An 84146-nucleotide genomic window follows, 5' to 3' on the forward strand; every position below is an offset into this window, starting at 1 on the left:
AAAATCTCTTCGGCCTCTTTAGCACGAGGCAATTTTTTAGCTTCATCAGACAGGTTTGTTTGCATGTGGCTCTCTCTTTTAATAATCGCTATACATGCGGCCGAGATTGAATAGTTGAGTTGGATCCAGTTGCGCTTTCAGTCGTTGGTGGTAGCGCATTAATAGCGTTGGCAACGGGTGGAAAGGTGTCGTCGTAATACCCGGTGTAAAAGCCGTGGCGTGTCCACCAAGCTGAGCGACGGCTGTTCGAATGGCTTCGGGTGACTGTGATGTTTTTAGCCAGCGCTGAGCACCGCCCCAGTCAAGAATTTGCTCACCCGGAAGGGTGAGTGCCTGACTTTGAGAGGGAACTGAACATCGCCAAAGCAAACCAGAATCCTTAAAGAAAGGAAGTTGATGCTCTTTTAGGTTTAGCCAAAAGTTTGGATCAATGGCACTGCCATTTAATTGATTTGAAAAGGTTTTGACGGAGCTGTCGCCACCCTCAAGCCTTAAATAAAGGGTGTCATTAAAAAAGCAGGCAGCGGTTAAGGGGAGCGAGGCTTGCCCCCATTTTTCTAAGCAAGCGAGCGCATCCTTTTGAGATATTTGAAGTGATAGGTGCTGCTGATGTTTCGGTTTAGGTAAGACTTTCATCGATACTTCGGTGATAAGGCCGAGGCATCCGTAGCTTCCTACCATGAGTCGTGAGACATCATAGCCCGCAACATTTTTCATCACCTCTCCACCAAATCGTAATAACTTACCCTGTCCGGTGATGACTTTGGTACCCAAGACAAAATCACGAACGGATCCAGACCAAGGTCTGCGTGGTCCAGAAAGACCCGCTGCAACCATGCCGCCGACGGTGGCTGCTTCCCCAAAATGAGGTGGCTCAAACGCCAGCATTTGCCCTTTTTCGTCTAAGATGCTCTCTAACTCGGCTAAAGGCGTACCCGCGCGAACGGTAACGACCAGCTCAGTAGGATCATAACTCACAATCCCAGAGTGTGCTTTGGTGCAGATGGTTGATGCATCCACAGGGCGGCCTAGGAAGGACTTGGTGTTGCCACCTTGTATGCTGAGGGATTTTTTTTCAGAGAGAGCTTGATGGATTTGTTCCAATAATAAGGCTTCAGATGTCGCTGAAGGGCGCTCACCTGGGCGATAGGGAGAGTCATGTGCATGAGACGGTGCTAGGGTCATTAGAAACGCTCCAGTTCAGGAAAGGGGAGTTCGCCATGGTGAATATGCATTTTTCCGAACTCAGCGCAACGATGTAGGGTTGGAATGTTTTTTCCTGGGTTTAGCAAAGTTTTTGGGTCAAAGGCTGCTTTCACCGCGTGAAATACTTCAATTTCATCGTTATTAAATTGTGAGCACATTTGATTGATTTTTTCACGGCCAACACCATGCTCGCCCGTTATAGAGCCTCCAACTTTAACGCATAGTTCTAAAATCTTACCGCCCAGTGCCTCGGCCTTTTCTAATTCTCCGGGTTGGTTTGCATCAAATAGAATCAACGGATGCATATTGCCATCCCCTGCATGGAAGACATTAGCAACGGCTAGACCGTACTCTTCGGATAAGGCTTGGATGCCCGTCAGGACGTTGGGGAGTTCTCGGCGAGGGATGGTGCCATCCATACAATAGTAGTCAGGAGAAATACGACCAACGGCTGGAAAGGCATTTTTACGTCCCGCCCAAAAACGTTGGCGTTCAGCCTCATCCTTTGCCATTTGAATAGCGGTTGCGCCGGAGTTTTCGAGCACAGAGCGAACGATTTGACAATCTTCGTCAACGTCAGACTCAACGCCATCGAGTTCGCAGAGTAAAATGGCTTGTGCGTCGATTGGATATCCTGCGTGGATAAAGTCTTCAGCCGCTTTAATGGCAAGGTTGTCCATCATTTCAAGACCGCCTGGAATGATGCCTGCCGCAATAATATTGCCAACGGCCTGGCCTGCTTTGCCAATGTCATCAAAGCTGGCCATTAATACCTTTGCAACCTTGGGTTTGGGTAAAAGCTTCACCGTGACCTCAACCACAATACCGAGCATCCCCTCAGAGCCCGTAAATAAAGCGAGGAGGTCAAAGCCCGCAGTGTCAAGAGCATCGCTGCCCAGCGTTAAAAACTCACCTTCAACGGTAATAATATTGATTTTTAGAAGATTATGTACGGTTAATCCGTATTTGAGACAATGAACCCCTCCTGCGTTTTCGGCAACATTACCACCAATTGAACAGGCAATTTGTGACGAGGGATCCGGTGCATAGTAAAGACCATACGGAGCACTCGCTTCTGAAATGGCAAGATTTCGAACACCGGGTTGCACACGGGCAAAGCGACCTTCTGGATTGATTTCAAGAATTTTGTTTAGTTTTGCCAGAACCAGCAATACGCCTTGCTCAATAGGCAGTGCGCCCCCAGAAAGCCCAGTGCCTGCACCTCTTGCCACAACAGGAGCGCCAAAGTCATGACAAATCTTCATGATCTTCTGAACTTGGTCAACGGTTTCTGGTAAGACCACAAGCAAGGGTTTTGTGCGATAGGCTGACAGACCATCGCATTCATAGGGTGCTAAGTCTTCGTCTTTGTAAAGAAGATGAAGACTGGGCAAGTGTGCGATCAGCTCTTGTACCAGAGCTGATCGATCTACACGCGGTAATTTTCCATCAATACGTTCATCATGCAAGATATTCATTGCGTTCACCTAAAGTTGGGTTACAGCAATCTTGGTATCTGAAGTGCATTAGGTCAATAAATTCAGCCTCTGGTCTGACCAGTAATTGATAGCCTCCGTTGGTTAGGGTATGGGTAAAGTCCTTTGAGCAAGTGTTTTAAGCGTTACATAATCTATTTTGCCGGTTCCAAGTAGCGGTAATGTGTCAACGTATTGTATTTCACGAGGCACCGCGATCTCACTCACCCCCGATGCTTGTGCATGCTTCAAGAGTTGATCTTTCGTGAGGGTTGGGTCGGTTGTGAATAGCACCAAAGCTTCGCCTTTTCGGGTATCGGGTCTAGAGGAGACGGCATGGAGCTTGTCGGGTGAAACCGCATAGGCAAGAGTTTCTGCAACTTCTAAGCTAATCATTTCACCCGCGAGTTTCGCAAAGCGCTTTAATCGACCAATGATTGCGATGTATCCATCGTTATCTATTTCAACAATATCGCCTGTTTCGTACCAGCCGTCACCTACACTGGACGTGGGAGGTTGTAGAATGCCGGGTTGATCCACTTTTAAGTAGCCGGACATCACATTGGGTCCTCGTACATGCAGCGCGCCGCCTTGTTCAATGCCTTCTATGGGCGTGATGCGAGACTCAATCAAGGGAAGAAACTGTCCGACGCTCCCATAGCGATAGGCCATCGGAGTGTTCACGGCCAATACGGGTGCGGTTTCGGTTGTGCCGTAGCCTTCAAATACACGCAGACCAAACTTATCGAACCAAAGATTGCGCACAGAGTCCGTTAGTTTTTCAGCTCCCGCAACCACATAGCGTAAGCGGTGGAAGTCATAGGGGTGTGCGTATTTTCCATAATGATTTAAGAAAGTAGAGGTGCCAAATAGGATTGTACATCCTCGATCATAGGATAATTCTGGAATTATTCGATAATGCAGGGGAGTTGGATACAAAAATAGGCTCATCCCCGATAGAACAGGCAAAAGAGCACCTGCCGTTAAACCAAATGAGTGAAAGATAGGTAAGGCATTAAACACCTTGTCGTAGACTGAAAAGTCAGTTACTGCCCGTATTTGGTTAATGTTGGCCATGATGGCACGGTGAGAGAGAACAACCCCTTTGGGTTTGCCTTCAGAGCCTGATGTGTACAAAACAACTGCGGTGGATTCCGTGGAGGCAGGCTTCTCAAAGGATAAGGGGCGATGAAGTGCCCAGCCCACCAGCCATAATTTGTCTGCAAGCGTGATGCTGGCACGAATATCCTCTAAGTAATGAAAGGTGATTCCGCGCAATTGAGCTATTTTATCCTCAAGCTTTGCTTGCTCTATGAAGGCCTTAGAGGTGATGATTTTTGTCACTTTGGCTACGTCGCAGGCAGATTGTAGTGCCTCGACTCCTGCTGTGTAGTTCAGTAGGGCTGGGACGCGTTGTCGAGCGGTCATGCCAAAAATCAACCCAAGGGTCGGAGCAAGATTCGGTAATAGAACACCGATATTTTCGTGTTCACTTGAAAATGCTTCCGTTTTTTTTCCAAGCATTAACGCCATTTTGAGCAGGTCGTTGTAGGAGTATTCAATTTGCTTGATATCTTCAACCAGCTTACGACGCTTACCGTACAGTTTGCTTGCGTGGCATAGAGAGGAAAAGAGCGTTTCAGGTTTGCGCGAAGTGAAAATCATCTCTTGCATCACGCGTCTGAGGGCTTCTCCTGCTCTTTTTCGACGTAGCTTTGCACTTTCACCCTCAGGCATTGTGAAGGGGCGTGTAGGTAAGAAGGTTAAGCTGAGCTTGGGAAAGAGTTGTCGTGGGTGCTTGCCTGACAGTCTGGAAAAATACGTGCGTGAAGCGCCGTCGATGCACACGGGTAGCAGTGTTGCTTGTGCCTTAGCCGCGACAAAAGCGGGGCCTTCGTATATTTTCATTAAGGAACCTGTCTGGGTGATACGCTTCGGGGAAGATCACAACGGGTCTGCCAGACTCGATAAGTCTAATGACGGTTTTCATTGCCATCGGGTGGGCAGGGTCGACTAAGACAAATTCAACTTTGGAAAGAAAAAAACGGAAAAAAGGATTGGCGCTGACATCAGAGTGCACGACAAAGACGGGTTTAATCGGTAAGTAGAGCGCCAGTAACATACCGTCAATAAAAGACTGATGATTTGCAATAATCAGCAAACGCGGTTGTGAGAAATCAACGCCTTCTTGTTGGTGAAGTGTTAATTTGAATAAGCGTTCAAAAATTGTCCTTAAAAGGTATTCCGTTATCCTGCGTATCATAATGGTCTTTAGCATCAAATTGGGGGTTAAAGAAATGTTGTCTCAATACTGGCGTTTTAGTCTTTGTAAGTTGACCCGATTTGTCAAGTTTGGTTCATAAATGTCCTCAGTGTCTTTGCGTACAATTCTGGTCTGACCAGTTTTAAAAGCTGGATTGCGTTTAGCGTTTATAATTCCTGAACAGATCAAGCTATGATGGTGGAAATAGGATCATACTCGCCCTCTTGGTTGTACCGGGTGCATCGAGGTATTTATGTCAAAAACAACGGCACAGGTTGCTGATCAGGTGGCAGAGAAAATTGAAACGCTGATCTTAGATGGTGTGTTAAGCGTCGGGCAGCGTTTGCCTTCTGAACGACGTTTAACCGAAAAGCTGGCTGTTTCGCGTTCTGGCTTACGAGAGGGGTTAAAGCTACTAAGGGCGCGCGGTATTATTCGAACGGAACAGGGTAAGGGCTCTTATGTTGCGCCTCTGCTAAACGGACCCTCCAGTCCCTTAATGCATTTGTTTAGCGATCATCCCCGCACCCTGTATGATTTGCTAGAGGTTCGTGCTCTCTTAGAGGGTGAGTCTGCGCGTCTGGCCGCGATGAGAGCTACAGACGCCGATATGATTATGATTCGTCGGCGCTATGTGGAGTGGGCAGAGGCTCATAAAGGGGGTAAGGCACTTAAGCCCCAGGAACATGCTCGTTTAGATCATGCTTTTCATCTGGCTATTTGTGAGGCTTCCCACAATCCCGTACTCGTGCAAACACTGCAATCGCTGACAGACTTAATGATTAGCTCAGTGTTTGCCTCTGTAAATAATTTGTACCATCGCCCTGCTGCTATGTGTCAAATTAATAAGCAGCATGCAAGTCTGTTTGACGCTGTTATTGATAAAGACCCCGAGAGCTCAGAGGGCGGCAGTGGATCACATTCACAGTATTCGAGACAGTCTGTATGAAATTGAAGCTGAAGAACAGCGTTTAATACGAGCATCCATGCGTTTAAATGGATGGTAATTGTTATAGAGGATTGAAGTGTATGTTGCAGGGCTTATTTATTTTATTGTTGTGTCAGTTGCTGGGTGAGCTTTTGATGATGGCCATCAATGCACCTATTCCCGGACCAGTTGCTGGAATGCTTATCTTGTTGGTAGGTTGATGATTCTAGGGCGCGTGCCAGATGGTTTGCGTTTGACAGCGACAGGTTTGATTTCGCACCTTTCCTTGTTATTTATTCCCGCAGGCGTTGGCTTGATGGTCTTTGCTGATCAGATAAAACAACAATGGTGGATCATATTGGTGGCACTTTTGGTCAGTACATTTTTGACCCTGATCGTGGCGGCGTGGGTGATGGAAAGGTTTAAGTCAAAGGAAGGTCAGGATCATGGAGTTAACTAAGTTCTGGGTCTATTTTTCAGCGCAGCCTCTGTTTTGGATTATTGTTACGCTGGCTGTGTTTATGCTGGCGAAAAAACTGAATGAGTGGGCGAAGGGCTCGGCTTTTTTACATCCAGTGCTGGTTGCCATGGCCATTATCATTACACTGTTGATGCACACAGGCACGGAGTATGATGCCTATTTTTCGGGAGCACAATTTATCCATTTTTTACTGGGGCCGGCGACAGTTGCCTTGGCCATTCCACTGTTCGATCACTTGGCGCGTATTCGACGTTTATTTTTTCCCGTTTTGCTTGCCTGTCTATCGGGGAGTGTGACGGCGGTGATCACGGTGGTTGCCATAGGTCATGTCTTGGGGGGATCTACAGAGGTGCTTCTATCCTTAGCGCCTAAGTCGGTGACCTCACCGATTGCGATCGGGATTGCAGAACAAATCGGTGGCTATCCATCCTTGGCGGCTGGACTTGCTTGATTACAGGGGTGATGGGGTGTTTGTTGGCCCCTTTAGTCTTCCGTTTGTTCAACGTAAAGCGTCAGGCGAGTCAAGGATTCGCTCTGGGGTTGGCGGCTCATGGTTTTGGGACGGCTTATGCGATGCAATTAAGCACTCTGACCGGCGCCTTTGCTGGGTTAGCCATGGGGTTAACCGGTGTGCTTAGTTCGATTTTGGTGCCCTTTGTTGTTCGCTTGATGGGTTTATAAAAATAATACAGCGTTATGCTGATCAAAAGTGAGTATCAGGATGTCAGTTACAGAATTTGATTACATCATCGTCGGTGCAGGTTCCGCCGGATGCTTGTTGGCAAACCGTTTGAGTCGAGATCCATCGAATCGGGTATTGTTGATTGAGGCAGGAAAAAAGGATAATTATCACTGGATACATATTCCTGTTGGTTATCTGTATTGTATTGGGAATCCTCGAACGGATTGGTTGTATCAAACTCAGCCGGATGCTGGTCTTAATGGGCGTGTGTTGCGTTATCCTCGGGGTAAAACCTTGGGTGGCTGTTCTTCTATCAATGGCATGATTTATATGAGAGGGCAGGCGAGGGACTACGATACCTGGGCCGAGCTTACGCAGGATCAATCTTGGCGATGGGAGGAGGTGCTTCAGTATTTTAGAAAACATGAGCATCATTATCGGTTAGATGACCCCGCCTTTTTAGAATCAAAAGAAGGGCAGTCCTTTGCAAAGAATCACGGGCATGGCGGTGAATGGCGAGTTGAAAAGCAGCGCTTGCGTTGGGAGGTCTTAGAGCGATTTGCCGAGGCGGCGACGCAGGCTGGAGTGCCTCGTTCGGATGATTTTAATACAGGGAATAATGAGGGAGTTGGCTACTTTGAGGTGAATCAAAAGTCAGGTTGGCGTTGGAATACATCGAAGGCATTTTTGCGCCCCATTCTGGAAAGACCCAATTTAACGGTCTGGACAGAAGTTCAGGTTGAAAAAATCCTATTGGCGTCTGGAAAAGACAGTGTGCCAAGGGCTACAGGTGTTCGTGTTCTTCGCTCTGGTGGGCGTGATTCTGTGATGGCAGCGAAGGAGGTGATTTTGTCGGCAGGCGCAATAGGGTCGCCACAGTTGTTGCAGTTGTCAGGTATTGGGCCTAAAGCCCTATTGCAGCGGTATGGAATCGATGTTTGGGTTGATGCACCAGGCGTTGGACAAAACCTACAGGATCACTTGCAAATACGATCAGTCTTCAAAGTTAAGGGTGTGAAAACACTCAATACACTGGCCAATAGTGTGTGGGGGAAAGCGATGATTGGTGCGGAGTATTTGCTAAAACGTTCGGGGCCTATGAGTATGGCGCCGAGCCAGTTAGGTGCATTTACTCGGTCTGACCCAGCACAGGACTATGCAAACTTGGAGTATCATGTACAACCGCTGAGTTTAGAAGCATTTGGCGAAAATCTACACCCCTTTCCTGCGATGACTGTAAGCGTTTGCAATTTAAATCCAACCAGTCGCGGTGTGGTCGAAATCGCTTCAGCCAGCGTAGAGGACTCACCTCATATTTGTCCAAACTATCTGAGCACAGATGAAGATCGTTTGATTGCAGCGCAAAGTCTTAAGCAGGTGCGCCAAATCGTAGCCCAGCCAGCACTGGCGCCTTTTGAACCTGAAGAAATTAAGCCGGGCGTGCAGTATCAAAGTGATGATGAGTTGATTCGCTTAGCTGGCGATATTGCGACCACGATTTTTCATCCGGTGGGAACCGTAAAAATGGGGGCCGACGATGACCCTATGGCGGTCTTGAATTCGCGTTTGCAAGTGAAGGGGGTTTCGGGCCTTAGGGTGGTGGATGCCAGTGTCATGCCAACCATTACAAGTGGAAATACGAACTCACCCACATTAATGATTGCAGAAAAGGCGTCAGCCTGGATTTTAGGGGAGATAACCCCATAAAATGATGGCCGATGGTAAAGGATTATTCGTTAAGGCCAACGAATAATTGCAAGTCAAGTCGGCGCGCAGTAAAGTTGCGCGCTTGTTTTACACGATTGGCAGGGGTTGGAGCTTAATGACACCTTTAGAGCGTTACAAAAAAGATCTTCAGCGTGATGATTTTACCTATGATCCTACACAAGAGATGGCGGTTAAGCATCTTCAACGCTTATACGATGAGCTGATTGCGTCTGTTAACGCACCTGTGCCCAGTATGATTCGTCGTTTGACGGGGATTATGCGTAAAGAGTCGAAAGAGCCCTTAAAAGGTCTGTATTTTTGGGGTGGAGTAGGGCGTGGCAAAACCTACTTGATGGATACGTTTTACGACAGTCTGCCTTTTGAACATAAAACACGCACGCATTTCCATCGATTTATGCAGCGGGTTCATAAAGAGCTGAAGCAGCTTGAGGGGACTAAAAACCCGTTGGTTGAAATCGGTAAAAAGTATGCCGCCGAAACTCGAATTATTTGCTTTGATGAGTTTTTTGTGACGGATATAACCGATGCCATGATCTTGGGCGGGTTGCTGGAGCAATTGTTTGCAAACGGTGTCTCCTTAGTCGCCACTTCGAATATTGTGCCTGATGGTTTGTATAAGGATGGATTGCAGCGTGCGCGCTTTTTGCCCGCAATTGCGCTGCTCAACAAGTATACCGAGGTCGTGAACGTTGATGGCGGTATCGATTATCGTCTGCGGGTGTTAGAGCAAGCCGAGTTGTACCATTTTCCGCTAGATGCAGACGCGGACATCAGCTTGAATAAAAGCTTTGAAAGCTTAGCACCGGATATCGACATCGCTGAGCGGGATAAGCTGATTGAGGTTAACGGTCGTCAAATTAAATGTCGGCGTGTGTGCGAAGATGTTGTGTGGTTTGACTTTAAAGAGTTGTGCGAAGGCCCACGTTCTCAGAATGATTATATCGAGTTGGGGAAAATCTACCACGAAGTGCTGGTCAGTAATGTCCCACAGATGGGGCGCCAGAATGATGATGCGGCACGGCGTTTCATAAACTTAGTGGATGAGTTTTACGACAGTGGCGTTAAGTTGATTTTATCTGCCGAAACCAGCATACATGATATTTACACCGAAGGTCGCTTGTCCTTTGAAATCGAACGCACTAAAAGTCGTTTGCTTGAAATGCAGTCGCATGAATACTTGGCAAGAGAACATCGATCTGCATAAAAAGCAAAACAGTGCTCGTAAAGCTGAGATAAAGTCAGTATAATGCCCGCTCCCAAAATTTGGGAACGTGAAGGTTGGATAATGTTTGTCCAACGAATAACTATAAGCTAAGTCGGGCCCGTATCTCTTGTGGTGCGGAATGAGACTTATCGAGTTAAGGTGATCATTTCATGAATAAAACAGTAAGCGCTAAGCCAGCCGAAGTAAAACGCGACTGGTACGTTGTTGACGCAGAGGGTAAAACCTTAGGCCGTTTGGCAACTGAAATTGCTCGCCGTCTGCGTGGCAAGCACAAGCCTGAATATACTCCACACGTGGACACAGGTGACTACATTGTTGTTGTTAATGCTGAGAAAGTGCACGTAACAGGCAACAAGCGCAATGATAAGATGTACTACCGTCATTCTGGTTTCCCAGGCGGTCTTAAGGAAGCAAACTTCACTAAGATGATTCAAACCTTCCCTGAGCGTACGATTGAATTGGCTGTAAAAGGCATGTTGCCAAAAGGCCCACTTGGTCGCTCTATGTACACTAAGCTGAAAGTGTATGCTGGTAATCAGCACCCGCATCAGGCTCAGCAACCTAAAGAACTGAATATCTAAGGGGAAGGCGAATATGTCTATTACTCAGTATTACGGCACAGGCCGTCGTAAAACCTCTACTGCTCGCGTCTTCTTGCGTCCAGGTACAGGTCAGGTCACTATTAACCAACGCACCATGGAAAACTACTTTGGTCGTGAAACTGCGCGCATGATTGTTATGCAGCCGTTGCAGTTGACGGGTACCGCTGAAAAGTTCGATGTATATGTAACGGTTGCAGGTGGTGGTGGCTTCGGTCAAGCCGGTGCTATTCGTCATGGTATTACACGTGCTTTGATGGAGTACGATGAGACGTTGCGTGCTTCCTTGCGTGAAGCTGGTTTCGTGACTCGTGACTCGCGTATGGTTGAACGTAAGAAAGTCGGCTTGCGTAAAGCGCGTAAGCGTCCACAGTTCTCCAAGCGTTAATTTTTGTTTGCCTTCTGGGCAAATTGATTCTTATCAAAAAACCCGAATCTTTCATGGTTCGGGTTTTTTTGTGGTTTTTTATTTTTTTCAAAACTTTAATTGCGTATTAGGCTGTTTTTTAAATGTGAATAGGCCTAAGGTAGACTGGTTTTAACCTTGTAAAAATCGGGTATTTTCTTTACTATTTGCGCCATTTGAAGAATCCGATTTGTGGGTTTTAAATGACTGGCGACGGAACTGACCGTATTTTTCGGAAAGTGGTCGTCGAATGAGTGGAGATGAAGTTAATGAGCAATGACGGCGTGAATAAAGGTCGGCGTCGGCTACTCCTCGGTGCAACATCTGCGTTAGGCGCAGTGGGTGCTGTAGGTGCGGCTGTCCCGTTCGTAGCGTCCTGGCATCCTAGTGCAAAAGCAAAAGCCGCAGGTGCGCCTGCTAGAGCGGATGTGAGTAAGCTAGAGCCTGGTCAGCAAATGATTGTTGAATGGCGAGGAAGGCCGGTCTGGATCGTGCGTCGTGGCGAAGAAGCCTTGGCGAATCTAGAACGCTTGAATGATCGATTGGCTGATCCAGAGTCAAATCGTTCAGAACAACCTGATTACATACCAAAAACTCCGGCAAGATCTTTAAGGCCTGAGTACGCTGTTCTGATCGGTATTTGTACTCACTTGGGCTGTTCACCAACCTATCGCCCTGAAATTGCACCCGCTGATTTGGGTGATGGGTGGTTAGGCGGTTTCTTCTGTCCGTGTCATGGATCACGTTTTGACCTGTCGGGTCGCGTATTCCGTGCACAGCCTGCACCGACTAATCTGGTTATCCCACCTCATTCGTATCTGGATGATTCGACGCTTATCATCGGTATAGATCAGGAGGCTTCATAATGGCTGGTCATCGCAATAAAGGAAACCCAGGCCTAATGGGCTGGATTGATGATCGTTTCCCAGCAACAGCGCTATGGATGATCATCTTGCTAAATACTATGCGCCTAAAAACTTCAACTTTTGGTATTTCTTTGGCTCGCTTGCATTGTTGGTTTTGGTTAACCAAATCGTAACGGGTATCTGGTTGACCATGAGTTACAACCCTTCAGATGAGGGGGCGTTTGCTTCATTAGAATACATCATGCGTGATGTTGAGTACGGTTGGTTGTTGCGTTATATGCACTCTACCGGAGCTTCTGCATTCTTCGTTGTTATCTATCTGCATATGTTCCGCGGATTGATGTACGGATCTTACCGTAAGCCACGTGAGTTGGTGTGGATCTTTGGTATGACCATCTATCTTGCGTTGATGGCCGAAGCATTCATGGGATACCTCTTGCCTTGGGGACAAATGTCTTACTGGGGTGCTCAGGTTATTGTATCTCTGTTTGGTGCTATCCCAGTGATTGGTCCTGATCTACAGCAGTGGATCCGTGGTGATTACCTGATTTCTGGTATTACTCTGAACCGTTTCTTTGCGTTGCACGTTGTGGCTTTACCAATCGTTATTCTTGCATTGGTTGTTTTGCACATCATTGCATTGCATGAAGTAGGATCGAATAACCCAGACGGTATCGAAATTAGCGAGAATTTGGATGAAAATGGCATTCCGAAAGACGGCATTCCTTTCCATCCTTACTACAGCGTCAAAGATCTTGTCGGTGTGGGCGTTTTCTTGTTTATTTTCTCGATTGTTGTTTTCTTCTTCCCGGAAGGCGGCGGTTACTTCATTGAAAGGCCAAACTTTGAGCCAGCCAATGCGCTGAAAACACCGGATCACATTGCACCTGTATGGTACTTCACGGCTTTCTACGCTATGTTGCGTGCCGTAACCTTCAACCTCTTTGGCTTAGATGCTAAGTTCTGGGGTGTTGTGGTGATGGGGGCTGCAATTGCGATTCTATTCGTATTGCCATGGTTGGATCGTAGCCCTGTAAAATCAATGCGTTATAAAGGTTGGATTAGCAAGATTTACTTGGTTGTTTTTGCGATCAGCTTTGTAATTCTAAGCGTATTGGGTGCATTGCCTGCGACAGATGCGCGCACGACTGTGGCTCAAATCTGTACCGTGCTTTACTTCGGTTACTTCCTCCTGATGCCTTTCTACACCAGGTTAGAAAGTACTAAACCAGTTCCGCAAAGGGTGACAGGCTGATGAAAAAATTTCTATTTGCACTATTGATGGTGTGTCTGCCAGCTGTAGTTCAGGCGGCTGCCAGTGCGTATCCAACAGATTCAATGAAGCCAGATCTACGAGATCAAGCCTCTTTACAGCGAGGTATGGCGCTATATGTTAACCGCTGCATGGGATGTCATTCCATGGAGTTCCAACGCTTTGAGCGCACAGCCGATGATATTGGTTTGCCTCATGATTTGGTAGAAGAGTATTTGATTCGTGGTGATCTTAAAATTCACGATCAGATGACCATCGCTATGAGTAAAACTGATGCCGCAGGTTGGTTTGGTGCGCCACCACCTGATTTGACGCTTGAAGCGCGTCTAAGAGGTACTGATTGGTTGTATACTTATTTGCGTACGTTCTACCGTGATGACTCAAGACCTTGGGGTGTTAACAATGCTCTCTTCAAGGACGTAGGTATGCCAAACGTGCTTGAAGATCTTCAGGGTGTGGTTATCAACAACTGTACAAGTGAAGAACTTGAAGCTCGTGGTGGATTTAGTGGTACACTGGATCCGTTGACAGGAACGCGTAGCGGCCAATGCTTGACTGTTCAAGCGGGCACTGGAAGTATGAGTCCTGCCGAGTTTGATCAAGCAATATATGACTTAGTTAACTTTATGGCGTATGTCGGTGAGCCTTCGCGCTTGCAGTCTGAGCGTATTGGTACCTATGTTCTAATATTCTTGGCCATCTTCACTTTCTTCGCATACTTGCTGAAGAGAGAGTACTGGAGAGATATACACTAATACTCAGGTATTGGTTTATGAAGCTACGCGGTCGTTAGGCCGCGTAGATTTTTTTGTTTATAGCAATCGATTGTTTGTGGGGTAACTCGATGGGAGTTGTAGCAAAACGTTCTTCCATGACCTTTTTTTCAGATGGCGATGACCACTACAGCCATCGTGTAAGAATTGTTCTGGCTGAGAAAGGGGTCGCGGTGGATATTGTTGACTGTAAAGTTGACGATATGCCTGAAGATCTTGTAGGTCTAAATCCTTATAACAGTCTTCCAACTCTGTTGGATAGAGAGTTGGTGTTGTATGAGTCGGGAGTAATGATGGAGTACTTGGATGAGCGGTTTCCGCATCCTCCACTGTTACCTGTCTATCCTGTTGCTCGTGCTGAAAGCCGTTTGTTTATGTACCGTATTCAAAGAGATTGGTGCAAATATGCAGATACAATTCTGCAAGGCGTAGCGGATCATGATGAGATTGAGCGTTGCCGCAAAGAATTGCGTGACAGTTTGGTTTCTATTTCACCGATTTTCAGTGAAAAGCCCTTCTTCATGAGCGATGAGTTTACGATTGTAGACTGCTGTATAGCGCCTCTTTTGTGGCGTTTGCCTGTGATGGAGATTGAGTTGTCCCAGACGCAATGTGCTCCATTATTTAGCTATATGAAACGTTTGTTTAGCCGTGAGTCTTTCCAAGCGAGCTTATCAGACGCTGAACGCGAGATGAGAGACTAAGTTCTCTGAGGTTGTATATGACACCGAGTAGATCCTATTTGTTAAAAGCATTACATGAGTGGATAACCGATAACGACATGGCGCCGCATATTGCGGTGGATACTCAAGTTCAAGGCGTGATGGTTCCCGATCAATTTATGCGAGAAGAACAGTTGATCTTGAATGTGTCGTATTCTGCTGTCAAAGATCTGGTGATGGATCAGGACGGTGTATCGTTTAATGCCCGCTTTGGTGGGGTTCCAACCAATGTGTTTTTACCTTTACCCGCAATTTTAGCCATTTATGCAAGAGAAAATGGCCAGGGTATGGGGTTTGGTATGGAGCCTGGTGCAGAGATGCTGGTTGCCGAAGATCGTGGCCCAACAGAGCCACCACCTGACAAACCAAAGTTAGCTGTACCAAAAGAAAAACCACGATTAAAAGTGGTTAAGTAATATTAAGGGGCTTTTAAGCCCCTTTTGTTTAATGTAGAAGTCAACTAGACGCCAATGTATTCAAATACCTTGACAATGCGTCTGACCCCCACAATTCCACGAATAACATCAACAGCGACATCGGCTTCTGCAGGGGTGACAAGTCCCATCAGATAGACAGTGCCATTCTCTGTGACCACTTTGATTCTCATACCCTCAGTCCTGTTGTCGGCCAAGAGTTGAGCTTTTACGCGTCCAGTTAAGTAGGTGTCATTTGCGCGAATCATTAGAGATGTAGGGCCTTCAATTTCGAGCTCATTATGAATCTTGCGTATTTCACGAAGTACGTTAACCACTTGTTCTGCTTCAGCTTTTGTTGCTTGGTTGGGCACTTGACCTGTTAGCAAAACCTGCCCATTAAAGCTATTGATGTTAATGTTGGAAGCTCTTAATGCGTCACTGCCTTTATTGACATTCACCTTGGATTTAAACTCAATGGAGTTGTCTTCAATGTAATTGCCAAGGGTTCGGCGACCTTCGTTTTCCTCTATCGGTGTCTCGCGGGTGGCGCTGACAAATGTCGAGCAACCCGATACCCCTGTAAGAATGCTGATTAACATCAGTGAGAAGAGTATGCGCATTGTTAGGCTCCAAATAGTTGATAATCGATTAAATCGCAAAGGCAATGAAGCACTAAAAGCTGTGCATCATGCACTAAAATTTCATCTTCGGACGGTATGCATATTTCGATTTCATCGGGGCGTAAAAGTGCCGTCATATTTCCACCATCGCCACCTGTCAAAGCAATAACATCCATTTCTCGGTCATGCGCCGCTTGTATTGCTTGGACTAAGCTTGCAGAGCGACCGTTTGCTGAAATCGCAATCAAAATATCACCGGGCATGCCAATGGCGCGGATTTGTTTAGAATAAATATCAGCGAAGCTGCTGTCTTCTGCAATGGCGCATATGGCGGCGCTGTCCGCATTCAGTGCAAGGGCTGGGAGGCCAGGACGCTCGTGTCGAAACCGATTAATCAGGAGGCTGCTAAAGTGTTGAGCCAGTGCACCTGAAGCGCCATTCCCAGCGCAGAGCAGTTTACGCTCACTCACTAAGCGTTCACAGAGCAACTGGCCCGCTTGAGCAATTAGCGGAGTGAATTGCTCAATCGTTTGGGCGTTGACCTCCATGGAGTGATGAAATTGATTAATAATTTTTTCTTCAAGTTCCATTAACGGATATCCAGTGTAGGTAATTCAGGGTCTGAAGGCATCTTTGTACCAAATCGGTGGTTGATCGCCTTCAAAAGCGACAACGTCAAAACGGCAAGGATAACCATCCCAGCCCGTTTGTCCACTCATAATATAGCGAGCTGTGCGAATTAACTTGCGTTGTTTCTGCCAATCAACTGAAGCCGCGGCTCCACCAAATTGAGCGTGCTTGCGCCGTCGCACCTCAATAAAGACGATGGTATCACGGTCGTACATTATCAGGTCTATTTCGCCAAGACGGCATCGCGCATTTCGTTTTAGAAGAATGAGACCTTGATTGCACAACCATTCTTCCGCTCTTTGTTCGGCATCCATGCCAAGGGTTTTTCGATCCATGAAAATTTTATTCCTTTATGAGTTGGGGGATTCCATTTGTAAACGTAGCCCAAGAGAGTCTGCGTATGATGCGTTTATTTGGGCCGACGCTTAGGCGGCCTGTCTCACCCTCAATGTAACTTCCTGGGCGCATGCTTAGTTCGTTTAAGGCAGAGTGCAAACGCCAAGCATCAGCACCGAGTGCATAAAACTTGCCTTCGTTTGTGTGGGTGTTGTCACGTGAAGCGGCTAATGTATTGCGTAGTTCGGAAGACTCGGAGAGGCGCCATGGAATATCAGTGAAGCTGATACGAGCCAGATCGGTATCTCGTACGTTATCAATCGAGCCTTCGAATAGATGAGACGTCGCCATAACCGGAATTTTAGCAACGTAGTGGTAAGCCAGCATTGGGTTAATTAAGCGGGCATCACGTGCATCAACAGCCATGAAAATAACATCGGTTTCATGACTAACGTTCACGCGCTGGCCGCTTTGAGAGCGACGCGGCATGGTTTGGGCCAACAGGCGATCATTGTTAAGCAGGCCTCTAATTTGTGCAGAGGTATCGCCTTGCGCCTTGAATTCGAGCGTAGCAAGCGTTTGTCCACCTTGTCTGAAAAATGCCTGTTCTATGGATTGGCCCAAACGTTGCGCCCATGGGGTATCACTTGTAATAATCAAAGCGGTTTGATATCCCAGCTCAGATGCACGCTTTGCCAGTTCAGTGGCTTCATGTTCACTGGATAAATCCAGCTGAAAGGGTGGGTTTGAGCCTGAATTGGTCTGGTTAAGGGCCAGTACGGGTACAGGGTGGTTGGGCAGCTCTGCTAAGCGATTGACATACTCACGTTCTAAGGGGCCAATAATAATTTCCAAGCCGCGTTGTGCCGCAATTTCAAAGAGTTGTTCTGGGTTGGTTATTTGCGTGCTGTCGAGCGTTTCAATGTGTGTATTCAAGGCTCCATCTGTTAGCATCGCGGTTGTAAAGCCGTCTGTAATGTAGCGGGCGATTTCGGCCAACGGGCCTGAGTAAGGTAGTAGTAGGCCAATACGACGACTACCCGGTGCTATAGACTCAAGAGCGGTGCCGGAGAAAAAGGGCGTTTGTTGGGATATTGGGCTGGAAAGGGTCGCTGGGTGCTGTGCCCATAGCGCTTCCCAGTCTTCTAACGCATCTTCTTTTTCGTCTGCTGACAGGTCAGAACGTTGTATCAACGCCAGCTCAAACCAGCCTTGTTCGAAATAATTATTCTGCGGATTTTTTACAGCAGCATGTAAATCAGCAAGAGATGTTTGATCTAAGGTTTTTTCAATCAATTCTCGAAGTGCATTTTGTGTTTGCTTATCATCGGTCATTTGTGTACCCGTGACTAGCTCACGAAGTGCACTGATCGGATCCGATGTTTGCAGATAAATAGAAGAGCGGCTTTGGCTGATCTCTAAAATATCATCTGGAGCAAGCTCAGCTGGGAAGCGTGCGTAAGACCAGTAATCGAGGGCTTGGCGCGGATTGTTGTTCAACAACGCGTGTTCAGCACGAATACTGGCAATATTTAAACTCAAATATGTCGGTAGTGTGCGCGTGTCCAGTTGATCTAAGATTTGATTGGCATCATTGGTTTGATTTCGGGAGTATAAAACCCTTGCGGCTTCAATACGCAGTTCGACGGAGCGTTCTCCACTGGCTTGATTGGCGGCGTTTAATAAGCGCGTGACAATATCATCCTTAGGAAGAGTGGGCTGCAAAGTGCCTGTCGAAGGGGTACTGCAAGCGGATAGGAATAGAGCAAAAAATAGCAAAGTCAAAGACAAGGCTAATCTATTCGTCATATACTGTTTTTTCCTGCAAGTATTTGGAAACATCATGTCAGATCCGGTTTTATATGTCATAGCCACTCCCATTGGCAATCTTGGTGACCTGTCAGAACGTGCAATACGTGTGCTGAGCCAGGTCGATTTGATCGCAGCTGAAGATACTCGGCACTCAGGTCGTTTAATGGCACACTTTAACATTAAAGTGCCCATGATTTCAGTCCATGACCACAATGAAAGTCAAAGAATTGAGCTGATTCTTAAGCATCTTGCCAAAGGGCATAGTATAGCCTTGGTTTCGGATGCAGGAACCCCTTTAATTTCAGATCCTGGTTATATTCTGGTGAGAAGTGTCCGTGAAGCGGGTTATCGGGTGTCCCCCGTGCCGGGTTGTTGTGCCTTTATTGCGGCGTTAAGTGCATCCGGTTTGCCGTCGGACCGTTTTATGTTTTATGGATTTTTGCCAGCAAAGCGTGTTAGTCGTGTGCGCACGCTCAATCAATGGGTTGACGAAACCTCGACACTTATCTTTTATGAATCCACCATCGTATACTCGACAGTCTAGAAGACATGATAGAGGTCTTTGGGGGCGCGCGTGAGGCTGTTGTCGCACGAGAGCTGACCAAAACCTTTGAAACGATTAAGCTCGATACCCTTGCCTCTTTATTAGATTGGATGAAAGACGATCCTAACCAACAAAAAGGTGAGTTTGTGGTGATTGTGCGTGGTGCACCCCCTCGGATCGATGAAGAAGAGTTGGATAAAAAAACCTTGGACATGTTGGCGCTACTGGCAACTGAGTTGCCACCCAAAAAGGCTGCGGCGTTAACATCAACTATAACAGGTGCCAATAAAAAACGCCTTTATCAGCACTTATTGGATTCCTAGGCTTGCACTTTATTAAGATCCTGCTATCCTGCCCGCGGGAGTTTGCTGGACAGTCGCTGCTTTGCTTGCAAAGTGGAGGAAAGTCCGGGCTCTACAGGGCAGAGTGCCAGATAACGTCTGGGCGGCGCGAGTCGACGGAAAGTGCAACAGAAAGTATACCGCCTAAGGGCTCTTCGGAGTCACGGTAAGGTTGAAATGGTGCGGTAAGAGCGCACCGCGTGGGTGGCAACATTCCACGGCGATGGAAAACCCCACTCAGAGCAAGACCAAATAGGGATCCTTAAGGTGCGGCCCGTACTGGATCCGGGTAGGTCGCTAGAGGTGCATGGTGACATGCATTCGAGACGAATGACTGTTCACGACAGAACCCGGCTTATAGGCAAACTCCCAACTTTATTACAGTCCTATAGGCGTTAATGTTCATCATCATAGTGTATGACGGATAAAAGACGAATAGGCACTTCGATCAGCTGCTCTGGTCCATGCGGTACTTCTGCATCAAATGACAGGCTGTCACCGGGCCCCATTTCATACAAATGGTTGCCGTGGCGATAGAGTATTTTCCCTTCGAGCATATAAATAAACTCTTGTCCTGGATGTGAAAAGGTCGGAAAGACTTCTGCAGCATCATCCATTGAAATCAAAAAAGGCTCATAGGTTTTCTTCTTACCGCGATGGTAGCTTAGCAGTTGGTAAGTATGGCCTTTTTCCGTTCCACGTCTCACTACCTCCATGCCTTGCCCTGACTTTGTCAGTTGGGCACCTCCTTCCGGGCGATCATAATCGCTAAATAACTTCGAAATAGTTAAGCCAATTGCATCACATAGACGACTTAGCGTGTCTAGGCTTGTTGAAACCTGTGCATTTTCTATTTTGCTGACCATGCCCTGACTAAGTCCTGCAATTCGAGCAACGTCCATAATTTTCAGACCCTGTTCCACGCGCGTGCGTTTCACCTTCATTGCAATGTATTGCTCAAGTTGTAGTTTTGGATCTTGTTGTGTCATGCCGTATGCCTCTTATTGGTGCTGAACCTGATCATCTGGATCTAATTTGAATCACGACTCAGCGTCAATTCTGCGTCAAGGATTCCTATTATAGCGCAACTATTAATTCCCATCAGGAATATTTATTTCATTATTTGTTTGGTTTTCAAGCGCTTGTAAAAAATCTGTTTTAAGTCTTTTTGTACACGTCAGTTTGGCAAGAATGTTGCTTTATCCAGAAGAAATTAAATTTCTTAAAGGTAAAAGTAGGTTTGCCATGAAGAAACAGCATTATTCTCATCTTTTTAAAAAGAGCTATGCACCGCTGACTCTGGGTGGGTTGGCAATCAAGCATTGCGCAAGGAGAGCCTTATGCCTTGGCAATTGTTGAAGTACGGGTTCAAGCGCTCTCACGATGAACCCCGTTTTTTCCCCGAAGCACGGCCACTAAAAAAGCATTATGACGTGGTGATTATTGGCGGTGGTGGACATGGGATGGCCTGTGCCTATTACTTGGCAAAGGACCACGGAATTACCGATGTTGCTGTATTGGAGCAGGGCTATATTGGCGGTGGCAATACTGGGCGTAATACAACGATTGTTCGCTCAAACTACCTGACTCCAGAGGGCGTTAAGTTTTATGACACAAGTGTCAAGCTCTTTGAGGACTTGGCCGACGACTTCGATTTGAACATCTTTTACTCGACACGTGGGCATTTTACCCTAGCGCATACCGACAGTGCGCTCAGAACCATGCGCTGGCGTGCTGAAGTGAATAAACACTTAGGGGTCGCCAGTGACGTCGTCGACTTAAAAACGCTGGCTGAAGAAGTGCCCTATATGGATTTAACCTGTGCGGGTCACAGTCCAGTGATGGGGGCACTTTATCACGCGCCCGGTGCCGTTGCGCGTCACGATGCGGTTGCTTGGGGTTATGCGCGTGGTGCCTATAATCGAGGCGTTGAGCTGCATCAAAAAACCCGTGTTTTGAATATCCGTACAGACAATGGGCGCGTCTGTGGAGTTGAGACGGATCGCGGTTTTATCAGCTGTCGCCAAGTGATTTCAATGGTCGCAGGCTCCACGCCGCGAATCACCGAAATGGTCGGTCTCTCCACACCAATTGAAATTTACCCCTTACAAGCCTGCGTCACTGAACCTGTAAAGCCATTCATGGATACGATTGTGGTGTCGGGCAGTCTGCACGTCTACGTCAGTCAGTCATCGCGCGGTGAATTGGTCATGGGCGCTTCGGTCGACCCATCCGTCTTACATTCAACACGCTCCAGCTTCGATTTTACAGAAGGTCTGGCTGACAAAATGTTGGATCTCTTCCCCTTCGTGAGTCGATTAAATGTGATGCGCCAGTGGGCCGGAATGAGTGATATCACACCCGACTTCGCGCCGATTATGGGGGTTACTCCAGTCAAAGGCTTTTACCTGGATGCAGGGTGGGGAACTTGGGGATTCAAAGCCACACCTGTCAGTGGCAAAACCATGGCGTGGACCTTAGCGCACGAGCGCAATCACGAATTAATAGAACCTTTTCGTTTATCTCGTTTTGCCGACTTCGATCTAGTGGGCGAAAAGGGAGCGGCCTCGGTTGGTCATTAGGGAGCAAGTCATGAAGCTTTTAGAGTGTCCGGTGATCGGAAAAAGGCCTATCAGTGAGTTTGATTATATGGGTGAAATTCGCATTCCACCCCTTGCAGCTGACGAAAAAACCTGGAGTGAGTATGTATTTAACCGCAAAGGTGCGCCTTGCAGTTTGAAAGAAGCTTGGTACCACCGTCCAACAGGGCGTTGGTACGTTGTTGTGCGCAATACCCTAACCGATGAAATAGAAGCCCATGTCGATATATCTGAGGTGCAATATGAATTACCGGCTTGAACCTCAACCCTATGAGTGGATCTCTCGGGATAACGCAATTCGTTTTACGTTTGAAGGCCGAGAGTTTCAGGCGTTTGAAGGTGACTCTATTAGTTCGGGTCTGTTGGCAAATGGTCAATCTATTCTAGGCCGCAGTTTTAAATACCATCGTCCTCGTGGAGCGTTGACACTGGCCAATCATGATGTCAACGCACTTTTCCAAACAGATGAAAAGCCGAATGTTCGTGGTGATGTGGTTGCGTTAGAGCCTGGCATGACGTTAACAGCGTGCAACGTCAATGGCACGGTCATTAAGGATAAAGATGCCAAAATTGAATACGCTGCCCGTTTTCTTCCGGTTGGTTTTTATTACAAAACCTTCCATAAGCCAAAAAAACTCTTCCCCTTTTGGGAAAAGATCATTCGGAGCAAGGCAGGGCTGGGGCAGGTAAATACTCAATGGGATGCCCAACGGCAATCGAAGTCCTATGCATTTTGTGATCTTCTTGTGATTGGCGCTGGGTTATCGGGAATGCAATCGGCTTTGGCTGCAGCCGATGCTCAACTCAACGTGGTGCTGGTGGATGAGAATCCTTTTATAGGGGGGAGTCTCGATTATCAACTGGCACACGAACCCAGAGTTAAAGCGTTACGTGAGTCTCTGAAAGCGTCAGTATCCACGCACCCAAATATTCGCCTCTACACCTCAACGCTGGCTGTCGGTTGGTACACAGATCATTATCTGCCCCTGTTAACACCTCACGGCATTATTAAGCTGCGTAGTCGTGCTGTTGTTCACGCGACGGGTGTTATGGAGCAACCCGCTGTTTTTCGTAACAATGATCTGCCAGGCGTAATGATGGCCTCGGGAATTCAACGCTTGATCAGCCGTTACGCCGTTAAGCCTGGGCAAAATGCACTTGTGCTGACCAGTAATGACGAAGGGTATCGTGCGGCGCTGGATATGTGTGAAGCGGGGATAGCGGTTGTTGCTGTTGTCGACATGGAGTCCATCGCACAACGAGGTGAGTGGGCTGAGAGGGTGCTTGCAAAGGGCATTCGGGTTTTGGAAAAACACGGCATTTACGAAGCGATTGGCCGTCAGTCCGTGCAGCGTGTGATCGTAGCCCCCTTATCAGGTGAGTCCTGTGATCTAGCGAAAAAAGACGTCATTGATTGCGACTTGATCGCGATGAGTGTGGGATGGGTTCCGGCGGCTCAATTAATTTATCAAGCAGGGGGCAAACTCAGCTACGATGAGACTCTCCAGCAATTTGTGCCCGAATCTTTACCCAAGGGTATTTTTGTTTGTGGCCGTTTAAATGGCGCGTTTACCGTCGATCAGCGTATATCCGATGCCAAGGCCGTTGCGCAAGAGGCCGTTGCATTCCTAAAGGGGCAGCATGAACCGCGTGATTTATCCCAGTATCGTGATACCACTGCACACAGTCATCCATGGCCAATTATTGAGCATCCCAAAGGGAAAAATTTCATCGATTTTGATGAAGATTTGCAACTTAAGGATTTAAAAAACGCGATTCTGGAAGGGTTTGACAATATTGAATTGCTCAAGCGTTTCTCGACGGTTGGTATGGGGCCGAGTCAAGGCAAGCACTCCAACATGAATGCCATTCGAGTTCTGGCGCGCGCTCAAGGACTTAGCATTAACGCAACAGGCTCGACAACGGCTCGCCCATTTTTCCATCCGGTGCCTATCTCGGCACTTGCAGGGCGTCGCTTTCGCCCTGAACGACGCAGTCCACTTCATGCTTGGCATGAAGCGCATCAGGCGAAGTTCATGGAGGCGGGTGTTTGGCTCCGCCCCGAGTATTACGGTGCATCCTCGGCTCGACTGGACTGCATTCAAGAAGAGGTGGAAGCCGTTCGATCCCGTTTGGGAATCATCGATGTGTCGACGCTTGGCAAAATCGAAGTGATGGGGCCAGATGCTGCGCGCTTATTGGATTTAGCCTACACCATGAAAATGTCGACGCTAAAACAAGGCATGACACGCTATGCGCTGATGGTGGATGACAGTGGTGTCATTATCGATGATGGCATCGTTGGGCGGGTGGCGTCGGATCAGTTTTATGTGACGGCCACCACGAGTCATGCCGATGCAACCTACAAAGTATTATCTAAGTACGTGCAGTTTTGTCGCTTAAATGTGCGATTGGTGAATCGCACAGGCAGTTTGGCGGCGATTAACTTAGCTGGGCCAGAGAGTCGAAAAGTACTTGCGCCTCTGACATCTATCTCCTTGTCTGAGTCTGATTTTCCATACCTTGGTATGCGAGAGGGGCTTTTGTGTGGCTATCCAGTTCGGCTTATTCGAGTGGGGTTTGTTGGAGAGTTAGGGTATGAAATACACCTGCCTCATGACGCGGCATTGGAAGTATGGCAACGGCTTATGGCGGCGGGTCAGACGGTGGGTATTAAGCCCTTTGGCGTGGAGGCGCAACGCATACTCCGCTTAGAAAAGGGTCATATCATCATAGGGCAAGACACGGACGGTTTGACACATCCATACGAAGTGGGCATGTCTTGGGCTGTTCCGCTTAACAGCAAAGCCTGGTTCACAGGAAAACCCTCCTTGGCTCGCTTAAAGTCATCCTGCCAACGCCAGTTGGTGGGTTTCAAGTTGGCACAAGGTGCACCTAAAGATCTCGTTAAAGAATGCCATTTAGTGATTGATAACAACGAGATGGTGGGGCGCGTAACCAGCGTGGCCTACAGCCCGACACAGCAGTGTGTCATAGGTTTAGTGATGTTAGATCAACCCTATGCCGATACCTCCAATCCTATTCATATTCGCGTTGATGATGGCCGTTTAATCAGAGGGGAGCGTTGTAGATTGCCCTTTTATGACCCTGAAGGGATTCGGCAAACATCGGCTGTAGAGGAGGTGTTGCTATGAAATCAGTACAACTTACCCCCATCACAGATTGGCAGGCATGGATCTTGACGGGACCTGATTCAAGCGTGGCTTTCACAGGAATGGAAGCGCCCGCAGAGGTTATGACAGCGGTGTTCAGCGATGGACATTTGATTGCCAAAACAGGACGCGATGAGTTTTTGGCCTTTGTTAAAGAAAGCGCCGTTCAGCCTCAATCAACTTGGTGCTTTCGTCGACATGATCGAATCCTGCAGATTCAGGGATCAGCATGGGAAGAGGCGATGCTGTGCCTGTGTCAATTTGATTTTCATCGGATGCAGCCAAACGAATGGCAAATGTTGGCAGTTGCAGGAATTAACTGTTGGCTTTGGAAAGATCCGAATCCTGATCAGGGCATTTTAATTGGGTTTGACCCTGGATATGCCGAGTATTTGGAACACATTTTTCACGACGTGATACACGAATTAGAGCTGAGATCAGTCAATTTAGGAGGTGCATTATGATGCCCACAGATGTTCAATCATTCATCGATACTCATCAGATCAAATATGTCTTGGCGCAGTTTGTCGACATTCATGGTGTCGCCAAAACCAAGTCTGTTCCCGTTCATACCCTGATGGATGTTGTCGAAAAAGGTGCAGGGTTTGCAGGGTTCGCTGTGTGGGGGATGGGAATGCAGCCGCATGGGCCTGATTTCATGGCACGTGGTGACTTGTCGACCTTAAGTGCGGTGCCTTGGCAGCCAGGCTATGCTCGTTTGGCATGTGATGGCTATGTGAATAAAGCGCCTCATCCATTTTGCAGCCGCGTGTTGTTAAAGCAGCAGTTAAAGCGTTTAGAAAAGAAAAAGTGGACATTAAACACAGGATTAGAGCCGGAGTTCTCCCTCTTTCGCAAAACACAAGACGGCAAGTTGGTGCCTGTGGATGAAAGTGATGTATTGGATAAACCCTGTTATGACTATAAAGGCTTATCGCGATCACGAGAATTCTTAGAGCAATTGGTGGAGTCTCTGCAAGCTGTCGACTTTGATGTGTATCAAATCGATCATGAAGACGCCAATGGGCAGTTTGAAATTAACTACACCTATAGCGATGCACTAACCTCGGCAGATCGTTTTACCTTCGTTCGCATGGCAGCGGGCGAAATTGCCAATAAGCTGGGCATGGTCTGCTCATTTATGCCAAAACCGGATGCCAGTCGGACCGGTAATGGCATGCATTTCCATCTGTCTATTTCGGATGAACATGGGCGTAATTTGTTCAATGATGACTCGGACCCGCGCGGTATGGGCTTGTCTAAAATGGCCTATCACTTCATTGCTGGCTTACTGCACCACGCTCCGGCCCTCTGTGCCTTTGCGGCCCCTACCGTCAACTCATATAAGCGCTTAGTGGTCGGGCGCTCGTTATCAGGCTCGACTTGGGCTCCTGCATATATTTGTTACGGTGATAACAATCGCTCGGCAATGGTTCGAATTCCATACGGACGTCTAGAGTTTCGTTTGCCCGACTCAGGTTGTAATCCCTATTTGGTGCACGCTGCATTGATTGCGGCGGGTATGGATGGCATTGAGCGAGAGCTCGATCCGGGTGAGCCGCACAACATCAACTTATATGAACTTGATCGTCAGCAATGCAAAGAGAAGGGCATTGAGATTTTGCCACAAAACCTTGATGAGGCGATTAATGCACTTGAAGCCAACAGCATGTTTTCTGAAGTGCTGGGAGAGGCGTTTGTGAAGGAGTTTATCAATATCAAGCGCATGGAGTGGATTGAGTACAGCCGCCATGTTTCCGATTGGGAATTAAAACAATACGCAGAGTTTTTCTAGTTGGAATGTAGGAGAGATTAGTATGTGTGGAATTGTCGGATTGTATTTAAAAAATCCTGCTCTAGGTCCGAAGTTAGGCGCTTTATTTGAGCCTATGTTAATTGCAATGACAGAAAGAGGCCCAGACAGCGCGGGGTTTGCCATCTATGGAGATGAAGTACCTGAGCATTGGATTAAGCTGACGTTGAGACATCCCGATCCCTATTTTGATTGGGAGACCTTAGCTGAACGGGCTAAAACGGAGCTGAGTGCTCAGTTGAGTTGGTTCCAAAATGCCAACGTAGCCGTTTTTAAGCTGGAAGCGGATGAGGTGTCAGCAAGAGGCTGGTTCGCGGAGCATGCAAAGGATGTATTGATTTTAAGCGTTGGTCGTTCTATCGAAATTTTAAAGGAAGTTGGGCTGCCGATTGAAATTTCAGAACGTTTTTCCTTATCGGGCATGCAAGGAACCCACATTATTGGCCATACCCGTATGGCGACGGAGTCGGCCGTGACCATGGCTGGAAGCCATCCTTTTTCAACAGGCATGGACTTGTGTCTTGTACACAATGGTTCACTTTCAAACCATAACCGCTTACGTGAAAACCTGAAGCGGGAAGGAATCAGTTTTGAAACGGAAAACGACTCTGAAGTGGCGGCGGGTTATTTAACGTGGCGTTTACGTGAGGGAGACACGCTCAAACAAGCCCTTGAAGGTGCGCTGACGGATCTTGACGGCTTTTTTACCTTCACCATCGGGACACGAGATGGCTTTGCGGTGATCCGGGACCCCATCGCGTGTAAGCCAGCTGTTTTGGCTGAAACAGACGACTATGTGGCGATGGCATCTGAGTATCAAGCCTTAACCAGCTTGCCTGGAATTGAAAATGCCAAAGTATGGGAACCTGAGCCTGCAACTGTCTATGCCTGGGAAAGAGCAAGTGTTTGAGGAGCGATGAGATGAGAACTATTGATATCACACATCAAAGCGTTAGAGATTTAAATCAAGCCTTACATGATCAGGCACCCGAGTGCACTGAACGTGAATGGAAAGTGCTTAACCCCGCCGGAAAACACAATATTGCCTGCGGTTTGGATCAAAACCTCTCTGTCGACATCATGGGACACACTGGCTACTTCTGTGGCGGGATGAATAAAAAAGCCCATCTTGTCATTCACGGAAATGCTGGCCAAGGCGTGGGTGAAAATATGATGTCGGGCAGTATTCGTGTCAAAGGCGATGCATCGCAAGCGGCTGGTGCTACGGCACACGGCGGCTTGTTGGTCATTGAAGGCAATGCGGGTGCGCGTTGCGGTATTTCGATGAAAGGCGTGGATATTGTTGTTAAAGGCAATGTTGGGCACATGAGTTGTTTTATGGGGCAAGCGGGTCACTTGGTTGTTTGTGGTGATGCTGGCGATGCGTTAGGAGACTCGCTCTATGAGGTGCAAATCTTCGTGAAAGGGAATGTGAAGTCTCTTGGTGCGGACTGTGTTCAAAAAGAGATGCGTGCCGAACACCTTCAAACCTTAAAAGACTTGTTTAATCGCTCTGGAATCGATGAAGAGCCTGAAGCATTCAAGCGGTATGGATCTGCTCGTAATCTCTACAACTTTAAAGTGGATAATGCATCTGCCTACTGAGGAATTTAGTATGACTGATATCAATGTTAAGCCCGGTATGCGCGAGTCCGCAACCTTTGATCGTAATACGATTGCTGAAATTCAACGTGCCGCAGACACAGGCATTTATGATATTCGTGGCTTTGGTGCGAAACGAAAAGTACCGCATTTCGACGACTTGTTGTTTTTAGGTGCCAGTATGTCGCGCTACCCACTTGAGGGCTACCGTGAGAAGTGCAATACCTCTGTCACCTTAGGTACACGTTTTGCCAAAAAACCGATTGTGATCGAAACCCCCGTCACGATTGCAGGCATGAGTTTTGGTGCCTTATCGGCAAATGCGAAAGAAGCCTTAGGACGAGGTGCCTCTGCTGTTGGAACGTCAACAACGACAGGGGATGGTGGCATGACCCCAGAAGAGCGGGGACAATCCAGTAAGCTCGTCTATCAATACTTGCCGTCACGCTACGGTATGAATCCGGATGATCTTCGCAAAGCTGACGCCATTGAAGTCGTTCTAGGGCAAGGAGCGAAGCCTGGCGGTGGAGGCATGCTCCTTGGGCAAAAAATTACGGATCGCGTCGCAATGATGCGGACCTTACCTAAGGGGGTCGATCAGCGCTCTGCATGCCGACACCCAGATTGGACTGGGCCTGATGACTTGGCGATTAAGATCCAAGAACTTAGAGAAATCACCGATTGGCAGGTACCGATTTACATCAAGGTGGGTGCGACCCGAACCTATTACGATGTCAAGCTGGCCGTCAAGGCAGGAGCGGATGTCATTGTGGTAGACGGTATGCAAGGAGGAACAGCTGCAACACAGGATGTGTTTATTGAGCATGTCGGCATTCCGACTCTGGCCGCCATTCCTCAAGCCGTCCAAGCTCTGCAAGAAATGGGTATGCATCGAAAGGTGCAGTTAATCGTATCGGGCGGGATTCGCAACGGTGCGGATGTCGCCAAATGCATGGCGTTGGGGGCTGATGCGGTTGCAATCGGCACTGCAGCTCTTATTGCCTTGGGATGTAATCACCCTAAATGGCAATCAGAGTATGAAAAAATCGGGTCCGCCGCCGGTTTTTATGATGACTACCACGAAGGAAAAGACCCAGCGGGTATTTCCACGCAGGACCCTGACTTAATGCAGCGACTGGATCCAATCGAGGGAGGGCGCCGAATTGCAAATTATTTGCGGGTGCTGACCTTAGAAGCGCAAACACTGGCTCGAGCTTGTGGCAAAAATGATCTTCGCCATTTAGAACCAGAGGATTTAGTTGCGCTGACCGTTGAGGCTGCAGCCATGGCGCGGGTGCCATTGGCTGGAACTCAATGGATACCCGGTCAATCCTTTTAAATGATATGTCCTCTGCCAGAGAGCCTATTCGGGAGATACGACGATGGATCCTATGATTATTGAGTTGGGCTATGCTCTAGATACCTTCTATTTTTTGATGTGCACGGCACTCGTGATGTGGATGGCCGCAGGCTTTGCGATGCTGGAAGCTGGCTTGGTGCGCTCAAAAAATACCGTTGAAATCTTGAACAAAAACGTTCTTTTATACGGCGTTGCCTGCACGGTTTATCTGTTTATTGGCTATAACATTATGTACCCCAGTGCGCCCGTCAATAGCCTGATTCCAGGTATAGACTTTTTACTGGGCGAAGATCACACATTGGAAAGTGTATTAAGCGGTGACGAAGATGCCCCTTACTACTCCAGTATGGCGGATTTTATTTTCCAAGCCGTCTTTGCTGCAGCCACCATGTCCATTGTCTCTGGTGCTGTTGCCGAGAGAATGCGACTTTGGCCATTTCTCGTGTTTGCCATTTTTATGGTGAGTGTGATTTATCCGGTATCTGGGTACTGGAAGTGGGGTGGTGGTTTCCTGGATGAAATGGGCTTCCAGGATTTTGCAGGCTCCATCGTCGTGCATGCAGCAGGAGCGGCGGCTGCTTTAGCAGCGGTCATTTTGGTGGGTGCGCGCAAGGGGAAGTACGGTCCCAAGGGCGAGGTGAGACCCATCCCAGGCGCAAATTTGCCCATGGCCACGTTGGGTATGTTTATTCTATGGATGGGGTGGTTTGGGTTTAATGGCGGATCCGAATTGAAAATAGCGAATTTAGAAGAAGCCAATGCTGTTGCACAAATATTTGTCAATACGAATGCCGCTGCGGCTTCGGGTGCGGTGGTTGCTGCACTCTTTGCTAAATTCCTGTTTGGCAAAACAGATATTACGATGACGATTAATGGGGCTTTGGCGGGTTTGGTCTCCATTACAGCTGAACCCCTGTTGCCATCGCCGGGATTGTCTGTGTTGATTGGGGCTGTCGGTGGAATAGTTGTCGTCGTGTCTGTATTGGCTTTGGATAAGCTCAAACTGGATGACCCCGTCGGTGCGATATCGGTTCACGCAGTGCCGGAATTTGGGGGATTTTTGCCGTTATGCTCAGTAACTCAGAGGCAACGTTTATGGGGCAATTGATAGGCACTTTGGTCATCATTGCTTGGATGTTTGTCGCCAGTTTTGTCGTGTTGTTTATCTTGAATCTGATTATGCCTCTGCGCGTGAGCGAGGATGAAGAACTTGAAGGCATGGACATCCATGAATGTGGGATGTTGGCCTATCCTGAGTTTGGTCCAGCATCTCAAGCGTCCGATCCTTATCAGGATTCAGACTCGACTTCATCAACAACACGGTCATCCCGCGTTTCATCACCTGCAGCTGCGGGTTGAAACATCGTAAACCCTCCATCCAAAAGGCCTGTATAGGCCTTTTTTTATGCCTGACGTTTACAAAAAAATAATAATTAAATTTGCGTGAAAACTTCGCTCTGGATCTCGCCTAACGACACTGTTTTTATTAACAGTATTCTGTTTTTTCTGATTTATAGGGTTGACTTTAAAGAGTTTTCTGCCTGTCGTGCAGTCATGTCAGAGATCTGCTCTTTTTGCGCAATCGATAAATGCTGATTTGCCCTCATGCCTGCCCTTGCATTGGTTGGGCTTACTATCTATAGTGTGCAATTGTGGGTAAAAGTGGTTCAAAGTGGTTCAAAGTGGGGTAAATGGAGGTTCAGTGGGCATCATGTTCCGCGGAGTCAATCCGATCAATCTGGATGCAAAGGGACGCCTCGCGGTTCCGGCTCGCTATCGCGATATGATCGCTGAGCATTGCAATGGACAGATGGTGGCCACTATTGACACTGAAGCGCGTTGCTTATTGCTGTATCCCTTGCCGGAGTGGGAAGTCATACAAGCAAAAATCGAGGCTTTACCCAGCTTTAATAAAGCCGCTCGACGCATCCAGCGTTTATTGATTGGTCATGCAACAGATCTTGAGCTTGATGCCAATGGTCGTTTATTGCTGCCATCAAGCTTGCGTGAATACGCAGGGCTGGATAAGAAGCTCATACTGCTAGGCCAAGGACGAAAGTTTGAGATATGGAGTGAATCTCATTGGAACGAAACTCGTGATGAATATCTTGATGAGACGGATTCAGCAGAATTGCCTGCTGAAATGCTCGATTTGTCACTCTAAATAACGCGATAGCTTGATAAAACGATAGGATCTGCATGACTCAGGAATTTATTCACACCACGGTATTGCTTCAAGAAGCGGTTGACGCCTTGGTCACAGATCCCTCAGGTTTTTATATTGACGGCACATTTGGTCGAGGGGGACATTCCTCCAAGATCATCCAAACACTCGGTCCAGATGGTCGTTTGATGGCCATTGATAAAGATCCTGAAGCGATTGCCTATGCTCAGGAACACTTTGGCGAGGAGCCGAGATTTGAAATAGAACACGGATCCTTTAGTGAAATCAGTCACTTTGCTGAAACGCGAGGGATGCGCGGTAAAGTGACGGGCGTGTTGTTGGATTTAGGAGTCAGCTCACCTCAGTTAGATGATCCACAACGCGGTTTCAGTTTTATGCATGATGGTCCCTTGGATATGCGCATGAATACATCGGTAGGCGAAAGCGCTGCGGAATGGATTAATCGTGCCTCTGAGGCTGAAATAGCTGATGTCTTGTATCACTACGGTGAGGAGCGTTTTTCGCGACGTATGGCCAAGGCCATTATTATGGAGCGCCAAACATCCCCGATTTTGACGACGGGTCGCTTGGCCAAAATAATTACGGATGCCAATCCTCGTTGGGAAAAAGGTAAAAATCCAGCGACGAGAGCGTTTCAGGGGATACGTATCCACATTAATAAAGAGTTGGATGATATTGAGCAATGCTTGGATCAAGCGCTGGATGTTTTGGCCATTGGCGGGGTGTTGGTTGTGATCAGTTTTCATTCTTTAGAAGATCGCATTGCTAAGCGGTTTATTCGTAAGCATGTTAAAGGAGACGAGCACCTGCCGACTGGAGTGCCCTTTACCCAGTCTATGTTAAATCAACGTTTACGCTCGGTTGGCAAAGCGATTCGTGCGGGTAAAGACGAGTTGAATGTCAATCCTAGAGCGCGTAGTGCCGTGATGCGAGTGGCTGTGAAATGCGCTTGAGCGATATTAAAAAAAAGGTTCTTTCGTGGCGACGAAATGATGAAGCATCTGTTGAGCCGTTAATTGACAGTGGTGAGCTATTTCGTCCTGCCGTGATTTTATGTGTTTTGATTATCGCAATTGTGATGACAGCCCTTTTGGTAATTCAAGCGGCATACGACTACCGCCGCTTATTTAATGATCATCAAGTTCTTGTACACCAGTGGGATGAGTTGCAAGTTGAATGGGGTCAGCTCCTTTTGGAACAAAGTACTTGGGGCGGTCACAGCCGAATTGAAAGTGAAGCTGAGTCTCGCATCGGTATGAGAGCACCCGAACCTTCTGATATAGAGATCGTAAGAGATGAGCAGTAAAGTAGAACAGCATCAAGGACAAGCGGCTAAAGGCTGGCGTTTGTGGCTGGTCTTTGCCATTTTTTTGGTTCTCGTGGTAGGTATTACCGGCAAGTTGTTGTCTTTGTACATGGTCGATCAAGCCTTTCTTCAGAATCAAGGTGATGCACGCAGTGTGCGTACCATGCTGATACCCGCACATCGTGGTTTGATTACGGATCGAAATGGTGAACCCTTAGCGGTGAGTGCGCCTGTAGCCAGTATTTGGGTTGACCCCCGATTTATAGACGTACAACATCGTAATTTCCGTCGTTTGAGTCAAGTGCTCGAAATTCCTCATGATGAATTGTTGAGCCGCTTGCAAAGCAATGCTGAGCGTCGATTTGTCTACCTGCGTCGTCAAGTGACACCTGAACTGGCCGAGAATGTTCAGGTTTTAGGCATTCCAGGTGTCAATGTTGATCGGGAATATCGTCGCTTCTATCCGGCAGGTGAGGTCACGGCTCACATCGTTGGTTTTACCAATGTCGACGGTGAGGGGCAAGAGGGCATGGAACTGGCCTATGAACAAATTTTAAGTGGTGAACATGGTCGTAAATTGGTGATGCGGGACCGTGTCGGACGTACGATAAGCCATATTCGTTCTATACAGGATGCACAACCCGGTACTGACTTACAGTTGAGCATTGATTTACGCCTCCAGTATATGGCGTATCGTGAGCTTAAAGCCGTGGTTGAGGCCCATAATGCGGATTCAGGATCTGTTGTTATTCTGGATGTGCAGACGGGTGAGGTCTTGGCAATGGTTAACCAGCCTTCGTACAACCCAAACGATCGGTCTCGACTTCAGCCTGCGGCCTTGCGCAATCGAGCCATGACCGATTTGTTTGAGCCGGGATCAACGGTTAAGCCTATGTCAGTTGCCGCGGCACTAATGACTGGGCGCTACAAGCCCGACACAGTGGTGAAAACGTCGCCGGGGACCATGAGGGTTCGCAATGCGACCATACGTGATTTTCGTAACTACGGTGATCTGGATTTAACCGGCATTATCACTAAATCCAGTAACGTTGGAACCGTGCGCTTGGTGCTTGATATGGAGCATGATCGATTGCCTTCATTGCTGCAAAATATGGGCATGGGGCAAATGACCCATACAGGTTTCCCCGGTGAGCGAAGCGGTGTATTGCCGTTTGTTTCAGAGCGTCAAGTCGTTGAGCGTGCCACCATGTCCTATGGTTATGGCCTATCCGTCACCCCTTTGCAGCTCGCGCAAGCCTATATTCCCTTTGCTTCAGACGGCATTATGCGCCCTGTTTCCTTGCTTAAAATTGATGAAAATAAAGGCCATCGAATCATGCCTGAGGGCGTCGGACATCAAGTCTTGGATATGATGGAGACCGTCATTGGGCCAGCAGGAACGGCAAGACGTGCCGCAGTGACGGGCTATCGTGTTGCAGGAAAAACAGGCACCGTGCATCGACTCGGTAGTAGTGGTTATAACCGTGATGAGTATACCGCTGTATTTGCAGGTATCGCTCCCGTCTCCGATCCGCGCCTCGCAGTTGTAGTTATGGTTGATAACCCTAAAGGTCGAGAGTACTACGGTGGGGAAGTGGCTGCGCCAGTCTTTTCACGTGTGACTCAGGGGGCGATGCGTCTACTTAACATCGACCCAGATAAGTGGCCTGAGGGGAAAGGGCAGGTGGCCAATCGATGACTGAAACTATTTATCATAATACCCCCTTGTCTCGACTTCTGGACGTCCAGCACGATCTACTGGACGCCTGTTGTATTCAGGGCGTTGTCACCGATAGTCGTGCGGTAAAGCCCGGTTTTTTGTTTATCGCACGTCAAGGTGTTCATTTGGACGCTACTGGCTTTATTGGGCATGCCATTGCACAAGGCGCTGTTGCCATTTTGCAAGAAGCTGAGTCTTATAGCATTGAAGAGCGCTCTGGTGTTGTTTATGTTTATGTGACGGATCTTTTGCAGTGTGCTGGACGCGTGATCAGTCGTTTTTTTGGTGACCCCTCATCCGCTATGCAGATGATCGGTATAACGGGCACCAATGGTAAAACCTCTTGTACGCATTTTATCGCGCAGGCATTGACTCATGTGGGTACGAAAGCCGCGGTGATTGGTACGATCGGGAACGGACTGATCGGGCAACTCACCTCAGCAACTCATACCACACCCGAAGTAGCTAATTTGCATGCGTTGTTGGCTGACTTTAAGCAATCAGGTGTGCAATCCGTTGCCATGGAAGTCTCCAGTCACGCATTGGATCAAGGACGAACGGAAGGCGTAGAGTTTTCAATTGTCGGCCTAACGAACTTGACCCGAGATCATCTGGACTATCATCAGACAATGGAAGCGTATGCTGAGTCCAAATCTCGTTTGTTTCAAAATCCAGCTGCCACACAAATTCTGAATGTAGATGACATGCTTGGACAAAAAGTTATGGGTGAAACGACGGCTAAACGTCGCTACACCTACTCCTTGCATGACCATAAAGCCGATATTTATTTAATCAATGCCACTCAGCATGCGCAGGGAATGACCCTGTCTATTGCCTCTCCTTGGGGGATTGTTGAGTTTGAGTCCCGTTTAATGGGGCGATTCAACATCAGTAATTTAATGCTAACCCTCGGTGTGTTGGGGGAGTTGGGTCTGAGTTGTCAGTCCATAACGCAGGCATTAACGGAGCTTAACTCTGTTTGTGGTCGTCTAGAAAAGGTTTCAGATCATCAAGAGTTTAGCGTGTTTGTCGATTATGCCCATACACCCGATGCGCTAGAACAGACGTTAAAAGCCTTGAGTGAACATCAGTCGAGCACTGGACGCATTATTTGTGTGTTTGGTTGTGGTGGCGATCGCGATAAAGGTAAACGGCCATTGATGGCACAGGTGGCATCAACCCTTGCCGATCTCATTATTATCACCAGTGATAACCCGCGCACAGAAGACCCGCTCAAGATCCTTGAAGAGATTGAAGTCGGTATCACGCCGCATGCGACGCAGCATCTAATTGAAGTTGATCGAGCGCGCGCAATTTACAAAGGGATTGAATTGGCACGTGCGGGGGATATTGTTTTGATTGCAGGCAAGGGACACGAATCGTATCAAGAAATAAATGGCCTTAGGTCACATTTTAGTGATCAAGAGGTTGCACGTGCTGCACTTGCGGTAGAGAGGCGTTTGGCATGATTGGTCATTGGAATGTAAATGACGTGGTTGATTCCTTGTCAGCTGAAACTCAGCATGACACGGATTTGGCGTTTACCCATGTTTCGACAGATACACGAAATATTCAACCCGGTGATATTTTTGTGTGTTTAAAAGGTGAGCATTTTGATGCGCACGATTTCGTGGCTTATGCCCGGGAGAAAGGTGCCGTAGCGGCGGTTGTCGAGCGTTTTGTGGAAGATGAGCTCCCTCAATTAAAAGTGGCATCAACCTTAACGGCTTTAGGTCAGCTAGCGGCTCTGAATCGTCAACGTTTTCAAGGAAAAATGGTTGCCGTTACAGGAAGCAGTGGTAAAACCACGGTTAAAGAACTGCTTGCCGCGATGTTTGCTTGTAAAGGTCCAACCTTGGCCACTTTGGGTAATCTAAACAACGAAATAGGAATGCCATTAACCCTATTGCGTTTGGAGGCTACTCATCAATATGCAGTCATTGAAATGGGGGCAAGCGGTGCAGGTGAAATAGCACGAATGGTGTCGTTTGCTCAGCCAAACGTTGCTGTTCTGAATAATGCCTTTGCCGCGCATATAGAAGGGTTTGGTAGTCTTGAAGGTGTGGTGAAAGCAAAGGCTGAAATTTATCAAGGCTTACCTGAGGAGGGGGTTGGAATCGTCAATTTGGATGATCCGCACGCACCCTACTGGATAGAAAAGCTCAAGCAACAACACAGTCGGTATATGACATTTTCCTTGAACTCATCTGAAGCCGATGTATGGGTGTCAGATATGGGGGAAGACAGTCGTGGATGTGGCAATTGCCGACTCCATTACCAACAGGAAACGTTTCCACTTCAACTGAATTTACTGGGTCAGCACAACATTGCAAATGCGGCGGCTGCAACCTGCGCTTGGGTCGCGATGGGCATGTCCTTTAGTGATGCTAAACAGGGGTTGGAAGAGTGTGTCGCTGTGAAGGGACGAATGAAACCTTCCTTGTTGGGTTCTGTGCTCATTATTGATGATAGTTACAATGCCAATCCTGAGGCCATGAAAGCGGCCATCGATTATTTAGCCAAACGCCAAGGATGCAGTACTCTGGTCTTGGGTGATATGGCCGAGTTGGGAGAGGATGCCGAGCAACTACACGAATCGATCGGTCGTTATGCGGCGCAAATGGGCATTATGCGTTTGCGAGTGTGCGGGCCTTTGATGAAAAAAGCAGTGGACGCTGCACAGCAAGAAGGCATGGATGCACGTTACTTTTCTAGCCAATCTGAATTGATTGATTTACTAAAACAAGAACTGACAGAAACCAACACACTTTTGGTGAAGGGCTCTCGCAGTGCGGGTATGGACAGAGTGATACAGGCTCTGCTACATGGGGAAAACTAGGCATGTTATTGCTGTTAACTGAGTATTTGACGCAATTTTATTCAGGCTTTACGGTGTTTCGTTATATCACCTTGCGAGGCATTTTAGGGGTCTTAACGGCGTTGACCATTTCTCTGGTGGTGGGGCCTCATCTCATTCGTGTACTAAAAAATAAGCAAATTGGCCAAGCGGTTCGCAACGATGGACCTCAGTCTCATTTGAGTAAGTCAGGCACACCAACCATGGGTGGCGGTTTGATTCTGTTAGCGATTGCCATCTCAACGCTTTTATGGAGTGATTTGAGCAATCGTTATGTCTGGATTACTTTATTTGTCTTGGTTGTATTTGGTGCTGTTGGCTGGGTTGATGACTGGCGCAAAGTGATCGAGAAAAATCCGCGTGGTTTGCCAGCAAGATGGAAGTATTTTTGGCAGTCAATTGGTGGTTTCGGTGCGGCAGTATTGTTGTACATGACGGCACAAAGCCCCGTTGAAACCCAACTTATCGTGCCCTTCTTCAAGTCGATTGTGATTGATATGGGTTTGTTTTTTATAGTCTTTACGTACTTTGTCATTGTCGGCAGCTCCAATGCCGTGAATTTGACCGATGGTTTGGATGGGCTGGCGATCATGCCAACCGTTATGGTCGCTGGAGCCCTGGCTGTGTTTGCGTATCTAAGTGGCCATTTGCAATTTGCGAATTACTTGCATATTCCCTACGTCGCAGGATCGGGCGAGCTGATTATTATCTGCGGCGCGATTGTTGGTGCCGGTTTAGGGTTCTTATGGTTTAACACCTATCCAGCTCAGGTATTCATGGGTGATGTTGGTGCTTTATCTCTAGGGGCCGTTTTAGGCGTTATTGCCGTTATTGTTCGACAGGAGCTGGTTTTAGTCATTATGGGCGGCATTTTTGTGATGGAGACGGTGTCTGTCATTTTGCAGGTTGCCTCTTATAAATTGACAGGGCGTCGAATTTTTCGAATGGCGCCGATTCATCACCATTTTGAGCTGAAAGGATGGCCTGAACCTCGTGTCATCGTACGATTCTGGATCATCAGTGTTGTCTTGGTTTTAATTGGTTTAGCTACGTTAAAGCTGCGGTAAGTAGCCATTGGGTTTGGTGTAAAAGGAGAAAGTCGTGTCGTTAATAGCAACGGACAGTTTTAAAATTATTATCGGTCTGGGTCAGACAGGTATGTCCTGCGCACGATTTTTGGCGGCGAAAGGCTTGCGTTTTGCGGTAGTTGATACACGGGAAGAGCCTCCCTTGGCGGCAGAGTTCCGAAGCGTGTTTCCAACAATAGAACTCCGTTGCGGAGCACTGGATACTGAGTTTCTGCAGCAAGCAAGTGAATTAATCCTCAGTCCAGGTGTTGCCTGTGCACTTCCTGAAATACAGTCTGCTATCGCTCATGGCGTATCTGTCATTGGCGATATTGATCTGTTTTGTCGAGAAGTCACAGCCCCTATTATTGCGATTACAGGTTCAAACGCAAAAAGCACGGTAACGACCTTGGTCGGCAAAATGGCGGCTGATGCAGGCGTGAGTGTCGGCGTTGGCGGCAATATTGGCATCCCCGTTTTGGACTTGTTAAGCGAGGGTGCGCGTCACGATCTCTATGTCTTAGAGCTGTCGAGCTTTCAGTTGGAAACCACGCATGAATTGAAAGCCGCCGCGGCCACTGTGTTAAATATTAGTCCGGATCATCTGGATCGCTATACGGACATGCAAGCTTACTATCTTGCTAAGCATCGAATTTACCGTGGCTGTTCAGTCTGTGTTGTGAATCGAGATGATGCGCTAACCGTGCCATTGATGGCAATTGGAATGTCTAAAGTCAGTTTTGGATTGTCAGCACCTGATTTAAAAGATTTTGGTTTAGCCGAATATGAAGGGGCTGAGTGGATATTTAAGGGTCTTACACCGATCTTACCCGTGGATTCAATTGGGATTAAGGGGCAGCATAATGTTGCCAACGTTATGGCGGCACTGGCCTTGGGTCATGCTGTGAATCTTCCGTTTGATGCGATGGTGAAAAGCATTCAATCCTTTCAGGGATTACCCCATCGTTGTCAAACCGTCGCGATTAAGCAGGGGGTTGTGTATGTCAATGACTCCAAAGGCACCAATGTTGGTGCAACGCTGGCGGCGATTGAGGGGTTGGGCCAACAATTGCCTGAAGGATCGGCATTGCATGTGATTTTAGGAGGGGTTGGGAAGGATCAATCTTTCTCTGAGCTTTCTGAGCCTTTACAGCGCTATGCTCGATCCGTGCATTTAATTGGTCGTGATGCACAACTGATCGCCAATGATTTGCAGGGTGTGCGTGTGGAGCATCAAACGACTTTGCAAGCGTCTGTGGTTGATGCATCGCAGAAAGCACAGCCAGGGGATATCGTTTTATTGTCTCCTGCGTGCGCAAGCTTTGATATGTTTTCAGGATATGACCATCGGGGTAATGTCTTCATCGAAGCCGTGGAGTCATTACCATGAATGTATTGAGAAGTCTGCGCCCTGCATGGCCACAAGCGCTGGATCTGCCTAAAGGTCAAATGCCGATTGATCCCTATCTTGCGCTGAGTGCCTTGGCACTGACCTTAACCGGTTTCGTGATGATCGCTTCTGCGTCGATGGATGTGGCCGCGCGGGACTTCGGGTCACCGACCTATTTTATGATGAGGCATGGCTTTTTCGTCGTACTGGCCTTCATCACGGTAGCCGTTATTTCTCGCATTCCTCTTAGCCTCTGGGAGCGTTACAGTGTGCTATTGCTGCTGGTGGGCATCATTCTGTTGGCGTTGGTGTTTCTGCCAGGCGTTGGCCGTGAGGTTAACGGGAGTCGCCGCTGGATATCGATGGGATTTTTTAACCTGCAGACGTCAGAAATTGCAAAAATATGCATGGTTCTCTTTATGAGCGGCTACCTTGTTAGACGCTTGGATGAAGTGAGGTCTAGCTGGTTTGGTGTCATCAAACCTGCACTGCCTTTGGCCCTATATGTTCTATTGCTCATTGTTCAGCCAGACTTTGGTGCCACCGTCGTCCTCATGGGGACGGTTATGGGGATGATTTTCTTAGGTGGCATGCGCTTTGGGCAGTTTTCACTGGTAATTGTGGGCGTTGTGGGATTGGCCTATTCAATGGCTATTTTTCAGCCCTATCGTTTGGCACGGTTACGATCTTTCCAAGACCCTTGGGCAGACCCTTTTGGGACTGGCTACCAATTATCTCAGGCACAGATTGCCTTTGGTCGAGGCGAGTGGTTCGGTACTGGGCTTGGCAATAGTATTCAGAAGCTATTTTATTTACCCGAAGCCCATACCGATTTTATTTATTCAATTTTATCTGAAGAAATGGGCTTGGTTGGCGCGCTGGCCATTATTGCTATTTATATGCTGCTGGTTACGCGAATCTTTTTAATCGGTCGACAGGCTGAAAAGCAAAGCCAATTTTTCAAGGCGTACGCCAGTTATGGTTTTGGCTTTATCTTTGCAGGCCAAGCCATGATCAATATCGGTGTGAACGTTGGTGCATTACCAACCAAAGGTTTGACTCTGCCCTTGTTAAGTTATGGTGGAAGTAGTTTGCTGGCGTCAGCCTGCATGATTGCGATTATCCTACGAATTGATTATGAATTAAAACGGGAACGATTAAACCAAGTTCGTCCAGGTAGGAGGCGCTCTCAATGAATGCGCAACCAGCAAAACGCCTATTGATTATGGCAGGAGGCACAGGTGGACATGTATTTCCTGCCTTGGCAACTGCGGATGTTTTAAGAGAGCAAGGTGTTCATATTGAATGGCTTGGCACTGAAAAAGGCATTGAAGCCAAAGTGGTTCCTGCGGCCAATATACCACTGAATACGATTGCTGTTACGGGCTTAAGAGGTAAAGGCGTGGCGAGTCTTTTGTCCGCACCGTTTAATTTGATTCGTGCAATTTGGCAAGCTCACCAAGTGATTAAGCGCGTCAAGCCCGATGCTGTATTGGGGATGGGCGGTTTTGCATCAGGCCCCGGAGGTTTAGCCGCTTGGTTGCACAGAATTCCCGTGGTGATACACGAACAGAATGCACTGCCGGGTATGACGAACCGAATTTTGTCACAAGTTGCAAAAAAAGTGCTGCAGGCATTCCCCGGCGCATTTCCAAAACTCAAGCTCGAGCATACTATTGGCAACCCCGTGAGAGGGCCGATTCTAGAGCTTGCTGAGCCGGATATACGCTTTAAAGATCGAGACGGTCCGATCCGGCTGTTAGTTGTGGGGGGGAGTTTAGGTGCGCAAGCGATCAATACATTGTTGCCTGACGTCTTATCTAATATGCCCGTGACATCTCGTCCTGTGGTTTGGCATCAAACGGGCCGTACGCACTTTGACGCAACCGTCGAAATTTACAACCAACACAATGTTGAAGCCAAGGTTGTTCCATTTATTGACAAGATGGACGAGGCCTTCGCTTGGGCGGACTTGGTTCTTTGTCGCTCAGGTGCTTTGACGGTCAGTGAGTTGGCGATTGCAGGGGTGGGGTCAATTTTAGTTCCATTCCCCTATGCGGTTGATGATCATCAAACGGCAAATGCACAGTTTTTGGTGGCTGCCGATGCCGCGCGCTTGGTACAGCAGTCTGAGCTAAGCAGTGACCGACTTAACACACTTTTAAATGAACTTAATCAGCGTGATGTGCTGCTGGCTATGGCTAAAAAAGCACGCAGCCAAGGACAGCCTTTGGCAGGTCAAAAATTGGCAGTCGCATGTTTGGAGGTAATGCAATGATTAAAGATAGCACGCTTCAGGTGTATGAAGTGCCCGAAATGCGACGTATCCGTCAAATCCATTTTGTTGGGATTGGTGGTGTTGGCATGTGTGGCATTGCTGAAGTGCTGCTCAATCAAGGCTATACGATTTCTGGGTCGGATATGAAATCCTCAGCCACAACTGAACGATTAAGTGGTTTAGGGGCCATGATTTTCATCGGACATGACTCCTCCAACATTGACGATGCGGATGTTGTGGTTATTTCGACGGCTGTTGCCGACACAAATCCTGAGTTGATTGCTGCGCGAGAAAGAAGGGTGCCAATTGTACGCAGAGCAGAGATGCTTGCCGAATTGATGCGCTATCGCCATGGTATTGCGGTTGCCGGAACGCACGGAAAAACAACGACTACCAGTCTGCTGTCTTCCATTATGGCTGAAGCTGGATTGGACCCTACATTTGTGATTGGCGGGCGACTGAACAGCGCAGGCACGAATGCACAATTAGGCGGTAGCCGTTACTTAGTTGCCGAAGCCGATGAAAGTGATGCCTCTTTTTTACATTTGCAGCCGATGGTCGCCATCGTGACCAATATCGATGCCGATCATATGGACACCTATGAAGGAGACTTTAATAAACTGAAGCAAACGTTTATTAATTTTCTTCATAATTTACCTTTTTATGGCTTAGCTGTTCTGTGCACGGATGATCCAGTGGTAAGGGAGATATTACCCAGAGTGAGCCGTCCAATTCTGACCTATGGTTTTCATGAAGAGGCTGATTTCAGAGCTGTAGATGTCACGCAGAGGGGGATGCAAACATCCTTTAAAGTGGTTCGTCCGACGGGTCATAAAGACCTTGAGGTTACAGTGAATATGCCAGGCCGCCATAACGTATTGAATGCACTGGCTTGTATTGCTGTCGCCACCGATGAAGGTATTCAGGATCATGCAATCTGCAATGCGTTATCGCGCTTTCAAGGGGTCGGACGACGTTTTCAAGTGTTGGGCGATATAAACGTCACCGGAGGTTCTGTTCAATTGGTGGACGACTATGGTCATCATCCACGTGAGGTGAAAGCCGTGATACAGGCCGTTCGTGATGGCTGGCCGGATCGACGCTTAGTGATGATATATCAGCCACATCGCTACACGCGAACGCGCGATCTTTACGATGACTTTGCACAGGTTCTTTCTGAAGTGGATTTGTTGATTATGCTTGAAGTCTATTCGGCGGGTGAACAAGCCATTCCGGGTGCCGATACTCGAAGTTTGTGTCGAACGATTCGCCAAAGGGGTATAGAACCTCTGTTTGTTGAATCAACAGATGATATTCCTGATTTGTTAAAAAATGTCCTTCGGCCTGATGATCTTCTACTGACCCAAGGTGCTGGTGATATCACATCCTTAGCGCATCGGTTAGCTGGGCTTGATCTTCAATCGACTCGCGAGGAGGAAATAGGACAATGAGTAAGATGTCTGAGCAAGAGATGCAGTCGTTTGGACGTGTTGCCGTTTTGATGGGGGGGCGCTCTGCTGAAAGGGCGATTTCTTTGCGAAGTGGTGCAGAGGTTTTAAAAGGCTTATTGGCGGCGGGCATTGATGCCTTCCCTATTGACCTTTGTAAAGACGGTGCTGATCCAGTTGCCCAGTTGTTGGATGCAGAGTTTGATCGTGCGTTTCTCATTCTTCATGGTCGTGGCGGTGAGGATGGAACCCTTCAAGGTTTGCTCGAAATGATGGGCAAGCCTTATACCGGCAGTGGGGTGGCGGCATCTGCCTTAGGAATGGATAAACTGCGCTGCAAACAGCTTTGGATGGGCGCCGGTTTGCCGACGCCACCTTGCTGTGTGCTAACACAAGAGACGGATCTTAACCAAGTTGCAGAGTTGTTAGGCTATCCACTGATGGTTAAGCCTGTCCACGAAGGCTCCAGTATTGGTATCAGCCGGGTTATGAATTTGGATGAGTTAAAAGCCGCCTATGCTCAAGCCGTGTCATATGATCATTTAGTGATTGCTGAGCAGTGGATAAAGGGGTCTGAGTACACAATTGCTGTTTTAAAAGGGGAAGCGTTACCGATTATTCGATTGGAAACCAGCCACTCTTTTTACGACTTTAACGCGAAATATGAAGCCGCAGATACTCAATATTTATTTGATGATCAGCTCAGCGATGAAAAACGCTCTGAATTAAAGCGCCTTTCTGAATCTGCTTTTGCAGCGGTTGGTTGCACGGGGTGGGGGCGCGTTGATGTCATGATGGACGAAGAAGGTCGATTTCAGTTGTTAGAGGTCAATACCTTACCGGGTATGACCGATCACAGTTTGGTTCCGATGGCGGCGCGCGAAGCAGGATTGAGCTTTGAGGACTTGGTGATTGAAATCTTAAAAACCTCATTCAATACAGAGGCGCGCTAAGATGAATCTTTCCTTACCTTGGATGAGACTGCAAGGAACGTCTGAGTTAGAGACTCGTCCGTCTGCCCAGCCGATTGCTGCGTCTAATCCGGTTGAGGTACAGGATAAGGCGTGGAGAACCGTTAACTCCTTGCTTGCACTGGCCGTGTTTGTTGGAACCTTAGTGTATCTGTCCGAAAAAGTATACATATGGCTTGATCAACCGATTCAAGAGGTGAGAGTGAATAGCCATGTTCGTCATTTAGATACAGAGACACTTGCGCAGTCGGTTGCATCCGGTATTTCCAGTTCGTTGCTCTCACAGGACGTTGTGTATTTGCGTGAATTGGCACTCGCCGATCCTTGGGTACATTCTGTGAGTGTTCAACGTCAGTGGCCTGCTGCCATTGAAGTCACTATTACTGAAGAAGTACCCGTTGCGCGTTGGGGAGATGTTGGGCTTTTAAATCATCAGGGCGATATTTTTTGGCCTGAGCGCAATGCAGACTATGACAACTTACCCAAACTGAACGGCCCTGCCCATGAAACTCGAGCCATCATGCAGCAGTTCCATGATTTGAATCGACTTTTCTCAGGTTATGGATTGAAGCTGACGGGGTTGTCGTTGGAAGGGCGTGGTGCTTGGACGCTTGAATTGGATAATGGCCTGCAAATCGTTGCAGGAAGAGAGCAGGTGATGCCTCGACTTAGACGCTTCATGAAGCTTTATGATGCTAGGTTAAGCGATATGGTTGAAACCATTGAAAAAATAGACATTCGATATACCAACGGCGTTGCTGTGAAGTGGCGGACCGAAGAGAGGCAAGATAATGCAGGGTAAGCAAAGTACTTCAGACGGCGGAATGGTCGTTGCGTTAGACATAGGTACGTCAAAGGTTGTCTGTCTTGTTGGTGAAGTCTGCGCGGATGGAAGTATAGAAATCGTCGGTGTGGGCTCCCAGCCTTCTCGGGGAATGAAGAGAGGGGTGGTTGTCAACATTGAGTCGACTGTTGCCGCTATTCAGCGGGCGGTTGAAGAGGCCGAGTTGATGGCAGGATGTAAAATACATTCTGTCACGGTTGGTATTGCAGGCAACCACATTAGCAGTTTGAATTCACATGGAATTGTTGCCGTTAGAGATAGGGAGGTTTCTGAGTATGATCTTGAACGAGTAATTGATGCGGCGCGTGCAGTTGCGATCCCGGCGGATCAACGTATTTTGCACATCTTGCCGCAAGAGTATTTGATTGATACCCAAGAGGGTATTAAAGAGCCTTTAGGAATGTCAGGTGTGCGGCTAGAGGCCAAGGTGCATCTAGTGACAGGGGCGAGCAATGCAATCCAGAATATTGATAAGTGCATACGTCGATGTGGTTTAGGTGTTGATGCGATTGTCTTAGAACAGCTTGCTTCCAGCTATGCGGTCTTGGCCGAAGACGAAAAAGACTTAGGTGTTTGCATTGTTGATATTGGGGGTGGCACAACCGACATCGCTGTTTTCACGGGTGGAGCAATTCGGCATACAGCGGTCATCCCTATTGCCGGCGACCAAGTGACCAATGACATTGCGATGGCCTTGAGAACCCCTACGCAGCATGCAGAGAAAATTAAGATCAAGTATGCCTGTGCGCTCGCTCAGCTTGCTCAAGCCGATGAAATGATCAAGGTGCCGAGTGTGGGCGATAGACCGCCGCGAGATTTATCTCGTCAATCCTTAGCCGAGGTTGTTGAACCACGGTACGAAGAGTTGTTCACCTTGGTGCAGGCTGAATTAAGACGTTCTGGTTATGAGGAGTTAATTGCTGCCGGTATCGTTCTAACGGGCGGTACTTCAAAAATGGAAGGTGCTGTAGAGCTAGCAGAAGAAATATTTCATATGCCTGTTCGTCTTGCTGTACCCCAGGGGGCAAGAGGAATGGAGAGCTTATTACAGAACCCCATTTATGCCACGAGCATCGGGCTTTTGCATTATGCGAAGGTTGAGCAAAAGCCCGTTGCACGTGAACGAGAGGCACAACCGAATAAAGTGAAAGAAAAAGAAATCGTACCGGAAATGCGCGAGAAACGTCTAAAAGTGCCAAAAGCAAAGAGTAAGCCGAAGGTAAAAGATTTTTTTAGCCGGATAAAAGACTGGTTTAAAGGTAATTTTTAAATTTTATTGAATTAATAAGGTCATTGCCGGAATACAGTAGTAGGCAAGGACGGGGGAGGACAAAATGTTTGAATTGATCGACAGCTTACCACAAGACGCAGTCATTAAGGTCATCGGAGTGGGCGGCGGCGGCGGTAACGCTGTCCAGCACATGGTGAATTTTGACCTGGCCGGCGTTGAATTTATATGCGCGAATACGGATGCGCAAGCGCTTGATCGTATGGCGACTCGCACTGCCTTACACATAGGTGGCAGTATGACAAAAGGGTTGGGTGCAGGAGCAAACCCAGATATAGGTCGCCAAGCAGCATTAGAAGATAGAGACCGCATCGCAGAGTCTTTGCGTGGTGCGGATATGGTGTTCATCACTGCGGGTATGGGTGGTGGCACGGGAACGGGTGCCGCTCCAATTGTAGCTGAAATTGCAAAAGAGATGGGTGTCTTGACCGTTGCTGTGGTAACACGTCCATTTCGATTTGAAGGCCGCAAACGGATGCAAATTGCGGAAGAAGGGATTCGTGAACTGCGCGAGTGCGTCGATTCACTGATTATTATTCCCAATGAAAAGCTGATGCAAGTATTAGGAAAAAACTGCAGTTTGATTAATGCTTTCAATGCGGCTAACGATGTACTCAAAGGGGCTGTGCAAGGGATTGCTGACTTAATCACGCGTCCGGGTATGATCAACGTTGACTTTGCTGACGTTAAAACCGTGATGTCTGAGATGGGTATGGCCATGATGGGTACTGGCATCGCTAAGGGCGATAACCGTGCGCAAGAAGCCGCTGAAGCCGCTATTAGCAGTCCGTTGCTTGAAGACATCGATCTAAAAGGTGCCCGCGGGATTCTGGTCAATATTGCCGCAGGTGAGGACCTAAGTTTAGGTGAGTTCAACGAAGTCGGTATGATCGTTGAAGAGTGCGCTGCTGAAGATGCCACGATTGTTGTGGGTACGGTGATTGATCCTACTCTAGGAGACTTCTTGAAAGTGACCGTTGTTGCAACAGGATTGGATCGTCCAAGAGATGCAGAAGTCCGTGTTGTGGCGTCTAATCCTCAACCGCGCAATGATGTAAAAGCAGTGGATCAGATTGAGTTGCCGTCGATCTTACGTAGACAAAAGCAAGAAGCCTTGCTGGAAAAGCAAGAGCATCGTAGTCAAGAAGCGGGCATGACCTCTAAGCGTGACTATGGTGAATTGGATATCCCTACGTTTCTGCGTCGTCAAGCGGATTAAGTCACAAAGAGGATCATGGCAGAGTGGATTGCTTGAAAAGCGTTAATTCTGTTATGATTCTCATTTAGATTGAAGCGCAAGCGGCGGAAAATATGATCAAGCAGCGTACACTGAGTCGAAGCATAAAGGCGAATGGCATAGGGTTGCATTCGGGTAAAAAAGTGTACATGACACTTAAGCCGGCTCCTGAAAATATGGGCATTGTCTTTCGTCGCGTTGATCTTACTCCGATTGTCGATATACCGGCGTTTGCTTTAAATGTTGTAAGTACACAACTGTCGACGAATTTAGCAGAAGGTGCTGCGAGTGTGTCGACGGTTGAGCACCTCATGTCTGCCTTAGCGGGATTAGGCATCGATAACGCGATCATCGAAGTCGATGCAGAAGAAATTCCGATTATGGATGGGAGCGCTGCGCCATTCGTTTTTCTCATTCAGTCCGCGGGTATTCAAGAGCAGAGTGCAGCCAAAGAGTTTGTTCGTATTTTAAGGCCCATTGGTATTGAAGTGGGCGAAAAGACCGCGAGCTTTCGACCCTTTAATGGCTTTAAGTTGGGATTTAAAATCGAGTTTGATCATCCTGCATTTACCGAAAAGCACTTAGAGTCATCGCTTGAGTTCTCCTCTCATAACTTTGTCAAAGAGGTCAGTCGCGCTCGAACCTTTGGTTTTATGCGAGACATCGAATTTTTAAGATCCAACAATTTGGCCTTGGGCGGTAACTTTGATAACGCGATTGTTGTCGATGATCAAAAGGTCTTGAATCAAGATGGCTTGCGCTACGAAAATGAGTTTGTTAAGCACAAAATTCTAGATGCTGTGGGCGATCTTTATCTTTTAGGTCGCAGCATTATTGGCGAGTACTACGGTTTCAAGTCTGGCCATCATCTCAACAATTTACTTTTGAGAGAGTTGCTAAATCACCCTGATGCGTTCGAGCGTGTCACCTTCGAGCAGGGTCAAGCGCCTGTTCCAATTGATTATCAACCTCGACGAGCCTCTAGTCGAAGGCTGAAACGATCCATTAGGATGGATAGCCGGATCATTTCCGGCTTTTTTATGAGCAAAAATTATAAATAAAGCCTGAAAAAAAGGTTTAAACCTCAACTATCTGCCCCAATCAATGTAAAATGTTTCGCATTCTTGCCCAGCGTGGGCATACGTCATCTAATAAATGGTAAAAATTGAATTATGCTCACATCACTGTTGAAAAAAGTTTTCGGAAGCAAAAACGAACGCGAACTCAAACGGATGAAACGGACTGTCAAGGATATCAATGCATGGGAAGCCGAGCTTGAAAAGCTCAGTGGTGAAGGGCTGACGGCATTAACCGAACAATACCGCCAACGTTATCAGCAAGGCGAAAGCTTGGAAAAGCTTTTGCCAGAGGCCTTTGCAACGGTTCGTGAGGTTTCCAAGCGTGTGATGAACATGCGCCACTTCGATGTTCAGATGATCGGTGGTATATCCCTTCACGAAGCAAAGTAGCCGAAATGAAAACAGGTGAAGGTAAAACACTTGTTGCTACCTTACCTGCGTATTTAAATGCGATTACGGGCAAAGGGGTTCATGTTGTCACTGTCAATGATTACCTCGCCAGCCGTGATGCCGAGTGGATGCGTCCACTTTATGAAGCCTTGGGTTTGAGTGTTGGTGTGATTCTGTCCGGTCAAGATCCGATGACAAAGCGTTCGGCCTATGCCAGTGACATTACCTATGGCACCAATAATGAATTCGGCTTCGACTACTTGCGCGACAACATGGCGTTCAGCATCGAGGAGAAAGTTCAACGTGGCTTTAACTTTGCCATCGTCGATGAAGTGGACTCTATCTTAATTGATGAAGCTCGTACGCCATTGATTATCTCAGGGCCAGCCGAAGACAGTTCGGTTATGTATGCGCGTATCAATACCGTCATTCCAAAACTGAAACAGTTCTTTGGAGAAGTGGACGTTAAAGACGACACGCAAACAATAGACGAACACTTCGTCGTGGATGAAAAAAATAGAACGGTTGAGTTGACTGAAGCCGGACATCAGTTGATCGAAGAGATTTTAAGCGAAGAAGGTTTGTTGGCTGAGGGTGAAAGCCTTTATGCACCGAATAACTTGAACTTGCTGCATCACGTTTTGGCGGCACTTCGCGCGCATTACCTTTTCCAAAAAGATAAAGACTACATCGTGCAAAATGGTCAGGTTGTCATCGTCGATGAACACACCGGTCGTATTATGCCGGGCCGCCGTTGGTCAGAGGGTTTGCATCAAGCCGTAGAAGCAAAGGAGGGCGTCAATATCCAATTGGAAAGCCAAACGCTGGCTTCGACCACCTTCCAAAATTATTTCCGTTTGTATGACAAACTATCAGGAATGACGGGAACCGCTGATACCGAAGCATTTGAATTACGTCAAATTTATGGTTTGGATGTTGTCGTGATCCCGACGAATCGTGAAATTCAGCGTATCGACCATAATGATCTCATTTATCTTACGATGGAGGATAAATTTAACGCAATTGTTAAAGAAATCCGGCATTGTAAAGAGAACAATAAGCCTGTGCTGGTCGGTACAGCGTCGGTTGAGTCTTCTGAACTCTTATCACGCATGCTGACCAAAGAAAAAATAGAGCACAATGTTCTAAATGCTAAGAACCATGGCCGTGAGGCTGAAATAGTCGCGGATGCCGGACGTCCTGGTGCTATTACGATTGCGACGAACATGGCGGGTCGTGGTACTGATATCATGTTAGGCGGTAAGCTTGAAAGAGAGCTGGCTGCGCTAAAAGACCCGACACCGGAGCAAATTGAAGCGGTTAAAGCCGATTGGCAACAACGTCATGATCAAGTGTTGGCGGCTGGTGGTTTGCATATTCTGGGAACAGAGCGTCATGAGTCTCGTCGAATTGACAACCAGTTACGTGGGCGTGCTGGACGTCAGGGCGATCCAGGTTCGACGCGTTTCTTCTTATCGATGGAAGATGATTTAATGCGAATCTTTGCATCGGATCGTGTTCGTCAATTTATGCAAGCCTTAGGGATGGAAAAGGGCGAAGCCATTGAGCACAAAATGGTGAGTAATGCGATTGAAAAAGCCCAGCGTAAAGTTGAAGGGCGCAACTTTGATATCCGTAAAAACCTCTTGGAATACGATGATGTTGCAAATGACCAGCGTACAGTTGTCTATGATCAGCGCAACGAGTTGATGAGCACTAACGATATTTCTGAAACAATCAATGCGATTCGTGACGAAGTGGTGGAAGACACGATTAACGAATTTATCGCGCCTCAGAGCTTGCCTGAAACTTGGGATATCGAGGGGCTTGAAAAGGCTCTCGAAATAGAGTTCTCGGTCGCCTTGCCAATCCAAACGTGGTTGGATGAAGACAAGAACCTCTATGAAGAGCCCTTGCGTGAACGTATTCGGGCGGAAATCATCCAGCGCTATACTGAAAAAGAGCAATTGGTTGGGGCAGAGACCATTCGTTTGTTTGAAAAACAAGTGATGTTGCAGGTCATGGACACGTTATGGAAAGAACATTTGCAAACCATGGATTTGTTGCGTCAAGGCATACATCTTCGCGGTTACGCGCAGAAAAACCCCAAGCAGGAATATAAGCGTGAAGCCTTCCAGCTTTTCCAAAACTTGCTCACGAACATTAAAAAAGACGTTGTCCGAATCTTGAGCCACGTTAAAGTACGTCAACCTGAAGAGGTTGAGGCAATGGAGCAGCAACGTAGAGAAGCGGCAGAGCGCCAACAAATGAATTTTGAACACTCACAAAGCAGTGGTCTTGCGAGCGCAGACGGTCAAGCACAAGCCGAGGCTCAAGAAGAGTCGGATAAGTCTGAACCTTTTGTGAGAGATGTTGCTAAAGTGGGACGCAATGAACCTTGTCCATGTGGATCAGGTAAAAAATATAAACAATGCCACGGTAAAATCTGAGGTAAGCACAATGGCAGTCGGCAAAGAAGAAGCGATCGTGTATCACCCTGTCAAAGGGTTTAAGCTAGGAACAGGCTCTGCAGGCATAAAAAAACCAGGACGAAAAGATCTGGTGGTGATGGAAATACCCGTTGGCTCTTCATTGGCGTCGGTATTTACCCTAAACCAGTTTTGTGCAGCCCCCGTTCGAGTTGCAAAAAAGCATTTAGCGACAGGTGCCTTGCCTAGGTATCTCCTGACGAATACCGGCAATGCGAATGCGGGCACAGGGGAGCAGGGCATAGTTGATGCCGAGGCATGCTGCCAAGCGTTAGCCAGTAAAATGCGCTGTGATGCAGAGTCGATTCTTCCGTTTTCGACAGGAGTTATAGGCGAGCCTTTGCCTGTCGCCAAAATCACGGCGGGTTTAGACAGTGCTATCGCTAATCTGTCAGAAGAAGGTTGGGAAGAGGCGGCTCACGGATCATGACGACGGATACACGTCCCAAGGGCGCCAGTGTCCAGTTTGAGTATCAAGGTAAAACGGTAACCGTAACCGGTATTTCCAAAGGCTCAGGCATGATTATGCCAAACATGGCCACAATGCTTGGATACGTCGCCACCGATGCAGAGGTCGAGCCCAATTTATTGCAACGTTTGTTGAGCCATGCGAGTGATCGCTCATTTAATCGAATCACAGTGGATGGTGATACTTCAACTAACGATGCTTGTATTTTGGTTGCAACAGGTCAAAGCGGTGTTGAAATTACCGACCTTGAGCCTGTGTTGATGGAGCGTTTTACACAGGCATTGGATCAAGTTATGTTGTCCCTAGCGCATGCCATTGTTAAAGACGGTGAGGGCGCGACTAAGTTTGTAGAGGTTCGTGTTGAGAAAGCAGGCAGCACGGAAGAAGCCTTGAAGGTCGCTTATACCATAGCTCACTCACCTTTGGTCAAAACAGCATTATTTGCTTCTGATCCAAACTGGGGACGTATACTTGCATGTGTAGGTCGTGCAGGCGTTCATGAACTCGATGTAAGTGATGTGCAGATCTGGTTAGATGAAGTGTGCATCGTCGATAAAGGGGCCCGTGCTACGAGCTATACAGAAGAGCAAGGACAGGAGGTGATGAACCGCGAGAATATTTGTATTCGCGTGATTCTGAATCGTGGTGGCTTTGCTGATCAAGTCTGGACAACCGATTTGTCTCACGATTATGTCACCATCAATGCGGAATATCGTTCCTAAATGAAGTCCTTGATTCATGTTATGGTTGGGGTTATCAGAAATGCCAAAGGCCAAATTCTGATCGCCCTTAGGCCTAAAAACAGGCATCAAGGTGGACTATGGGAGTTTCCAGGCGGTAAGGTTGAAGGCGATGAGCCACCTTACCAAGCTTGGTGCGTGAACTCAATGAAGAGTTAGCGCTTCATGTGCACGAAGCGACCCCCCTTATTCGTATCCCATACCATTATGATGATTGCTCAGTTCTCTTGGATGTATGGGACATTAATCGCTTTACCGGTGAAGCCAAAGGAATGGAAGGGCAGGAGATACGCTGGGTTGATCTCAATCATTTAGGGGAATACAGCTTCCCTGCGGCGAATGTTCCGATTCTTTCTGCCGTTCGATTGCCTAGTCATATTGCCATTACGGGGCAGGCTGTAAACCAGGATGCGTTTTGTTCGAAGGTGCAATCCCTACTTGAACAAGGTTGTCGTTGGATTCAGCTCAGAGATCACTCGCTATCGGAGCGAGATTACGCAGCTGTGTTTCATTTGCTTAAGCCTATCTGTGACGCGCATCAGGCCATCCTTCAGGTCAATACATCGCTTACATTGGCCAATACGCTGAATGCGCAGGCCTTGCATTTAACTGAGCCTCGCTTAAATGATCTAATGGAAAGACGAGCATTTAAAGGGCAATGGCTGAGTGCTGCGTGCCATTCACCGGACGCATTGCAACGAGCACAATCCAAAGGATGTGATTTTGTATTCTTGTCACCTGTGAAGGCGACACAAACTCACCCTGAGCAAGCAGGTATAGGTTGGCAGAGGTTTCATCAGTGGGTTTCTGACGTGACGTTACCTGTCTATGCGCTTGGCGGGTTGTCTCAGGTGGATTTTCAGTCTGCACGGGAAGCGGGTGCACAAGGAGTTGCTTCAATTTCAGCTTTTTGGCCTAACTGAGTGTTTTTAGTTTAATTCAATACATCCGACAGATTTATAAAATGCCGAGTGATATCAAGCCACTCGGCATTTTTTTTGTTTCTATGACGGGTCAGTCGTTAAGGCTGTATTTCACATCAGGGGCTTTTTGCTGTCTTGCTCTTTCAATCAGCTCTTGCCCTGTGGTTCGTTCAATCATCTTATTTTTTTGATGCAATGCTGTTTTAGCCATCATGTGCGCGCTGACGGGAGCTGTAATGAATAAGAACAGTGTAATCAGTAATTCATGAACACTAATGCCAGACTCTCGAACGGTGAATAAAATCATTGATGCGATCAACAAGCCGCCCATACCCAGTGTGGTTGCTTTTGTTGGCGCATGCAGCCGCATAAAAAAATCCGGCAAGCGCACTAAGCCAATCGAGCCGACTAGAATAAAGATGCCGCCAATCAGTAAAAAAATAGAAACAATCAGTTCAAGTAAAAAATTCATCTTTAGGCCTATTCAATAATATCGCCGCGCAGTAAATACTTACACAATGCTGCGGTGCTGATAAAACCTAACATTGCAATTAAAAGCGCTGCTTCAAAGTACAACGCCGACCCTAGCCAGATACCCAGTAAAATGATAAGTGCGATACTGTTGATATACATGGTATCCAACGCTAGCAGGCGATCAGGTAAGTCTGGGCCTGCAAACAGTCGCCATAAATTGAGAATCAATGAAATGGCCACCATGGCCGTTACCAAGGATACAGTCCAACTTAACATGAAAATATCTCCATTAATGGCGCTTCATAACGTTGTTTAATCGTTTGAATCAGCTCTTCTTCATTTTTCATGGTGAGTGCGTGGACATAGAGAAACTTCCGACATTCAGACACTTCGGAGCTGACCGTGCCTGGTGTTAAAGAGACGGTGCTGGCTAAAAGGGTAATTGGAAGCTCACCTTCAAGGTCAAGTGGTACCGCAAAAAAACCTGGGTTGAGATTTTTGATTGGCCCCATAACTTGAATGGCGACTTCGAGGTTTGCCGTCACGATATCCCCCAGAACCCGTAAAGCATAACGAAACGTGTGCATGGGTTTATGCAGTGCGGGTTGTGGTTTGCTTAAGCTAGAGGTGAGCAGAGGAATACCCAATGCCAACACCGACCCCAAGAACAGATGTCCAGGTGCCAGTGTGTTGTTTAGCAGCAGCCATGTGACAAATAACAAGATGCTGTGATAGGGCATGGGCAGCCATTTAAAACGAGGTTTTGCTAACATGACAGTTATTCTCCTAACACTGGCAACAGAGCACGAACCGAGAGCTCGGGGTTGTGTAAAACCGCCGCTGCTTCATGCGTCATGCTGGTAATAGGGCCGGCAAACAAGACCAATAAAGGGGAAAGGCTAAGTAAGAATACAATCGCCATTAACTGGGTAATATGCACAGGGTTACCATCAGTATCGGCGGTATTTCCGGTGGTACGCCAGAAAAGGGTTGTTCCGGCTCTCGAGAGAGCGATAATTGATGCCAATCCGGCGAACAAGATCGACGACCATACCCAGCCCATTTCAGCCCCTGTATGGGCCGATTGCAGTAGCAGTGCTTTTCCAATAAAGCCCGATAATGGCGGCATACCCACCATGGCAATTGCCGCTACAAAGTATAACCCAGCCAGAAGGTCTCGCTGCTTCATGAGTCGAGCCGCTACGAAACGGTCAGCGGCTTTGCCGCGCTGTTTGGCAATCAAATCTGCAATTAAAAACATCGCGGCTGACACCAATGTGGTGTGCAATAGGTAGTAGAATGAAGCGCCACTGGCATCCTCACGTCCGAGTGCGGCCCCAGTTAGGAGTGTTCCCACCGAGATTAGAATCATGTTGGCGGTTAGCATCTTCAGATTTTGGCTGGCCAGCGCGCCAATGGCCCCTGCGATCAGGGTTAGCACGGCAATCGGCCAGAGCCAAAACTGCGCAATATTGGCTAGATCACCAGCAAAATCGCCAAAAATAACGGTATGTACCCTAAAGATGCTGTAAATGCCCACTTTGGTCATAATGGCAAACATGGCGGCAACTGGAGCACTGGCTGCGGCATAGGTTCTGGGCAACCAGAAGTGGAGGGGAAGCATGGCTGACTTTAGACCAAATACAATAAGTAGCAGTAATCCTGCAATTTTAACCAGTGTGGTTTCATCAGAGTCAAGGGTTTGAAGTTTTATCGCCATATCTGCTGTGTTTAGCGTGCCAAGCATTCCGTAAAGAATACCAAGGGCAAACAAGAAGATACTCGATCCGACCAAGTTTAAAATAACGTAATGTAGACTCGCCTGGGTCTTGTGTTTGCCACCGCCATGTATGAGCAAAGCATAGGACGCGATCAACAGAATTTCAAAGCAAACGAATAAGTTGAATAAATCCCCAGTTAGGAAAGCGCCGTTAACACCTGCCACTAAGAGTAATATCAGGGTGTGATAATACATGCCCGTTTCATCTTCACCTGCACAGGCATAGAGAATGGAGGCAAGGGCCAGAATTGAGGTTAAAAGCACCAGTAGCGCCGCCAATGGATCCGCAACAAGTACGATGCCGTAGGGTGCTGACCAGTTGCCTAGCGCGTAGAGTTGTGTTCCCTGGGACATGACTTCTTTAAGAAGACCGCTGGACACCACCAATACCAGCATAGATGAGCCTACCGCAAAGATGCGCTGACGTGTAATGCTGTTTTGAATCGGTGGAAGGATCAGCAATACACCCGCTAATAATGGCAGTAGAAATGGCATGATGACCAAGTGTTGCATCAAGATTTCTCCTTGTCCGTGAGTGATGAGTGATCTGGAATGCGTCCATCAACGTGGTCATTTCCAAGATCACCTCGCCCTCTCATCGATAAAATTACAACAAACGCAGTCATCGCAAATCCGATAACGATGGCCGTGAGTACCAATGCCTGAGGCAGTGGATCGGCATAGGTGCTGTTAGCCCCTATGACGGCAGCCGAGTCAACGGATAAGCGTCCCATGGAGAACAGGAATAAATTAACGGCATAACTTAATAGTGTCAGTCCAACCACCACAGGAAAGGTTCGGCTGCGTAACACCAAAAAAATGCCGCAAGTGGTCAGTATCCCAACACAAAATGCAAATAAGGCTTCCATTATTTATCCTCCATTTTTGGACGATGCGATGTGGTTAACTTTCCAAGGTTCGCAAGGATTAATAGTGTTGCGGCCACCACCGTAATATACACGCCAAGATCAAACGCAATCGCGCTTGCTAATTCAAACTCACCCAGCAGCGGTAAGCTGAAGTAATCAAACCAGCTGGTTAAGAACGGACGATCAAATAACCAGCTACCTGCACCCGTGATGGCGGCGATCAAAACACCTATGGCGATTGCCCATTGGTAGTTGATTTTCAGGCGAGGTTTAATCCAGTCCACACCGTGTGCAATGTACTGCAAAATGATGGCAACGGCTGTAATTAAGCCTGCAATAAAACCACCGCCGGGCATGTTGTGACCACGAAGGAAAATGTAGGCAGAAACAAGCAGCGCTAATGGAAGCAGTGATTGAGACACTGTTCTGAGAATCATCGGATGGCTGTCTTTGGTCCAGTTGATGCCCTTACTGTCACCGGATGGCATAAAGACCTTCATGCGGTTAATCAGCTTGAAAATACCCAGTGCAGCAATGCCGAGTACCAGTATTTCCCCAAAGGTATCGAACCCACGGAAGTCGACCAAAATGACGTTAACAACATTGGTCCCACCCCCGCCAGGTTTACTGTTTTCTAAGAAGAATTCAGAAATACTCAGCTGAGGGCGAGTCATGATTGCATAGTTGATGGTGCCGATAATACCGCCAATAATTGCAGCAACGCCAAGGTCTCTGGCAACTCGCCCTGGGCTTGACTCCTTAGGCGTTTGTTGCGGTAAAAAGAATAGCGCCAACATTAATAGTGTAATGGTGACAACCTCGACTGACAGCTGAGTCAGAGCCAGGTCGGGTGCTGAAAAATAGGAAAAAGAGACAGAAACAATTAAGCCGACAACAGATAGAGTCAACAATGAAATGTAACGTTGTCGATGCCAAATAACGGTTGCAAACGCCGACAATACTAGAAGGGTGGCCATGATAATCGACAAGGAGGTTAGTGGTAACTGAGTTCTTGTCCCCTCGGTTTGCAGCAAATCCAGCAGCGGGTGGCCAGCAAACACGATGACCAATAGCAACACCATTAGCATATAGCGTTGCAATGAACCATTTTCAAAATAGGCATTGATTTTTTGAGTCCCACGTACCATGCATTGAATAATGCTTTCAAACACAATTTTTGCATCGGTTTCAGGGAATTGGCTCTGAAATTTGAAGAGCTTACGACGGTTGTGGTAAATAATAATGCCAAAGAGCATTGCCACAATACTCATCGTTAGGGGCAAATTAAAACCATGCCAAATTGATAAGGAGTAATCGGGCACATCTCCTAAGAGAACGGCTGATGATGCACTGAATAAGAGCTTACCAACAATTAAACCCGGAAAAATACCAACCAAGAGACATAAGCCGACTAAAATTTCGACGGGTACTTTCATATACCGAGGCGGTTCATGTGGTGTTTTGGGCAAATCAATCGGTTCGCCATTGAAAAAGACATCGTGAATAAATCGAAGCGAATAGGCGACCGAGAAGATGGCAGCAAGTGTTGCTAAAACAGGGATCATCCAAGATAAAGAGCCTAGGGTGTGTTGGTGCAGGGTTTCAGCAAAGAACATCTCCTTTGATAAGAAACCGTTCAGTAATGGAACACCCGCCATGGAGGCTGCTGCAACCATGGCAAGGGTTGCTGTGTAGGGCATAAACTTCCAGAGACCATTTAAGCGCCGCATATCGCGAGTGCCAGCCTCATGGTCAATAATACCTGCCGCCATAAACAACGATGCTTTAAAAATGGCGTGGTTGATAATGTGGAAAATGGCTGCAATTGCCGCAAGCTGCGTATCCATGCCAAGCAATAGAGTGATTAATCCCAAGTGGCTGATGGTTGAGTAGGCAAGTAACCCTTTGATATCGTGTTTAAATAAGGCGGTATAAGCCCCCAGCAGCAGTGTGGCAAGCCCCGTCATGCTGACGATGATAAACCATAGTTCAGTACCGGATAGCGCAGGGTAAAATCTCGCCATCAAAAAGATGCCAGCTTTAACCATTGTGGCAGAGTGCAAATAGGCACTGACTGGTGTGGGCGCCGCCATCGCATGCGGTAACCAAAAATGGAAAGGGAATTGTGCTGATTTAGTGAAGGCGCCTAGGAGTATAAGGACCAATGCGACAGGGTAGGCACCGTGGGCGCGAATCAGGTCTCCACTGTTAATAACGACTTCAAGATCATAACTGCCGACAATTTTACCGATTAGGATGAGGCCTGCAAGGAGTGCAAGACCACCAGCTCCCGTCACCGTGAGGGCCATTCGGGCGCCTTTACGACCCTCGGTTTTTCCATGCCAGAAGCTGATTAACAGAAAAGAGCTTATGCTGGTGAGCTCCCAAAACATCCACAACTGAATAAGGTTGTTTGATAGCACAATGCCCAGCATGGCTGTCATGAATAAAATCAAATAGGCGTAAAATTTGCCCATTGAGTCTTTTGCAGATAAATAGTAACGAGCATATAGAATAATGAGCAAGCCAATTCCAAGGATGAGCAGTGCAAATAGAAAGGCAAGGCCATCCATCCTAAATGACAGATTCATTCCCAGTGCTGGCACCCAGTTCATGCTGACAATTAGGGTTTCACCGCTGAAAACGGCGGGTGCCATCAATAATACGAGCAATAATGATAGAGCCGGTGCGGCGGCCGTTATAAAAGCGCACTGTGTTCGGCCAAGCTTTGCAGACAGTAAAGGGGCCAGCACTCCTAACGCAGGTAGGAGAGGAATCCAGAAAAGACTCATGGTGGCGACTTGCTCCTGATAGGTCCTGTGGACAATACATACAAAAGCAGACCTGATATATCCCTGTTAAGAGGTATAAAAGATCTGCCAAGTGTATTCATAATTACAATTAGTAGCGGACTTTATACACGCTCCGGCGCTTCTAGTCTAGATTTTGTGGTTTGGTTGTAAGCTTATTCGAATATGGAATAATCGGAGGGTGTTACTCTATCAAAATAACGTGCCGCTGAGGCTATCTTAATCCAATTGCCGAGATTCTGGTGGGCTTGAGCGGTTCTCAGAAAGCTGAGTTAAATGCTGAGCCAGCCGCTCTAAGGATTCTGTAGACCAAGTTGAATCTGATAGTGCGGCCCAGGCCTTAATGTAATCTCCAGTGGAAATTTCATGTCCAAAGCCTGAGGGCGCACTGCCTATGGATAAGTCGACCATGAGTTGCAGCATGGTAACAATAGGATACCAGCTGAGGTAAGGCGATACATCGGGTGCGCGAGGTTCCTGCATCCAATCGGGCTTTCGCCAAAAAGCAGCAGGTTCAAAAAATGTAATAGGGTCACTTCCGTATTGTAAAAAGGCAATGCGAAAATCGCCCCACGCTGTCCGTTTCGCTCCAGTCCTTGTGTTTGGTTCATAAAACGAACCACGCTGCCCTGTCGAAAGGTGGGAAGCCAAGCGGGTGAGTCAGGGTCGCGATTACGCGTTACATTTCTCCAAGTCTCACTTCTGAAGGGGGGGCCGCTCCATAACACGCCATTAAATGGATCTTCTATGATGTCATAGAGGTCGAATGAAAGATCAGAGTTGAGTGCGCCTAGACTCAGTCCGAATAAATAGAGTTTTGGGCGTGAGTCTCTGGGTAAGGATGTCCAGTAGCGGTAAAGTGTATTGAATAAGGCTCTAGCATTTTCGGCACCGTATTGACCCTCGGCAATGATGGAGAGGTGGCTGGGTAAATAGGAGTATTGTGCGGCAACCGTTGCAATATCACCTTTATGAAGGTATTCAACAGCATCCTGTGAACGAGGATCAATCCAGCCACGTCCAGTAGGGGTTGCCAGAATCAATACCGAACGCTCAAATCCTCCGACCCTAATCAGCTCATCTAATGCCAGTTGTGCGCGTAGCTCTGGCGTATCGGCTGCATTGAGCCCGACATAAACCCGAATTGGGTCAAGAGCAGGTTCGCCTGTGAAGCGGCTGATATCATCGCTAGAAGGGCTTTGTACAACAAAATGTCGACCTCGGCTGCCCAGTGCTTCCCAGCTGATTAGCGACTCAGCACTACCGGGTTTATTAGGGTCAAGAGGAGGGTGCAAATCGTCTTGAATCAACTGATCGGCATGTTGATAGGATCGATCCGCCAATTGGAGTGCATAGGAGTAAACCAAGCCTTCAATAATTGACCAAAATAAAGCCGTCACCATGACGATACCAAGTACATGTGATACATGGCTTGGAAGAAACCGGGACATCCTCTTCGATAAATAATAGAAGAGGATTTTAAATAATTTAGCGAACAAGAACGCCACTGCAAAAACGGCAAGTGTGATGGCGGCAATTGTAAAGGGCCGGGTGCTATCTTCGGGTTCCATGCCCATGAGCGTGCGAATACTGTTTTGCCACTCAGACGCACGCCACAAGAATAGAATTGAAATGCATAGACTGATGGCGGCTAGACTCAATTGTATATAGCGCTGCATTGGCTGTTTGGCCGAGGGCAGGTGTAAGTAATTCCAAAGCCAGTGACCCAGCACACCAAAAGCATATCCAATCGTAAAGCTCAGTCCCGATACGATGCCTTGAGCAATATAGGGGCGTGGAACTAGGCTTGGAGTGAGCGATAGGGCAAATAAAAATGTAGCGAATACAAGCCCAGAGGTTGAGAAATGCTTAAGGAGGTTGCTGAATTTGTACATCTTAACGTGATTGATCATATTGAAAACGTGACGACTACCCAGTGTATGTGCTCTATTCATTGATGATATAGATTTATTCATCGTCTGTGATCGATAAAATAAATTTTTTTCAGTTTTTCTGATTGTATACGTCGAGATTTAGGGGTGGCAAGTCAATCGGGATTATAACAAAGTGGTAAATGGGACAATGTCATCATTGATAGTGAAGGCGTGAATACGTCGGAACAATCTGGACTGAGTTGGTTGTATACGGCGCTGACGCGTGAGGCTAAGTCGGTTTGTTTGGTGCAGAAGCGTTCAACAGACAAGTTTTTCTAGCCTCATACCTCTAATAAAGGCTGATTCGTGCTATTTATCAAAATTTTTACTAAAAACACCATCAGATAGCATTCAAGAGATAAAGATTTTCACATTCGATATTAAAAGTTAAGCTATATGACATATTCATTTATTTAGTTATTGCCAAATGTTTATAGTAATGATAAAAAGTTAGCATTTAAATCATTAGCTTGAATCATTACCTTGCGATGAGGAACATGGCGCAATCGATTTTTGAAAAAAATGATTCTAATTTTGCTTTTTTAAGTGAGTATGATCCGCTTTTTCTTCAGCTGGCGCAGACTGCCGAGCGTGCCTTTAGTGCTGACCCGAATACAACCTTAATCAAACTGCGTCAATTTGCCGAAGCAATTGCACAAGAAGTTGCTGCTCGATCTGGCGTGGCCTTTGATGAGCAAACCACACAGGCTGATTTACTTTACAAGCTAAACCGCGAGCTGGGCTTTGATCCCAGTGTGCGCGAGCTGTTTCATATTCTGCGCATTGAAGGTAACAAAGCTACCCACCAATTTAAAACCCAGCACAAAGAGGCCTTAGATGGTCTTAAGGTCGCTCGGGCGTTAGCGATATGGTTCCATCAAGCTTTCGGTAAGGCTGGTACGCAGTTTAACCCCGGGCCTTTTATTGCACCAGCAGACCCCAGCAGCCAGCTGCGGCAACTACAGCAGGATATTGAAAAGCTAAAAGCCGAATTAAACCAGGCGAATGTGCAGTTAGATAGTAACCAACAGCTGCATGACTTGATCGCAAAAGAAAAAGCTGAATATGAAGCCTTGGCTCTGGCAATGGATGAAGAGGCCAAACACCTAGCGCAACAAGCTGCATTGCATGAAGCAGCCCTAAAGCAACAGAAGCAAGACTATGAAGCTAAAATACAGCTGCTACAACAGCAAATCGCATCACAAGCAGCAGAAGTGCTTAGCAAGCAGCAAAGTACCGCAAAGCAAAGAACTCAAGCTGCCAGCCGACATATTACACTTAATGAAGAGCTTACCCGCATTCTCATTGATCAGCAGTTAAAAGACGCTGGCTGGGAAGCAGATACGCAGGAGTTGACATACCAAAAAGGCTGCCGGCCAGAGAAAGGCAATAATAAGGCTATTGCAGAGTGGCCAACCAAATTAAACGGTGAAGGCGGTCGGGCAGACTATGCACTTTTCTGCGGGTTAACTCCAATAGCGGTAGTTGAAGCAAAAAAGGAAAACGTTAATGTCGCCGGTAAAATAGACCAGGCGGAGCGCTACAGCCGTGGTTTTAATCTGGAGTCATCGCTAACAGGTGCTTGGCAGCTGGCTGGATTAAATGAGGCATGGCCGGATAGTCATGATGATCATTATAAAGTGCCCTTTGTCTATTCCTGTAATGGACGGCCTTACGTGCCACAACTTGCTGAACAATCGGGTACCTGGTTTCGTGATGTTCGTGAGCCGAGTAATTTAAAACGAGCTTTACCTGGATTTCACACGCCGGATGGTTTGCTTGACCTGCTAAAACGCAGCAAGGTAGAGGCAGAGAAACAACTTAAGCAAGAGCCCTTCGGCTATTTAAAAGTACGGCCCTACCAGCAAAAAGCCATTGAAGCGGTAGAAGCGGCACTTGCCGAAAATCGCCGTACCGCGCTGCTGGCTATGGCCACTGGTACTGGCAAAACACGAACAATTATCGGTTTGATGTATCGTTTTTTAAAAGCCGAACGTTTTAAGCGAATTTTGTTTTTGGTTGACCGAACAGCGCTGGGACAACAAGCTTTAGATGCTTTTAAGGAGGCACCACTTGAGCAAAACCACACGCTCTCCAAGATTTATAATATTGCCGAGCTTGGCGATATGGCAGCAGAAGCCGAAACACGCATTCAGGTAGCGACAGTACAGGCGATGGTAAAACGCATTTTTATGAGCGATAACCCGCCGTCGCTGGATCAGTTCGACTGCATTATTGTCGATGAAGCGCACCGCGGTTATACCCTGGATCAGGAGATGACTGAAGGTGAGCTGGCCACCCGTGATACCAGCCAGTATTTATCTAGTTACCGGCGGGTGTTGGATTATTTCGATGCCTTTAAAGTGGCACTTACGGCGACACCGGCCAAGCATACCAGCGAAATTTTTGGCAAACCCGTATACACCTATTCGTACCGCGAAGCAGTCGCCGATGACTGGTTAATAGATCACGAGCCTCCGATCCGTTACCTCACCTTACTGAATGAGAAGGGAATTCATTTTGATAAGGGCTGCGAGGTCAATGCTATTAATACAGATACTGGAGAAATTGAGACATCTGAGCTCGAAGATGAGCTAAGTTTTGATGTTGATTCTTTCAACAGGCAGGTAATAAACGAAAACTTTAACCGAGTTATTTGCGAACAATTAGTGGAAGAGCTTGACCCTTTTGGTGATGAGAAAACGATAGTTTTCTGTGCTCCATCAAAAAATGGTTTACATAGTGATATGGTTAAACGGCTCCTCGATCAGGAATTCGAAAAGCTATATAACGAAGACTATAACCAATCCGCTGTAGAGGTCATCAAAGGCGATTCAGACAAGGTTGAACAAAAAATTCGGCAGTTTAAGAATGAGCGTTATCCGAACATCGCTATAACTGTAGATTTACTTGCAACGGGTATTGATGTGCCTAAAGTATGTAATTTGGTTTTTTTCCGCCGAGTAAAATCGCGCATTTTGTACGAGCAAATGATAGGACGCGCCACCCGCCGTTGTGATGACATCGGCAAAACCGTATTCCGTATTTACGACCCGGTGGATATTTACGCCGCGCTGCAAGATGTGAACACCATGAAGCCGCTGGTGAAAGATCCTAACATTACGCTAGAGCAGTTGGTTGGCGAACTAACTTCACCCGAGAAGCTGCAACTAGCATTGGCTAGCCCAGGTGAGCAGCAGGGAGAAAGCCATGCCGATGTAGTGCTTAGCCAGTTAAGCCAAAAAGTGATGCGTGTACTTCGAAAAGCCGAAAATAAAGCTGAAAGCAAACCCACGCTAAAGCAAAAGCTTACCGAGCTACAAGATCTGTGGGGCGTCGAGCCAAAGAGCCTGCATACTCATTTAAAACAAATGGGACCTGCTCAAGCTGCCAAATTTATTCAGCAGCACAGTGGGTTAGTAAAGCAACTTGACGAAGTGAAGCATTTAGTTGGCACTGTATATCAGCCAATCTTATCCAATCATCATGATGAAATTAGAGAACGTCAGCAAAATTACGGTAATTACGACAAGCCTGAAGACTACCTGCAAAGCTTTAACCAGTTTATTAAAGCCCAGCTTAACCAATCCGCAGCGCTTGCAGTGGTGGTGAATAAACCGCGCGATCTCACTCGCAAGCAATTGAAAGAAGTGAAGCTATTGCTTGATGGCGCAGGGTATTCAGAAGTGAAATTGCAAAGCGCGGTGCGCAACCAAACCAATCAGGACATTGCCGCCAGCATTATTGGCCATATTCGCCGTGCGGCGCTGGGCGAGCCCTTACTGGCGTTTGAACAGCGCGTAGCCCAAGCCATGCAGCGCTTGTATCAGGAGCACAATTTTAACCCCAACCAGCGTAAGTGGTTAGAACGTTTAGCCAAACAGCTGGTACACGAAGTGGTGGTAGACCGTGAGTTCGTCAACAACTGTTTTGCCAACGACGGCGGGGCTAAGCGGCTTAATGCGGTATTAGGTAATCAACTGGATAACGTTCTTTCAGAACTTGGCGAAACCTTGTGGCAGGCTAGTTAGTGCGGTCTGTTGTAGTACTAATAGCAAGCACACCACGCGAAGAGTTTCTCAAAACGATCTCACTGCCTAGTATTGCTGCGCAAACGCACCAACCCGCAGCGGTAGTGTTGGTTGCAGACCAACGCCCAATCTGTCTTAGTGACCGACAACGCTTGCAAACGCTATTGGGTAACATACCGTTAGTTTGTTTGCAAAATGCTTATTTGCCGGGGGCAGCCGGTAGTTGGAATACGGGTATCGACTATATCGCCACTCACTTTGCCAAAGTCTACATCGCTATTTTGGATGATGATGACAACTGGGAGCCTACGCATTTATCCTTATGTCTGGCGCATAGCGAAAATGGTGAGGCAGACATTGTGTTATCTGGCATTCATGTAGTTAAGGCCGGTATTATTGTGGCCACCAATATTCCTGCGAGCCTCTGCGTTGATGATTTTCTGGTGGGGAACCCTGGCTGGCAAGGCTCCAATACCTTTATATCTGGCGAACTTGCTGCTGCCGTTGGCGGTTTTACTAACGGCTTAGCAAGTTGTAATGACCGGGATTTCGCAATTCGAGTATTAGAACTCAGGCCTCAAGTCACTTATACGAGCAGAGCTACTGTGAGTTGGCAAATTAATCACAGCAGCGATGCGTTATCCGCGGTTCGTTCACCACAAAAACTTTTAGGTGTAAGCCAGTTTTATCATAAACATCGACATCGTATGTCGGAAATTCAAAAGGAAATGTTCTTCAATCGAATTGAGCGCCTGTTCCTCTGGAGCAAAGCTGAGATTGAAGATGAAGTCAGGAGTTTTCATGTTGCACACAGTTCTATCGGCCAGAACGGTCAATGTCATTCTAACCCGGCGCAATCTAAAGACTATTCAAACTGCCTCGACTAAATATCGAAGTGCGCCGGTTCTTATCGCAGTTTGCCACCGCGACCAAGTTGAGTTTCTTAACCGCGCACTTGAAAGTATAGAGCGCCAATCTTTGTTTGTTCAGGGGGGAGTACAAGTGGTTGTGCTCGACGACAGTTCTGAGCATGAGCAATTTAATCAGCTTAAATGTGTTGCTGACAAGCCATATGTAACCATACTTACTGCTCACTGTGGTAATGCTACCCAAGCCAGAAACACCATTTTAGATTGGGCTGATGCGCAGCCGGCGATTAAATGGGTCGCGCGTTTAGATGCAGATGATGAGCTTTTTGAACAAGATAGCCTAAGAAACCTGATTAACGTAGCGGAAAGACATGGAAAAAAAGCTGCTATAGGGGGAAATGCACTGAGGCTCCAAGGGCGTTTGCTAGAGCATATTAATCACCCACAACCCATATGGAGTACGTCACCTACATCACTTATCCAATTTATTGACAGATTTTCCAGTGGCCAAAGTGAACATGAATTGCCATCATGTAATTTAGTTCTATCTAATCGCTCAGGAATTCGCTACCCAAATGTTAAAAGTGCAGAAGATCATTGGCTTGTAGCAAGCCTACTGCTACTTGAACCCAAGCACGTAGCAATCGACCCTGTCGGGGTGTACAGCATTTATTCGCTTAGTGGCCAAACAACGCATCAGAATAAAGTCTCATCGGTTTGGCAAAGCTCACGAGCAAAACTTGCTTCAGTGGCACGGTCTATTTTCGAGGTACAGCAACATGCCGACCAATTATTGGGGTTTGGTATGGAAGGCGTTGTTTACCGTCAAGGCCAACAAACAATTAAACTATTTCATCCCTGGGGGCTATCTGATCACGATGCGAATAGGCTTCAGCAGTGGTGTAATGGCAGTATTGAGATATTGCCCACAGGAAACTTTGTAAAAAAATCTGACCGTTGGTACTTCTATTCAGATAGTGTGGCTTATCAACCGATTTCTGGTTTATTAAGCCAGGCTATGATGAAGCGGTTTCTAATCGTTTGCTATCAAAAAGAGGTAGCGCCGCTAAATATTAAACGCACGAATTTGATGATCCACCCCAACGGTGACTTACATTACATCGATATTGGCAAGGACATCGTCAAACTGACGGCGAGTTGTTTTTTAGACCTAAGTGCTCGCCTGTATGCAATTGGTTCATTGAATTACAGTGATTATGAGCTGATTCGGCGACAATCAGCATCAAGCCAAGAGTTAGAATTGCAGCAGCTTGAAGGTTTTACCGAGTTTTATGCCGAACTGATCTGTGATTTGCACCCAACAATGCAGATTTTGGATTTTCAAAAGCCGCAGGCTGTCGTTGAATCGTCGACAACCTTACTTATCAAAGCCTGTGCTCAGGATGCGGATAACCTTTCGGAGCAGGTTATACATATCGTCAGTCAGCTGGAATACCCTCGTCGATTTGCTGCGAAGATATTATTAATAGACCCTTATGCTGGGCCATTTTTACGCCAATACGCTCAACCAAATCTGCAATCGGTTCTGACACAAGCTGATGGTTTGCTTCAGATGAAGATTATTGATGCTGTGCTTATCGTGCCTACGGACTGCCATTCAATCATCAAAACTTATCAAAAGTGGTTTGGTAATACAGATGTTATGCACACCCATACCAAAACTAATGCGCCGTTATTTCCTCAGTTATGGGGTTTTGACCAGCTTAAAACGCGCTATGTGTTGCAGTGTGATTGCGATGTGTTGATTGGTCGGAAAGACTGGCAGCACGACTATCTGGGTGACATGCTCCGCGAGCTTGAAAAGCCAGCTGTGCAAAGTGTCGGGTTTAACATTCCGAAAAGTGGACTGCAATTTCTCGATTATTTCGGCGAGCCGGGTCAATTCGCGCCAGAAGTCCGCTTGGGATTACTAGACTTGCACAAATTTAACGCCAGGTTGCCGCTGTTAAATCCTGTAGAGCAAGGCCAGTTTTGCTTAACCTGGCATCGTGCTATGCAACAAGATGAAAGAAAAAGTGGTCAATATCGCGCAGTGCGTGGTGGCGACCCCAGAACCTTTTATGTCCATCCCAATAATGTCGATAAACCTGCCTTGGCAGATGGCCGCATAAAAGATTTGATAGCGCAAGGGATTGTGCCAGACGCACAACAAGAAGCATTTGATTTAGTCGTTGATTCCCAGTGGCAATACCCACCACGAACTGAAGAAGTCATATTTTTACTCAAGGGCCGTAATACGCCACATACAAAATTGCAGCGCTGCATTGACTCGCTAAAAGCACAAAACGATCAGCAATTTGGTGTGATCTTGATTGATGATGCGAGCGAGGTAACTCATGCAACGGGCTATGCACAAATGCTTGCCTGTTTTGATAGTCTGACCTTAATTCGTAACAGCCAACACCAAGGTCGGATACCAAATTTTATCACTGCAATCAACATCATCTGCCAGGAACCGGCGAGTTTGCTGGTGATCCTTGATCAAGATGATGCATTAATGCACCCCTATGTAGTGAGCAACTTGAAGCAAGCGCTAAGGCAAGGGCATGATTTGATCCAAATGCCGATGTATCGACCAAATAAACCAATCAAAACTTACCGTCCCAGCTATCAAGACTGCCGCTCAAAACATGGCGCTAATGTGTGGGCGCATCTGCGAGCTTTTACTAAACAATGTTTTAATACCATCCCACAGCGTTACTTTCAGCGTGATAACGGTCAATGGTTTGACAGCGTGACCGATTACGCCACTATGTTGCCGTTGTCAGAGGTGGCACAAAATCCGGTGTTTTTAGATGGGCCTTATGCCTACTGGCATGAACGGTCAGACTACTCACCCGCCTATAAAGACTGTCAGCAGCAGTTGCTTAGCGAAATTTTTGCAAAACCAGCACTTGCTACACATAAAGCAGTTGCTGCGCTTGAGCAAGCTGGAAACGAATGAGATCCATGTAAGCAGAATGGTGTTGGTCAAATAACCACCAGTTTGCGGTGTTAGGTTGCTTCCGATCCAGCATAAACAAATGGTCCAACCGGGAGAGTTCTTCCGCTGTAGTATGAGCAAGTGCTGAACACCAGTCATAACAATCCACCGTTGTTAAGTGCGCAATCATATCCGAAGCCAGTGGTTTGGGTAATTCCGGTAGTTGATGCAGTTGTTTAACCGGGCACACTTCATAGGTGTCGCCCGCGTGGGGCATAGCCGGTAATGGCAAAGTAAATTCGGGCCAATCCAGATAAGGCAACAACTTCAAAATCAGCCGCCGTTCACCCAGCCAATTGTGAAAATGGCTGGGAACTACCTGCCGCGGCGGTAAATCTGCAGGTCGAGACAATGTTGGCAGCAAGTTCATATTGCATACCCGAAGATCAAGCCCAGCTGAAACGCCGCTGCTCACAACAACCAATCCCAATGAAGGCCAGCAGCCTAACTGTCGTTCCATAGATTCAGCATGCACTTGAAAACAGTTTTGCCAGTTTAAGGCATTGAGCGGTCCAACCACCTGAATCTTCTTGGTAAGTCCTTTTGATGCGAGATTACACACCAACATATCAATGGGTACAGTTGTTTGGGACAAGTTAAAGCCAATCGTCAACCTTGCCGCTGGCGCAGCGGCGACAGGTCTGTTGCCATTACCTAAAACGCACCAATCAGCGATTTTCATGTCGGCGCTGTGTCTTGTGTAAGCGCCACTTCTGGTAAATGGCTGCCCATGTCGGTGAAGTGCTTTGAGTTAGTAATGGTTTTCGAAGTTTTTCAGGGACATAATGACCATCTTTAAATCTGCCGCACAACTGACAATTTCTATTTAACAGATCTCTCATGTGATCCTTTGCATCAGGTAACGTTAAGCGTCCGCTTCCGGCTTGTGTAACGCGATCAATACCGCCGGCAACTGCGCATGGATAGTACCCCAGAGGGGTCAGTCCAATCCCGCAGCTATGCATAATGTCACAGCCATTACCAAAGTTTGTGAAACGATAGAGCACACTATCAACGGGGGCTTCATTAAATGGGCCAAAATTGGGTTGGACATTACCGGTTTTACTGGAGTTTTCCACCTCAATACTGGCAGGTAATTGCTTTAGAATCGCACTGACTTTTGGCCCGAAGCCGTTGCTAACCAGTTGCAGTTGATCGACAAGCTGCAGCTGTTTCAGGCTAAGCAAGCAATGCATAATACTCATAAACTCGGGGTGTAACGTCGGTTCGCCACCCAGTACCCGAATACGTCGCCAGTGTTTACCTGTTGCAATAGTGTCTTTGACAAATTTTTCAATATCGGCCAGCGCCAAGTGCATGGCAGCAGGGGCCTGCGCAGAAGAACGATTGCAATTATGACAGCGCAAATTGCACTGGTAAGTGATATCAATTTCAATCAAATCAATCGACGGTTGGTATTGAAACCCGAGCAATTTAGTCGTGAAGCGTTGCACGCGAAGCCAACGCCACAGAGCTTTAAGCTTAAATTGAAACCGAATCAAACTAACAAAGCGACGCGGGTAGTCTTTGGGGTAATAAAAGCCGCCCAGTTTTTTCCTCAAAATAAACACCATAAATCCCATGAATTGCAAAAGAGTCTGACAACGTTAGCTTGTAGAATATCCACGCCGAAAACAGCAATTTTTCATTATAATTCAGATACTCTATGCGTTAACATAGTGGTTTTAGAAATTAAGTACGGATGCATATTAAGTGAACAATAACGACATCGTCCAAAAACTCTGGAACCTGTGTGACGTACTGCGTGACGACGGCATTAACTACAGCGATTATGTGACCGAGTTGGTGTTGCTTCTGTTTATCAAAATGGTGCATGAAAACACCGAAGCTGGCACCTTAAAAAAACACCCACTGCCTGAGGGCTGCCGCTGGACCGATTTAAACGGCAAGTCGGGCATTAACCTGCTAAACGACTATAAACGCATTTTATTAAGCTTGTCGACCGGCAAAGACGCGCTGGGCAACCAGGTGCATGAAGACCCGTTAATCAGCGCTATCTATGCAGATGCGCAAACCCGCTTGCGTGAGCCACGCCATTTAGAGCAGATGATTAAAACACTGGATCAAATCGACTGGTTTAGCGCCGCCAAAGACGGCCTGGGCGATTTATACGAAGCTTGCTGGAGAAAAACGCCGGTGAAACCAAATCGGGCGCTGGCCAGTACTTTACGCCAAGGGCGTTAATTAACAGTATGGTGCGCTGCATTAAGCCCAAAGCGGGCGAGGTAGTGCAAGATCCTGCCGCGGGGACAGCTGGCTTTTTAATTGCCGCAGATGCCTATATTAAACAGCATACCGATGACTTATATGATCTAACGGCGACTGAGCAAAGCTTTCAGCGCAATAACGCCTTTGTAGGTATTGAATTAGTACCCGGCACTCGCCGCTTAGCGCTAATGAACTGCTTATTACACGGCATGGAGGGTGACGCTGAGGGCGTGGTGCATTTGGGTAATGCACTGGGTGATAGCGGTAAAAGCCTGGCCCGTGCCGATATTATTTTAGCTAACCCGCCGTTTGGCACCAGCAAAGGCGGCGAGGCCAGTAATACCCGTGACGATTTAACCTATAAAACCAGCAATAAGCAGCTGGCGTTTTTGCAGCATATTTACCGCAATCTTAAACCCGGCGGCCGTGCGGCTGTGGTACTGCCCGATAACGTACTGTTTGAAGCCGGTGTCGGCACTGACGTGCGCCGAGATTTAATGCACAAGTGCAACCTGCACACCATCTTGCGCCTGCCTACCGGTATCTTCTATGCACAGGGCGTTAAAACCAATGTGCTGTTTTTTACCAAAGGCAGTGCTAAAGATAAGCACCAGCAGGAAAACTGTACTGAAAATGTTTGGGTATACGACCTACGCACTAATATGCCCAGCTTTGGTAAACGTACTCCTTTTGGCGAGCAGCATTTAACGCCGTTTGAGCAAGTGTATGACTCACAGGGAAGTGCTAATGTCGCGGGAGGCAGGATGCTGGGAGCGACTGGTGATGACTTTTCACGGATATTGGCCCGCCGTCAAGAGGGCGAATATAGCTTTAACGCCGAGCAAGTAGAAGTGGCCGAAACCGATGAAAACCAGGGTGTTGATAGTAAATTAGCCCATAGCCGCTGGCGCAAGTTTAGCCGCGGCTGGATACGCGAGCATAAAGCCGACTCGCTGGATATTAGCTGGCTAAAAGACAAAGATAGTGTTGATGCGGCGAATTTGCCAGAGCCAGATGTGCTGGCGCGGGAGGCGAAGGATGAGCTGGAACTGGCGCTTAGTGAGCTGGATGGGTTGCTTCAAGCGCTTGAAGGGGCGGTGTGATGAGTGAAATTCGTCTACCTTCTGAATGGCTAACAACAAATTTGGAGATGATTGGGGAAGTTGTCACAGGTAAGACCCCAAGCAAGAAAAACTCAGAATATTTTGGTGGAGCTATACCGTTTATAAAACCGGGTGACGTTAACGATCAGGGAAATATCGAATTCACTGATGAGCACTTAACCGAGCTTGGTGCGGCTACAGTACCTACTATCCCCAAAGGCTCAATTGTCGTCACGTGTATTGGTAATTTAGGACGTTGTGCTATTACTACAGAACGTTCTGCAACAAACCAACAAATCAATAGCGTGCTTCCATTTAGTAATGTTGATCTTAAGTTCATTTATTACCAAATGCGAACGCTGAAGGAATGGATGGTATCAGAGTCGTCTGCGACGACTGTTACTATAATAAACAAATCAAAATTCTCACAAGCGCCGTTGGTGCTTCCCCCATTAGCCGAACAAAAAGTTATCGCCGAAAAACTCGACACCCTGCTGGCACAGGTCGACAACACCAAAAACCGCCTCGAGCGCATCCCCGAGATCCTAAAACGTTTCCGCAAATCCGTCCTCGCCGCTGCGGTAAGTGGTAAGTTGACGGAGGAGTGGCGGGGTACTAATGATTATGAAACTAGAGGCTCAAAGCTCCTACCAATCAAGTGGGACGTTGCAGCAGCCAAGGATGTATGTGTTAAGGTTCAAAGCGGCTCAACACCGCGTGATAACCCCTTTGATCAGGATGGTTCTATTCCATTCTTGAAGGTATACAACATTGTTAATCAGAAAGTTGATTTTGATTACAAGCCTCAGTTTGTAACAGATAACGTCCACAAAACGGCATTGAAACGCTCAGCAGCAATGCCTAATGATATTTTGATGAATATTGTCGGGCCACCACTTGGCAAAGTAGCAGTGCTAACAGATCAGTACCCTGAGTGGAATTTGAACCAAGCTATAACTCTTTTCCGAGTAGATCCTAGCAAACTAAATCATTTATTTTTGTATCACGTATTGTGTGAAGGTGAGTTGGTTAGAGAGGTTATGCCAGATACTAAAGGAAGTGTTGGCCAAGTTAATATTTCACTTTCTCAGTGTAGAGATGCTTTACTGCCCGTACCGTCGTTGGAAGAACAAACCGAAATCGTCCGTCGGGTGGAGGAGCTGTTTGCCTTTGCCGACCGCATTGAACAAGCCGCCCAGGCAGCGCTTAGCCGGGTAAATAACCTGACTCAATCCATCCTCGCCAAAGCTTTTCGCGGTGAACTCACAGCCGATTGGCGTGCGGCTAACCCTGAGCTGATTAGCGGCGAGCATAGCGCTGAGGCGTTGCTGGCGCGGATAAAGTCTGAGCGGGCGAAGCTTAAGCCGAAGAAAGCAGCTAAGTAAAATAAAAATCTACAAGGATGTGAAATGAAACTGATTAACGAAAAATACCGCGCATTACAGCCAACACTTGAGTATCTTTCTGACGAAGTAGTCATCGCTCAGGCTTGGAAAAAGACGCACGCTTACGTCAGATCATTTAACTGGTATGCCGATACTTTAGCACTTGATGTTTCTGCCTTAACAATTGAAGGAAATGCCGGTTATTGAATATTATCAAACTGGTTTTCAAACTCAGCGAACCGCAAAGAATCAACATGCTGACCAAATATTAGCAACTAATAGTTAAGGTGGTTCGTATGATTACCGTGACTTAATTACGAAGCACCAGCTGGCACAAAGCATGAGCCGTAAAGGCAACTGCTGGGACAATGCGGTGGCTCCACTCATTAAAGGTTGTAGCGCTTCAGGATGGCCCAATTATGGATCGGGAAACCATGCGCCAACACGTTTTTGAGTATATTGAAGTTGATTACAACAAGACCAGATGGCCTAATACTCAAGGCTATCTCAGCCCAGAGAGTTTTGAATTGAAAAACAGTGCTTAGTGAAGTGTCTGTTGCTGGTACAGATCCCCCCCAAATACTCACAAATATGCCCGGCTGTGATGGCATTTTAGGATGCTACTGGGGTTTAGATTAGGCTGGAAGGCTTAGTTTTACAAGGTGCTGAAACAGAATGGAATCATTTGGTAGGATGATGGTGGGCCCAGCAGGACTTGAACCTGCGACCGATCGATTATGAGTCGAGCGCTCTAACCAACTGAGCTATGGGCCCTAAAAACGAGCGCTAATGATACAGATTTCGTATCATTAGCGCAAGATGATGATTGTAAAAGTTTTAATCGTCTAAAAAGCTGCGCAGATGATCAGAGCGGCTTGGGTGTCGCAGTTTGCGCAATGCCTTGGCTTCGATCTGACGAATCCGCTCACGCGTAACGTCAAACTGTTTGCCGACCTCTTCAAGTGTATGGTCGGTGTTCATATCGATACCAAAGCGCATTCTGAGAACTTTGGCTTCACGTGCCGTAAGTCCAGAAAGAACGCTGCGTGTCGCTTCACGTAAGCCTTCGCCTGTTGCAGTATCAACGGGTGATGACATGGTCACGTCTTCAATGAAGTCACCTAGGCTTGAATCTTCATCATCACCAATCGGAGTTTCCATGGAGATAGGTTCTTTGGCTATTTTCAGTACCTTGCGAACCTTGTCTTCAGGCATTTCCATTTTTTCAGCCAGTTCTTCCGGGGTGGGTTCACGTCCCATTTCTTGAAGCATTTGGCGAGAAATACGATTGAGCTTGTTGATTGTTTCAATCATATGAACCGGTATACGGATGGTGCGTGCCTGATCCGCAATAGAGCGTGTAATCGCTTGGCGTATCCACCAGGTTGCATAGGTTGAAAACTTGTAACCACGGCGGTATTCAAATTTGTCCACCGCTTTCATCAAGCCAATGTTGCCTTCTTGAATAAGGTCTAAGAATTGCAAGCCGCGGTTGGTGTATTTCTTGGCAATCGAAATAACCAAACGCAGGTTGGCTTCGACCATTTCCTTTTTGGCGCGACGAGCGCGGGCCTCACCAATCGATAGGCTGCGGTTTACTTCTTTGATTTCAGCAAGAGTGATGCCTGTATCCGTCTCGATTTGAATCAGTTTGCGTTGTGCGCGTTTCAAATCAGCTAAGTTGGCATGGATGTTCTTCGCAAAGCTTGTGTTGCCTGATGCAACTTGATCCAGCCATTCAGGGTCGGTTTCTTTGCCTGGGAAGCCTTGAATAAAGTCTTTACGTGGCATGCCACAACGCTGAGTACAAATACGCATAATGGTGCGTTCTTGTGTACGGATTTTTTCAATGGTGTTGCGAACGCGATCGGCCAATAGCTCGTAAAATCTAGGTGAAAGCTTAAGCGGTGAAAAGGCAGCACACAGTTCTTCCATCGCTTGTAACGTGCGAGGATCGTACTTGCCGAAACTATTAAAGGCGGCGCGATAGTTGTCAAGCGACTCTTGAATTAAGCCAAAGCGTTGCTTGGCTTCTTCTGGGTCTGGGCCACGATCTTTTTCGTCATCGCTGGCGTCAGAGCCCTCGCCATCTTCATCCTCGTCATCGTCAGTTGCTACGTCATCATCATCGACTTCAATTTCGTCGAGTTCAACTTCTGTATCGGGGACAAATGAATCTGGATCAATGTAGCCGCTGAAGATGTCGCTGAGACGACCTTCTTCTCTTAAGGTGCCATTGTAGGCTTCTAAAATCTCGTCGACACTGCCTGGGAAGTGTGCAAAGGCGGTCATGACTTCACGGATGCCTTCTTCAATGCGCTTGGCGATTTCGATTTCGCCTTCACGGGTCAGAAGTTCAACCGTGCCCATTTCACGCATATACATGCGCACTGGGTCAGTGGTTCTGCCTGCGTCTGATTCTACCGCTGCTAATGCGGCAACCGCCTCTTCATCGGCTTCTTCCGCGGAGTCACCTTCCGTCATAAGGAGTGTTTCAGCATCAGGCGCTTCTTCAGACACGGAAATACCCATGTCATTGATCATGCGAATGATATCTTCAACCTGATCCGGATCTGCGATATCTTCCGGAAGATGATCGTTGACTTCGGCGTAAGTCAGGTAACCCTGCTCTTTGCCTCTGGCAATAAGTTCCTTCAGTCGAGACTGCTGTTGGGAAGTGTCTGACATAGAGCCCCTGCGATGAATACTGATGTGAGTAAAGTGTAGAAAACGAAGCGCGACATTATAGCGGAATTTAGCCTTGCTGAATAGTGAGTCACATTTTTTAACCTATAAATACGTGTTAAAAATAGTCGATAAATCCAAAATTGCAAATGCAGTCTTAGGTTTTTTTGTGGGCCTCTAGCAGAAGTTCTTGAAGTCTCGCTTTTTCTTCTTGCGTTAATGGTGTCTGTTTTGATTTTTTCAAGAGCTGGTCAAGTCTTCTTTCTTGGCTGCGTTTCATGAGTTGCTGAAATGCACCTTGCAGTTCCATAAGAGCGTTCGCTTCAGCCGGAATGGGGTCTATGTTGGCAATTTCGTTTAATAACATTAGGTAGGGACTGTGTTGGGCGGAATGTTGCCAGTCGACTAGAAGTGTTCCGAGCGAGTTGTGCTCATCCTTTTTGAGATAGTTGATGAGTTCAATGAGTAAATCGATATTATTGTCTTGGATATTGCCTAGGTCATCGGGGTGACGGATCGATTGAGCTAGATCTGGGCGGTGCAGTAGGATTGAAATCACTTTGTTGATTAGATTGAGGCGCAAACGTGGTGCTTGTGTTGCGCGTTTGGGTTGAAATGTGTTTCTTGGCTCGTGTGTGTCTGAGTAATCTGGGTAATCAGGATAGTTTACATAGGGCTCTGAGTCGTAGGTATCAAAAGTTGGCTCAGCTAAGGTGTCTTTTTTCTCATGAGTAGGGTGTGACGCTTGGTGTAAATTAACCACGCTGCTTAATTGTGTTTGAGAAAGTCCTGTCAGTTCTGTGATGCGTTCAAGCATCATCTGCTTCAGTAAACCTGTTTTCATGCTTTGAATTTTAGGCAGTGCAGAATTGGCAAACTTTGCCCGTTCATCAAGACTTTCCAGCTGAGCGTCTTCTGTTTGGCTTTTGAAGAAAAATTCAGACAGTGTTAGAGATTGGCTGATTCGCTGTTCAAAGGCTTCTTGTCCTTCTTTGCGAATTAAACTATCCGGGTCTTCACCTTCTGGTAAAAATAAAAACTTAACGGTCTGGCCATCTTGTATTGTCGGTAAAGCGATATCGAGTGCTCTTTGTGCGGCTGTTCTGCCTGCTTTGTCACCGTCAAAGCAGAAAATGAGTTCAGAAACGACCTTGAAAAGTCGATTTAAGTGTTGCTCGGTTGTTGCTGTTCCAAGTGTCGCAACAGCCCAAGTGATGCCATGTTGGGCGAGTCCAACAACATCCATATAGCCTTCAACAATCATGATTTTTGACAGTTGGCGAGTGGCTTGTCTTGCTTCATAAAGGCCGTAGAGTTCTCGGCTTTTATGGAAAGTGTCGGTTTCGGATGAGTTGAGGTACTTGGGTTTTTCATCACCTAAAACACGCCCACCAAAGGCAATGACTCGGCCTCTGACGTCGCGAATTGGAAACATGATGCGGTCACGAAAGCGGTCATAAAAGCGATTTTTTTCTTCGTTATGGACAACCAGTCCAGCGCTTTGCAGTTGCGCTTGAGGGTTGGGGAGGTTTTTGAAGTGTTTAAGTAGGTTGTCCCATCCTGATGGAGAAAAGCCAATTTGGAAATGCTGGATAGTTTTGTCCGAAAGGCCGCGCTTTTGAAGATACTTAATGGCTTTTTGGCGCTCGGGTGATGAGGCGAGTTGTTGTTGATAAAAAGCTGTCGCTTGCTCGAGTATATTGAGTTGCTCTTTTACTTTGTGCTCTTTAGCGCTATTGTGCGCAGGGTTTTCGTCTCTAGGAACATCTAAGCCGGCCATTTTAGCAAGCTCTGCTACAGCATCAGGAAAGGGCAGGTTCTCGTATTCCATCAAGAAGCCTAACGCATTGCCGCCAGCGCCGCAGCCAAAACAGTAGTAGAACTGTTTATCAGGACTGACTGTAAAGGATGGAGAGTTTTCTTTATGGAAAGGGCAGAGGCCGGAAAAGTTTTTGCCGCTACGCTTAAGTTTGACGCGACTTTCAATCACATCAACAATATTTACACGAGCCAGCAGATCGTCAATAAAGTATTGCGGTATTTTGCCTGCCATGTGTTCTCCGCTGAGATACCCAGCGAAAAATGCTGGTTAGAGTCTTGCTTTTACCTTGGCAGAAACAGCGCTTATGTCAGCTCGGCCTTGAACAAGTGGCTTAATAATTGCCATCACCTTGCCCATGTCTTGCATCGAGCTTGCACCGCTTGTCTGCATTGCGTTTTCAATTATATCGTCTATTTCCACATCACTGAGAGGCTGCGGCAGGAAAGTTTTAATCACCTCCAGCTCCTGCTGCTCCTTGTCCGCCAGTTCAGGCGCTCAGCCGCCTGATACTGGGCAATCGAATCCTTACGCTGCTTCATCATTTTATCGAGAGTCGCGAGGACGCGGGCATCATCAAGTTCAATGCGTTCATCAACCTCTATGCGGTTGATGTCTGCTAACATCAGGCGTATGGTATTCAAGCGAATTTTGTCTTTCGCTCGCATAGCGACTTTCATCTGTTCTGTTATCTGTTTTTTCAGATCAGACATCTGACTACCTGTTGTTTAAGTTGACTTAATGGCTTGCGTTAACGATTACAAGTCTTGGTTTTAACGCGTGTTGTAATACAAAATTGGGTATCTATGAGCTTGTTTCTGTACGGCAATTAGTACATGCGTACGCGACGTGACGTGTCACGAGATACTTTTTTAGCGTGACGCTTAACAGCCGCTGCTGCTTTACGCTTGCGAACAGTGGTTGGTTTTTCGTAATGTTCACGACGACGCACTTCAGCCAAAACACCGGCTTTTTCACAAGAACGCTTGAAACGACGTAAAGCAACATCAAATGGCTCGTTATCTTTAACTTTTACAGCTGGCATGAAAATATCCTAACTTGTTTAATAAAATAAGGGCTTGAATGCCCCTGATATCTCGATTTCGATCCCTTTTGCAAGGCGAAAGACATCAAGGTGCAAAATTTTACTGGGAGCGGAAGGTTAAGTAAAGTGAAAACTCACTATTCATCTGTGATGAAATGCAGACTTAACTCCGTCATAATAGCGTTTTTTGGCAGCTTAATCGTTGCAGTGTGTATCAGTGGGTAGAGGGCGAGTTATTCCATGCGAGTTTTAGGTATTGAAACCTCTTGTGACGAAACGGGTGTTGCGATTTTTGACAGTGAAAAAGGTCTGCTTGCCGATGCGCTGTACAGCCAAGTTGCTATGCATTCTGAGTATGGTGGCGTTGTACCTGAATTAGCGTCTCGCGATCATGTTCGAAAGTTGTTGCCGTTGATTCGAGAGGTGCTTGCTGAAGCACAGTTAAGCTTGCAGGACTTGGATGGCGTTGCGTTTACAGCAGGGCCTGGCTTAATTGGAGCCTTAATGGTCGGTGCGTCGACAGGGCGCGCATTAGCGATGGGGCTTGGAATTCCTGCTATTGCGGTGCATCACATGGAAGGTCATCTTTTAGCGCCTATGCTAGAGGAAAACCCACCGTCCTTTCCATTTGTGGCATTACTGGTGTCAGGGGGGCATACCCAACTCGTTAAAGTTGAGGGCATTGGCGAGTATGAGTTACTGGGCGAGTCCCTAGACGATGCCGCCGGAGAGGCGTTTGATAAAGCCGCAAAAATGCTCGGACTTGATTATCCGGGTGGGCCATTGATCGCTCGCTTGGCTGAAAAAGGTGATCGTTCGCGTTTTCGCTTTCCGCGGCCAATGACGGATCGTCCAGGGTTGGAGTTTAGTTTCTCGGGTTTAAAAACCTTTACGCTGAACACGGCGAATTCGCATCGTGATGATCAAGGTCAAATTGATGAGCAAACGATGGCGGATATCGCGGCAGCCTTTGAAGATGCGGTGGTTGATACGCTTGCAATAAAATGCCGTCGTGCCCTCCAGCAAACAGGCTTAAAGCAGCTTATTATTGCAGGGGGGGTCAGTGCTAATCGCCACTTGCGCTTAAAATTAGAGGCGGCTGTGAAGAAAGAGGGCGCTGAGCTGTATTATGCCCGCGCTAAGTTTTGCACCGATAATGGGGCAATGATAGCGTATGCTGGGTGTCAACGCTTGTTGGCAGGGCAGATGAGTGATTTAACTATTTTGGCGAAGCCCCGTTGGCCTATGGAAACGCTCGAACCCCTTTCCCAGGAGTCCTAAAGTCGTCGCTCAGTACCTTTAAGGAGGTTCATTATATTGCTTCGGTGGCGCGCTATGAGCAAGAGACTGATGAGTAAAAGTGCACTAAGGGCGTCAGGGTAGAGAAAGTAAGCGGATATCGGTGTGGCCAGTGTCATGGTAATAGAGGCCAGTGATGCGATTCTAAAGAGGCTGGCCATCGTTAACCAAACCAGTATTTGCACTAGGGCGATGGGCCAGCTTAGGACTAGGGTGCAGCCGATGAAGGTTGCGATTCCTTTTCCGCCACGATAAGCCCCCAAAAGAGGGAATACGTGTCCTAAGATCGCTGCCAGTCCACACAAGCCTGCAACACTTGTTGAGAGGTCAAAAAGTAACGCTAAATAGACAGCGAGAACCCCTTTGCTGATGTCTCCCAATAGTGTGAGGCTGGCGGCAATGCGGTTACCAATTCTTAGCACATTGCTTGCGCCTGGATTGCCTGAGCCTTGTTGACGAGGATCGGGTATCCCCATAGAGTTGCAAACCAGCAGTGCGGTTGGGATAGACCCCAGTAAGTAGGCAAAGCTAATGAGCGCAGGTTCCAGTAAACTAGTGGTTAACATGGTGGCTCGCCAATGTTCAGGAGTAAGTAAGTGGATATAGTGTACATTCGTGAGTTACAGGTTGAAACGATTATTGGTATCTATGATTGGGAAAGAGAGGTGCGCCAAATTGTTTCTCTCGATCTTGAAATGGGAACGGATATCCGAGCAGCGGCCAATACCGAAGACATAGAAAACACGCTCAATTACAAAAGTGTTTCGGATAGGCTGATTGCATTTGTCGGTGAGAGTCAGTTTCTACTGGTCGAAACCATGGCAGAGGAAATTGCAGCGTTGATTATGCAAGAGTTCAATGTTCCTTGGCTAAGGTTGCGTGTGGGTAAACCCGGAGCCGTGCCTCAAGCGAGTGATGTTGGAGTGATCATCGAAAGAGGGGTTAAAAGCTGATGGCGTTGGTTTATCTGAGCCTAGGAAGCAATGTGGATCGTGAACGTTACATCCTTGCTGCACTGGATGCATTAGCGGATCAATTTGGTGAGCTGGGCATTTCATCCGTGTATGAAAGCGAGTCGGTCGGTTTTAAAGGCAGCCCTTTTTTTAATCTTGTCGTCAAAATTGAAACCTCAATGAGTGTGGGCGACTTGTCGCGTTGGCTAAAAATGATTGAAGACCAAAACGGTCGTAAAAGGGGAGGTCCCCGTTTTTGCTCGCGCACGTTGGATATTGATATTCTGACCTATGATGACTGTGTTGGTGAGGTCGATGGTATACAGTTGCCGAGAGATGAGGTGGATAAAAATGCCTTTGTACTTTGGCCATTGGCGGAGTTAGCACCTGATGAACAACATCCTGTTCGTCAATTGCCTTATGCATTTTTATGGCAAAATTATACAGCGAACCAGCCGCTTTGGCGTGTTGATTTTTCTTGGAGAGGTCGACAAATTTCATCTTCATCCATCGCAGGCGATACAGCCGTCGATGCTAAGGCGACGGTAAGTTAGTTAATGGTCATGCAATCTGGGAATCAAGAAGCGCGTGTTTGGCAATGGATAGATGAAGTTGTAATCGGTTTAAATCTCTGTCCGTTTGCCGCTTATCCAAGACGTAAGAACCAGATTCGTGTTTGTATTAGCGAAGTGACTGAGGAAGCGGATGTCTTAACCTTGTTAGTGGATGAGTTGATTCGTTTGGATGAAACGCCCGTTGAGCAGCTTGAGACCACTGTGTTGGCGTTTCCAAATATGTGGCCAGATTTTTTGGATTACAATGATTTTCTCTGGCAAACCGAACGTCTGTTAACCAAGTGTGATCGAGACGGTGTGTATCAAATCGCCAGTTTTCATCCAGGGTATCAGTTTTCGGGTACGACGAGTGATGATGTGGGTAATTTGACGAATCGCTCTCCCTATCCAATCTTGCATTTGATCAGGGAAGACTCGGTTGAAATTGCATTGGAAAAACATCCCAATCCTGATGCCATTCCGTTTACGAATATTGCGCGTATGCGATCCTTGTCGATTGAGGAAAGAAAGCGACTGTTTCCTTGGTTGTTTAAATCGTAAATGGACGAGCTGGTTACGCGGCTGGTTATTTGAAAAAGCGCAATATCTTCTCTTTGTCCCATAGCGTATCACGGTAACCCAGTGTAATCAGTGACTCCGTAAACCTTGGCGTGAAGAGCAAGTAACTGGCGATCCCTGCACCGCCGCCTTTGCGAGAGGCGCCGACAGCTTTCAGTGCAAACTTGAG

Annotated in this window: 70 protein-coding genes, 1 tRNA gene, 1 other RNA gene and 9 pseudogenes (1 of these 81 cut by a window edge); 56 read left to right on the forward strand and 25 right to left on the reverse strand. The window is 47.3% G+C overall.

Annotated elements, in window-relative coordinates; translation table 11 throughout:
- The 5 genes from glcF to D791_RS20315 all read right to left on the reverse strand — a co-directional run.
- Positions 1-65 carry the 5' portion of a glycolate oxidase subunit GlcF gene (gene glcF / locus D791_RS06710; RefSeq protein WP_036509461.1) on the reverse strand. It extends 1165 nt beyond the left edge of the window, so only the first 65 of its 1230 coding nucleotides appear in the window; its start codon is at positions 63-65; its stop codon lies off the left edge, out of view.
- 13 nt (positions 66-78) lie between these two features.
- The gene (gene glcE, locus D791_RS06715) at positions 79-1185 is read right to left on the reverse strand and encodes a glycolate oxidase subunit GlcE (RefSeq protein WP_081763767.1); all 1107 of its coding nucleotides are present in this window, start codon (positions 1183-1185) and stop codon (positions 79-81) included.
- The gene (gene glcD, locus D791_RS06720) at positions 1185-2684 is read right to left on the reverse strand and encodes a glycolate oxidase subunit GlcD (protein WP_036509463.1); all 1500 of its coding nucleotides are present in this window, start codon (positions 2682-2684) and stop codon (positions 1185-1187) included. The genes glcE and glcD overlap by 1 nt, the downstream gene beginning before the upstream one ends.
- Before the next feature lie 102 nt (positions 2685-2786).
- Positions 2787-4589, reverse strand: coding sequence for an AMP-binding protein (locus D791_RS06725; RefSeq protein ID WP_202806825.1), 1803 nt, complete (start codon positions 4587-4589; stop codon positions 2787-2789).
- The gene (locus tag D791_RS20315) at positions 4552-4944 is read right to left on the reverse strand and encodes a 1-acyl-sn-glycerol-3-phosphate acyltransferase (protein ID WP_202806826.1); all 393 of its coding nucleotides are present in this window, start codon (positions 4942-4944) and stop codon (positions 4552-4554) included. Before D791_RS20315 ends, D791_RS06725 begins: the two co-directional genes overlap by 38 nt.
- A gap of 253 nt (positions 4945-5197) precedes the next feature.
- Here D791_RS20315 and glcC point away from each other — a divergent pair, with 253 nt between their 5' ends.
- From glcC to D791_RS06785, 12 genes and pseudogenes are all read left to right on the forward strand, one after another.
- Positions 5198-5893 (forward strand): transcriptional regulator GlcC, encoded by a 696-nt coding sequence (glcC, locus tag D791_RS06730; RefSeq protein ID WP_337588612.1) that lies wholly within the window; start codon positions 5198-5200, stop codon positions 5891-5893.
- Between the two features lie 199 nt (positions 5894-6092).
- Positions 6093-6332: a CidA/LrgA family protein gene (locus tag D791_RS06735; RefSeq protein ID WP_237748542.1), complete on the forward strand. Its 240-nt coding sequence runs from the start codon at positions 6093-6095 to the stop codon at positions 6330-6332.
- 61 nt (positions 6333-6393) lie between these two features.
- A pseudogene (locus D791_RS06740) lies at positions 6394-7034 on the forward strand (LrgB family protein).
- A gap of 40 nt (positions 7035-7074) precedes the next feature.
- Positions 7075-8742, forward strand: a complete 1668-nt coding sequence (locus D791_RS06745) for a GMC family oxidoreductase (protein WP_036509465.1) — start codon at positions 7075-7077, stop codon at positions 8740-8742.
- A 115-nt stretch (positions 8743-8857) separates the two neighbouring features.
- On the forward strand, positions 8858-9967 hold the full coding sequence (gene zapE, locus D791_RS06750; RefSeq protein WP_036509634.1) for a cell division protein ZapE: 1110 nt from the start codon (positions 8858-8860) through the stop codon (positions 9965-9967).
- A gap of 170 nt (positions 9968-10137) precedes the next feature.
- Positions 10138-10569, forward strand: coding sequence for a 50S ribosomal protein L13 (gene rplM / locus D791_RS06755; RefSeq protein WP_036509466.1), 432 nt, complete (start codon positions 10138-10140; stop codon positions 10567-10569).
- Between the two features lie 13 nt (positions 10570-10582).
- Positions 10583-10975, forward strand: a complete 393-nt coding sequence (rpsI, locus tag D791_RS06760) for a 30S ribosomal protein S9 (RefSeq protein ID WP_036509469.1) — start codon at positions 10583-10585, stop codon at positions 10973-10975.
- Between the two features lie 287 nt (positions 10976-11262).
- Positions 11263-11859, forward strand: a complete 597-nt coding sequence (gene petA, locus D791_RS06765) for a ubiquinol-cytochrome c reductase iron-sulfur subunit (protein WP_036509471.1) — start codon at positions 11263-11265, stop codon at positions 11857-11859.
- Positions 11859-13114 (forward strand): annotated as a pseudogene (locus tag D791_RS06770) (cytochrome b). The gene petA and the pseudogene D791_RS06770 overlap by 1 nt, the downstream one beginning before the upstream one ends.
- Positions 13114-13887 carry a cytochrome c1 gene (locus D791_RS06775; RefSeq protein ID WP_036509474.1) on the forward strand — a complete coding sequence of 258 codons (774 nt, stop codon included), beginning with the start codon at positions 13114-13116 and terminating at the stop codon, positions 13885-13887. The pseudogene D791_RS06770 and the gene D791_RS06775 overlap by 1 nt, the downstream one beginning before the upstream one ends.
- Before the next feature lie 89 nt (positions 13888-13976).
- Positions 13977-14609 (forward strand): glutathione S-transferase N-terminal domain-containing protein, encoded by a 633-nt coding sequence (locus D791_RS06780; RefSeq protein ID WP_036509477.1) that lies wholly within the window; start codon positions 13977-13979, stop codon positions 14607-14609.
- 17 nt (positions 14610-14626) lie between these two features.
- Positions 14627-15043: a ClpXP protease specificity-enhancing factor gene (locus D791_RS06785; protein WP_036509479.1), complete on the forward strand. Its 417-nt coding sequence runs from the start codon at positions 14627-14629 to the stop codon at positions 15041-15043.
- Positions 15044-15087: 44 nt separating this feature from the next.
- Here the strand turns inward: D791_RS06785 and D791_RS06790 are convergent, their stop codons facing one another.
- From D791_RS06790 to D791_RS06805, 4 genes are read right to left on the reverse strand one after another with little or no spacing between them, the layout of a single operon-like run.
- Positions 15088-15663, reverse strand: coding sequence for a BON domain-containing protein (locus tag D791_RS06790; RefSeq protein WP_036509482.1), 576 nt, complete (start codon positions 15661-15663; stop codon positions 15088-15090).
- A 2-nt stretch (positions 15664-15665) separates the two neighbouring features.
- Entirely contained in the window at positions 15666-16253 is a 588-nt protein-coding gene (locus D791_RS06795) for an SIS domain-containing protein (RefSeq protein ID WP_036509483.1), read from the reverse strand.
- Positions 16254-16277: 24 nt separating this feature from the next.
- Positions 16278-16628: a YraN family protein gene (locus D791_RS06800; RefSeq protein ID WP_036509486.1), complete on the reverse strand. Its 351-nt coding sequence runs from the start codon at positions 16626-16628 to the stop codon at positions 16278-16280.
- A 7-nt stretch (positions 16629-16635) separates the two neighbouring features.
- Positions 16636-18438, reverse strand: coding sequence for a penicillin-binding protein activator (locus D791_RS06805; protein ID WP_036509489.1), 1803 nt, complete (start codon positions 18436-18438; stop codon positions 16636-16638).
- A gap of 34 nt (positions 18439-18472) precedes the next feature.
- Between D791_RS06805 and rsmI the strand changes: the two genes are divergently transcribed.
- The 3 genes from rsmI (at position 18473) to rnpB (ending at position 19700) form a co-directional block, all read left to right on the forward strand.
- Entirely contained in the window at positions 18473-18985 is a 513-nt protein-coding gene (gene rsmI / locus D791_RS22175) for a 16S rRNA (cytidine(1402)-2'-O)-methyltransferase (protein WP_475095599.1), read from the forward strand.
- 5 nt (positions 18986-18990) lie between these two features.
- Positions 18991-19308, forward strand: coding sequence for an SAM-dependent methyltransferase (locus D791_RS22180; RefSeq protein WP_475095601.1), 318 nt, complete (start codon positions 18991-18993; stop codon positions 19306-19308).
- Between the two features lie 37 nt (positions 19309-19345).
- An RNA gene (rnpB, locus tag D791_RS18865) (RNase P RNA component class A) lies at positions 19346-19700 on the forward strand.
- 21 nt (positions 19701-19721) lie between these two features.
- Here the strand turns inward: rnpB and D791_RS06815 are convergent.
- Entirely contained in the window at positions 19722-20315 is a 594-nt protein-coding gene (locus tag D791_RS06815) for a helix-turn-helix domain-containing protein (RefSeq protein ID WP_036509493.1), read from the reverse strand.
- A gap of 351 nt (positions 20316-20666) precedes the next feature.
- Here D791_RS06815 and D791_RS06820 point away from each other — a divergent pair, with 351 nt between their 5' ends.
- From D791_RS06820 to D791_RS06955, 29 genes and pseudogenes are all read left to right on the forward strand, one after another.
- A complete protein-coding gene (locus D791_RS06820; RefSeq protein ID WP_036509497.1) occupies positions 20667-21908 on the forward strand; it encodes an FAD-dependent oxidoreductase in 1242 nt (413 codons plus the stop codon).
- A 10-nt stretch (positions 21909-21918) separates the two neighbouring features.
- Positions 21919-22185, forward strand: coding sequence for a sarcosine oxidase subunit delta (locus tag D791_RS06825; RefSeq protein ID WP_036509499.1), 267 nt, complete (start codon positions 21919-21921; stop codon positions 22183-22185).
- On the forward strand, positions 22169-25081 hold the full coding sequence (locus tag D791_RS06830; RefSeq protein ID WP_036509502.1) for a 2Fe-2S iron-sulfur cluster-binding protein: 2913 nt from the start codon (positions 22169-22171) through the stop codon (positions 25079-25081). The genes D791_RS06825 and D791_RS06830 overlap by 17 nt, the downstream gene beginning before the upstream one ends.
- A complete protein-coding gene (locus tag D791_RS06835; protein ID WP_051514313.1) occupies positions 25078-25563 on the forward strand; it encodes a hypothetical protein in 486 nt (161 codons plus the stop codon). Before D791_RS06830 ends, D791_RS06835 begins: the two co-directional genes overlap by 4 nt.
- Positions 25560-26894, forward strand: a complete 1335-nt coding sequence (glnT, locus tag D791_RS06840; protein WP_036509505.1) for a type III glutamate--ammonia ligase — start codon at positions 25560-25562, stop codon at positions 26892-26894. Before D791_RS06835 ends, glnT begins: the two co-directional genes overlap by 4 nt.
- Positions 26895-26916: 22 nt before the next feature.
- On the forward strand, positions 26917-27822 hold the full coding sequence (locus D791_RS06845; RefSeq protein ID WP_036509515.1) for a class II glutamine amidotransferase: 906 nt from the start codon (positions 26917-26919) through the stop codon (positions 27820-27822).
- Positions 27823-27833: 11 nt separating this feature from the next.
- A complete protein-coding gene (locus D791_RS06850; protein WP_036509519.1) occupies positions 27834-28517 on the forward strand; it encodes a GltB/FmdC/FwdC-like GXGXG domain-containing protein in 684 nt (227 codons plus the stop codon).
- Positions 28518-28527: 10 nt separating this feature from the next.
- Complete coding sequence (locus D791_RS06855) at positions 28528-29853, forward strand: FMN-binding glutamate synthase family protein (RefSeq protein ID WP_036509521.1); 1326 nt, start codon at positions 28528-28530, stop codon at positions 29851-29853.
- A 43-nt stretch (positions 29854-29896) separates the two neighbouring features.
- Positions 29897-31233, forward strand: a pseudogene (amt, locus tag D791_RS06860) (ammonium transporter).
- Positions 31234-31585: 352 nt separating this feature from the next.
- On the forward strand, positions 31586-32038 hold the full coding sequence (gene mraZ, locus D791_RS06865; protein WP_036509638.1) for a division/cell wall cluster transcriptional repressor MraZ: 453 nt from the start codon (positions 31586-31588) through the stop codon (positions 32036-32038).
- A gap of 35 nt (positions 32039-32073) precedes the next feature.
- Positions 32074-33012 carry a 16S rRNA (cytosine(1402)-N(4))-methyltransferase RsmH gene (gene rsmH / locus D791_RS06870; RefSeq protein ID WP_036509523.1) on the forward strand — a complete coding sequence of 313 codons (939 nt, stop codon included), beginning with the start codon at positions 32074-32076 and terminating at the stop codon, positions 33010-33012.
- Entirely contained in the window at positions 33009-33365 is a 357-nt protein-coding gene (ftsL, locus tag D791_RS06875) for a cell division protein FtsL (protein ID WP_157682260.1), read from the forward strand. The genes rsmH and ftsL overlap by 4 nt, the downstream gene beginning before the upstream one ends.
- Entirely contained in the window at positions 33355-35064 is a 1710-nt protein-coding gene (locus D791_RS06880; RefSeq protein WP_036509524.1) for a peptidoglycan D,D-transpeptidase FtsI family protein, read from the forward strand. Before ftsL ends, D791_RS06880 begins: the two co-directional genes overlap by 11 nt.
- A complete protein-coding gene (locus D791_RS06885; protein WP_036509526.1) occupies positions 35061-36554 on the forward strand; it encodes a UDP-N-acetylmuramoyl-L-alanyl-D-glutamate--2,6-diaminopimelate ligase in 1494 nt (497 codons plus the stop codon). Before D791_RS06880 ends, D791_RS06885 begins: the two co-directional genes overlap by 4 nt.
- On the forward strand, positions 36551-37924 hold the full coding sequence (locus D791_RS06890; protein ID WP_036509528.1) for a UDP-N-acetylmuramoyl-tripeptide--D-alanyl-D-alanine ligase: 1374 nt from the start codon (positions 36551-36553) through the stop codon (positions 37922-37924). Before D791_RS06885 ends, D791_RS06890 begins: the two co-directional genes overlap by 4 nt.
- 2 nt (positions 37925-37926) lie before the next feature.
- Positions 37927-39009, forward strand: coding sequence for a phospho-N-acetylmuramoyl-pentapeptide-transferase (mraY, locus tag D791_RS06895; protein WP_036509530.1), 1083 nt, complete (start codon positions 37927-37929; stop codon positions 39007-39009).
- A gap of 34 nt (positions 39010-39043) precedes the next feature.
- The gene (murD, locus tag D791_RS06900) at positions 39044-40399 is read left to right on the forward strand and encodes a UDP-N-acetylmuramoyl-L-alanine--D-glutamate ligase (protein ID WP_036509531.1); all 1356 of its coding nucleotides are present in this window, start codon (positions 39044-39046) and stop codon (positions 40397-40399) included.
- On the forward strand, positions 40396-41595 hold the full coding sequence (gene ftsW / locus D791_RS06905; protein ID WP_051514315.1) for a putative lipid II flippase FtsW: 1200 nt from the start codon (positions 40396-40398) through the stop codon (positions 41593-41595). Before murD ends, ftsW begins: the two co-directional genes overlap by 4 nt.
- Complete coding sequence (gene murG / locus D791_RS06910) at positions 41592-42677, forward strand: undecaprenyldiphospho-muramoylpentapeptide beta-N-acetylglucosaminyltransferase (protein WP_036509533.1); 1086 nt, start codon at positions 41592-41594, stop codon at positions 42675-42677. Before ftsW ends, murG begins: the two co-directional genes overlap by 4 nt.
- Positions 42674-44128 carry a UDP-N-acetylmuramate--L-alanine ligase gene (gene murC, locus D791_RS06915; RefSeq protein ID WP_036509534.1) on the forward strand — a complete coding sequence of 485 codons (1455 nt, stop codon included), beginning with the start codon at positions 42674-42676 and terminating at the stop codon, positions 44126-44128. The genes murG and murC overlap by 4 nt, the downstream gene beginning before the upstream one ends.
- Positions 44125-45078 carry a D-alanine--D-alanine ligase gene (locus D791_RS06920; protein WP_036509537.1) on the forward strand — a complete coding sequence of 318 codons (954 nt, stop codon included), beginning with the start codon at positions 44125-44127 and terminating at the stop codon, positions 45076-45078. The genes murC and D791_RS06920 overlap by 4 nt, the downstream gene beginning before the upstream one ends.
- 1 nt (position 45079) lies before the next feature.
- Complete coding sequence (locus D791_RS06925) at positions 45080-45898, forward strand: cell division protein FtsQ/DivIB (RefSeq protein WP_237748543.1); 819 nt, start codon at positions 45080-45082, stop codon at positions 45896-45898.
- The gene (gene ftsA / locus D791_RS06930) at positions 45888-47210 is read left to right on the forward strand and encodes a cell division protein FtsA (protein ID WP_036509544.1); all 1323 of its coding nucleotides are present in this window, start codon (positions 45888-45890) and stop codon (positions 47208-47210) included. Before D791_RS06925 ends, ftsA begins: the two co-directional genes overlap by 11 nt.
- Positions 47211-47274: 64 nt before the next feature.
- A complete protein-coding gene (ftsZ, locus tag D791_RS06935) occupies positions 47275-48447 on the forward strand; it encodes a cell division protein FtsZ (RefSeq protein WP_036509547.1) in 1173 nt (390 codons plus the stop codon).
- 92 nt (positions 48448-48539) lie between these two features.
- Positions 48540-49430: pseudogene (gene lpxC, locus D791_RS06940) on the forward strand (UDP-3-O-acyl-N-acetylglucosamine deacetylase); the annotation flags it as partial.
- Positions 49431-49637: 207 nt separating this feature from the next.
- Positions 49638-52384: pseudogene (secA, locus tag D791_RS06945) on the forward strand (preprotein translocase subunit SecA).
- 10 nt (positions 52385-52394) lie between these two features.
- A pseudogene (argJ, locus tag D791_RS06950) lies at positions 52395-53614 on the forward strand (bifunctional glutamate N-acetyltransferase/amino-acid acetyltransferase ArgJ).
- A 21-nt stretch (positions 53615-53635) separates the two neighbouring features.
- Complete coding sequence (locus D791_RS20770) at positions 53636-53791, forward strand: NUDIX domain-containing protein (protein WP_272944815.1); 156 nt, start codon at positions 53636-53638, stop codon at positions 53789-53791.
- Complete coding sequence (locus D791_RS06955) at positions 53767-54555, forward strand: Nudix family hydrolase (protein ID WP_272944816.1); 789 nt, start codon at positions 53767-53769, stop codon at positions 54553-54555. Before D791_RS20770 ends, D791_RS06955 begins: the two co-directional genes overlap by 25 nt.
- Positions 54556-54646: 91 nt before the next feature.
- On the opposite strand, the gene D791_RS06960 is transcribed toward D791_RS06955, so the two are convergent.
- The 7 genes and pseudogenes from D791_RS06960 to D791_RS06990 form a co-directional block, all read right to left on the reverse strand.
- Positions 54647-55027 (reverse strand): Na+/H+ antiporter subunit G, encoded by a 381-nt coding sequence (locus tag D791_RS06960; protein ID WP_036509549.1) that lies wholly within the window; start codon positions 55025-55027, stop codon positions 54647-54649.
- Between the two features lie 8 nt (positions 55028-55035).
- Positions 55036-55305, reverse strand: coding sequence for a K+/H+ antiporter subunit F (locus tag D791_RS06965; RefSeq protein ID WP_036509552.1), 270 nt, complete (start codon positions 55303-55305; stop codon positions 55036-55038).
- Entirely contained in the window at positions 55299-55802 is a 504-nt protein-coding gene (locus tag D791_RS06970) for a Na+/H+ antiporter subunit E (RefSeq protein WP_036509556.1), read from the reverse strand. Before D791_RS06970 ends, D791_RS06965 begins: the two co-directional genes overlap by 7 nt.
- Positions 55803-55807: 5 nt before the next feature.
- Positions 55808-57322: a monovalent cation/H+ antiporter subunit D gene (locus D791_RS06975; protein ID WP_036509559.1), complete on the reverse strand. Its 1515-nt coding sequence runs from the start codon at positions 57320-57322 to the stop codon at positions 55808-55810.
- The gene (locus tag D791_RS06980) at positions 57322-57678 is read right to left on the reverse strand and encodes a Na+/H+ antiporter subunit C (protein WP_036509561.1); all 357 of its coding nucleotides are present in this window, start codon (positions 57676-57678) and stop codon (positions 57322-57324) included. The genes D791_RS06975 and D791_RS06980 overlap by 1 nt, the downstream gene beginning before the upstream one ends.
- Positions 57678-60470 carry a monovalent cation/H+ antiporter subunit A gene (locus D791_RS06985; protein WP_036509564.1) on the reverse strand — a complete coding sequence of 931 codons (2793 nt, stop codon included), beginning with the start codon at positions 60468-60470 and terminating at the stop codon, positions 57678-57680. The genes D791_RS06980 and D791_RS06985 overlap by 1 nt, the downstream gene beginning before the upstream one ends.
- 237 nt (positions 60471-60707) lie before the next feature.
- A pseudogene (locus tag D791_RS06990) lies at positions 60708-62464 on the reverse strand (alpha/beta hydrolase).
- Between the two features lie 455 nt (positions 62465-62919).
- Here D791_RS06990 and hsdR point away from each other — a divergent pair.
- From hsdR to D791_RS07005, 3 genes are read left to right on the forward strand one after another with little or no spacing between them, the layout of a single operon-like run.
- Complete coding sequence (gene hsdR, locus D791_RS06995; protein WP_036509567.1) at positions 62920-66453, forward strand: type I restriction-modification system endonuclease; 3534 nt, start codon at positions 62920-62922, stop codon at positions 66451-66453.
- Positions 66453-67340, forward strand: coding sequence for a glycosyltransferase (locus tag D791_RS07000; protein WP_081763770.1), 888 nt, complete (start codon positions 66453-66455; stop codon positions 67338-67340). The genes hsdR and D791_RS07000 overlap by 1 nt, the downstream gene beginning before the upstream one ends.
- Entirely contained in the window at positions 67255-70287 is a 3033-nt protein-coding gene (locus D791_RS07005) for a glycosyltransferase family 2 protein (RefSeq protein ID WP_162149938.1), read from the forward strand. The genes D791_RS07000 and D791_RS07005 overlap by 86 nt, the downstream gene beginning before the upstream one ends.
- On the opposite strand, the gene D791_RS07010 is transcribed toward D791_RS07005, so the two are convergent.
- Together D791_RS07010 and D791_RS07015 are read right to left on the reverse strand one after the other, a co-directional pair.
- Complete coding sequence (locus D791_RS07010; protein WP_036509570.1) at positions 70241-71008, reverse strand: hypothetical protein; 768 nt, start codon at positions 71006-71008, stop codon at positions 70241-70243. The genes D791_RS07005 and D791_RS07010 overlap by 47 nt on opposite strands.
- A complete protein-coding gene (locus D791_RS07015) occupies positions 70995-71888 on the reverse strand; it encodes a radical SAM protein (RefSeq protein WP_202806827.1) in 894 nt (297 codons plus the stop codon). Before D791_RS07015 ends, D791_RS07010 begins: the two co-directional genes overlap by 14 nt.
- 151 nt (positions 71889-72039) lie before the next feature.
- Between D791_RS07015 and D791_RS21380 the strand changes: the two genes are divergently transcribed.
- The 5 genes and pseudogenes from D791_RS21380 to D791_RS19575 all read left to right on the forward strand — a co-directional run.
- On the forward strand, positions 72040-72531 hold the full coding sequence (locus D791_RS21380) for a type I restriction-modification system subunit M N-terminal domain-containing protein (protein ID WP_272944812.1): 492 nt from the start codon (positions 72040-72042) through the stop codon (positions 72529-72531).
- Positions 72465-73658 carry an HsdM family class I SAM-dependent methyltransferase gene (locus D791_RS07020; RefSeq protein ID WP_272944813.1) on the forward strand — a complete coding sequence of 398 codons (1194 nt, stop codon included), beginning with the start codon at positions 72465-72467 and terminating at the stop codon, positions 73656-73658. Before D791_RS21380 ends, D791_RS07020 begins: the two co-directional genes overlap by 67 nt.
- Positions 73658-75043: a restriction endonuclease subunit S gene (locus tag D791_RS07025; protein WP_036509575.1), complete on the forward strand. Its 1386-nt coding sequence runs from the start codon at positions 73658-73660 to the stop codon at positions 75041-75043. Before D791_RS07020 ends, D791_RS07025 begins: the two co-directional genes overlap by 1 nt.
- A 24-nt stretch (positions 75044-75067) precedes the next feature.
- Complete coding sequence (locus D791_RS07030; RefSeq protein WP_036509594.1) at positions 75068-75250, forward strand: hypothetical protein; 183 nt, start codon at positions 75068-75070, stop codon at positions 75248-75250.
- 85 nt (positions 75251-75335) lie between these two features.
- Positions 75336-75588, forward strand: a pseudogene (locus D791_RS19575) (IS3 family transposase); the annotation flags it as partial.
- A 152-nt stretch (positions 75589-75740) separates the two neighbouring features.
- Here D791_RS19575 and D791_RS07035 read toward each other — a convergent pair.
- The 5 genes and pseudogenes from D791_RS07035 to rpsU all read right to left on the reverse strand — a co-directional run bounded on the left by D791_RS07035 (position 75741) and on the right by rpsU (position 80592).
- Positions 75741-75817: transfer RNA gene (locus D791_RS07035), tRNA-Ile, on the reverse strand.
- Between the two features lie 63 nt (positions 75818-75880).
- A complete protein-coding gene (gene rpoD / locus D791_RS07040) occupies positions 75881-77731 on the reverse strand; it encodes an RNA polymerase sigma factor RpoD (RefSeq protein WP_036509596.1) in 1851 nt (616 codons plus the stop codon).
- A 154-nt stretch (positions 77732-77885) separates the two neighbouring features.
- Positions 77886-79781 carry a DNA primase gene (gene dnaG / locus D791_RS07045; protein ID WP_036509598.1) on the reverse strand — a complete coding sequence of 632 codons (1896 nt, stop codon included), beginning with the start codon at positions 79779-79781 and terminating at the stop codon, positions 77886-77888.
- A 36-nt stretch (positions 79782-79817) separates the two neighbouring features.
- Positions 79818-80260, reverse strand: a pseudogene (locus tag D791_RS07050) (GatB/YqeY domain-containing protein).
- 116 nt (positions 80261-80376) lie between these two features.
- Positions 80377-80592, reverse strand: a complete 216-nt coding sequence (gene rpsU / locus D791_RS07055; protein WP_036509600.1) for a 30S ribosomal protein S21 — start codon at positions 80590-80592, stop codon at positions 80377-80379.
- A gap of 240 nt (positions 80593-80832) precedes the next feature.
- On the opposite strand from rpsU, the gene tsaD reads away from it, so the two are divergent.
- Entirely contained in the window at positions 80833-81873 is a 1041-nt protein-coding gene (gene tsaD, locus D791_RS07060) for a tRNA (adenosine(37)-N6)-threonylcarbamoyltransferase complex transferase subunit TsaD (protein WP_036509603.1), read from the forward strand.
- On the opposite strand, the gene plsY is transcribed toward tsaD, so the two are convergent.
- Positions 81870-82457: a glycerol-3-phosphate 1-O-acyltransferase PlsY gene (gene plsY, locus D791_RS07065; protein WP_036509606.1), complete on the reverse strand. Its 588-nt coding sequence runs from the start codon at positions 82455-82457 to the stop codon at positions 81870-81872. The genes tsaD and plsY overlap by 4 nt on opposite strands.
- 30 nt (positions 82458-82487) lie before the next feature.
- On the opposite strand from plsY, the gene folB reads away from it, so the two are divergent.
- The 3 genes from folB to D791_RS07080 are packed head-to-tail and all read left to right on the forward strand — an operon-like array spanning position 82488 to position 83959.
- Complete coding sequence (gene folB / locus D791_RS07070; protein ID WP_036509608.1) at positions 82488-82844, forward strand: dihydroneopterin aldolase; 357 nt, start codon at positions 82488-82490, stop codon at positions 82842-82844.
- Complete coding sequence (gene folK / locus D791_RS07075; RefSeq protein ID WP_051514317.1) at positions 82844-83398, forward strand: 2-amino-4-hydroxy-6-hydroxymethyldihydropteridine diphosphokinase; 555 nt, start codon at positions 82844-82846, stop codon at positions 83396-83398. The genes folB and folK overlap by 1 nt, the downstream gene beginning before the upstream one ends.
- A 3-nt stretch (positions 83399-83401) precedes the next feature.
- The gene (locus tag D791_RS07080; RefSeq protein WP_089503611.1) at positions 83402-83959 is read left to right on the forward strand and encodes a DUF1415 domain-containing protein; all 558 of its coding nucleotides are present in this window, start codon (positions 83402-83404) and stop codon (positions 83957-83959) included.
- Positions 83960-84146: the final 187 nt, after the last annotated feature.

It is taken from the genome of Nitrincola nitratireducens (genome assembly GCF_000585235.1).
GTDB lineage: Bacteria > Pseudomonadota > Gammaproteobacteria > Pseudomonadales > Balneatricaceae > Nitrincola > Nitrincola alkalisediminis.

Bases quoted from the DNA above. Each gene is read 5' to 3' on its own strand.
- glcE (WP_081763767.1), bottom strand. From the start codon at position 1,185: ATGACCCTAGCACCGTCTCATGCACATGACTCTCCCTATCGCCCAGGT.
- glcD (WP_036509463.1), bottom strand. From the start codon at position 2,684: ATGAATATCTTGCATGATGAACGTATTGATGGAAAATTACCGCGTGTA.
- D791_RS06725 (WP_202806825.1), bottom strand. From the start codon at position 4,589: ATGAAAATATACGAAGGCCCCGCTTTTGTCGCGGCTAAGGCACAAGCA.
- D791_RS20315 (WP_202806826.1), bottom strand. From the start codon at position 4,944: ATGATACGCAGGATAACGGAATACCTTTTAAGGACAATTTTTGAACGC.
- glcC (WP_337588612.1), top strand. From the start codon at position 5,198: ATGTCAAAAACAACGGCACAGGTTGCTGATCAGGTGGCAGAGAAAATT.
- D791_RS06735 (WP_237748542.1), top strand. From the start codon at position 6,093: ATGATTCTAGGGCGCGTGCCAGATGGTTTGCGTTTGACAGCGACAGGT.
- D791_RS06745 (WP_036509465.1), top strand. From the start codon at position 7,075: ATGTCAGTTACAGAATTTGATTACATCATCGTCGGTGCAGGTTCCGCC.
- zapE (WP_036509634.1), top strand. From the start codon at position 8,858: ATGACACCTTTAGAGCGTTACAAAAAAGATCTTCAGCGTGATGATTTT.
- rplM (WP_036509466.1), top strand. From the start codon at position 10,138: ATGAATAAAACAGTAAGCGCTAAGCCAGCCGAAGTAAAACGCGACTGG.
- rpsI (WP_036509469.1), top strand. From the start codon at position 10,583: ATGTCTATTACTCAGTATTACGGCACAGGCCGTCGTAAAACCTCTACT.
- petA (WP_036509471.1), top strand. From the start codon at position 11,263: ATGAGCAATGACGGCGTGAATAAAGGTCGGCGTCGGCTACTCCTCGGT.
- D791_RS06775 (WP_036509474.1), top strand. From the start codon at position 13,114: ATGAAAAAATTTCTATTTGCACTATTGATGGTGTGTCTGCCAGCTGTA.
- D791_RS06780 (WP_036509477.1), top strand. From the start codon at position 13,977: ATGGGAGTTGTAGCAAAACGTTCTTCCATGACCTTTTTTTCAGATGGC.
- D791_RS06785 (WP_036509479.1), top strand. From the start codon at position 14,627: ATGACACCGAGTAGATCCTATTTGTTAAAAGCATTACATGAGTGGATA.
- D791_RS06790 (WP_036509482.1), bottom strand. From the start codon at position 15,663: ATGCGCATACTCTTCTCACTGATGTTAATCAGCATTCTTACAGGGGTA.
- D791_RS06795 (WP_036509483.1), bottom strand. From the start codon at position 16,253: ATGGAACTTGAAGAAAAAATTATTAATCAATTTCATCACTCCATGGAG.
- D791_RS06800 (WP_036509486.1), bottom strand. From the start codon at position 16,628: ATGGATCGAAAAACCCTTGGCATGGATGCCGAACAAAGAGCGGAAGAA.
- D791_RS06805 (WP_036509489.1), bottom strand. From the start codon at position 18,438: ATGACGAATAGATTAGCCTTGTCTTTGACTTTGCTATTTTTTGCTCTA.
- rsmI (WP_475095599.1), top strand. From the start codon at position 18,473: ATGTCAGATCCGGTTTTATATGTCATAGCCACTCCCATTGGCAATCTT.
- D791_RS22180 (WP_475095601.1), top strand. From the start codon at position 18,991: ATGATAGAGGTCTTTGGGGGCGCGCGTGAGGCTGTTGTCGCACGAGAG.
- D791_RS06815 (WP_036509493.1), bottom strand. From the start codon at position 20,315: ATGACACAACAAGATCCAAAACTACAACTTGAGCAATACATTGCAATG.
- D791_RS06820 (WP_036509497.1), top strand. From the start codon at position 20,667: ATGCCTTGGCAATTGTTGAAGTACGGGTTCAAGCGCTCTCACGATGAA.
- D791_RS06825 (WP_036509499.1), top strand. From the start codon at position 21,919: ATGAAGCTTTTAGAGTGTCCGGTGATCGGAAAAAGGCCTATCAGTGAG.
- D791_RS06830 (WP_036509502.1), top strand. From the start codon at position 22,169: ATGAATTACCGGCTTGAACCTCAACCCTATGAGTGGATCTCTCGGGAT.
- D791_RS06835 (WP_051514313.1), top strand. From the start codon at position 25,078: ATGAAATCAGTACAACTTACCCCCATCACAGATTGGCAGGCATGGATC.
- glnT (WP_036509505.1), top strand. From the start codon at position 25,560: ATGATGCCCACAGATGTTCAATCATTCATCGATACTCATCAGATCAAA.
- D791_RS06845 (WP_036509515.1), top strand. From the start codon at position 26,917: ATGTGTGGAATTGTCGGATTGTATTTAAAAAATCCTGCTCTAGGTCCG.
- D791_RS06850 (WP_036509519.1), top strand. From the start codon at position 27,834: ATGAGAACTATTGATATCACACATCAAAGCGTTAGAGATTTAAATCAA.
- D791_RS06855 (WP_036509521.1), top strand. From the start codon at position 28,528: ATGACTGATATCAATGTTAAGCCCGGTATGCGCGAGTCCGCAACCTTT.
- mraZ (WP_036509638.1), top strand. From the start codon at position 31,586: ATGTTCCGCGGAGTCAATCCGATCAATCTGGATGCAAAGGGACGCCTC.
- rsmH (WP_036509523.1), top strand. From the start codon at position 32,074: ATGACTCAGGAATTTATTCACACCACGGTATTGCTTCAAGAAGCGGTT.
- D791_RS06880 (WP_036509524.1), top strand. From the start codon at position 33,355: ATGAGCAGTAAAGTAGAACAGCATCAAGGACAAGCGGCTAAAGGCTGG.
- D791_RS06885 (WP_036509526.1), top strand. From the start codon at position 35,061: ATGACTGAAACTATTTATCATAATACCCCCTTGTCTCGACTTCTGGAC.
- D791_RS06890 (WP_036509528.1), top strand. From the start codon at position 36,551: ATGATTGGTCATTGGAATGTAAATGACGTGGTTGATTCCTTGTCAGCT.
- mraY (WP_036509530.1), top strand. From the start codon at position 37,927: ATGTTATTGCTGTTAACTGAGTATTTGACGCAATTTTATTCAGGCTTT.
- ftsW (WP_051514315.1), top strand. From the start codon at position 40,396: ATGAATGTATTGAGAAGTCTGCGCCCTGCATGGCCACAAGCGCTGGAT.
- murG (WP_036509533.1), top strand. From the start codon at position 41,592: ATGAATGCGCAACCAGCAAAACGCCTATTGATTATGGCAGGAGGCACA.
- murC (WP_036509534.1), top strand. From the start codon at position 42,674: ATGATTAAAGATAGCACGCTTCAGGTGTATGAAGTGCCCGAAATGCGA.
- D791_RS06920 (WP_036509537.1), top strand. From the start codon at position 44,125: ATGAGTAAGATGTCTGAGCAAGAGATGCAGTCGTTTGGACGTGTTGCC.
- D791_RS06925 (WP_237748543.1), top strand. From the start codon at position 45,080: ATGAATCTTTCCTTACCTTGGATGAGACTGCAAGGAACGTCTGAGTTA.
- ftsA (WP_036509544.1), top strand. From the start codon at position 45,888: ATGCAGGGTAAGCAAAGTACTTCAGACGGCGGAATGGTCGTTGCGTTA.
- ftsZ (WP_036509547.1), top strand. From the start codon at position 47,275: ATGTTTGAATTGATCGACAGCTTACCACAAGACGCAGTCATTAAGGTC.
- D791_RS20770 (WP_272944815.1), top strand. From the start codon at position 53,636: ATGGTTGGGGTTATCAGAAATGCCAAAGGCCAAATTCTGATCGCCCTT.
- D791_RS06960 (WP_036509549.1), bottom strand. From the start codon at position 55,027: ATGAATTTTTTACTTGAACTGATTGTTTCTATTTTTTTACTGATTGGC.
- D791_RS06965 (WP_036509552.1), bottom strand. From the start codon at position 55,305: ATGTTAAGTTGGACTGTATCCTTGGTAACGGCCATGGTGGCCATTTCA.
- D791_RS06970 (WP_036509556.1), bottom strand. From the start codon at position 55,802: ATGTTAGCAAAACCTCGTTTTAAATGGCTGCCCATGCCCTATCACAGC.
- D791_RS06975 (WP_036509559.1), bottom strand. From the start codon at position 57,322: ATGCAACACTTGGTCATCATGCCATTTCTACTGCCATTATTAGCGGGT.
- D791_RS06980 (WP_036509561.1), bottom strand. From the start codon at position 57,678: ATGGAAGCCTTATTTGCATTTTGTGTTGGGATACTGACCACTTGCGGC.
- D791_RS06985 (WP_036509564.1), bottom strand. From the start codon at position 60,470: ATGAGTCTTTTCTGGATTCCTCTCCTACCTGCGTTAGGAGTGCTGGCC.
- hsdR (WP_036509567.1), top strand. From the start codon at position 62,920: ATGGCGCAATCGATTTTTGAAAAAAATGATTCTAATTTTGCTTTTTTA.
- D791_RS07005 (WP_162149938.1), top strand. From the start codon at position 67,255: ATGTTGCACACAGTTCTATCGGCCAGAACGGTCAATGTCATTCTAACC.
- D791_RS07010 (WP_036509570.1), bottom strand. From the start codon at position 71,008: ATGAAAATCGCTGATTGGTGCGTTTTAGGTAATGGCAACAGACCTGTC.
- D791_RS07025 (WP_036509575.1), top strand. From the start codon at position 73,658: ATGAGTGAAATTCGTCTACCTTCTGAATGGCTAACAACAAATTTGGAG.
- D791_RS07030 (WP_036509594.1), top strand. From the start codon at position 75,068: ATGAAACTGATTAACGAAAAATACCGCGCATTACAGCCAACACTTGAG.
- rpoD (WP_036509596.1), bottom strand. From the start codon at position 77,731: ATGTCAGACACTTCCCAACAGCAGTCTCGACTGAAGGAACTTATTGCC.
- dnaG (WP_036509598.1), bottom strand. From the start codon at position 79,781: ATGGCAGGCAAAATACCGCAATACTTTATTGACGATCTGCTGGCTCGT.
- rpsU (WP_036509600.1), bottom strand. From the start codon at position 80,592: ATGCCAGCTGTAAAAGTTAAAGATAACGAGCCATTTGATGTTGCTTTA.
- tsaD (WP_036509603.1), top strand. From the start codon at position 80,833: ATGCGAGTTTTAGGTATTGAAACCTCTTGTGACGAAACGGGTGTTGCG.
- plsY (WP_036509606.1), bottom strand. From the start codon at position 82,457: ATGTTAACCACTAGTTTACTGGAACCTGCGCTCATTAGCTTTGCCTAC.
- folK (WP_051514317.1), top strand. From the start codon at position 82,844: ATGGCGTTGGTTTATCTGAGCCTAGGAAGCAATGTGGATCGTGAACGT.
- D791_RS07080 (WP_089503611.1), top strand. From the start codon at position 83,402: ATGGTCATGCAATCTGGGAATCAAGAAGCGCGTGTTTGGCAATGGATA.